Raw genomic sequence first — 111,911 nt, 5'->3', positions numbered from 1 at the left:
CAGCACGCCGAGGCCCCGGGCCTTGAAGCTGAACCGCAGGAAGACGGTGCTGACGTTGCCGTGGCCGCCGCGCCTGTGCGCAACGAGCAGAAGCTGGGCCGCAACGAGCCATGCTGGTGCGGTTCGGGCAAGAAGTTCAAGCAGTGCCACGGCAAGATCGACTGATCATCACGCCGTAGTACCTCGCTGACATCTGAACACCGCGCCGCGACTGGTCCTGACCGTCGCGGCGTTGTTCCATCTCAAGCGCCGGTAATCTCGTCCCGGTGCCTTTTTTCTAGGAGCGCTTTCATGGCTGTTGGTCTTGGTCCTTTGCCAACGTTGCACCCGGTTCCAGGTTTCGAACTCGGCATCGCCTCTGCGGGCATCAAGCGCCCCGGGCGCAAGGACGTGGTGGTAATGCGCTGCGCCGAAGGCTCCAGCGTCGCCGGCGTGTTTACCCTGAACGCCTTTTGCGCCGCCCCGGTGATCCTCGCCAAACAGCGCGTACAGGGTACCGTGCGCTACCTGCTGACCAACACCGGCAACGCCAACGCCGGCACCGGCGCGCCAGGCCTGGCTGCGGCCGAGCGCACCTGCGCCAAGCTGGCCGAGCTGACTGGCGTCGACGCCAGTGCCGTGCTGCCATTCTCCACCGGCGTGATCGGCGAGCCGCTGCCGGTCGAGAAGATCGAAGGCGCCCTGCAGGCAGCCATCGATGACTTGTCGGAAAACAACTGGGCCGCTGCCGCCACCGGCATCATGACCACCGACACCCTGCCTAAAGGCGCCAGCCGCCAGTTCCAGCATGACGGCGTGACCATCACCGTCACCGGCATCAGCAAAGGCGCGGGCATGATCCGCCCGAACATGGCGACCATGCTCGGTTACATCGCCACCGACGCCAAGGTGGCCCCGGCGGTGCTCAAGGACCTGATCCTCGACGGCGCCAACAAGTCGTTCAACCGAATTACCATCGACGGCGATACCTCCACCAACGACTGCTGCATGCTGATTGCCACCGGCAAGGCCGATGTCGCCGAAGTCAGCGAAGCCAGTGGCCCGCTGTTCGAAGCGCTGAAAAAAGCCGTGTTCGAAGTGTGCATGGAAGTCGCCCAGGCCATCGTCCGCGACGGCGAAGGTGCGACCAAATTCGTCACTGTTGAAGTCAACGGCGGCGGCAACCATCAGGAGTGCCTGGACGTCGGCTATGCCGTGGCTCACTCGCCGCTGATCAAGACCGCACTGTTCGCCTCCGACCCGAACTGGGGCCGGATCCTCGCCGCGGTCGGCCGGGCCGGTGTACCGGACCTGGACGTCAGCCTGATCGACGTCTACCTGGGTGATGTGTGCATCGCCAGCCAGGGCGGGCGCAGCGCCAGCTACACCGAAGCCCAGGGCTCGGCAGTCATGGCCCGTGAAGAAATCACCATCCGTATCGAGCTGGGCCGTGGCCAGTGCAGCGAAACCATCTGGACCACCGACCTGTCCCACGAGTACGTGAAAATCAACGCTGAATACCGTACTTAACCTCATCGCCGGGCAAGCCCGCTCCTACCAAACCTGTAGGAGCGGGCTTGCCCCGCGAAAAGCCCCTGATGGAGCCGAACCATGAGCTACCACCTGATCATCGGCGACAAGCTGTACTCCTCCTGGTCGCTGCGCGCCGCCCTGGCCCTTGAGCTGGCCGGTGCTACTTACGATGAAACCCTGATCAAGCTCAACCAGCCTGACACCCGCCAGCGCCTGCTCGAGCATTCGCCCACCGCCAAGGTACCGCTGCTCAAGAGCGAGCACGGGGTGATTGCCGACTCCCTGGCGATTGCCGAATACCTGGCCGAGCGTCACCCGCAAGCCAACCTCTGGCCTACCGACGTCGCTGCCCGTGCCCAGGCCCGTTCTGCTTGCGCGCAGATGCACAGCGGCTTCTTCGCCCTGCGTGGCAACATGCCGTTCGACCTTTCTCGCGATCAAGCGCTGGAAAGCATGCCGCTGGACGTGCAGGTCGATATCGACCGCATCGTCGCGCTGTGGTCCGAATGCCGCCTGGCAGCCAAAGAGGCTGGCCCTTACCTGTTCGGCAGCCTGAGCCTGGCCGATGCCTTCTTTGCCCCGATCGCCGTGCGCCTGCGCACCTACCGGGTCGAAGTGCCGGCAGATGCGGCGGCCTATATCGAGACCATCTACCAGTGGCCAGCCTTCCAGGCCTGGCAACAAGCTGGCCTGGCGGAGCGTGAAGGGTGAAACGTGTGCATGTAGCCGCCGCGGTCATCCGCGGCACCGACGGACGCATCCTGATTGCCCGCCGCGCTGACAGCCAGCACCAGGGCGGCCTGTGGGAATTTCCCGGTGGCAAGGTCGAAGACGGCGAAGCGGTCGAAGTGGCCCTGGCTCGTGAGTTGCACGAAGAGCTGGGCATCGTTGTCACTGCGGCGCGGCCGCTGATCAAGGTCAAGCACGATTACCCGGACAAACAGGTACTGCTGGATGTCTGGGACGTTAACGGCTTTAGCGGCGAACCCCATGGCGCCGAAGGCCAGCCGCTGGCCTGGGTGACTGCGCGGGAGTTGCCGGACTACGACTTCCCTGAAGCCAACCAGCCAATCGTTGCCGCCGCGCGTTTGCCAGGGCAATACCTGATTACTCCCGAGGGGCTGGAAGTCCCGCAGATGTTGCGAGGCATCCAGAAGGCCATTGCCGACGGAATCAAGCTGGTACAACTGCGTGCGCCGAACATGTACGACCCCAAATACCGCGATGTCGCGGTGGATGCGGTCGGTCTGTGCGCGGGCAAGGCGCAGTTGATGCTCAAGGGCCCGCTGGAATGGCTGGGCGACTTCCCGGCGGCCGGTTGGCACCTGACCTCTGAGCAGCTGCGCAAGTACGCCAGCAAAGGCCGGCCGTTCCCCAGGCAGCGCTGGCTGGCGGCGTCGTGTCATAACGCTGAAGAACTGGCACTGGCCGAGCAGATGGGCGTGGATTTCGTCACCCTGTCACCGGTGCAGGCGACCCAGACCCATCCGGATGCCGTGCCACTGGGCTGGGACCAGGCGCAGCAACTGATCGAAGGCTTCAGCAAGCCTGTGTATCTGCTTGGTGGTGTGGGCGCTGCCGAGCAGGAAAAGGCCTGGCAGCATGGCGCTCAGGGTGTGGCGGGGATCCGCGCGTTCTGGCCTGAGCTCTGAATTGATCGCGGGGCAAGTCCGCTCCTACAGGATCGCCACCTGTAGGAGCGGGCTTGACCCGCGATGAGGCCCTCAGGGTTTGGCCGCAGCCTGCCACAACACCTCGGCCACTCCCTGACGCCGTGCTATCAAGCGTGCCGCGACAAACAGCAAATCCGACAACCGATTGATATACGCCAGGCCCACCCCGGCCAGCGGCTCGATGCTGTTCAACTGCTGGCAGCGCCGCTCGGCACTGCGGGCCAGGCTGCGGCACACGTGGGCCTGGGCGATCAGCGCCGAACCACTGGGCAGAATGAAGTTCTCCAGCGGCCCCAGCTCTTCGTTCCAGCGGTCGATCGCCGCCTCCAGGCGCTCCACTTCAGCGCTGTTCAGTGCTTGATACGCCGGCATCGCCAGTTCCCCGCCCAGATCGAACAGCCGGTGCTGACAAGGTGCGAGTACCTCAGTGAGCTCATCCAGCCGCTGTTCGGCCAACCCGGCCAGTAACAGGCCCAACTGGCTGTTGAGGCTGTCGACCTCGCCAATCGCTTCGATTCGCGGATGGTCCTTTGGCACGCGGCGGCCATCGCCCAGCCCGGTTTCACCTTTGTCGCCGGTGCGGGTGTAAATCTTCGACAAACGAAAACCCATGCTCAAGACTCCGTTTTGCTTGGGGCAAGCGGCAGGCGCAAGGTGAAGCAAGTACCCTGGCCCGGTGCCGATTGCACTTCCATCTGCCCCTTGTGATTGTTGGTGATGATGAAATACGACACCGACAGGCCCAGGCCCGTGCCCTGGCCGATTTCCTTGGTGGTGAAGAACGGCTCGAAGGTGCGTTTGCGCACCGCTTCGGGCATGCCGATGCCGTTGTCCTCGACCTGGATCTCCGCCCACGGCGGGTTGAGCCGGGTGCGCAGGGTGATGCGCCCGGGCTCACTGTCGTCGTGGCGCAGGTGAATGGCCTGGGCGGCGTTTTTCAGCAGGTTGAGCAACACCTGTTCCAGTTCGTTGGCGGTGCACGGCACCGGGCCCAGGTTGGGGTCGAACTGGCGGACGATGGCCTGGCCCTTGAAGTCGAAGCCGATGGTCAGGTCAAAGTCGTTGCCGGCAATTTCCACCGCCTGGTCGATCAGCGCTGGCAAATCGCAAGGCGCCAACTGGCGGTTGCTGCGCCGGCTGAAGCTGAGCATGTGGGTCACTATTTTTGCCGCGCGGGCGCCGGCCTGCTGGATGCCGTCGAGCAACTGCGGCACTTCGCGGCTTTGCAGGTAGCGGTTGACGGTCGGCAGGTCGATGCCGATCTCGTCGGCCTGTTCGAGGTTCCTGGCAAGGTCCGGCGATAGCCGCCGGCGAATGTTCTGCACGTTGTGCAGGATGGCGCCCAGCGGGTTGTTGATCTCGTGGGCCATGCCCGCCGCCAGGCCGCCGACCGAGAGCATCTTCTCCGACTGCACCATCATCTCTTCCAGCGACAGGCGCTGGGTGATGTCGTCGATGCGGATCACCACGCCGCGGCCGCCACCGCCCATCAGCGGGTAAAAGGTCAGGGCATAGTGGCGGGCGTCGTCGTCCTTGGTCCAGGTTACCCGCTCGATCTTCGCCACCCGGTGCTTCTCGACGCTCTCCTTGAGCTGCGGCAAAAACGGCTTGAGGGGTTCGAAGGCAAGGAAGATCGGCTGGTTCAGCGCTTCGTCTAGCGGCGTTCCAGAGAGCGCACTGGCTTCCTGGTTCCACTGGGTGACATAGAGCTGCTCATCGAGGGCGATCAGCGCCGAGGGCATGGAGTCGATGATGCTGTTGAGATAGTTCTGAAAACCGGTGAGTTTTTTCTCGATCTTGCTGCGCACCTGGACTTCCAGCTCCAGCTTGCGGTTGGTATGACGGGTTTCTTCGGCCAGGCCCTGGGCCTGGTCGTAGGCGTCCTGGAATTCGTCGCGGGTGCGCTTGAGCTGCTGCTCGCGGGCTTCGATGCGCGAGAGCATGGTGTTGAAGGCGTCGGCCAGGCTGCCGATCTCGTCATCGTTGCCGCGCTTGGCGCGCAGGGCGTAGTTTTCTTCGCGGGTGACCTGGCGCGAGAGTTCTTCAAGCTGGTAGATCGGCTGGGTGATCAGGCGTTTGATCTGCCGGGCGATGATCATCCACAGCAGGATGCTGAACACCAGGATGCCCAGGCTGGCGGTCAGGGTGCCGGTGTAGAAGGCCATCGGCAGCTCGCTGCTGGCCACCAGCAGCAGATGGCCGGGCGGGCCGCCCGCGCGCGGCAGGCTCACCAGTTGCGTGCTGCGAAATTCGGTCAGGCGCCAGTTGTCGATGTTGCGGTAGCGCTTGGGCAACGGCAGGGCTTCGCCGTGCTGCAATTGCGCAAGTATCTTGCCGTCGCTGCCGTACAGGGCGGCGGCGCGCAGCGGGGTGTAGCTGTCGAGTTCCTTGAGCAGGGCCTTGGCGGCCTCCGGCGAATCGCTGGCCTGTTGTGCCAGTTGCGGGTTGGACACCAGCCGGCCAATGGTCTGCAGGGCCTGCGGGGCCATGCTCTCCTGGGAAATCCAGTAGGCGGCGCTGATAAAAGTCAGGTTGGCCACCAGCAGGATAGTGATCAGCAGCACCAGCAGGGCGGCCAGCAACTTCTGGCCGACCGGCAGGTTCTCCAGGCGTTCGCGCAAAGTCATGTGAAAGGCGTAGTCCCGGTCTGTAGGTGAAGGGGCAGGGTAGCGCCGTGCTCAGTCGCTGGGCAATCCGCGCGTGTTCAGGTGTTCGACCAGGCGCCGGTACAGCCGTTCCAGGTGCGGCAGCTGCCGGCCGTGGCGGCTGGCGGTGCGGCAGGCATGGCCGAGCAGGTAGTGGATTTCGGTGCGCCGGCCGTGGCGAACATCCTGGTACATGGAAGAGTAGTTGGCCGCCGTGGCATGGATCACCCGTTCCACTTCATCGACCAGGCCCTCGGCCGCTTGCGGCTGGCCGCAGTATTGCAGCAGCTCGGCAAGTTCGGCGCACAGGGTCGCGACTTCGCACTGATGCGCCTGCAGGCCGCCATTGCGACAGTCATGCAGCACGGTCAGCGGGTTGATCGCACAATTGAGCGCCAGCTTGCGCCACAGGCGGGTGAGGATGTCCGGGGTCCACTGGTGGGGAATGCCGGCTTCGCTCAGGTCATCGAGCCAGTCCGGGGCGCCGGGGTTGGCCGGATCGCCCAGCCAGTTGAAGCCGTGCCCGGCGAAATTCACCTGCCAGTCCTGCTCGCGGAACGCGCCTTCGGTGCTCGAGGCGGACACGCAGCGGGCGTGGGGTACGCGGTTGGCCACAGCTTCCTGGCTGCCCAGACCGTTCTGCAGCAGGATCAGCTCGGCATCTTTAGCCAGGCGCGGCGCCAGTTGCGCCACCGCCTGTTCGGCGTCGTAGGCCTTGCAGGCCACCAGCAAGCGGTGGATCGGCGTGTGGTCGTCGGCCAGTTGTGCGGGGATCGCCTGTAACTGCGCCTTGCCCTGTTCAACCAGGGTCAGGCCGCCTGCGGCTTCATAGGCCTGCAGCCGCGCCTTGTCGCGCAGGATCAGCCGGACCGGTTTGCCGGCGCGGGCCAGCCGGCAGGCCCAGAGGCTGCCCAGACTGCCGGCGCCGAGAATATGCCAGGTGCTGCTCATCAGCGTTTCGCAACCGTTATAATGATCCGGTATTTTAACCGTCAAACCCTGCGCGCTCCATCGCGCTCTTTCAGCAGAGCCGCGAGGGTGCCTTTATTTTTTGGAGAAAAGGTATGCCGTCGTTCGACGTGGTATCGGAACTGGACAAGCACGAAGTCACCAACGCCGTGGAAAACGCGGTCAAGGACCTGGACCGTCGCTATGACCTCAAGGGCAAGGGCAGCTTCGAGTTCAAGGAAAAGGAACTGACCGTCAACCTGACCGCCGAGGCCGAGTTCCAGCTCGAAGCGATGATCGAGATCCTCAAGCTGGCCCTGGTCAAGCGCAAGATCGACGTGCAGTGCCTGGAAGTGAAGGACGCCTTCGCTTCGGGCAAGGTCATGAAGCAGGAAGCGGTGCTCAAAGAGGGTATCGATAAAGAACTGGCGAAGAAGATCGTCGCCCACATCAAGGACGCCAAGCTCAAGGTCCAGGCCGCCATCCAGGGCGAGCAGGTGCGCGTCACCGGCAAGAAGCGCGACGACCTGCAAGAAGCGATCGCCGCCCTGCGCGCCAAAGAGTTCGGCATGCCCCTGCAGTTCAACAATTTCCGCGACTGAAGTCGCGGAGCCCGGAACCTTGGCGCCTTTTTGGCGTCCGAGGGCCGAGGTGCCGCTGAAACGTTTGCGGCAGGTCTTTTTCAGCTCTTTGCCGCTCGGCATCAGGAGAACATACGATGGATTTCAACGCTGAGGTCGACCAGCTGGTCAAGGCTTCGCAAACCTGGCTTCCGCTGATCATGGAATACGGCAGCCGCCTGTTGCTGGCGCTGCTGACCCTGGCCATCGGCTGGTGGCTGATCAACAAAGTCACTTTCCGCCTGGGCAAACTGCTGGCCCTGCGCAATGCCGACCAGGCCCTGCAAGGCTTCATCAGCAGCCTGGCCAACATCATCCTGAAGATCCTGCTGATTGTCAGCGTGGCCTCGATGATCGGCATCGAAACCACCTCCTTCGTCGCCGCCATCGGTGCCGCAGGCCTGGCCATCGGCCTGGCGCTGCAGGGCAGCCTGGCCAACTTCGCCGGTGGCGTATTGATTTTGCTGTTCCGCCCGTTCCGCATCGGTGACTGGATCGAAGCCCAGGGGGTTGCGGGTACCGTCGACAGCATCCAGATCTTCCACACCGTGCTGCGCACCGGCGACAACAAGACCGTGATCCTGCCTAATGGCAGCCTGTCCAACGGCATCATCACCAACACCAACCGCCAGCCGACGCGCAAGGTGGTGTTCGATGTGGGCGTGGACTACGACGCCGACCTGCAAAAGGCCCGCAACGTGCTGCTGGAACTGGCCCAGGACCCGCGGGTGCACCAGGACCCGGCGCCACAGGCAGTGATTTCGACCCTGGGCGACAGCTCGATCACGGTATCGCTGCGCATCTGGGTCAACACCGCCGACTACTGGGACGTGCTGTTCATGCTCAACGAGCATGCCCGTGACCGCCTCAAGGCCGAAGGCATCGACATTCCCTTTCCGCAGCGGGTAATCCGCGTGGTGCAGGAAGCGGCGGTGCAGTAACGACCGACGCCATCGCGGGGCAAGCCCGCTCCTGCACAATGCTGCAGGAGCGGGCTTGCCCCGCGATGCTTTCAGCAGTCATTACACTTGTTCACGTCTTCGCGCTACCTGCGCCCGGTGCTTTCTGGCATATAGGCTCGCTTACTTCTGTTTGCCCGGTCTTATCATGCTTACCCCCCTGATCAACATCACGCCGTTGCGGGCGTTTTGTTTCGCCATGACCCTGGCGCTGTTCGAACTGCTCACTTACCTCGCCAGTGACGTGGTAATGCCGGCGATGCCGGTGGTGGTCGGTGACCTGAACGCCAGCCCCGAATTCATTCCCCACGCGCTGAACCTCTACCTGCTTGGCGGCGTTGTCCTGCAATGGCTGATCGGCCCGCTGGCCGACCGTTACGGGCGGCGACCGCTGCTGCTGGGTGGCTGCGCGTTCTTCTGCCTGGCCTGCATCGCTACCTTCTGGGTGCAGGGCATCGAGTTGTTCAACCTGCTGCGCCTGCTGCAGGGCATCGGCCTGGGCTTTGTCGTGACCGTCAGCTACCCGGCGCTCAACGAGGCGTTCAGCGAGGCCGACGCGGTGCGGATGATGGCCTTGCTGGCCAATATTGCCTTGCTCTCGCCGCTGCTCGGGCCATTGGTCGGCACCCTGCTGCTGGAGTGGGTGTCCTGGCGCTGGCTGTTCGTGCTGTTCGGCGCGGCGGCGGTGCTGGCCTGGTTTGCCCTGTATCGGTTCATGCCGGAAACCCTTGGCGTCGAGCGCCGCGACGGCTCGCGCCTGGCGTTCCAGCCGATCCACTTGTTGCCGTTGCTGGCCGGCTACGGGCAACTATTGGCCAACCGCCGCTTTGTCGCCGGCAGTGCCGCCCTGGGCCTGGTCGGCTTGCCGCTGATCGGCTGGATCGGCCTGTCGCCGGTGCTGCTGATCCATGACGAGGGCCTGAGCACCCTGGATTACGCCCTGTGGCAATTGCCAGTGTTCGGCGGGTTGATCCTCGGCAACCTGATCATCAACCGCATCGCCGACCGCTACGCGCTGACTACCCTGGTACGGCGGGCGCTGTGGCCGTTCCTGATCGGTTTGCTGGGCATGATGCTCGGCACCTGGCTGCTGCCTTCGGTGCTGAGCCTGGTGGCCGGCCTGTCGGTGTACGCCCTGGGCCTGGGCATCGCCAACGCGGTGCTGTACCGCATGACGCTGTTTTCCAGCGAGCAGAGCAAGGGCCTGGTGTCGGCGATGCTGGGGATGATCACCATTGCCCTGCTGGGCCTTGGCGGGGCGTTGCTGGCGATGCTCGGCGCGGGTGCCAGCCTGGTGCACTTCGCCCTGGCGGCGGGCGCTGCGGGGATTCTTGCGCTATGGCCGCTGAGGGTCGTTCTGAGCGCTTCCAGCAACCTGCCAGAGGCTATCCCGGAGTAATCCCGGCGATAGCCTCAGCGCGGTTCAGGGGCGTTCTGCAACCTGATGCTCGACCGGCTCTGGCTTGCCGCGCTCCTGACGCCATTGCAGGGCGATCAGGATCAGGGTCGGCACGCCGAGCAGGGCGGTGATCAGGAAGAAGTCGTGGTAGCCGAACTTCTCGACCATGACCCCTGAATAGCCGCCGATCAGCCGCGGCAACAGCAGCATGATCGAGCTGAGCAGGGCGTACTGGGTCGCCGAGAACTTCAGGTTGGTCAGGCTCGACAGGTAGGCGACAAACGCCGAGGTGGCCAGGCCCGAGCTGAAGTTGTCCAGCGAGATGGTGACGATCAGCATCTGCAGGTTGGCGCCCATGTCGGCGAGCATCAGGAACAGGATGTTGGTCGCCGCCGACGCCACGCCGCCGATGAACAGGATCGGCAAGATGCCGAAGCGCACAATCAGCAAGCCGCCGAAACCGGCACCCACCAGGGTCATGATCAGGCCGAAGATCTTGCTGACGCTGGCGATCTGGTCCTTGGTGAAGCCCTGGTCGATGTAGAACACGTTGGCCATTACGCCCATCACCGTGTCGGACATCCGGTAGGTGGCGATCAACCCGAGCAGCAGCAGGGCCTGCCAGCGATAGCGGGTGATGAAGTCGTTGACCGGCGTCAGCACCGGTGCCAGGCCGCGGCGGCCCATGGACGACAGGCACAGGGCGGTGAGGGTGATATAGAGGATTGCGCGCAGGAAGGCGCGGTCTTCGAGCAGCAAGTCGAGCAGGCTCACGCCTTCGAACAGCACGCTGGCGAAATCGGTGTTGTACAGCTGGGTGAAGGTAGCCGGTACCGACACCAGCAGGATGATCAGCACGAACACCGACACCAGCTGGTGGGCCAGGCCGTAGCGCGCCGCCGACAGCTGGGTGCGCAGTGGCACCGGCGGTTCGCGCATCAGCAGGGTGGTGATCAGCGCCGGCAGCATCATCACGCCGAACAGCACGTAGGTGCCGGTCCAGGCCTTGTGCAGGTAGCTGAAGCCGGTTGAGCCGAAGCCTTCGGCGAAGAACAAGGCACCGGCGGTAGCCAGCAGCGCGGCAACCCGGTAGCCGGCCATGTAGCTGGCGGCCAGCGCGGCCTGGCGCTGGTCATCGGCGATTTCCAGGCGGTAGGCGTCGACAGCAATGTCCTGGGTGGCCGAGGCAAAGGCCACCAGCACCGCCAGGGCAATCAGCCAGGACAGGTGCTTTTGCGGGTCGCAGAAGCCCATGCCGATCAGGCCGATAACCACCAGGATTTGCGACAGCACCAGCCAGGAGCGGCGGCGCCCGAGTTTGCCGAGCAACGGCAGGCGCCATTGGTCGAGCAGCGGCGACCACACCCATTTGAAGGCATAGGCCAGGCCGATCAGGCTGGCATAGCCGATGGTTTCACGGGCCACGCCGGCCTCGCGCAGCCATACCGACAGGGTCGAAAACACCAGCATGTAAGGCAGGCCGGCGGCAAAGCCGAGCAACAACAGCACCAGTGTCGACGGGCTGGCATAGGCAGCGAGCGCAGCGCGCCAGGTTTTACGGGGCATGGGCCAACATCTGCCTCAAGTTTACGAAAACAAAGCGCGCACTCTAACCGCTGTGCTCCATCGGGCGCCAGCCATGGCGCAACATATCCACACGATTATTGTGCAAGGTGATGCCTTCTGCGCGCAGCCGGGCCCGCTGTTCATCGCCTGAAGGGGTGCCCAGGGCCAGGCTCAGGCGTCCGCCGGCGCCCAGCACCCGGTGCCAGGGCAACTGGGTATCGCTGGGCAACTGGCTGAGGGTACGCCCGACCCAGCGCGCCGCACGGCCTAAACCTGCCAGTTGCGCCAGTTCGCCGTAGCTGATCACCTTGCCCGCGGGCACCTGGCCAAGCACCAGGTAGAGTGCCATTCGTCGGGCTTCGGCGCTTTCGGTCGGATCGCCGGGAATCCCGTTCATCGCGGGATTCGCTTATTGCGCGCTGCACGCGCAGGTTTGTTCGAGCAAATAAGAATTGAACTCATCGACATGGGGCAGGTCAGTCCTTGCTCTGATGGCGGGTATCTGGATAATGCCCGACTTTTTTCGCGAACCCGAGTCCGTTGCCGCTTATGTTTCCTAGAGCCTTGTTGTGCGTTGCCCTCGCTGCTGCCTGTTCCCCCGCCCTTGCCGACACCGTGTGGATGAAAAACGGTGACAAGCTGAGCGGCAAGATCAAGGTTTTCGATGGCGGCAAACTGTTGCTCGAAACGCCTTATGGCGGCTCCATCGCCCTGGACTGGAAGCAGGTGCAGACCCTGGAAAGCGATCAGGAGTTGCTGGTCAAGCAAGACGCCTACAGCGGCGAAAAAGCCAAGTCGCTGCAGGCTGCCGAAGACGGCAAGGTCGTTCTGGCCAACGGCGAGGCCCCCAAGACTGTCGAACTGGCCAGCATCCAGCAGATCATGAAGCCAAAGCCTGTGGTCGAGGACCTGTCGTGGAAGGGCAATGTCGACCTGGCCATGGACTATAAGCGCGCCGAAACCGACAGCGACGACTACGACATCGACTTCAAGACCACCGCCCGTCACGGCCGCTGGCGCCATCAGGCCGAAGGCGAATACAACCGCGAAAGCAAGGACGAGGTCACCACCACCAACAACTGGAGCGCCGAATACGCGCTGGACCGCTTCATCACCGAGAAGTGGTTCTGGCAGGGCCGTCTGGAATACAAGCGTGACCACATCGAAGACCTCGCCCGCCAGCGCACCGTGGGTACCGGCCCGGGCTACCAGTTCTGGGATGACGAACTGGGCGCGTTCTCGCTCGGTTCGCTGGTCAACCGTACCGACTATGAATACGCCGACGGCGGCAAGGACAACTTCTACTCGCTGGCCATGAAGTGGGACTACAACCGCTACCTGATTGGCAAGCGCGTCGAGTTCTTCACCAACGGCGAAGTCGGCAAACCGCTGGGCGGCGTCGCCGAGTACGCTCTGGATGCCGAGGTCGGCCTGCGCTACAAGGTTACCGAGTGGGCCTCGCTCAACCTCAAGGCCGAGAAAGACATCATCAGCGGCACCCGCGACAGCGACCTGGACAAGACCCGCTATACCGCAGGTTTCGGTGTGGCCTGGTAAGCACGCTGGCAACACCGAGCGATAATGATTATTTTGTCGGTTAACTAGCCTGGGCGTGCGCGCATGCACGCTCGGCATTACGACGATTATCGAGCGGGGAGTCATACAGTGAGCGCTAAAGCCGCAACACAGGCACGGGAGCTGCTGCTCAAGGAATACCGCGGGGTGCTGTCGACCCATTCCAAATCGATGCCGGGCTTTCCGTTCGGATCGGTGGTGCCCTATTGCCTGGATGCCGACGGCAATCCGCTGATCCTGATCAGCCGCATTGCCCAGCACACCCACAACCTGCAAAAAGACCCCAAGTGCTCGTTGCTGGTGGGCGAGCGCGACGCCGAGGACGTCCAGGCGGTGGGCCGCCTGACCGTGCTGGCCGAGGCGCAACAGCTGGTCGAGACCGAGGCAGTCGAAGCCGCTGCCGAGCGCTATTACCGTTACTTCCCCGAATCGGCCAACTACCATAAAGCCCACGATTTCGACTTCTGGGTGCTCAAGCCGGTGCGCCATCGCTACATCGGCGGCTTCGGCGCAATCCACTGGATCGATCACCTGAACCTGGCCAACCCCTTTGCCGGCAAGGCCGAACAGAGCATGATCGAGCACATGAACAGCGATCACGCCAACGCCATCGAGCACTACGTCCAGCTCAGCGGCCTGCCCCAGGGCGCGGCGGCGCAGATGGTCGGCATCGACAGCGAGGGCATGCACCTGCGCATTGGCCAGGCCCTGCACTGGTTGCCGTTCGCAGCGCCTTGCAATACGCCGATACAAGTGCGCGAAGCCCTGGTTTTTCTGGCCCGCGCCGATCAATGGCCTCAACGGCAAGCCGCCGAGGCTTGAAATGGCGAGGGATCGCATCCATTAAAGGTCTACTGCAAGGACATCTTGCGCAGAGGAACCGTTGATGCGTGCTTTTCTATTGCTGTTTCTGATTTTTCCGGTGCTGGAGCTGTATGTGTTTTTCAAGGTCAGCACCGCGATCGGCTTCTTTCCCGCGCTGCTGCTGATCATCGCTGGCTCCGCCCTGGGCGTGCTGGTGGTGCGGGTGGCGGGCCTGGCCACCGCCCTGCGTGCCCGCGAGAGCCTGCAGCGCGGCGAGTTGCCGGCCGAGGACATGTTCCACGGCCTGATGCTGGCGCTCGGTGGCGGCCTGCTGCTGTTGCCCGGCTTCATCAGTGACGTGATCGGCCTGGTCTGCCTGCTGCCGTTCACCCGTCGCTTGCTCGGGCGCAAGATGCGCGAGCGCGCCGAGGCCCAGGCCATGCGCCAGCGCGCCTTTGGCGATGATCCGTTCATGGCGCGGCCGGGCCAGCCCGGTGGCCACCAGCCAACGGTGATCGAAGGTGAAGTGGTCGGTCGTGAAGATCCTGCTCAGCCTAACCTGCGCAATCCACGGGACTTGTAAAGGTTACCTGTGCTTTGCCAACGGCCCCTATCGGGGCCGTTTTGCTTTGTGCAGCGCCGATCGCTAAAAATTTTCACAGCCAAGCCTTGTAATTGCTCTTGGCGACCTCATGTATGGGTCACCGCAAGGTTTCTGGTGATTTGCACCAGACATTACATGTGTGGTCCGCCCCGCGGGCTACGAGCGGCTACGCCGCAAGCATCAACCCGCCGGTGTCGATACCGGCCGATGAAAACCACAATTAGGAGAGATCGACAATGAAGCTTCGTCCTCTGCATGACCGCGTCGTTATCCGTCGCAGCGAAGAAGAATCGAAAACCGCTGGCGGTATCGTTCTGCCAGGTTCGGCCGCGGAAAAACCTAACCGTGGCGAAGTCGTCGCTGTAGGTACCGGTCGCATCCTGGACAACGGTGAAGTGCGTGCGCTGGCCGTGAAAGTGGGTGACAAGGTGGTTTTCGGCCCTTACTCGGGCAGCAACACTGTGAAAGTTGACGGCGAAGACCTGCTGGTGATGGCTGAGAACGAAATTCTCGCTGTCATCGAAGGCTGATTCCGCTGGTTTCCCGTTACTCCAAAGTATTCAAGGATTAAACGATCATGGCTGCTAAAGACGTAAAATTCGGCGACTCCGCCCGTAAGAAAATGCTCGTTGGTGTCAACGTTCTGGCTGACGCTGTAAAAGCCACCCTGGGCCCGAAAGGCCGTAACGTTGTTCTGGCCAAGAGCTTCGGCGCTCCAACCATCACCAAAGACGGTGTGTCGGTTGCCAAAGAAATCGAGCTCAAAGACGCCTTTGAAAACATGGGCGCCCAGCTGCTGAAAGACGTTGCCTCCAAGGCCAACGACGAAGCTGGTGACGGCACCACCACCGCTACCGTTCTGGCTCAGGCCATTGTTAGCGAAGGCCTGAAAGCCGTTGCTGCCGGCATGAACCCGATGGACCTCAAGCGTGGTATCGACAAAGCCACCATCGCCATCGTCAAAGAGCTGAAGTCCCTGTCCAAGCCATGCGCCGACTCCAAGGCCATCGCTCAGGTCGGCACCATCTCGGCCAACTCCGACAACTCCATCGGTGACATCATCGCCGAAGCCATGGAAAAAGTCGGTAAAGAAGGCGTGATTACCGTCGAAGAAGGCTCGGGCCTGGAAAACGAACTGTCGGTCGTAGAAGGCATGCAGTTCGACCGCGGCTACCTGTCCCCTTACTTCGTCAACAAGCCAGACACCATGGTCGCCGAGCTGGATGGCCCGCTGCTGCTGCTGGTTGACAAGAAAATCTCCAACATCCGCGAACTGCTGCCAGTTCTGGAAGCCGTTGCCAAGGCCGGCCGTCCGCTGCTGATCGTGGCTGAAGACGTCGAAGGCGAAGCGCTGGCCACCCTGGTGGTCAACAACATGCGCGGCATCGTCAAGGTTGCTGCAGTCAAGGCCCCTGGCTTCGGCGATCGCCGCAAGGCCATGCTGCAGGACATCGCCGTCCTGACCGGCGGTACCGTGATCTCCGAAGAAATCGGCCTGAGCCTGGAATCCGCTACCCTGGAGCACCTGGGTAACGCCAAGCGTGTGACCCTGTCCAAGGAAAACACCATCATCGTCGACGGCGCTGGTGTTCAAGGCGATATCGAAGCGCGCATCACCCAGATCCGCGCTCAGGTTGCCGAGACTTCCTCGGACTACGACCGTGAAAAACTGCAAGAGCGTCTGGCCAAGCTGGCTGGCGGTGTTGCCGTGATCAAGGTCGGTGCTGGCACCGAAGTCGAAATGAAAGAGAAGAAAGCCCGCGTTGAAGACGCCCTGCACGCTACCCGTGCAGCCGTCGAAGAAGGCGTGGTGCCTGGCGGTGGTGTTGCCCTGGTTCGCTCGCTGCAAGCTATCTCCGAGCTCAAAGGCGACAACGAAGACCAGAACGTCGGTATTCAGCTGCTGCGTCGCGCTGTTGAAGCGCCACTGCGTCAGATCGTTGCCAACGCCGGCGACGAGCCAAGCGTGGTTGTCGACAAGGTCAAGCAAGGTTCCGGCAACTTCGGTTACAACGCTGCGACCGGCGAGTACGGCGACATGATCGAGATGGGTATCCTCGACCCTGCCAAAGTAACCCGTTCGGCCCTGCAAGCTGCAGCTTCGATTGGCGGTCTGATGATCACCACCGAAGCCATGGTTGCTGACGCTCCAGTGGAAGCTGGTGCTGGCGGCGGCATGCCAGACATGGGCGGCATGGGTGGTATGGGTGGCATGGGCGGCATGATGTAAGCCAGCCTTACCCGCTCGATAAAAAGCCCCGCCTTGTGCGGGGCTTTTTTATGCCTGCGTTTTTACTTTGCAGCAACCAGCGCGTCCTGCTTGACCTCAACCGGCCGGCGGTACAGCACCCAGTAGTAACAGCCAAGGCTGATCAGCCAGCAAAACACCGCCGTCCATACGTTGTGCGAAAAGAAGTGCGCGCCCTGCAGCATGCGCCCCACCGAAAACAGCGTACCCAGGCCAAAGGCGAATACCAGCGCGGCCCTGGCCAGGCGCGGGCGCCGATCACGCAAAACAAAAAACAGTGCAAACAGGGTAAAACCGGTTGCCGCATGGCCGCCTGGCCAGCAGCGTCCGGGCTTGTCGGTAGCCGGGCGCGGGCTGAGCAGCTCGCTGTAGGTTTCCTTGCCACCAAACTCGCTCAGGCTCCACGGGCACTGCACCGCAGTTACTGCCTTGACCGGGGTGACAAAGCTGGTCGACAAACCCATGGCCAGCACCAGGCAACCCAGTTCCCGCCGCCAGCTGAACAGCCGCGACCAGAAGAAACTCACGGCGAAGGCGACAATCGCCAGCAAACCGAGGGCGATTACCGCCTGTTTGGCCCGGTCGTGCAGGATATCTTCGAGAAAATAGCTGTGCCGGCCGATGAACTGCCCGGCTACCGGATCGAACGCCAGCTTGGCCAGGTCCATGTCCAGCGAGGTCAGTTCCAGCAGGATCAATATGATTGCGGTAATGGCGGGAATGCCCAGGGCGATCCAGAAATTCAGCGGACGGGAGTAGGCGGGTAGTGACATGGCAAGTCCAGGCAGGTCAAAGGGGAGTCCGACCGGCAATTCTCGGGCAGCCGCCATCACCTGTCCGTGAAGGCTCGGTGAAAAAAACGTTAACCTGCAATAAAGTCGCGCCGACCTAGCCTGGCGGCGCTGATGGCCTTAAGCTGCGCCTGCCAAGCAGGCAAAAGCGTCGGACCGGAGACACCCCAATGCGAATTCTACTGGTTGAAGACAACCGCGATATCCTGGCCAACCTGGCCGACTACCTGGGCCTGAAGGGCTACACGGTGGATTGTGCCCAGGATGGCCTGTCCGGCCTGCACCTGGCCGCTACCGAGCACTACGACCTGATCGTGCTCGACATCATGCTGCCCGGCATCGACGGCTACACCCTGTGCAAGCGTCTGCGCGAAGATGCCCGGCGTGATACCCCGGTGATCATGCTCACCGCCCGAGACCAGCTCGATGACCGCTTGCAGGGTTTTCGTTCTGGCGCTGACGATTACCTGCTCAAGCCGTTCGCGCTGTCGGAGCTGGCCGCGCGCATCGAGGCAGTACTGCGCCGGGCCCAGGGCGGCGGTCGCCGGACCTTGCAGATCAGCGACCTGATCTACGACCTGGACACCCTGGAAGTGACCCGCGAAGGCAAGCTGCTCAAACTCAACCCGGTGGGCCTCAAGCTGCTGGCTGTGCTGATGCAGAAGAGCCCGCACGTACTGCGCCGCGAAGTGCTCGAAGAGGCGCTGTGGGGCGATGACTGCCCGGACAGCGACAGCCTGCGCAGCCATGTTCACCAGTTGCGCCAGGTGATCGACAAACCCTTCGAAAAACCCCTGCTGCATACCGTCCACGGCGTCGGCTATCGTCTGGCCGAGGGCCGTGATGGAGTTTAGACAGAGCCTTGCCCAGCGCATCATCATTGCTTTTGCCCTGATGAGCGCACTGGTGGCCGGGGCGTTTGCCTTTGGCATTGTTGCCACCGTGCACCTGGTCGAAGAGCGGCTGATTTCCGCGGTACTGGGCGGCGATCTGCAGCGCTTGCTGCGCATGGACAGCGTCGGCGACTGGAGCCACCGGCCACGGCCGGACCAACTGTTCTATTTCAGCGGCGGGCGCGACGAATTCGAACTGCCCAAGGATTTGCGCCATCTCGAACGAGGCTTTCACGAAGTGTTTCGCGAAGACTTGTCCTACCACGCGATGGTCGAAATCGTTGATGGCCGGCGCTATGTCCTGCTCCAGGACCAGAGCGATTTCGAAGAACGCGAGCGGGTGCTGTTCGCCGTCGTGGTGGTCGGCTTCGTGTTGAGCCTGGCGCTGGCAGTGTTCCTCGGCTGGGTTCTGGCCCGCCGGGTTATGGCGCCGGTGATCCGCCTGGCGCGCCAGGTTCGTCACCGCGACCAGTTGCTCGGCCTGGCACCACCTTTGGCACCAGATTACGCCGCGGATGAAGTCGGCCAGCTGGCGGTGGCCTTCGACGACACCCTTGGGCGTCTGCGCGATGCTCTGACCCGTGAACGCCTGTTTACCAGCGACGTCAGCCACGAGCTGCGCACGCCGCTGATGGTGCTGGCCAGCTCCTGCGAGCTGTTGCTGGTCAACCCCAACATGGAGCCCCGGGCGCGCTCCCAGGTCGAACGTATCGCCCGCGCCACTGAAGAGATGCAGGAACTGGTGAAAACCTTCCTGATGCTTGCCCGTGCCCAGCGCGACGAAGGCGCAGTGGCCTCGCAGGCAACCATGAAGGAAGTCGCCGATGACCTGATTGGCGTCTGGCGCGACACCATCGAGCAGAAAGGCCTGACCTTGCTGTACGACCCCAAGGCCGCAACCTCGACCTTGTACAACGCCACCTTTCTGCAGGCGGTGATGGGCAACCTGCTGCGCAACGCCGCGCACTACACCGACCAAGGCTTTATCCGCCTGACCCTGGAGCCTGCCGGGTTTCTGGTCGAGGACAGTGGCGTGGGGATTCCCGAAGAGCAGCGCGAAGCCATGTTCCGGCCGTTCGTGCGCGGCGACGAACGGCGTGGCGAAGGCCTGGGCCTGGGTTTGTCGCTGGTGCAGCGGATCTGTGACGATCAGGGCTGGTCGGTCAGCCTTAGCGCTATGGTGCCCCATGGCTGCCGCTTCCATGTCGACCTGAGCCTGGCACCCGAGCGGCCGCTCGAGGGGTAACAGGGCATTGGCCGGTGTGAAAGTTTGTAATTTGTTGAAACCTTTACCGTGAAAACTAACAAATTTTTCACACCAGCATGACCTGACGCCAACGCTTGCCTGCCTAAGGTGAGTGCATTGGAGTCAGGAGATGCACAATGCGTAGCCCTATCAAACTCGAGTTTTCGGAAAAGTACGACCAGCAGCACGCCCAGGAATACTTCCTCAAGCACCAGGATGGCCTGGCGCGGCGGATGTCCCACCAGCGTGACGAGCAACTGGCCCGTCGCGCCCTGGCGCTGGCTGGCGAGCCCGGGCTGGTCCTCGACCTGCCGTGCGGCGCCGGGCGTTTCTGGCCGTTGCTGGCAGAAAAACCCAACCGGGTGATCATCGGCGCCGACAACTCCGAAGCCATGCTCGAAACTGCACGCGCCTCGCAGCCGGCCCATGTGGTGGAACGGGTACGTACCTTGCAGACATCTGCCTTCGCCATCGATTTACCGGATAACTCGGTCGACAGTATTTTTTGCATGCGGCTGATGCATCACATCGGTGAAGCCGCCCATCGCAAGACATTACTCTCGGAATTTCAACGAGTTACCCGCGACAGCGTGATCGTTTCGCTGTGGGTGGATGGCAACTTCAAAGCCTGGCGGCGCAAAAAGCTCGAGCAACGGCGTTACGCCGAAAGCGGGCAGGGCAGTTACCAGAATCGTTTTGTGTTACCAGCTGCTACGGTTGAAGAAGAATTCGAAGCCGCAGGGTTCCGCATTCAGGAACGATTGGACTTCTTGCCGTTCTATGCCATGTGGCGAGTCTATCTATTGCGTAAGGGGTGAGCGGGGCATGGGGTTTGAGCGCACAGCAGCAACGACGAACAAGGATCAGTTCGATCATTTCTGGCAGCAGCAGGGTGAATGGGTCGAGGAGCCCAATCAGCGTCGCGGCGGCGAGAGTGGTGTACAACGCCTGAGCGACGACACGGGCCATACGTTCTATGCCAAGCGTCAGATCGGCCATATCTACCGCAGCCTTTTGCACCCCTTCGGCCGGCCCACCGTGCTCCGTGAGTACGAGGCCCTGAACAGTTTCGAGCAGCTTGGCGTGCGGGTGCCGCATATCGTCTATTGCGGCGTCGAGCGCGATGCCGAGCACCAGTGGCGCGCGTTGCTGGTCAGCGAGGCGCTGGAAGGTTTCGAGGACATCGACAGCTGGTTTGCTGCCGGCGCCCGTGAGCGCTATCACCCGGCATTGCACGAGCGGGTCCTGCTGGACCTGGCGCAGAACCTGGTGCGTATGCACCGTGGTCACTGGCAGCATGGTTGCCTGTATGGCAAGCACGTGTTCGTCAAGGTCGTCGGTGAGGGCGCCGAAGCCAGGGCCGAGGTGGCATTGCTGGACCTGGAAAAATGCCGCCGGCGCATCAGTTGCCAGCGCGCTGCCGCCAATGACCTTAAACAATTGCGCCGCCATTCGTCTTTCACTGACGCAGAGTGGCAAAAACTGCTCTATTTTTACCAGATGGCGTTTGGCAGCGCTGTCAAAGGTTTAGAGTAATGAAACTAGAAATAGCTCGAGGTGTGTTCCTGCTGATGGCGCTGGGCGTGGCAACTGTCGCCGTGGCCGCGTGGGAAGAGCCACGCCCGCAAATAGTCAGCAAGGTCGACGCCGGTGCGCAATGTCCGTTGCCCCGGGTGGTCAAGCCCCAGGTCGATGCCAAACCCGATCACGATCTGCTGTTGTTGCTGTTCGGGTTGAGCCAGGGCGTACGCGCCAGCGGCTGAAACCTTGCAAGGCGTTCGGGCAAAGGCCTCGTCATCGACGAGGCCTTTGCATTTCATACCGTTTGCGTGGCGGCTTGCGGCGCATCGGCCTTGGCCAGCAAGGTATAGATGCACGGCAGCACGAACAGGGTGAACAAGGTGCCCACCGACATGCCGGTGGCGATCACCGTGCCGATGTCGAAGCGGCTGACCGCGCCGGCGCCGGTGGCAAGGATCAGCGGCACCATGCCAAATACCATCGCCGCAGTGGTCATCAGCACCGGGCGCAGGCGGATGGCTGCGGCTTCTTCCACCGCTTCGCGGGCGCTCAGGCCTTTTTGCTGGCGCAACTGGTTGGCGAACTCGACGATCAGGATGCCGTGCTTGCTGATCAGCCCGATCAGGGTCACCAGGCCCACCTGGGTATAGATGTTCATGCTCGAGATCCCCAGGAACAGGGGAATCAACGCCCCGCAGATCGACAGCGGCACAGTCACCAGGATCACCAGCGGGTCGCGCAAGCTTTCGAATTGCGCCGCCAGTACCAGGAAGATGATCGCCAGCGCCAGGCCGAAGGTTACCCACAGGGCGCTGCCTTCCTGAACGAACTGACGCGCCGCGCCGCCATAGTCAAAGCCGTAGCCCTCCGGCGCTTCCTCACGGGCAATCGTGCGCACGGTATCCAGCGCCTCGCCCATGCTGACCATCGGGAAGCCCTGGATGATCGCCGAGTTCAGTTGCTGGAACTGGTTGAGCTGACGCGGGCGGGCGCGGTCGCTGATGCTGATCAGGGTCGACAACGCCAGCATCTGCCCCTGCTGGTTCTTCACGTAGTAGTTGTTCAGCCAGTCGGGATTGTCGCGGTAGGGCCGCTCGACCTGGGCAATGACCTTGTAGCTGCGCCCGTCGATAGTGAAGCGGTTGATCTCCGCCTCGCCCAGCAGGGTCGCCAGGGTGCCGCCCAGGGCGTCCATGGACACGCCCATCTGCGCCGCCTTGGCGCGGTCGATATCGACCACCACCTCGGGCTTGTCGAAGGCCAGGTCGATGTCGAGGAAGGCGAACTTGCCCGACGCCTGGGCACGCGCCTTGACCCGTTCGGCCACCTCCAGCAACGAGGCGTAGTCGTTGGCGGTGTTGATCACGAAGGCGAACGGCAAGCCTTCACCGGTGCCCGGTAGCGAGGGCAGGTTGAAGCCGAAGATCTGCAGGCCGCTGATGCCTTCGAGCTTGGCCTGTACCAATGGCAGCAGCTGCATCTGGGTGCGCTCGCGTTCGTTCCACGGCTTGAGCAAAAAGCCGCCGATGCCCGATTGCACGCCGTTGAAGCCGTTGATCTGGAACGACGAATAGTACTCGGGGAAGTCCTTGAAGATCTTGATGAACTCGTCGGTGTAGCTGTTCAGGTAATCGAGGTTGGTTGGCTGCGGGGCGGTGGCCATCATGAAGATGATGCCCTGGTCTTCATCGGGCGCCAGCTCGTTCTTGGTGAACATCAGAAACACCGGAATCAGGCACAGCACGATCAGCGCGAACACCAGCACCACCGGCCGGGTGTTGAGGGTGCCATGGAGGGTTTTCTGGTAGCGCAGTTTGAGCCGTTCGAAGAGTACATCCAGACGGTGGGCCAGGCCGCTGGGGTTCTGCTCGTGCCGCAACAGCAGGGCGCACATCATCGGTGACAGGGTCAGGGCGACGATCCCGGAAATCACCACGGCGCCGGCCAGGGTCAGGGCGAACTCCTTGAACAGCGCGCCGGTGAGCCCCTGCAGAAAGCCTATAGGGGCGTACACCGCCGCCAGGGTGATGGTCATCGACACCACCGGCATGGCAATTTCGCGAGCGCCTTCCAGGGCCGCGTCGTAGGGCGATTTACCTTCTTCGATATGACGGTGGATGTTTTCCACCACGACGATAGCGTCATCGACCACCAGGCCGATGGCCAGGACCATGGCCAACAAGGTGAGCAAGTTCAGCGAATAGCCCATCAACTGCATGAAAAACAGCACGCCGATCATCGACAGCGGGATGGTAATGACCGGGATCAGCACCGAGCGCAAGGCGCCGAGGAACAGGAAGACCACGACGATGACGATCAGCACCGCTTCGACCAGGGTCTTGACCACTTCGTCGATCGAGGCCTGGATGAACAGCGTGGCGTCGTAGGCGATCGAGGATTTCAGGTTCGGCGGTAGCTGGCTTTCAAGCTCGGGCATGAGCTTGCGCACCTCCTTGATCACTTCCAGCGGGTTGGCCCCGGGGGTGGCCTTGATGCCGATGTACACCGACGGCGTGCCGTCGAAGGAGCTCACGGTGTCGTAGTTCTCGGCGCCCATTTCAACCCGCGCCACGTCGCCGAGCAGCACCCGGCTGTCGCCACTGGTCTTGAGCGGGATATTGGCGAAGGCTTCGGCGCTCTTCAGTTCGGTGGTGGCGTTGATACTGGTGACGATGTACTCGCCCTTGAGCTCGCCGGCCGCCGACAGGAAGTTGTAGCCGCGCACCGCCTGGGTCACGTCGTTGGCGCTCAGGCCGTAGCCGGCAAGCTTTACCGGGTCGATCCACAGGCGCATGGCGAACAGCTGGTTGCCGAGGATCTCGGCTTCGGCCATGCCCGGCAGGGTCGCAAGCTTGGGCTGGATGACCCGCGACAGGTAATCGGTGATCTGCGGGTTGCTCAACTCGCTGCTGTAGAAGCTTACGTACATCAGCGCCGAGGCGTCGGCGGCCTCCTTGCTCAGCACCGGGTCTTCGGCGTCCTGGGGCAGCTTGTTCTTGACCTCGTTGGCCTTGGCCAGCAACTCGGTGAACAGCCGGTCGCTGTCCGAGCCGATGCGCGCATAGATCGAAATCACCGAGAAGTTCTGCCGGCTCACCGAGGTCATGTAGTCGATGCCTTCGGCGCTGGCCAGGCTTTGCTGCAGCGGCTGGGTGATGTAGCCCTGGATGGTTTCGGCGTTGGCCCCGGGGTAGGCGGTGGTCACCGTGATCAGGGCGTTTTCCATTTGCGGGTATTGGCGGATCGGCAACTTGCTCCAGGCCTGGAAGCCCAGCAGCACGATCAGCAGGCTGACCACGCTGGCCAGCACCGGGCGGCGGATGAACGGATCGGTAAAGGCCATGACGGTTCCTTGATCAGTTGCTGCGCGGCGGGCTGTCGGGGGCTTGCAGGGCTTTGTCCGGGCTGATGCTGATCGGCGCGCCCTGGGTGAGTTTCAACTGGCCGGCAGTAACCACCGTTTCGCCGGCCTTGAGCCCCTTGCTGATGATCACCAGGCCATCGCGGCGTTCGCCGGTCTCGACGAAGCGGCGTTCGGCAATCAGGGTTGGCTGGGCGTCGTCGTTGTCTGGCACTTTGCCGTCTTCAGGCTTTTTCGCCGTGGCGACATACACCGAGTTGCCATACAGGGTGTAGGTCACCGCGCTTTCCGGCACCACCACCTGTGGCTGCGGGTCGGGCAGCAGCACTTGCAGGCTGGTGAACATGCCGGGCAGCAGCTTGCCGTCGGGGTTGGCCAGGGTGGCGCGGACCTGCACGTTGCGGGTGCTGTCCTCGACCTTGGGGTTGATCGCGCTGATGCTGCCGGGGAAGTGCTCTTGCGGGTAGGCGGCGACGCTGACCAGCACTTGCTGGCCAATGCTCAGCTTGGGAATCGACTGTTCGGGGACGAAGAAATCGACGTAGAGGCTGCTCAGGTCTTGCAAGGTGGCGATCACCGTGCCGCTGGCCAGGTAGTCGCCAACGTCCACCTGGCGGATGCCGATGGTGCCGCTGAAGGGCGCATTGATGCTCTTTTTTGCCAGCGCCGCCTTGAGTTGATCGACCACTGCCTTGTTGCGCTTGAACTGGGCGCTCAAGCGATCGAACTCACCCTTGGAAATCGCCTGGCTGCCGACCAGCTGGCTGCCGCGGTTGTAGTCGACCTGGGCCAGGCCCAGGTCGGCGAGGGCGGTCCCCAGCAATGCGGTTTCGACATCGCTGTCCAGTTGCAACAACAACTGGCCCTTGCTGACTTTCTGCCCGGACTCGAACTGCAGGGCCTTGACCGTGCCGGCGATCTCCAGGCTCAGGTCGACCCCTTGCAGCGCCTTGAGGCTGCCCACGGCCGGCAGGCGGTTCTGCCAGGCACGTTCGCTGGCCTCGGTCGCCGCCACGCTGATCGGCGGCTTGGGGGCCGAGAACATCTGGATCTGCTGATAGATGGCAAAGGCCTTGTAGCCCCCCAGGATCAGCACGAGCAGCAAGACAACACCCAACATGATCAGCATGCGGCGGCGCAGCATAGTCCAGTTCCTTGGAGACGAATTGTTGTTCGCTTGGCACGACGACGGGCGATCCTGCCCACGTGCGATGTAGCCGAATATTACTCTGTTGACCGGGCCTGGGAAGCCTGTGTTCCCGGCTATTTTCAGGCCAGGTGCAGGTGGTTGTCCCAGAGCCCGGACGGCAATTGCAGGGGCTGGCCGATCAGTTCGGGCTTGCGGCAATCGTACAGGCGGCAACGGCCTTGGCCTGAGGTCACGACAAAACCGTCGGCCACCGCGCCGACACCGGCGCAATCGGGCATCGGTGCATCCAGGCGTACCTGGGCGCTGTCCAGGTCCCAGATAAACAGCCGGTTGGCCCGTGGCGCGGTCAGGGCCACCAGGCGCAGCTCGTTGTGAATGGCGACGCTGGCGGTGTAGTGGGCCATGGACTGCAATTGCTGCTCGGGCACCGGGAAGGCTTCAAAGGCCTGGCCCGGGCGCTTGATCGCCAGCAGCTCGGCAGTCTCGTGGCTGGCGCCCATGAACTGCTGGCCGGCGACGATGGTGCCGTCGGCGGCAATCGCCAAATGGCGCACGCTGTTCATCTGCTGGCTGAGTACTTCTTTGCTCAGCAGCGTGCCGTCGCGCTGCATCAGCACCAGGCTCGGCTGCATGGCATCGAGGTTCATCTCCACCCGGCTTTCGGCCTCGGTGCGAATGCCGCCGTTGGCCACCACCAGGGTTTCGCCATCGGGCATCCACGACACCTGGTGCGGGCCGATGCCGTGGGTCGAGATTTCGCCAGCATGGCTCAGGCGCTCGCCGTCGAAACGGTAGACACCGAGTACGCCACGGCCAGGGTCGGTGGTGTCGTTCTCGGTGGCGTAGAGCCATTCGCCGCTCTTGTGGATCACCGCATGGCCGTAGAAATGCCGGTTCGGCTGCGAGGTGAGGGTCTGCAGCAAGCGGCCATCGCGCAGGTCGATCAGGTAGCTCTCGGTGCCGGGTCGGCGGGCGACGAACAGGGCAATTGGCTGTTCGGGATGGTTGATGATGTCATGGCAACGCTGGCCCACCTCGGTGGCGAACACCTGGGTGCCGTCCAGGCGGTAGCCGACGGCGTAGTGCTTGCCGTCGCCATCGTCACGCGCCGAGAGCAGCAGCGGCGTGCCGGCCTTGTTGCGAAACAGGGTCCAGCCGCCGAGGGTGAGGGCGCTGAGCACAACGCTACCGAGTTTGAGAGCCTGGCGTCGCAACATGATCAGTCACCGTCGTTGGCGTTGAAGCCCAGCTGGATGCCCAGCGCCTTGGCCAGCTCGCCTTCGTGCAGGCGGTGAACGGCGTTGAGGCTGTCGTAAATAGTGTTCAGCTGCTGGCGGCCGGCTTCGTCGTCGAGCAACTCGCCGAGGGTTTTCTGGTTGCCGGCCAGCAGCTTGGAGGCGTTGGCGTAGGCAGCGTCGATCTTGTCCGCCAAGGCTTGCTGGTCTTTGCCCAGCAGGCCGCGCAGGCCTTTGTTGTCGACCCCAACCCAGACGGTCTGGGCAGCATTGAGGCTGGCTTCCAGGCTTTTCAGCGAGGAGTGGCTGCGCCAGGCCTCGGCCTGCAGCGGCTGCGGGATACCCTTGCTCAGGCGGCCCATGGGCGCGCCGAGTTTCTTCTTCAGGGTATCCAGGGCGGTAACCTGGGCCCGCAGCAGGTCGGCGATGGCCTCGTGGGAATCGGCGTAGCGCTGGTTGGGGAACTTGGTCATCTGCGCGAGCATGCCGTCGGTGCTGTTCCAGCCTTTGAGGATTTCCTCGGCCAGGGCCTTCTGGTGCTCGCCGATGGCCACCAGCAGCGGGCAGTAGCGGGCTTTCTGTTCGGCGTTGGCGGCATCCGGCTTGCTATCGAAGAGGATGTACTCGTAGGCCGACAGGCCGCGCACGACGACACTGGATTTGCCCAGGGTTTCGGCGTCGAGTGGCTTGTCACCGTTGACCAGTTGCTCGACCTGACGGCCGACCAGGTTCTTCTTGTCGGGCCAGAACTGCACCTGCCAGGCACGGTTGCCTTCGGCCAGCGGGCCGATCAACAGGGGCTGCAACTCGGCCCAGGCTTTTTGCGCATGGAGAAAATCGGCGCGGGCAGTGGCCAGGTCCGCCTTGCCTTCACAGAAGGCCAGGGCGCTGACGGCCAGCTGGCGGTCGGCTTCGACCCAGCGGCTGTAGGTCGGCAGGATTACCTGTTTGGCGATCGCCGCCGAGGTCACCGCTTGCGGGTCTTGCGGCGAGCAGGCGCCGAGGGCGAGGGCGGCAAGGCTGGTGAACAACAGTTTGGGACGGAACATGCCCGGCTCCTTTGCTTAAAGTGAATTCAGGAAAGCCAGCAACGCGGTGCGTTGCCCGGCGTTGAAGCTCAAGACGTACTGTTTGGCCGCTTCGGCTTCGCCACCGTGCCAGAGCACAGCTTCGAGCAGGTTGCGGGCGCGGCCATCGTGAAGAAACTGGGTGTGACCGCTGACGGTCTCGTTCAGGCCGATACCCCACAGCGGCGCGGTGCGCCAGTCCTGGCCGCTGGCGGCGAACTCGCTGCGGTTGTCGGCCAGGCCCGGGCCCATGTCATGCAGCAGCAGGTCGCTGTAGGGGCGGATCAGCTGGTTGGCCAGCTCCGGCTCGGCGGCGTCGCTGGCGGTGGTGAACTGTGGCGTGTGGCAGCCTTGGCAGCCGGCCTGGTGGAACAGGTTCTTGCCGGCCAGCACCTGGGGCGAATCGACGTCCTTGCGCACCGGCACTGCCAGGTTGCGGGTATAGAACAGCACCAGGCGCAGGATGTTGTCGCTGACTTCCTGCTCGCCGTTGGCACCGTTGCCGTTGGCGGCGTTGAGGCAGTCGGTCTGCGCCGGGGTGCAGTCGTCCATTGGCCGCAGGCTGGTGGTCAGGCCCATGTCACCGGAAAACGCATGGACGTTCTGCTGATTGAGGTTCGGCTGCCCGGCCTTCCAGCCGAAGCGGCCGACCACGGTCTTGCCCTGAGCATCGTCCCAGACCCGGTTGGCGCGGCCGCGGATGCCATCGCCGTTGCGGTCGTCGGGGTCGGCATTAGCCAGCAGCGCCGCCTCGGGGATGGCCTCGAGCAGACCCAGGCCGATCATCGGCGGGGCGACCCGGGCCGAGAAGCGCGTATCGGGGTGCATCGGCCCGTAGCCCAGCTGGGTGATCTGCAGGCGCGGCTTGCGCAGCTCGACCTGGGTGCCGTCCTTGAAGGTGACCTGTTGCGTATCGTACTCGACCCGCACCTTGCCTTCGGGGGCGACACCCGGCACCGCCATGTCCTGCAACTGACCGCCATACACCGGCTCCGGGACGATGCCCAGTTGCTCGATAACCTTGGCGTACTGCGGCTGATCGGGGATCGACAGGCGCACCAGCATCGACACCGCGTTGGCGGCGTTGGGCCCGGGCGGGTGGCCGCGGCCGTCCTTGATGTGGCAGTTCTGGCAGGCATTGGTATTGAACAGCGGGCCCAGGCCGTCGCGGGCGGTGGTGGTCGACGGGGCAATCACCCAGGGGCTGCGGAAAAAGCTGTTGCCGACACTGAAGTCCAGGCGCCGGCTCGGCGGCAGGTTGGCCGAAGGCATGGAATAGGCGTTCTGGTCGCGCTTGTTCACCGTCGCCTTGCCACCGGCCAGCGCTTCACCGGGCTCGGCCTGGGTGAATCGCGGGGCGTCGTCGCAACCGGCCAGAACGGCGACCAGAAGCAGGGGGCTGAGACGGGGAAGCAACGAGGACATCAATAATCCTGGGGCTTGGGCAAAAAACCGGCGTGCAAGCTTAGCAGGCTCGGGGTAATTGAATAAGAGGGATTTGCGTTTGCTCGATGAAATCTATCGCGGGGCAAGCCGGCTCCTCCAGTGGACCTGCCTGCACCAATCCTGTGGGAGCGGGCTCGACCCGCGATGATGCGCATAAAGAAGGCGACCCGAAGGTCGCCTCTATCAAGCCGCCGCTGAATCAGAACTCGTGATCAGCGGTGTCCGGTGCCAGGTTGGCGATGCCCAGTTTGCTTGCGGCCTGTTCGATCGCACCGGTCTGCTTGACCAGGGCGGCGATGGCGTCACGCACGATCTGGTTGCCGGCAGCGTTGTCGGCCGCGATCAGCTGGTCGTAGTGCTCGCCTTTGGCGGCATGGTCGACCATCACCTGAATCTTGGCTTCGGTTGCTTGCAGGTCGGCCTTGAGGGTGGTGTCGGTGGCGGCGTCGATCTTGGCCACCAGCGACGACAGGCTCGGGCCGCTCAGCTTGGTGCCGTCGGTGCGGGTGTACTCGCCCAGGTAGACGTTGCGGATGCCCTTGGCGTCATAGAAGTGCGAGTTGTGGGTGTTGTCGCTGAAGCAGTCCTGCTCGTCTTCAGGCGAATTGGCTTCCAGGGAAACCTTCATGCGCTCGCCAGCCAGTTCGCCCAGCGACAGGCTGCCCATGCCGAACAGCATCTTGCGCAGGCCGTCGGCCACTGGCTCGGCTTCGAGGGTGGCACGGTAGTTGGTGGCAACGTTCGGTGCCCAGTTGCCGACCATTTCCTCGAGGTCGTTGACCAGCAGTTGGGTCACGGCTTTGAGGTAGGCACGGCGGCGCTCGTTGTGGCCGCCGGTAGCGCCCTGGCCTTCCAGGTAGTCGGAGGCAGGACGGGCGCCGGCGCCCGGGCCGGTGCCGTTGAGGTCCTGGCCCCAGAGCAGGAATTCGATGGCGTGGTAACCGGTGGCAACGTTGGCTTCGGAGCCGCCCAGCTCGTTCAGGCTGGCGAGCTTCTCCGGGGTGATGTCCTTGACGTCAACCTTGTCTTCGCCGACCTGAACCTGGGTATTGGCGATGATGTTGGCGGTCGCGCCAGGGTTGCCCAGAGCATGCTCGTAGCTCTTGTCGACATAGTCGATCAGGCCTTCGTCCAGCGGCCAGGCATTCACCTGGCCTTCCCAGTCGTCGATGATGGTGTTGCCGAAGCGGAACACTTCGCTCTGCAGGTATGGCACACGGGCAGCGACCCAGGCGGCTTTGGCAGCGTTCAGGGTTTCGTCGCTGGGCTTGGCAAGGAAGGCGTCGATCGCGGTTTGCAGGGTCTTGGCGGTGCTCAGCGAGTCGCTGTAGACGGCGTGGACCATGTCGGCGTAATGCTTGACCACGGCTTTGGCCGCTGCCTCGTCGACGGCGCCAGCGGCAGCAGGGGCGGTAGCCGAGGTGGTGGCCGGGGCTTGCGGTGCGGCGGCTTTGTCCTTGTCCTTGCTGTCGCCGCAACCGGCGAGAGAGATGGCAATGGCCAACAGACTGGCGGTGGCCAGAGGCATACGAATCATGGCGAATTCCTGCGTCGAGAGGTTGGACAGGCGTACCGGAGGCACGCAAAACTGCAACATAATGCGAAAGATTTGCATTTTGTGTAAAGGGGCAGTCACGTAAATATTCAAATGCGTGGGTTGACCGCTTCGAGCAATGCGTACAGGGGTTAGAGAATCGAAACCTGGTTGCGCTGGGCCTGTTTGAGGAACGCAGTCAGCTCCCGGGCCGGCAAGGGTTTGCTGTAGTGGTAGCCCTGACCTTCATGGCAACCCTGGGCGATGATGTAGGCTTCCTGTTCCGCCGTCTCGACCCCTTCGGCAATGACTTGCATGCCCAGGCTCTTGCCCAGCTGGATGATGGCGCGGACGATGGTGGCATCGTCGTCGTCATCGAGCAGGTCCTGGACGAAGCTCTTGTCGATCTTGATCTTGTCCAGCGGCAGCGACTTCAGGTAGCTGAGCGACGAGTAGCCGGTGCCGAAGTCGTCAATGGCAATCAGCGCCCCGGATCGGCGCAGGCTCAGCAGGTGCTGGGCAGCGGTGCTGATGTCTTCCATCAGGCCGGTCTCGGTGACTTCCAGCTCCAGGCTGCGCGGCGGCAGGCGGTAGATCTGCAGCAGGTTGTTGACCACTCGCGGCAACTCGTTGTGGTGCAGTTGCACGGTCGACAGGTTGACCGCCATGCGCAGTTCGCTGAAGCCCTGATCGTGCCAGTCGCGTAGTTGCCGGCAAGCCTGGTCGAGCACCCATTCGCCGATGCTGATGATGTTGCCGTTCTGCTCGGCCAGGGGGATGAACTGGTCCGGCGGGACCATGCCCAGTTCCGGATGCTGCCAGCGCAGCAGCGCCTCGACACCGACCACGCGATGGTCGCGGTAGCTGATCTGTGGCTGGTAGACCAGGAACAGCTGGTTGCGCGGCAGCGCTTCGCGCAGGTCTTTTTCCAGCTCGCGGCGCCGGCGCATCTCGCTGTCGACACTGGCGATGTAGAACTGGTAGCGGTTGCGCGAGCGGGCCTTGGCCAGGGTCATGGTCTGCTCGGCCTTTTGCAGCAGCTTCTCGGTGCTGTCGCCGTCTTCGGGGAACAGGGTGATGCCGATGGTCGCGCGCAGGCGGATTTCCTGATGGTCGAGGGCGAACGGTGCTTCGAGGTCATCGAGAATGCTCTGGGCCAGCTCCGCCGCTTCGTAGGGCTGCTCGATATCGGCCTGGACCAGGGCGAACTGGTCGCCGCCCAGGCGGGCCAGGGCACCGAGGCGGCCACTGTGGGCGCGCAGGCGGTCGGCCAGGGCCAGCAGCAACTGGTCGCCGGCCTGGTAGCTGAACTGCTCGTTGATGCCCTTGAAGTCGTCAAGGCCCACGCACAGTACCGCCACCCGGCGTTGCAGGCGCCCGGCGTCGACGAGGATCTTGTCCAGTTGCTGCTGCAGTTGCTGGCGGTTCGGCAGGCCGGTGAGAAAGTCGTACTGGGCCATGCGCAACAGGCTGTTCTCGGCTTCATGGCGCAGGTGGGTATTGCGCTCGATCGAGGCCAGCAACTGGTTGGCGGTATTGACCCACAGGCCCAGCTCGTTCTTTTCGTGGCCCTTGATCAGCGGCAACTGGTGCTGGCTGGGACGGTCGGGGTTGATCTGGGTGAGGTGCTCGATGATCTTCGACAGCGGCTTGGTCAGCATCCAGTGATAGACCAGGTACAGCACCAGGCCCATGGCCAGGGCGCGCAGCACGCCGGAAATGAAGATGATCACTGAACTGACCAGGAAGCCCTCGCCGTAGGAGGCGGTGTCGAGGGTGATGCTCAGGTCGCCGTAATATTCGCTATAGGGGCCACGGCCGACCAGCTGGGTGGTGAAGTTGCGCTCCTGGCCGAGAATCAGGTCGGTCAGCCAGCGGCTGGAAACCTCCTGCAGCGGGCGGGATTTTTCCGCCAGCATGGTCTCGTTGGGATGGCCGATGGAGGCCATGCGCACGGACTCGTCCTGGAACAAGCCCTCCATGACCTGCATGCCCATTTCCTTGTCCAGGCTGTACACCGCCTGGGTCGAAGGGTCGCGGAACATGTCGAGGATCCGTTGGGCGTCATTGGCGACGGCCTGGCGGGTCTTGTAGGCATCAAAGACGATCTGCGCACAACTGAGAACTACACCGACGACCAACGCCGAGAGCAGTACTACCCTGAGCAACTTGACCGATAAGCTGTTCTTGAGTTCCAGCTTCAATGGGGTTTCCTTAATCCATGCGCATGGCATCATTTTGCCATCAAACTTGGCAATCCACTATCGGCCGTCAACAGGACTTCTCCAGCTCCTTGACGGTGCATTTTGCACCAGGAGCAGGTTGGCTGCCTGCCGTCACTGTATCGGTTGCCCGGCCTCGCGACTTTAATCCGTGGCAACGAGTTTCCCAACGTTTGATGTTAGCGTGCTCTGCGTGCGCGGCAAGATGCACGGCGCCTGAATAGGATGAAAAATGTTGCAGCGCAGACGCGCATAAAAAAGCCCACCGCTAGGGTGGGCTTTTCGCGCGCTCAATACCTTGTGCAAGGTATTGCTCAGCAGCCGGCTCAGGCAGTGAAGGTTTTGCCTTCGAACTGCTCGGCGACGAACTTCCAGTTGACCAGGTTCCAGAACGCCTCGACGTACTTCGGACGCACGTTACGGTAGTCGATGTAGTAGGCGTGTTCCCAGACGTCGCAGGTCAGCAGCGGGGTGTCGCCGTTGGTCAGCGGGTTGCCGGCGCCGATGGTGCTGGCCAGGGCCAGGGAACCGTCGGATTTTTTCACCAGCCAGCCCCAACCGGAACCGAAGGTGCCGACCGAAGTCTTGGTGAACTCTTCCTTGAACTTGTCGAACGAACCGAACGCGGCGTTGATGGCTTCAGCCAGGGCGCCGGTTGGTTGGCCGCCGGCGTTTGGCGCCAGGCAGTTCCAGTAGAAGGTGTGGTTCCAGACCTGAGCGGCGTTGTTGAAGATACCGCCCGAGGAAGTCTTGACGATCTCTTCCAGGGTCTTGCCTTCGAACTCGGTGCCTGGCACCAGGTTGTTCAGGTTCACGACATAGGTGTTGTGGTGCTTGTCGTGGTGGTATTCCAGGGTTTCCTTGGAAATGTGCGGCTGCAGGGCGTCGTGGGCGTAAGGCAGCGGCGGCAATTCAAAAGCCATGGTGATTCTCCTAATCAGGTCTGTTGCGGTGAGCGCAAGGCCGATCACGGGCGGCCGGTGTGCGTCGGCGAGTTTGTACTCTTTGCGACGCAAGGGCTGGATCATAGCACCGGGCCCGGTGCATAACCACGCAACAAGTGTACGGGAAAGAGGTTCCAGAGCCTTTGCCGGTGCCGGACGAGCGGCGCCTCAGGTAAAGATCAGCTGCGCCGCCACGGCAAACATCATCACCGCCACCATCAGGTCGAGCAGCCGCCAGGTGCCTGGGCGCGCCAGCCACGGGGCCAGCCAGGCGGCGCCCAGGGCGAGGGTGAAAAACCACAGCAGCGAGGCGCTGGCGGCGCCGGCCACGTAAGCACCGGGCACGGTCTGCTGGGCGCCCAGCGAGCCGATCAGCAATACCGTGTCGAGGTACACATGGGGGTTGAGCAGGGTTACCGCCAGGGCGCTGAGCAGCACCGCCCGACGCGAACGCAAGCCCTGGCCTTCGCCCTGTTGCAGGCTTTGTTGCGAGCAGGCGCGCAGCAACGCCTTGCCGCCGTACCAGATCAGAAACACCGCGCCACCCCAGCGCGCCACCGCCAGCAGGGTCGGGTTTTGCGCCAGCACCGTGGCCAGGCCAAACACGCCCGCGGCCACCAGGATGGCATCGCAGACCACGCACAGCGCCGCCACCGGCAGGTGATGTTCGCGGCGCAGGCTCTGTGCCAGGACAAAGGCGTTTTGCGTGCCGATCGCCATGATCAGGCCGAAGGCGACCAACAGGCCGTTCAGGTAGCTTTGCCACATAAGGGGAACTCCACAAGACACCCGCAGGGCGCGGGCGCAAATACAAAGAAGATGCTGGCCATTGTGGGGATTTCCTCTGTATAAGAAAAACAAATAAAGCTGATCTGGCATTAGGAAAAATAATGTTCGATTACAAACTGCTGTCTGCCCTCGCCGCCGTGATTGAACAGGCCGGTTTCGAGCGCGCCGCCCAGGTGCTGGGCTTGTCGCAGTCGGCGATTTCCCAGCGCATCAAGTTGCTCGAGGCGCGCGTTGGCCAGCCGGTGCTGGTGCGCGCCAATCCGCCGAGCCCCACCGATGTCGGCCGGCGCCTGCTCAACCATGTGCAACAGGTGCGCCTGCTTGAGCGCGATCTGCAGAGCCAGGTGCCAGCGCTGGATGCAGAGGGCATGCCCGAGCGCCTGCGCATCGCCCTCAATGCCGACAGCCTGGCGACCTGGTGGGCAGGCGCTGTGGGCGAATTCTGTGCCGATCAGCAGGTGTTGCTCGACCTGGTGGTCGAAGACCAGGAAGTCGGCCTCAAACGCATGCGTGCCGGCGAAGTGGCAGCCTGCCTGTGCGGCAGCGAGCGGCCGGTGGCCGGCGCACGCAGCCTGTTGCTCGGCGCCATGCGCTACCGGGCGCTGGCCAGCCCGGCGTTCATGGCCCGCTACTTTCCAGCCGGTTTCGCTGCCGCGCGGCTGTCGCGCACGCCGGCGCTGGTGTTCGGGCCGGATGACTTTCTTCAGCACCGTTACCTGGCCTCGTTAGGTATTCAGGACGGTTTCCTCCATCACCTGTGCCCGTCATCCGAAGGCTTCTTGCGCATGACCGAAGCGGGCCTGGGCTGGGGCCTGGTGCCGGAACTGCAGGTGCGCGATCAGCTGGCCAGCGGGCGCCTGGTAGAAATATCCGCGGATAAACCCATCGACGTGCCCTTGTACTGGCATCATTGGCGCAATGGTGGGCAGTTGCTCGGCCAACTGACGGATCACCTGCGCCTGACGGCCGGGCAGTGGCTGGTGCCCTTGTAGGCATTGGCGGCGTCAGCAGTATCTGAAAAACCTGTTTTAGGCGGAGTGCTACATGCAAATTCTGGTCACCGGCGCGAGCGGCTTCATAGGCGGGCGCTTTGCGCGCTTTGCCCTGGAGCAGGGCTTTGACGTTCGGGTCAACGGCCGCCGCGCCGAAGGCGTCGAGCACCTGGTGCGACGCGGCGCGCAGTTCATCCCGGGTGACCTTGGCGATCCGGACCTGGCCCGACGCCTGTGCCAGGGCGTCGAGGCGGTGGTGCATTGCGCCGGTGCGGTGGGCAACTGGGGGCGTTACCAGGACTTTTACCAAGGCAACGTGGTGGTCACTGAAAACGTTGTCGAGGCTTGCCTGAAGGAGCATGTACGGCGCTTGGTGCACCTGTCTTCGCCGTCGATCTATTTCAATGGCCGCTCGCAGCTGGGCATTACTGAAGACCAGGTGCCACGGCGCTTTCATGACCATTACGGGGCCACCAAGCACCTGGCCGAACAGAAGGTCTTCGGCGCCCAGGAGTTTGGCCTCGAAGTGCTGGCCCTGCGTCCGCGCTTTGTCACCGGCGCGGGTGATGTGAGCATCTTCCCGCGCTTGCTGCAGATGCAACGCAAGCGGCGCCTGGCGATCATCGGCAATGGCCTGAACAAGGTCGACTTCACCAGCGTGCAGAACCTCAACGAAGCGCTGATCAGTGCCTTGCTCGCCGATAACGCGGCGCTTGGCCAGGCCTACAACATCAGCAACGGTCATCCCTTGCCGCTGTGGGATGTGGTCAATTATGTGATGCGGCAAATGCACCTGCCGCAAGTCACCCGCTACCGTTCCTACGGCCTGGCCTACAGCCTTGCAGCCTTGAACGAAGGCGCCTGCCTGCTCTGGCCGGGCCGCCCGCAGCCGACCCTGTCACGCTTGGGGATGCAGGTGATGAGCAAGGACTTCACCCTCGACATCAGCCGCGCCCGGCAGTTTCTTGATTACCGCCCCAGCGTCAGCCTGTGGTCGGCACTGGATGAGTTCTGCGGCTGGTGGAAAGCCCAGGACCTTGCGTCCGGCCAGCACTGAACCCGATCACGGCTTTGCGGTCGATCAGTGCGCAGATCAGGCTTTATACTAATGACCATTTGCTATCACCGTGGTTGAAGGGATCCCATGCGTAACAATGCCCCAGATGATTTCGATAACGTACCGACCTTGAGTGCCGGTAGCCGTGACGACGATGATGTTGTCCCGGTTGCCGGCGTGCGTCGTGGCGGTGCGGCGGCCGCGCATGCCCAGCCCAAGGTGGCCAGCAGCGGCCCGTTGTGGGCGTTGCTCGGCGCCTCGTTCATTGCCCTGGCGGGCCTTGGTTGGTGGAGCTTTCAGCAGATTTCGCTGATGGAGCAGCAACTGGTTGCCACCCAGGAGAGCTTTGCCCGCATCAGTGAAGAAGCGGCGGGGCGCCTGCAGGCGATCAGCGGCAAGGTGGCGGCCAGCGAGAGCAGTGTCAGCACCGACAGCGAAGCCCTGAAGCTGCAGATCAGGCAGTTGCAGGCGAGCCTGACCGAGCAGGGCAAGCAACAGCAGGGTGTAGCCGGGCAGACCGGTGACCTGGGTAAACGCCTGGAGCAAGTGCTGGCGCAGGCCAGCGAACAGCAAGCGGCCAATGCCAAATTGCAGGAGCAGTTGCAGGCCCAGCTCAAGCGTGTGAACGAGGAGCTGGCCGCATTGAAGACGGCCCAGGTGGATGGCGGCAAGCTTGAAGGTGAGCTCAAGAGCCTGAACGCTGATGTGGCAGCCTTGAAGAAGCAGGGCAACCCTTCAGCGGCGATTCAGCGCCTGGAGCAGGACCTGATCGTGCTCAAGAGCGAGCAGGAGAACCGCCCGGCGCCGGCGGCCAGCAGCGGTGCCTCGACGGCGGAGTTTGATGCGTTTCGTGGCCAGGTGACGCGCAGTATCAATACCCTGCAAAGCCAGGTGCAGAACCTGCAGCAGCAGATCAACGCCCGGCCTTGAGGGCCTCATCGCGTTCAGCACCTACAGCCGCGGATAATCGATGTAACCCACTGGCCCCTTGCCATAGAAGGTCTCCGGATGCGCTTCGTTCAGTGGCGCATCCGCCGCCAGCCGCGCCGGCAGGTCCGGGTTGGCAATGAACGGAATGCCGAAGGCCACCGCATCGGCTTTACCGCTGGCCAGCGCTGTGTTGGCGCTGGCCTTGGTGAAGCGCTCGTTGACGATATACGGGCCGCCAAAGGCTTCTTTGATCAGTGCGCCGATGCTGTCGTCGGCTTCCTTCTCCCGCGAGCAGATGAAGGCGATGCCGCGCTTGCCCAGTTCGCGCGCCACATAAGTGAAAGTCTCGGCGCGGTTGGCGTCGCCCATGTCATGGGAGTCGGCGCGCGGTGCCAGGTGTACACCCACCCGTTGCGCACCCCAGACTTCGCTCACCGCGTCAGTCACTTCCAGCAACAGCCGAGCACGGTTCTCCAGCGAACCGCCGTACTGGTCATCGCGCTGGTTGGTGCTGCTCTGCAGGAACTGGTCGATCAGGTAGCCGTTGGCCGCGTGCACTTCAACGCCATCGAAACCGGCCGCCTTGGCATTCTCGGCGCCGGTACGGTAAGCCTCGACAATGTCGGCGATTTCTGCGGTTTCCAGTGCCCGCGGGGTCGGGTAATCGGCCAGTGGACGCACCAGGCTGACATGGCCTTTGGGCTGGATGGCGCTCGGCGCGACCGGGGTTTCACCATTGAGGTAGCTGGGGTGAGAGATCCGCCCTACGTGCCACAGCTGCAGGAAAATCCGCCCGCCGGCGCCATGCACGGCCTTGGTCACGTTGGTCCAGCCGCGCACCTGGTCGTTGGACCAGATGCCCGGGGTGTCCGGGTAGCCGACGCCCATGGGCGTCACCGAGGTCGCTTCGCTGAGGATCAGCCCGGCGCTGGCGCGCTGCACGTAGTACTCGGCCATCAGTGCGTTGGGCACCCGGCCTTCATCGGCGCGGCAGCGGGTCAGTGGGGCCATGATGATGCGGTTCGGCAGCACGAGGTCGCCGAGGGTGATCGGATCAAAAAGCGTCGTCATAAATACCTCAAGGCTTATCAGTGAGTGGCAGGTGCCAGTTCGGCTTTTTTGCCGCCCTGGCTGAAGGTGATCAGGGTGACGATCAGCGCCAGTACCGCCAGCGCTGCGGCGGCCAGGGGCACGCGGGTCAGGCCCAGGCCCTGGGCGATGACGGTGCCGCCGACCCAGGCGCCAAGGGCGTTGCCCAGGTTGAAGGCGCCGATGTTCAGGGTCGAGACCAGGTTCGGCGCGGCCTTGCCGAAGGTCACCACGTTGACTTGCAGGGCAGGCACGGCGGCAAAGGCGGCGGTGGCCCAGAGGAACAGGGTGATTTCGGCCGGAATCAGCGCGACGCTGGTCCAGCTCAGCACGGTGGAGACCACCGCCATGCTGGCGAACACGCCGACCAGGGTGGCGCCCAGGCGCTTGTCGGCCAGCTTGCCGCCGACGATATTGCCCAGGGTCAGGCCGACGCCGATCAGCAGCAGGGTCCAGGTCACGCCCCGTGGCGAAACGCCGGTGACGTCGCCAAGCAGCGGCGCGACATAGGTGAACAAGGCGAACATCGAGGCTGAGAACAGTACGGTCATCGACAGCGACAGCCAGATTCCGGCGCCTTTGAGCGCAGCCAGTTCGGCGCGCATGTCGAGTTTTTCTTCGTCATGGCGAAACGGCAGGAAGCGGATCAGGCCGATCAAGGCAATCACGCCGATCACGGTTACCGCCCAGAAAGTCGAGCGCCAGCCGTATTCCTGGCCCAGCGCGGTGCCCAGCGGCACACCCAGCACGTTGGCCAGGGTCAGGCCGGTGAACATCAAGGCCACGGCCGAGGCGCGGCGGTTGGCCGGCACCAGGCTGGCCGCGACCACCGAGCCGATTCCGAAGAAGGCACCGTGGCACAGGGCGGTCACCACCCGGGCGAACATCAGCAGGTTGTAGTCGCTGGCCACCGCACACAGCAGGTTGCCGACGATGAACACGCCCATCAGCGCAATCAGCGCCGCTTTACGCGGCAGGCGCGAGGTGGCCAGAGCCATGAACGGCGCACCGATGGCCACGCCCAGGGCGTAACCGGTGACCAGCCAGCCGGCCCCGGGAATCGACACACCCAGGTCTGCCGCCACGTCGGGCAGCAGACCCATGATGACGAACTCGGTGGTACCGATGGCGAAGGCGCTGAGCGCCAGGATTATCAGCGAAAGGGGCATTGCAAGGTCCTTGTCAGAGCTCTTGGCTCATCTGCTGGAGGAAGGCCTGGATGGTTTCCTCGTTGCGTTTGAAAAAATGCCACTGGCCAATCTTCTGGCTGCTGATCAGGCCCGCGCGCTGCAGGGTCGCCAGGTGGGCAGAAACGGTCGACTGCGACAGGCCGCAGCGTTGATCGATCTGCCCGGCACACACACCGTGTTCGGTGCTGTGGTGCTGGTCGGGGAACTGCGCGTCGGGGTCCTTCAGCCAGTTGAGGATTTCTCGCCGTACTGGGTGGGCCAGGGCTTTTATTATTTCGTCGAGATCGAGAGGCATGGTTGGGCTCGTGGTTGTGTAGCGGTATATCGCGATGTGGCGAAATATAAATCGGTATTTCGCGATATACAAATATGATGTGGTTCTGAGTTCAGCGTAAATCGCTATATCGGGTTATAACGATATAGATGCCGGGGTGCTAGAATCCCAGTCCATGAACTACCTCGCACACCTTCACCTCGGCGGTCAGCAGCCCGAGCAATTGCTCGGCAGCCTCTATGGCGATTTCGTCAAAGGGCCGTTGCAGGGGCGCTTTGCCCCGTCGCTGGAAGCGGCGATTCGTTTGCACCGGCAGATCGACGTCTACACCGACAGCCATCCACTGGTGCTGGCGGCGCTGGCGCGTTTTCCGCGGCAGCGGCGGCGTTATGCCGGGATCATCCTCGATGTGTTTTTCGACCACTGCCTGGCCTTGCACTGGCAGGACTACGCTGAGCAGCCATTGGGCCAGTTCACCGACCGCGTGTACCAGGTCCTCGCCGCCGAGCCGGCCTTGCCCGGGCGCCTGGCGCAAATCGCGCCGTACATGGCCGCCGATGACTGGCTGGGGTCTTACCGCGAATTCGCGGTGCTCGAACAAGTGTTTCGCGGCATTGCCCGGCGCCTGTCACGGCCCGAAGGCATGGACGGTGCGATAGAGGAGGTGACGGCGCTGTACCAGCCATTGCTGAATGACTTTCGCAATTTCTACCCAGAGCTTCAGCGCTTTGCCAGGGCCAATACCTAGGCGGCCCTGGCCCGGCGTTGTGGCTGGGCAACCGGTTCGCTGCCGAACAGTGCCTGCTGGATTACCTGCTGCGCCTTGAACGCCAGGGCGGCGCGTTCTTCGCCGGCGCTGGCAATTGGCGCGAGCAGATGGATCTCGACCTCGGCGCAATCATTGGCAAACAGCCGGAACAGGTGCGAGAGCAAATCGTCATTACCGATAAACGGTGCGATCGCATCGCTCTGGCCGTTGCGCAGGTAGCGCAGGGCGACCGGCTGCAACGGGGTTTGTGTATCGATGGCACTGGCCAGCAGGCGCCCATGAAAGGTGCGCAGGCTGCGCCCGTCGGTGGTGGTGCCTTCGGGGAAAATCAACAATGCACTGCCTTGTTGCAGGTGCTGGCTGATCTGCTGGCGCAGCAGCTGGCTGTCGTTACCACCGCGGCGGATAAATAGAGTGCCGGCCTTGAGCGCCAGCCAGCCGGCAATCGGCCAGGTGCGCACTTCGGCCTTGGACAGGAACGACAGCGGCGCAAGCATGCCCAGCAACGGGATGTCGGTCCAGGACACATGGTTGCTGACCCACAGCATCGGTTGCTGCGGCACCTGGCCCACCACCCGCACCTTGAACGGCAGGGCGTTGCTCAGCCTGCCCATGAACAGCTGCGACCAGCGCTGCCGACGCTCGGTCGAGGCCGGTACGCGCAGGCGCTCGTAGAGGGTGAACAGCGCGGCCATGGCCAGGCCGAACAGCACCACCAGCAGCACCCGGACCACGCGCCCATAGACGCGCAGGCGCTGCATCAGACCGCCGCCTTGAAGTGCCGGGCATAGCGCGGGCACAGCTCGTCGCGCTTGAGCAGGATGAACACGTCGGCGACCTGGAAGTCTTCGTCCCAGCACGGCTCGCCGCAGATCTTCGCCCCCAGGCGCATATACGCCTTGAGCAGCGGCGGCATCTCGGCGATGACGTTACCCGGCAGGGCCAGGCTTGGCAGCGGGTTTTTCGGTTCGGCGCGCAGGTGCTCGGTGCACAGGTAGCGTTCGCGCAGGCGTTGCATGATCGCATGGGCCTGCACGCCGCCATCCTGCATGGGGATGCTGGCGCAACCCATGAGGTAGCTGTAGCGGCCCTCGTTGAGCACTTCGGCGAGTTCCGCCCAGAGCACGGCGATGGTGCCGCCGTTGCGGTAGGCCGGGTCGACGCAGGTGCGCCCCAGTTCGAGGATTGGCCCTTGCAGGTGGCCCAGGCCGTGCAGGCTGAATTCCTCTTCGCTGTAGAAGCGCCCCAGGCTGCTGGCAGCCTGATGGTCGAGCAGGCGGGTGGTGGCGACCAGGCGCCCGCTGGTCAAGTCGCGCACGCCGATGTGGCGGCAATGAATGTCGTAGTCATCCATGTCCAGGCCCAGTTCGGCGCCTTTGAGCTTGGCCTTGAATTCACCGCTGAATACGCTGAACCTCAGGGCCTGGGCTTCCTGCAGGGCTGCCGGGCCGACCAGGCGTTCGGCTTGCAGACGGCGTTCAGTGCTGTTGTCGCCAGAGCGAGCGATCCGAGTCATTGCGTGTCTCCATAAGCCAGCCATGGGGTTGCGGCCGGTCGACTTTGTTGTGCAAAGTCAGCCTAGGTAGATGCGGTGTCACCCCCGTGAACAATTGGTGATGCTTGTATGACAGCCCCCAAGGAGCGCTTCGATGGCCTGGCTGCAACGACTCAACGACCGACAGCGACACCCCCAGGCGGCCACGCTGGCCGATACCTATTCCACCTTGCTGGCACGCCTGGGCACGGTCAGCCCGTTCGAGCTGGCGGTGCTCGGCGCACGCGCCATGGCCACCCCGGGCCTGGCGTTTCTGCTCGGCTACCAGGCGGCCCTGCGGGTACTGTGGCCGAGCGCGCCGCCGAGCCTCGGCGCCCTGTGCGCCAGCGAGCGGCGCAGCGTGCGTCCGGCCGACATGCAGGTGCGCCTGGATGACCTGCGCCTGAGCGGCAGCAAGGACTTCGTCACCGCCGGGCTGGATGCCGAATGGCTGCTGGTGGCGGCGCGCTGCGAGCCACAAGGGCAGGCGCCTGAGCTGAGCCTGGCGGTGGTTTATGCCGGCGAGCCCGGGGTGCGCCTCGAACCGCTGCCGGCCTTGCCATTGATGCCGGAGGTCGGCCATGCCCGCCTGCACCTGCAAGGGGCGTTGTGCGAACGGCTGGCGGGCGATGGTTGGGATGCCTACGTCAAACCCTTCCGCTCCTTGGAAGACCTCTACGTGCTCAGTGCCCTGTGCGCCTGGCTGTATGGCGTCGGCCAGGAATCGGGCTGGGCGCAAAACCTGCAACTGCGCCTGATCGGCTTGCTCGGCGCCTGTGCCGAAAGCACCCGCCAATGCGCGGAGGCTTCAGCCAGCCATTTATTGCTGGGCGGCCTGTTCGCGCAGTTCAACGCCATGAAGGAGGAGATCAACCAGGCGCTGCTGGCCAGCCCTGGTGAATGGGCAAGCCTGTGGCAGCGCGACCAGGGCCTGCTGGAAATCGCCAGCGCCGCCCGGGCCAAGCGTTTGGCCAAGGCCTGGGCTGCCGCCGGACTGTCATGAAACGCTGGCAGGCTGTGCAAACCCTGGCCTTGAGTAAGCGGCATGAGCAACGTGGCGTGGTGGATGCTGGCGCTGTTGGCCTTGAGCAAGGCCGTGCCAGCGCAGGAGTTGTGGCCTGTACCTGACTGGACCGTTGCGCCCGTGGCCAACCGTAGCGCCTGGCAGGCGGTGGAGCGTTATGCCTTCGCCCCTCGCGATGATCAGCAGCGCCAGGGCGTACGCACCGACGCGCTGCTGGTGATCGCCGGCGGGCGCATTGTCTATGAACGCTATGCCGCGCCCAGCAGCGCTGCAACCGCGCACCTGACCTGGTCGATCAGCAAGAGCGTGCTGGCGACCCTGCTCGGCGTCGCCCACGGCGAAGGCCGCTTTGACCTGCACGATCCGCTGGCGCGTTTCTACCCGCCGATGCGCGCCCATCCCCAGGTGCGCATCGAAGACCTGCTGCACTGGGCCAGCGGCCTGGACTGGCAGGAAGTTTACGAGTACGCGCCGCTCAAGTCGTCGGTGGTGGCAATGCTCTATACCCGCGGGCGCGGCGACATGGCCGGCTACACCGCAGCCAGACCCGAAGCGGCCAGCGCCGGGCAGCGTTTTCTTTACTCCAGTGGCGACAGCAATGTGCTGGCGGCGGCCTTGCGCGGCATGCTCGGCGAAGCTGACTATGCGAATTATCCCTGGCACGCCTTGTTCGAGCCCCTGGGCATCAGCAGTGCGGTCTGGGAGCGTGACGCTAAAAACACCCTGGTGGGTTCCTCCTACCTGTACATGAGCGCCCGCGACCTGGCCCGTATCGGCCTGTTGATGCTGCGCGAAGGTCGCTGGCAGTCGCGCCAGCTACTGTCCAGCGACTGGGTGGCGTTCAATCGCCAGCCGTTCCTGCCGGCCACCGCCCAGCCGGGTGAAGCCAACCCGGGTGGGCACTGGTGGCTCAACCAGCCGCTGCCCGGCAGTCCGCGACCCTGGCCGGATGCGCCGGCCGATACCTACGCAGCCCTCGGGCACTGGGGGCAGGCGCTGTATGTGCTGCCGGCGCAGAAGCTGGTGATCGTGCGCTACGCCGATGATCGCGATGCCAGTTACGCCCACAACGAACTGCTCAAGCGGGTACTGGCTGCGGTCGATGAGGTGCGGCCATGAAGCGCGTGTTGCTGGTGCTGGTGCTGCTGGCTGGCGCCTGGGCCTGGTATGAGCGCCAGGCACTGATGGATTTCCCAGGCATTCTCAGTGCCTACTCGGCCAAGGAGTACTGCTCGTGCCGTTATGTCATGGGTTTCGATCCGCAGTACTGTCGCAGCTACGTGCAGCAGTACCTGCCGCTCAGCCGCCTGGACGAAGACGCGCAGCAGCGGCTGATCAGCGCTGCCGGCCTGGGGGTGGAGAATCATGCGCAGTGGCTGGGGCCGCGCGAGGGCTGTCGCTTGCTGCCGTGAAGACAGCCGGGTAAGGTTGACGACCATTGTGTTACAGGATTTCACATGTTCAGTCTGCCGCGTCTTCTGCTTGCCCTGCTGGTCGTCTTGAGTCTCCCTGCCCAGGCCAACTGGCACCTGGACGGCGAATCGTCGCGCCTGTCGTTCGTCTCCAGCAAGAATGGCGACACCGCCGAGGTGCATCGCTTCCTCGTCCTGCATGGCAAAGTCGATCGCAAGGGCGCCGCCGAGCTGCTGATCGAGATGGACTCCAACAGCAGCAGTGTGCCGCTGCGTGACGAGCGCATGCGCAAGGAACTGTTCGAGTTCAGCAAATTTCCCGAGGCCAAGGTCAACGCACAGATCGACCTGCGTCCGATCAACGACCTGGCCAATGGCGCCCAGGTCGAACTGCGCCTGCCGGTGACGGTCAGCCTGCATGGCAAGCAGCACAGCTACAGCGCCCTGTTGCTGGCGACCCGCCTGGATGAGCGGCGCTTTCAGGTGGTCACCCTGGAGCCGTTGATGCTGCGCGCCGATGATTTCGATCTGCTCCCAGGCCTTGCCACCCTGCGCAAGCTGGCCGGGCTCAAGTCCATCAGCCCGTCGGTGCCGGTGGCTGCGGTGCTGATCTTTACGGCGCGCTGAGATGGCCGGACCGGTCTTTCCCTGGCGCGATGGCAATCAGTTCGAGCTATTGATCGACGGTCCCGAGTTTTTCCCGCGCATGCTTACCGCAATCGTGCGCGCCGAGCACCAGGTGGACCTAGAGCTGTACCTGGTGGAGGCGGGCGCCTGCGCCGAAACCATGGTCCAGGCCCTGGTGCAGGCCGCCGAGCGCGGTGTGCAAGTGCGTTGCCTGTTCGATGACTACGGCTCGCTGGCTTTTACCCTGAGCCTGCGCCAGCGCTTGCTGGCCGCTGGCGTCGAGCTGCGCTGGTACAACCGCTTGCGCTGGCGCCGGGGCTTGCGCAACCTGTATCGCGATCATCGCAAGCTGCTGCTGGTCGACCAGCGCTGGGCGGTGGTCGGCGGTACCGGGGTTACCGACCAGTTCTGGACGCCCACTGAAGACGTCAGCGAGTGGCACGAAGTGATGGTGCAGATGCAAGGCCCGCTGGTGGCCGACTGGCAGATGCTCTTCGACCGCCAGTGGCGGGCCAACCTGCGCCGCACCGCCTGGCGGCCGCCAACCCACTTCGGCCTGCCGCGTTTGCCGCCGATCCCGCTCAGTGGCGCCGGCCTGGGCCGCGTGGCCTATGCCGACGCCCGCCAGCACCGGGACATTCTGCAGTCGCTGGTGCGTGCGCTGAACAGCGGCCAGCGGCGCATCTGGCTGGCCACGCCGTACTTCTTGCCGACCTGGAAAGTGCGCCGTTCCCTGCGCCGTGCTGCTTCCCGCGGCGTCGATGTGCGTTTGCTGCTGACCGGGCCGCGTACCGATCACCCGTCGGTGCGGTATGCCGGCCATCGCTATTACCCGCGGCTGTTGCGCGCCGGGGTGAAGATCTTCGAGTACCAGCCGTGCTTCCTGCACCTGAAGATGGTGCTGGTGGATGACTGGGTGAGCATCGGCTCGTGCAACTTCGACCACTGGAACCTGCGCTTCAACCTCGAAGCCAACGTCGAAGCCATCGACCCACCCCTGACCGCCGACGTGGCGGCGAGCTTTGAGCGCGACTTTGCCCAGAGCCTGGCCGTGGACCTTGCCCACTGGCATGCGCGACCGTTGTGGAAGCGGGTGCAGCAACGCTTGTGGGGCTGGCTCGACCGGCTGGTGGTCAACCTGCTCGATCGGCGCGATTGAGCCTGAGGCCGGTTGGCGGTCTATGGTGTCCTTGTTCGCCAGCGATGAGGCCCGTACAGGCAATAAAAAAGCGGCAGGGGAATAATCCACCTGCCGCTTTCTTGTACCAGCAAACCCTGAGGCTTACTTCACTTCCACCGCCAGGCTTTCAGCGATCTTGTGCTGCCAGATCGCAGGGCCGGTGATGTGTACCGACTCGCCGTTGCTGTCGACCGCGACGGTGACCGGCATGTCCTTGACCTCGAACTCGTAGATCGCTTCCATGCCCAGTTCGGCAAAGGCCAGGACCTTGGACTTCTTGATCGCCTGGGCCACCAGGTAGGCAGCGCCGCCGACGGCCATCAGGTACACGGCCTTGTTGTCCTTGATCGCTTCGATGGCGGTCGGGCCGCGCTCGGATTTGCCGATCATGCCCAACAGGCCGGTCTGCTCGAGGATCTGCCGGGTGAACTTGTCCATCCGCGTTGCGGTGGTCGGGCCGGCCGGGCCAACCACTTCGTCACCGACCGGATCAACCGGGCCGACGTAGTAGATGAAGCGACCCTTGAGGTCGACCGGCAATTCTTCGCCCTTGTTGAGCATCTCGACCATGCGCTTGTGCGCAGCGTCGCGACCGGTGAGCATCTTGCCGTTGAGCAGGATGGTCTCGCCCGGCTTCCAGCTCTGCACGTCTTCCGGGGTCAGGGTGTCGAGGTTGACGCGGCGGGCCGATGGGCCGGCTTCCCAGACGATCTCCGGGTAGGCGTCCAGCGATGGCGCTTCCAGGTCGGCCGGGCCGGAACCGTCGAGCACGAAATGGGCGTGACGGGTGGCGGCGCAGTTGGGGATCATGCACACCGGCAACGAGGCGGCGTGGGTCGGGTAATCCATGATCTTGACGTCGAGCACGGTGGTCAGGCCGCCCAGGCCCTGGGCGCCGATACCCAGCTGGTTGACCTTGTCGAACAGTTCCAGGCGGATCTCTTCGACGCGGTTCTGCGGGCCACGGGCCTTGAGCTCGTGGATGTCGATGGACTCCATCAAGACTTCCTTGGCCATCACCGCGGCTTTCTCGGCGGTACCGCCGATGCCGATACCGAGCATGCCCGGTGGGCACCAGCCGGCACCCATGGTCGGAACGGTCTTGAGTACCCAGTCGACAATCGAGTCGGACGGGTTGAGCATGGCCATCTTCGACTTGTTCTCGGAGCCGCCGCCCTTGGCCGCTACGTCCACTTCCACGGTGTTGCCCGGGACGATGGAGTAGTGGATGACCGCCGGGGTGTTGTCCTTGGTGTTCTTACGCGCGCCGGCCGGGTCGGCCAGGATGGATGCACGCAGGACGTTTTCCGGCAGGTTATAGGCGCGGCGCACGCCTTCGTTGATCATGTCGTCCAGGCTCATGGTCGCGCCGTCCCAGCGCACATCCATACCGACGCGCACGAACACGGTAACGATACCGGTGTCCTGGCAGATCGGCCGGTGGCCGGTGGCGCACATGCGCGAGTTGATCAGGATCTGGGCGATGGAATCGCGCGCAGCCGGCGACTCTTCACGCAGATAGGCCTCATGCATGGCCTGGATGAAATCAACGGGGTGGTAGTACGAAATGAACTGCAGGGCGTCGGCAACGCTCTGAATCAGGTCGTCTTGCTTGATCACGGTCATGCAGCGCGCTCCTCTTAAAGACGGGAACATTCATTAAGGTATTCCGACGCGGACTGGCCGAGGTGTCGAAACGACCTTCAACAGGCGCCAACGCAAGGCTGTCGGCGCAAAAAAGGCGCGGCAGTATAGCGCGCATCCGCGGTTGGCACACGTACCAAAGGTCCCCACCAAGGTCGGCAGTGGCCGGGCACTGTTCTTGCCTGAATGCCTGCCAGGGCCGATATGTGCAAACATGGCAATTATTCTTCACACACCCTAAAGTGGCGGTTGGCCATGCCTTATTCCTCTGCCCTGGCCAGAGCACGGTGAGCCACCTGTGACCGAAACAGCGCTGCAGAAGCTTCTCCTCAAACGTTTTCTCATGGCGGCCGGCACCTATCTGTTGGTGTTGGCGCTGGTCTGGGTTGCGCTGTTGAATGGCCATCTGCAAGCCTCCCTGGATGTCTTGTTGCTGGGCAGCGGCTTGTTGCTGATGAGCCAGTTGCTGCTCGGCTGGGTGTTTGCCAGTGGCCGCAACCTGCGCTTTGGCGATCCGAGCCTGACCGAATTCCAGGTGTTGCTGGCGATTGCCTGGCAAACCTGGCTGCTGGCCCAGCTTGACCAGGGCCGCGGTACTTTTCTGATGTTTTATCCGTTGATTCTGATGTTCGGCCTGTTTCACCTGAGGGGGCGGGTGTTCGTGCGCTGCGCGCTGCTGGTGCTGTGCAGCTTCTTCGGCCTGATTGCCTGGGAGGCCTGGCAGGTGCCGCATTTCGCCGGTTCGCTGCTGGCGTTGCAGGCCAGTGCCTTGCTGGTGGTGCTGTGCTGGTTGTGCCTGTATGCCCGCTATGTGCAGGCCGCTCGCCAGCGCATGCGCCAACGCCGCTATGCCTTGCAGGCCCATCAGGACACCTTGCGCGGCATGATGCGCCAGCTTGAAGACCTGGTGGCCACCGACGAACTGACCGGGCTGTTCAACCGTCGGCATTTTCTCAGCCTGGCCAGCCGCGAGCTTGCGCGCATGCGCGCAGACAGCAGCCACGGCCTGGCGTTGATCGACCTCGATCATTTCAAGCGCATCAACGATGTCTATGGGCATGCCGCCGGCGACCAGGTGCTGCAAGCCTTCGCCTCGATCGCCAGCGATTGCCTGGGCGACACTGCGGTGCTGGCCCGTTACGGTGGCGAAGAGTTCGTGCTGTTGCTGCCCGATTGCAGCCAAGCGCAGCTGTTCAGCTGTTGTGAACGCTTGCGCAAGGCCTTTGCCCTGGCCCAGCCACCAGCGGTCGGCTTGCGCGTCGAACCGTTAAGCCTGTCGGCCGGGCTGACCCTGTTGGCGCCTGGCGATGATCTCGACGACGCCTTGCAACGTGCCGATCAGGCCTTGTACCGGGCCAAACACTGTGGGCGCAACCGCTGCCTGGCCGCCTGGGAGGCCGTCGATGCCTGAGTTGCGGGTCGCTGAGCGACAATGGCAGGTGGCCGCGGGCAGCAACCTGCTCGATGCCCTTAATGATGCCGGGCTGGCGGTGCCCTACAGTTGCCGTGCCGGCAGTTGCCACGCCTGCCTGGTGCGCTGCCTGCAAGGCCAGCCCGCAGATGCCCGGCCCGATGCCCTGGCGGCGGACAAACGCCAGCAAGGTTGGCGCCTGGCGTGCCAATGCAGTGTCGAAGAAGATTTGCAGGTGGCCTTGTTCGACCCGCTCGCAGATGGCCTGCCGACCGAGGTCAGCGGCCTCGACTGGCTGAGCCCGACGGTGCTGCGCCTGCGGCTTGAGCCGCAAAGGGCACTACGCTACCAGGCCGGCCAGCACCTGGTGTTGTGGAGCCCGAACGGGGTCGCCCGGCCTTATTCGCTGGCGAGCCTGCCGGGGGAGGAGGGCTTTCTCGAGTTTCACCTCGATTGCCGGCAACCCGGTGCCTTCTGCGATGCCGCCCGGCAACTGACTATCGGTGCGACGTTGCGCTTGGGCGAGTTGCGCGGCGGCGCCTTGCATTACGATCCGGACTGGCAGGAGCGCCCGTTGTGGCTGCTGGCCGCCGGCACTGGCCTGGCGCCGTTATGGGGGATTGTGCGCGAAGCCTTGCGCCAGGAACACCACGGCCCGATTCGCCTGCTGCACCTGGCCCATGACCCGCAGGAACATTACCTGGCGCCCGCACTGACGGCGCTTGCCAGCCAGCATCCGCAACTGCAGGTCGAGCTGCTGACCCCACCGCAGTTGCCCCAGGCTCTGGCGGCGTTACGCCTGCCGTCACGCCAGACCGTGACCCTGGCCTGTGGCTCGGCGGCCAGTGTCGAGCAGTTTGCCCGGCGCATGTTTCTCGCCGGCCTGCCGCGCAATCAGTTGCTTGCCGATGTGTTCACCGGTCATGCCTGATTCCAGCAGGCAAAAAAAAGCCCCGCAGCACAGGCTACGGGGCTTTGTTCAGCAGGGCCTGAGCATCAGACCAGCGAATCACCGACGTGCAGGATCTTCATGCCGTTGGTACCACCGATGGTGTGGTAGCTGTCGCCTTTGGTCAGGATCGCCCAGTCACCTGGCTCGACCGCGCCGCGCTGCAGCAACTCGTCGACTGCCGCCTGGCTGACTTTCTCCGCCGGCAGGGCTGCCGGATCGAAAGCCACCGGGTACACGCCACGGAACATCGCAGCGCGAGCCAGGGTGGCGCGGTGCGGCGAGAACGCGTAGATCGGCACCGAGGAACGCAGGCGCGACATGATCAGCGGGGTGTAGCCACTTTCGGTGAGGGCGATGATCGCCTTGACGCCGGGGAAGTGGTTGGCGGTGTACATGGCCGCCAGGGCGATGCTTTCGTCGCAGCGCTCGAAGCGGGTGTGCAGACGGTGGCTGGACTTCTGGCTGGTCGGGTGCTTTTCCGCGCCCAGGCAGATGCGTGCCATGGCCTGTACTGCTTCGATCGGGTAGGCGCCGGCGGCGCTTTCGGCCGAGAGCATCACCGCATCGGTGTTGTCCAGCACGGCGTTGGCCACGTCGGACACTTCGGCGCGGGTCGGCATCGGGTTCTGGATCATCGACTCCATCATCTGGGTCGCCACGATCACCGCCTTGTTGTTGCGGCGGGCGTGCTGGATGATCTTCTTCTGGATCGCGATCAGCTCGGCATCGCCGATTTCCACGCCCAGGTCGCCACGGGCCACCATGACCGCGTCACTGGCGGCGATCAGGCCGTCGAGGGTCTCGTCATCGGCGACCGCTTCGGCGCGCTCGATCTTGGCCACCAGCCAGGCGCTACCGCCGGCTTCGTCGCGCAGGCGACGGGCGTATTCCATGTCGGAGGCGTCGCGCGGGAAGGAAACGGCCAGGTAGTCCAGGTCCATTTCGGCTGCCAGCTTGATGTCGGCCTTGTCTTTTTCGGTCAGCGCCGGAGCTGTCAGGCCGCCGCCGCGACGGTTGATGCCTTTATGGTCGGACAGCGGGCCGCCGATCAGCACTTCGCAGTGCAGGGCGTCGGCGGTGGCGCTGGTTACGCGCATGACCACGCGGCCGTCGTCGAGCAGCAGCTCATCGCCGACGCCGCAGTCCTTGACCAGGTCCGGATAGTCGATGCCGACGATATCCTGGGTGCCTTCGGTCAGCGGATGGGCGGTGGAGAAGGTGAAGCGGTCACCGACCTTGAGTTCGATACGCTTGTTGCTGAACTTGGCGATACGGATCTTCGGCCCTTGCAGGTCACCGAGCAGCGCCACGTGGCGGCCCAGGCGGGCAGCGATATCGCGGATCAGGCGCGCGCGAGCCTTGTGCTCGTCAGGCGTGCCGTGGGAGAAGTTCAGGCGAGCGACATCCAGGCCGGCGAGGATCAGTTGCTCGATCACTTCCGGCGAGTTGCTGGCGGGGCCAAGGGTGGCGACGATTTTGGTACGGCGGATGGTCATGCACAGACTCCTATAGTGAAGCGCAGCGAAAGGCTACTCCGGAAAATCGCTGTAGTCATTGTTCCTTTGCACTACCTGGCGGTTAGCGCGGGTGGCGTTTGAACGGCTACAGGGCCCGAGCGCCGCTGGTGTGGGAGCGGCGGTGCGACGACTCGACTTGACCCGCGATGAGGCCAGTGCAGCCAGCCATGTCTACAGATTTTCCGCACAAAGCCGATACACTGCTCAATACAGGAGATCCCCCATGCGAGCCTTGATCGTTTTAGCCCTGGCCACCAGCGTCGTCGGTTGCACCCGCTGGTCGATGGACCATCATTTGAACAACGCCTACCGCGCCTATGACCGGGGCAACTGCGAGAAGGTCATGCTCGAGCTGTCCCAGGTCGAGCGCACCAGCCGTGCCCGACCGTTCATCCAGCCGGAAGTGTCGCTGCTGCGTGGCCAGTGCCTGGAACGGCAGAAATTGTTCGTCGATGCGGCGCAGACCTACCAGTTCATTCTTCAGCGCTACCCGCAGAGCGAGTACGCGTTCCGTGCCCGTGCCCGGCTGCAGACCCTCGAACAACTGGGCCACTACCGCAGCGGCGAAGCGGCGATTGCCCGCCCGGCAACCACCACGCCTTGGCGTTAATACTAAAGTCAGCAGGTCTGATTGTGACGCGCGGGTCAGGGTGCGCTAATCTTGTTGCTGAAATGAATGAAAAACAGCAGCCCTAGCGCGGCCCTGCTAAAAGGGTCTTCGACAGCGATCCCGACCATGTTTGACGAGCGCCGCATCGAGCGTCACCAGCTCCCTTATTTTCTCAAAGTCTTCAACCGCTTCACCGACCAGCCCATCGGCTACCTGGGAAATGTGTCCGAAGACGGCCTGATGCTGATCAGCCAGCTGCCGATGCTGGTCGGCCCGGATTTCGAGTTGCAGCTCAAAGTCCCGGGCCGCGATGGCGCAGTGCACCTGATCAACCTCACCGCCAGTTGCCTGTGGAGCCATGAAGACCAGACGCCCGGGCATTACGACTCGGGTTTCATGCTGCTGCAGGCGCCACGTGACTACGAGCAACTGGTGCGTGCCCTGCGCAACTATTTCAGCTTCCATCCGTTGAACGCTTCGGCCTGACGCTGGCCGTGACGGGCTGCTGGCCCTAGACTCTGGGCGACCTTCTGTTCAGGACGACCCCGTGAGCTCCAGCATTTTCTGGCACGACTACGAAACCACCGGTATCAACCCGCGCAACGACCGGCCCTTGCAGGTCGCCGGGGTGCGCACCGACCTTGACCTCAACGAGATCGAGGCGCCGATCAACTTCTATTGCCAGCCCAGCGCCGATATCCTGCCGCATCCCAAGGCTTGCCTGGTCACCGGCATCACTCCGCAGCAACTGGCCGCCAACGGCTTGAGCGAAGCCGAGTTCATGACCCGGGTGCATGCCGAACTGGCCCGCCCCGGCACCTGTGGCGCCGGCTACAACAGCTTGCGGTTCGACGACGAAGTCACCCGCTACAGCCTGTATCGCAACTTTTTTGATCCCTATGCCCGCGAGTGGCAGGGCGGCAACAGCCGCTGGGACTTGATCGACATCGTACGCACTGCTTATGCCCTGCGCCCGGACGGTATCGAGTGGCCACAACAGGACGGGCGCACCAGTTTGCGCCTGGAGTTGCTCACTGCCGCCAATGGCATCGACCATGGCCAGGCCCATGAAGCGTTGTCTGACGTGCGCGCCACCATTGCACTTGCGCGATTGATCCGACAGAAACAGCCCAAGCTTTATGACTGGTTGTTTCAACTGCGCAGCAAGCAGAAAGTCCTCGACCAGATTCGATTATTACAACCGATGGTGCATATCTCTGGCCGTTTCTCTGCGGCACGCAATTATCTGGGGGTGGTATTACCTCTGGCCTGGCACCCGCGCAATCGCAATGCCTTGATTGTCTGTGACCTGCACCTGGATGTTCAGCCCTTGATAGATGAGGATGCTGATTCACTGCGTCAGCGTTTATACACTCGTCGTGAGGAAATGCCTGACGGACAATTGCCGGTGCCGTTGAAATTAATCCATATCAATCGCTGCCCGGTGGTCGCCCCGTTGAGTGTATTGCGTGGCGAAGATCAGCAGCGTTTGCAACTGGATATGGCTGTTTATCAGGCGCGCGCGGCGAGTCTGATTGCCGCCGCCGGGCAATGGCAGGAGAAATTGCCGCTGGTTTATAGCGCCGAGGAGTTTGCTCCCAGCGAAGACCCGGAACAGCAGTTGTATGATGGCTTTCTTGGCGATCGTGATCGGCGTTTGTGCGAGCAAGTGCGCAGTGTCGATCCGCAGCAACTAGGGCAGGGGCAGTGGATGTTCGATGATGAACGTTTGCCAGAATTGTTGTTTCGTTATCGCGCACGCAATTTCAGCGAAACCTTGAATGCCGAGGAACGCCAGCGTTGGCAAACCTTCTGCCAGCAACGCCTGAGCGACCCGTTGATGGGCGCGCCCAATACCCTTGGGGATTTCGAGCGGGCCCTGCAGGAATGCTGGCTGGACGCCGACGCCCAGCAACAACTGTTGCTCGGCCAGTGGCGTAACCATGTGCAGGCGCTTAAGTTGCAATTGGGAATGTAAGCAAACGTTGAAAATAAAAAACGCCAGCAAGGCTGGCGTTTTTAGCGAGTAACACAAGGTTACCAGCGGGCTTATTAACCCAGCAGGGTTGCCCAGCCTTCAACCACGTCACCACCCCATTTGGCTTTCCATTCTTTCAGGGTTTTGTGGTTGCCGCCTTTGGTTTCGATGACTTCACCGTTGTGCGGGTTTTTGTATTGCTTGACCTTGCGCGCACGTTTGGTGCCGGTGGTTTTAACCGCGCCGCGCGGGGCTTTGTTCAGTTTGGCTTCTGGATCCAGCAGCGCAATGATGTCACGCAGGGACTTCGAATATTCGCCCATCAGTGCACGCAGTTTGCCTTCGAATTCCAGCTCGGTTTGCAGCTTGTCGTCTTGCGACAGGTTCTGCAGACGCGCTTGCAGTTCTTTGATGGCTTCTTCGGTAGCGCGATATTCGTTGATCAGGGACATGAGGCGTTCCTTGGAAATGAAGGATTTTGGACAGACAGTGCGGCAATAATAATCAGACAGTACCCCCAAGTAAACATTTAAGCAGGCAATTAGCTCAATGAATGCTTAAACACCTTGAGGGATTAGGTTAAGAAAAATTTACAAACTAAGTGGTTTTTCCAATAGTTAACTTGATCGCCAGCCCGCAGCGCTACACGGCAGTGCCCTCTACCGCGCCACCCGGGCAGGCGACAGGGCGCGTGCAATGAGTACTGCAGTTTTGCCGGGCACTCGCTAGAATGTGCGCCTTTGCGAAAGTTTCTGGAGTCCATTTCATGCGCACCTACCGGCTGGTGATTGCCTGCCCCGACCGCGTTGGCATCGTCGCCAAAGTCAGTAATTTCCTGGCGTCCTATAACGGCTGGATCAACGAAGCCAACCACCACTCCGACGAGCAGAGCGGCTGGTTCTTCATGCGCCACGAAATCCGCGCCGAAACCCTGCCGTTCGGTATCGAGGAATTTCGTGAAGCCTTCGCACCGATCGCCGAAGAGTTCTCGATGGTCTGGCGCATCACCGATACCGACCAGAAGAAGCGCGTAGTATTGATGGCCAGCCGCGAGTCCCACTGCCTGGCCGACCTGCTGCACCGCTGGCATGCCAAGGAACTGGAGTGCGACATTCCCTGTGTGATTTCCAACCACAACGACCTGCGCAGCATGGTCGAGTGGCACGGCATCCCGTTCTTCCATGTGCCGGTCGATCCGCAGAACAAGCAGCCGGCCTTTGCCGAAGTCTCGCGCTTGGTCAAGGAGCACGGTGCCGACGTGGTGGTACTGGCGCGCTACATGCAGATCCTGCCGCCGCAACTGTGCCAGGAATACGCCCAGCAGGTGATCAACATCCACCACAGCTTCCTGCCTTCGTTCGTCGGCGCCAAACCGTACCACCAGGCGTCGCTGCGCGGCGTCAAGCTGATCGGCGCGACCTGCCACTACGTCACCGAAGAACTCGATGCCGGCCCGATCATCGAGCAGGACGTGGTTCGCGTCAGCCATAGCGACAGCATCGAAGACATGGTGCGTTTCGGCCGTGACGTCGAGAAAATGGTCCTGGCCCGCGGCCTGCGTTATCACCTGGAAGACCGCGTGCTGGTCCACGGCAACAAGACCGTGGTGTTCAACTAAGCCTCAGTGCCGGAGGTTGGCCAATGGCCGATCCACTCGACAAGGCTACCTCCAAGGCCCGCCGACCCTCGGCGAGGGCTGCCTGAGCCGCTACGACCCGGATGCGCTGGACAGCGAAGACGGCACCGATTTTCCCGGTGCCGCCGAGCTCTGGGAGCAGCTCAAGCCGGCTAGCGACGAACCCGCGCCTGACTGAGCCGCCAGCGCTCCAGCAGCGGCCGACCCAGCAGGCAGAGGAACACCGGGCCACCGGCGACCAGGTAGAAATAGTAGGTCACCAGCCGCCAGATCAGGATGGCCGCCGCCGCGGTCGATGTGCCCACCAAAGGCGAAAGCAATGCGGCCGAGGTCATTTCAGCCGCGCCTGCACCGCCCGGCAGCAGGCTGAATTGCCCGGCGCTGAGCGACAGCATCTGCACCAGAAAGCTCGGTATCCACTGCAGATCGACCCCAAGCCCGCGCAACGCCAGGTACAGCACGCTGTAGCGCAGCCCCCAGTGCACGCAGGTCAGGGCAAACACCAGCGCCAGGGTGCGTTTGGGTAGCCGCCAGGTTTCGCCCAGGGCGCGAAAGAAGTGCAGCAGCTTGCGCGTCCAGCGTCGGCGCCTGCGGGCGGACACCTTGAGCCTGTGCAGCAACCGGCCATTGAGGCGCAGTAGCGCGCGACGGTATCGCAGCAAGCAGAGCAGGGTGGCGAAGGCGGTGCACATCAACAGCGCGCTGCTGAGCAGCAGGCCCTCCAGGCTGCGGTTGAGACTGTGGAACAGCGCGTAGCCGGCGATCCCCAGCATGGCGCAGAAAAAGAACAGCAGATCATTGAGCTGGTCGGCAGCAAATACCGCGCTGCTGCGCGCCGGCCCGATGCGATCGCGGGCCAGCAAGGCCATCAGTGCCAGCGGCCCGCCGCTGCCGCCCGGCGTTGTACAGATGGCAAACTCGGTGGCCATGATCACCCCCAGGCTGCGCAAGCGCCCCAGCGCCGCGCCCTGGCTGCCGAGCAGCAGACGCAGGCGCATGGCGTTGATGATCCAGCACACTACAATCATGGCGAACAGGCCCAGCAGCAGGTGCGGGGCAAAACCACGCAGGCGCGGCAACAGCTCGCTGCCTCCGAGCAGGGCTGGCACCAGCAGCGCCACGATCAGCGCCATCAGCAGCCAGGGCAGGCGGTTCACCGAGGGTGCCTGCTGGCCAGCCAGGCGGATTTGGTCATCGGCTCGCGGCCCTGGCGCAGCAAGCGCTGGACCGTTTGCAGCCAGTAGCGGCGGGAAAAGCCATGGCGCATGTCCACCGGGTGCAGGCCCAGGCGGATCACCGGCGCTTGGCGCAGGCGCGCCTCACGTACGTCGCACAACACTTTCGACAGCCCGCGGCGCCAACGGCTGCGGGCGCTCCAGACCAGGCCGGGGGCCGCGATCGGGCTGAAGTCGGGCAATTGAAAGATGTGCTGCGGGTCGCTGGTGTAACGCAGCGGGAGTTGGCGCAAGGCCTGGCGGGTGCCGTCGCTCATCAGCCAGGCCGGGGCGACAAAACCCGCCAGGGGCCAGTCATAGCGGCGGAACAGGTCGATACCGGCTTCAAGGCGTTGCCGCGCCTGGGGCTGGTCGAGGCTGTAGAACTCGCCTTCCCAGGTATAGATGCGGCGCATGAAGTAGTCCCGCGGCGAGCGCGGTGGCGGGCTGTCATCGGCATGAAAGTAGCCATGCAGGGCCATTTCGTCGCCACGCTGCAAGCGCCGGTCGAGCATCAGGCGAAATCCGGGGGCCTGCTCCAGGGCATTGCGCTTGTGAAAGTCCGGCACCACCAGCCAGGTCATGGGAATGTTGCCCAGAGCGTCGATGGCTTCGACGAAGGGTTGGTAGTCCGGCCAGGTTTCCGGCGCAACATCATGCAGCACCAGCAGCAGGCTCGGGCGATCGGCAGGCTCAGGCATGAGCGCGTACCGGCATCGGGTGGCCGAGCACCGCCCGGTAATGCTCGAGCAGGCCATTGACTACGCTGTCCCATCCGTAGTGCTGCTCGACATGGGCGCGGGCCTGCAGGCCCATTTGCCGGGCACCGGCCTCGAACACCTCGCGCACCGTGCGGGCCATGGCCTGGCCATCGTTGGGCGGGCACAGGCGCCCGCAGTGCTCGTTGACGATTTCGCTGAAGGCCCCGGCGGCCACGGCAATGACCGGAATGGCACTGGCCATGGCTTCGAGAATCACCAGGCCGAAGGTCTCCTGGTCGCCTGCGTGCAGCAGGGCATCGGCGCTGGCCAGCAGGCGGGCGACTTCAGCGGCCGGGCAGAAGTGATCGATGACGCTGACGTTGGCCGGCACCGTGGCCGGCATGTGCGAGCCCACCAGCAGCAGGTGATAGTGCTTGCCCAGACGTTTCATGCAGTCGAGCAGCACCGGCAGGTTCTTCTCCCGCGAGCCGCGTCCGGCGAACACCAGCAGGCGCGTGGTATCGGCGAGACCCAGTTGCCGGCGCAGCGACAGGTCACGGTGCTGCGGGTGGAAGGTTGCCAGGTCGACGCCCAGGCGCTGCACATGGACATTGTCGATACCCAGGCCGCGCAACTTGTCGGCCATTACCTGACTCGGCGCCAGCACCCGGTCGAAATTGCCATAGAGTTTGCTGACATAGGCTTCGACGTTGGGCGTGAACCAGTTGCCCATGCGGTTGCTCACCAGCAACGGCAGGTCGGAGTGATAGAAGCCGATCACCGGCACATCCAGCTGGCGCCGGGCATCCAGCGCCGCCCAGGCGGTCAGATAGGGGTCACCGACCTCGATCAGGTCCGGCTGAAGATCGTGCAGGACATTGCGCCAAGGTGCCAGGCGCAGGGGGAAGCGATAGCCGTTGCCGAATGGCAGGGCCGGGGCCGGCACCTTGTAGATGCCGTTATCGTGGCTGGCGCTGGCGCCGGGAATCAACAGGCTGTGACGAACACCGGGAGTAAGGCCCAGGCGGCGGTGTTTGGCATCAAGATAGGTACGCACGCCGCCGCTGGCGGGCGCGTAGAACATGGTGATGTCAGCGATGTGCACGATCAGCATCCCTCCGAGATCGTCTCCAGAGTGTGTCACCAGGCGGCTTTTCGCCGCTGGAGACGCGCCCTAAGGTTGACCTCTATGAAGGATAGTTTGTTCGATTGGGTTCGGTAGCGGCTAGCGGCAAGCTACAAGCTGCAAGAAAAAGCAGAGCGCACTAGGCTCTGTTTCTTCTTGCACCTTACAGCTTGTAGCTTGCCGCTCAAGCTCAAATACGGAAGCTGCCCACCAGTTGTTTCAGGCGGCTGGCTTGTTGCTCAAGGTCGGCGCAGGCGCGCAGGGTCGACTGCAGGTTCTCGACCCCTTCCTGGTTGAGCATGTTGATTTCGTTGATGTCCATGTTGATCGAATCGACCACGGCGGTTTGTTCTTCGGTGGCGGTGGCCACCGACTGGTTCATGCCGTCGATCTCGCCGATGCGCAGGGTTACGCTGCCCAGGCGCTCACCGGCCTGGTTGGCGATCTCGACGCTGTCCTGGCTGTGGCGCTGGCTTTGGCCCATGGTGTCGACCGATTCACGGGCGCCGACCTGCAGCTCTTCGATCATGTTCTGCACTTGCTGCGCCGACTCCTGGGTGCGGTGCGCCAGGTTGCGTACTTCATCGGCGACCACGGCAAAACCGCGACCGGCTTCCCCTGCGCGTGCCGCCTCGATGGCGGCGTTGAGCGCCAGCAGGTTGGTCTGCTGCGAGATGCTGGTGATCACTTCGAGGATCTGGCCGATGTTCACCGTCTTGCTGTTGAGCGTCTCGATGTGTGCGCTGGAAGTGCAGATCAGGTCCGACAGACGGTTCATCGCCTGGATGCTGCGATCGACCACCTGCTGGCCTTCTTCAGCCAGATGCCGTGCCGAGCTTGCCTGTTGCGAGGCTTGCGCGGCGTTGTGGGCGATTTCCTGGGCGGCGGCGCCCAACTGGTTGATCGCCGCGGCAACGCTGTTGGTGCGGTTGGACTGCTCGTCGGAGTTGACCATCGACGAGTTGGAGGCGCTGACGACCCGCAGGGCCACTTCGTTGACCTGCTCGGTGGCCGAAGACACTTCGCGGATCGAACCGTGGATGCGCTCGACGAAGCGGTTGAAGGCGGTGCCGAGGATGCCGAATTCGTCGTGGTTATGGATCGCCAGACGCTTGGTCAGGTCGCCCTCACCTTCGGCGATGTCCTCCATGGCCCGGGTCATGGTGTGCAGCGGTTGCATCAGTACGCGGATCAGCAGGCCGAGCAGGGCAATGATGATGACCACGGCGACCAGGGTGGCAATCACCGCCGAGGTGCGGAATTTGCTCAGCATCGAGTAGGCCTCGTCCTTGTCTACCGACAGGCCGATGTACCAGTTGGCTGAAGGCAGGCCCTTGACCGGGGCGAAGCTGAGGATCCGGGTCTTGCCGTCAAGTTCGACCTCGCTCGGTTCCTTGCTGATGCGCGGGGTGTTCTGTGGAAACAGGTCCGACAGCGACTTCATCACCAGGTTTTTATCCGGGTGCACGAGGATCTTGCCTTGATCGTTGATCAGGAAGGCGTAGCCCATGCCGCCGAAGTTCAGCGAGTTGATGATCTCGGTCAGGCCGTCGAGGGCCAGGTCGCCACCGACCACGCCAACGTTGCGCGCAGCGGTCGCCACCACCGAAATGACCATCTTGCCGGTGCTGACATCAATATAAGGTTCGGTCAGGATCGGCCCGTTGGCGGCCATGCCGTCTTTATACCAGGGGCGTACGCGCGGGTCGTAGCCGTCGGGCATCTTGGTCTGTGGGCGGATGGTGAAACCGCCGTTGACGTCACCCAGGTAAATGGTCAGGAAACTTGAGACCAGCGCTTGTTGGCCGAGCAGCGTGCCGACTTTGTCAGCCTCGGGAAACGCGGCAATGTTTTGTGCAACGTTTTGTACCAGCAGAATACGACCGTCAAACAGGTTCTTGATATTGGTCGAAGTGGTTTCGCCCATTTCTTCAAGATAGTTTTCCAGATCCTCGCGAATGGCATTACGCTGCAAGAAATCGTTGTACAAGGTAAACAGGGTAAAGGCGATCATGACGATCAGCGAGGCGGCCAATAGGATCTTGTGGCTGAATCGGAGGCTTTTGTTCATAACGTGTCGGTCCGCTAAGGTCTTGTTATCCGGGTCGTTCGCACAAAGAACAGCGTGAAAGCAGTGCAGGTCCCAATTCCTTGTCGGGCTATTCCTGTCTTCCTGGTGGTCTATCGCTATTTAATATCGGCCGTTTCAAGCCAAAGCTTTAAACAGAGGGTGAAAAAACATGCCTGACTCTTCGCAATTCGTGCTCGGCGCCGACCTCGCCGGGCAGCCGGTGGCCCAGGCCATGCGCCTGGCTAACCGTCACGGCCTGGTGGCCGGGGCGACCGGTACCGGCAAGACCGTAACCCTGCAACACATGGCCGAAGCCTTCAGCGACGCTGGCGTGGCGGTGTTTGCCGCTGATGTCAAAGGCGACCTGTGCGGCCTGGGCGCGGCGGGCAACCCCCAGGGTAAGGTGGCCGAGCGCATTGCCGGCATGCCCTGGCTGAACCATCGGCCTCAGGCTTATCCGGTCAGCTTGTGGGATATTCACGGCCAGTCTGGTCATCCGCTGCGCACCACCCTCAGCGAAATGGGCCCGTTGTTGTTGGGTAATTTGCTGGAGCTGACCGACAGCCAGCAGGCGGCGTTGTATGCCGCGTTCAAGGTCGCCGACCGCGAAGGCCTGTTGCTACTCGACATCAAGGACCTCAAAGCGCTGCTGGCGCACCTGAAGGACAACCCGCAACTGCTCGGTGAAGACAGTGCGCTGATGACCACCGGCTCCAGCCAGGCCCTGTTGCGGCGCCTGGCAACCCTCGAGCAGCAGGGCGCCGAAGCGTTGTTCGGCGAACCGGCCTTGCAACTGGAAGATATCCTGCAGCCGGATGTCGATGGTCGCGGACGCATTCACCTGCTCGACGCCAGCCGCCTGGTGCATGAGGCGCCGAAGGTCTATGCGACCTTCCTGCTGTGGCTGTTGGCCGAACTGTTCGAGCAATTGCCCGAGCGTGGCGATGCCGACAAACCGTTGCTGGCGCTGTTCTTTGATGAGGCCCACTTGCTGTTCAATGGCACCCCCAAGGCCCTGCAGGACCGGCTGGAGCAGGTGGTGCGGCTGATCCGTTCCAAGGGCGTAGGTGTGTACTTTGTCACCCAGTCGCCGGGCGATCTGCCGGATGATGTCCTCGCGCAGTTGGGCCTGCGCGTCCAGCACGGCCTGCGGGCATTCACCGCCAAGGAGCAGAAATCCCTCAAGGCCGTGGCCGATGGTTTCCGCCCCAACCCGCAATTCGACACCTTGAGCGTGCTCACCGAGCTGGGCATCGGTGAGGCCCTGGTCGGTACCCTGCAGGAAAAGGGCACGCCGGGTATGGTCCAGCGTGTACTGATTGCCCCGCCGCAGTCGCGCATCGGGCCGCTGAGCGCCGCCGAACGGGCAGCGCTGATTGCCGCTTCGCCCTTGGTCGGGCGTTATGACAAACCGATCGACCGTGAATCGGCCTATGAAATGCTCAATGCCCGTAAAGGCGGCGCCGCTGAGCCTGAGCAGGCGCCGGCTGCGGCTGAAGAGAGCTTGGCCGACAAAGCCGGCGAGTTCCTGCAAAGCGCAGCAGGGCAGGCGATCAAGTCGGCGGTACGCCAGGCGGCCAACCAGTTCGGGCGCCAGTTGGTACGGGGCCTGATGGGTTCGTTGCTCGGCGGCAGCAAGCGCCGCTGATTGCATCAGGCATAAAAAAGGCGCCCCTCGGGGCGCCTTTTTACTGCGGGGTGTATTAGCCGATGGCTTTGGTCGCCAGCCAGAACAAAGCTGCCGACAAGCCCACGGTAGCCGGAAGGGTCAGTACCCAGGCCAGCAGGATGGTGCGCACGGTGCCACCTTGCAGGCCGCTCTTGTTCGCCACCATGGTACCGGCCACACCCGAGGACAGTACGTGGGTGGTCGAGACCGGCAGGCTGAAGATGTTGGCCATGCCGATGGCGCAGGCTGCGGTGATCTGCGCCGACATGCCCTGGGCATAGGTCATGCCCTGCTTGCCGATCTTCTCGCCGATGGTCAGCACTACGCGTTTCCAGCCGACCATGGTACCCAGGCCCAGGGCCAGGGCGACCGCGAGAATCACCCAGAACGGTGCGTACTCGGTGGTGGCGGTGAGGTCCTTGCGCAGTTTGTCCAGGTCCGCCTTCTCGCGTGCCTGCAGGCCTGGCAGCTTGCCGACCTTCTTGGCCGTGTCGTCCAGGCAGAGCAGGTAACGACGTACTTCAATGCGTTTTTCCGGCGTCAGCGAACGGTAGTCGGCCACGCCTTTGAGCGAATCGAGCAAGGCATTGATGGTCGGCTCGGTCTGCTGCGGGTTGCAACTGAACTGTTCTGGCAGGTCGCCTTCTTTGGCTTTGCCCAGGGCCAGGAATTCGCCCAGGGTCGCTTCGTTGCGCTGGTAGAACTGGTTCAGGTGCAGCGTGGCGTCGCGGGTCCGCTCGATCTGGTAGGTGGTGCTGTTGAGGTCGAGAACGAACGCCGATGGAACGATACCGATCAGTACCAGCATGATCAGGCCGATACCTTTCTGACCGTCGTTGGAACCGTGCACGAAGCTCACACCCATCGCCGAAATTACCAGCACCAGGCGGTTCCAGAATGGCGGGTGCTTCTTGTCGTCGAGTTTGCGGCGCTGTTCCGGCGTCTTGTGCATCTTCGACAGTGGTCGCCACCATTTCAGGCCCAGCAGCACCAGCGCGGCGACAGCGAAACCGGCCATCGGCGACAGTACCAGCGACATGCCGATATCGATTGCCTTCTGCCAGTTGACCCCGTCACCCAGCGGAATGTCGCTGATCAGGGCGTTGGCCAGGCCCACGCCGAGGATCGAGCCGATCAACGTGTGCGAACTGGACGCCGGGATCCCGAAGTACCAGGTACCCAGGTTCCAGGTGATGGCGGCAGCCAATAGAGAGAAGACCATCGCCAGGCCGTGGCCGGTGTTCACGTTGATCAGCAGTTCGACCGGCAGCAGGTGAACGATGGCATACGCCACGCCGACACCGCCGAGCAGAACCCCGAGGAAGTTGAACACGCCGGAGAAGAACACGGCCAGGTGCGGCGGCATGGCTTTGGTATAGATGACTGTAGCTACCGCGTTAGCGGTGTCATGAAAGCCATTGATGAACTCGAAGGCGAGTACGAAGGTCAGAGCGAGCAGCAAGCTCACCAGTACCCAGGCATCAAGTCCGCTGAATAAATCGATCATGAAGGAATTCTGACCCGGTCATAAGGGGGCGCGATTATGCCAGAAATCCCCGGTAATCGATGCCCCTGCGACGGACCGCTCGACGACTTTTCTACCCCATTGCCCAAGCCGCTGAGTCGGCGATGCTTCGGTGATCGTCGGCTAAAATCGAAAAAAATCGAGAAAAATTAAACATTTGCATGATTTCATGCGTGTCAGAAAAAAATCAAACGGCCGTATGAAATTTGTGAAATTCCGTTACCGCATGCGTATGACGGCGCAAAAATCAGCTGCATCGTGCTCAGCTAAAAGCATCCCCGCACGCCGTGGCGCGGCGTGTTGCGATCGCCATCAGGCGTGGCTCAGGGCGCCGGGTCCTTGAGTTCTTTCTCGATTTTTTCCAGTTCCTGGGCGAAGGCCTGGTCTAGCACGCTTGCGCGTTTGCGCCATGGCTTGCGTTCCGGGTCGGGTTGCGCGGCATAAGTGGTGACTTCACCGCCATAGACGTCCTTGTAACGTTGTTCCTGGCGCTCTAGTTCGGCGCGCAGTTCATCTTTGGTCACAGTATTACCTGTATGGATATAAACCCTGGCGTTTACGCGGGCAATTGAGTGCGCGGGGCACAACATGCACACGGCTACGCGGCCAGAGCGGCATAACTGTCGCAGCAACAGTAGGTTGTGGTGGTGCAAGCGAAAGTGAACATCGAGGTGTTCACGTTAATGGCACTTGCAGCGATCCGGTTGTGTCTGCCTGGGGGCAGCAGCGGATTGGATCCGCACTATCCCCGCCCAAGGGCGTGGATACGAAGTTTTATTATAGCAAGCAGATTGTCTGACACTAGTACTCTCTATTGTTGATAAGAACAATAGAGCGGCGGTTTTGTTACCAAGTTATGAATGCGCTCAGTCCGCCGAGTATGAAATTTGAACCGGGCGCCGAGAAAAAGTTCTCTGGCCACCGACCCCGTCTTTTACGGAGGAAGGAAAAACGGCCTCGCTTCGTGGGCAAGGCCGTGCCTGGGACTTCTACGGTGGGTACCTGACCAGTCTCTCCAAGAAGCCACATGGTGGCGGGAGAAAGGTATAAGCAATTGAGGGTAGCGGTCAATTGCGATTATCGGTCGATGGTTCGATAATCGCCCCAGTGACCGTGTTGCCGAGGCTAGCCATGACAGAAGAAACCACGCCCAAAGGGCCAGGATTGAACGACAACGTGCGTAGCTCGTTTGCGTCCCTGGCGCCGCCTATCGTTGCCTCGCCGGCCAAGCGTATCCAGGCCTTTACCGGTGACCCCGATTTCATGACCTCGCTGGCCCGGGGCCTGGCGGTAGTTCAGGCGTTCCAGGAGCGCAAGCGCCACCTGACCATCGCCCAGATCAGCCACCGCACGGAAATCCCCCGCGCCGCGGTACGCCGCTGCCTGCATACGCTGATCAAGCTCGGCTACGCCACCACCGACGGGCGCACCTATTCGCTGCTGCCCAAGGTGCTGACCCTGGGTCACGCCTACTTGTCGTCGACGCCGCTGGCGGTATCAGCGCAGCCTTATCTGGACCGCATGAGCGACCAGTTGCACGAGGCTTGCAACATGGCCACCCTGGAGGGCGACGACATTCTCTACATCGCCCGCTCGGCCACGGTGCAGCGCCTGATTTCGGTCGACCTGTCGGTTGGCGGGCGCCTGCCGGCTTATTGCACCTCCATGGGCCGTATCCTGTTGGCGGCGCTGGACGACGCAACCCTGCACGAATACCTCGAGCACGCCGACCTGCAGGCCAAGACCAGCCGCACCCTCCATGACCCGGTGGCCTTGCTCGAGTGCCTGCAGCTGGTTCGCCAGCAGGGCTGGTGCGTGGTCGACCAGGAGCTGGAGCAGGGCTTGCGCTCGATTGCCGTTCCGGTTTACGACGCCTCCGGCCAGGTGCTGGCGGCGCTCAACGTCAGTACCCATGCCGGACGGGTCAGCCGCACCGAGCTTGAACAGCGCTTCCTGCCGATCATGCTTGCCGCCAGTCGTGACCTCAGCGCGCAATTGTTCGCCTGAACGTTCCTGTTCGATAAACGCACAGAGATGCGTTTATCGAATTGCGCCGCGCCCGCCTGCTTATTAATGTCCCTCGCAGCGGTCAGCCTGCCCTGGCCGCCCATAATAATGAGCGAGAGGCAAACGCCCCATGACCGACTTCCTGTCCCTGCACGGTTTGCACCTGTCCTACGCGGGACTGCGCGGCAGCTGATCCAGTTTTTCGATCCCGTCCCTGTTCGTCCGTGCCGTTCACGCGCGCACCCGCACACGCGCGCGCTTCTTCTGGATAAAAATAATGAATAGTCCTCAAGCTGCTGTCGGAAACTGCCTTGATGTGCAGTCCTTTATCAATAGCCAACCGCTGTCGCGCTACCAATGGCGGGTGGTGATCCTGTGCTTTCTGATCGTCTTCCTCGACGGCCTCGATACGGCGGCCATGGGCTTTATCGCCCCGGCCCTGTCCCAGGACTGGGGCATTGACCGGGCCAGCCTCGGCCCGGTGATGAGCGCTGCGTTGATCGGCATGGTCTTCGGTGCGCTGGGGTCCGGGCCGCTGGCCGATCGTTTCGGGCGCAAAGTCGTACTGGTGGGGGCAGTGCTGCTGTTCGGCGCGTTCAGCCTGGCGTCGGCCTACAGCACCAATGTTGACCAGTTGCTGGTGCTGCGTTTTCTCACCGGGCTGGGCCTGGGCGCGGGCATGCCCAATGCCACGACGCTGCTGTCCGAATACACCCCGGAGCGGCACAAGTCGCTGCTGGTGACCAGCATGTTCTGCGGCTTCAACCTGGGCATGGCCGGGGGTGGCTTCATTTCTGCCAAGCTGATCCCGGCGTTCGGCTGGCACAGCCTGCTGCTGATCGGCGGGGTTCTGCCACTGGTGCTGGCGGTGGTGCTGGTGTTCTGGCTGCCGGAGTCGGCGCGTTACCTGGTAGTGCGCAACCGGGGCACCGACAAGGTACGCAAGACCCTGGCGCCGATCGAGCCGGCCATCGTCGGCCAGGCATCGAGCTTCAGCGTGCCGGAGCAAAAGACAGTCAAAGCCCGCAACGTGTTTGCGGTGATCTTCTCCGGGACTTACAGCGTCGGCACTCTGCTCTTGTGGCTGACCTATTTCATGGGCCTGGTGATTGTCTACCTGCTGACCAGCTGGCTGCCAACCCTGATGCGCGACAGTGGCGCGAGCATGGAGCAGGCTGCCTTCATCGGTGCGCTGTTCCAGTTTGGCGGGGTGCTCAGCGCCGTGGCGGTGGGCTGGGCCATGGACCGTTACAACCCGCACAAGGTTATCGGCACCTTCTACTTGCTGGCCGGGGTGTTTGCCTACGCGGTAGGGCAGAGCCTGGGCAACATCACCCTTCTCGCGACCCTGGTGCTGATTGCCGGTATGTGCGTCAACGGTGCGCAGTCGGCGATGCCGTCGCTGGCGGCCCGCTTCTACCCGACCCAGGGGCGCGCCACCGGGGTGTCGTGGATGCTCGGTATCGGCCGTTTCGGGGCGATTCTCGGGGCGTGGATGGGCGCAACCCTGTTGGGCCTGGGCTGGAATTTCGAACAAGTGCTGACCGCGCTGGTGATCCCGGCGGCACTGGCCACCACGGCGGTGATTATCAAGGGCATGGTCAGTCACGCAGATGCGACCTGACAGCCCTCGCACGTGTTGTTAGCAAGATAACAATCAGTTCGATAATCGAACAGTTAGTCGATTATCGGATTGAACAGCCCCCCAGCCCATCTTAATCTGAACCCATGACCGGCGCCGCCCGAGGCGCCTTGAAACCGACCCCGACTCAGCATATCCAGGAGTCTGCAATGGCTGAAATCCTCTCGCTCCACGACGCCGTGAAGCAGTTCGTCAACGACGGAGACAGCGTCGCCCTCGAAGGCTTCACGCACTTGATTCCGACTGCCGCCGGGCATGAAATCATTCGTCAGGGCAAGAAAGATCTGACCCTGGTACGCATGACGCCTGACCTGATCTACGACCAGCTGATCGGCGCCGGTTGCGCCCGCAAGCTGATTTTCTCCTGGGGCGGCAACCCGGGTGTCGGTTCCCTCCATCGCCTGCGCGACGCGGTTGAAAAACACTGGCCGCACGCTATCGAGATCGAAGAACACAGCCACGCCGACCTGGCCAACGCCTACGTCGCCGGCGCCTCGGGCCTGCCCTTCGCGGTGCTGCGTGCCTACGCAGGTTCCGACCTGCCGAAGGTCAACCCACTGATCAAGAGCGTGACTTGCCCGTTCACCGGTGAAGTCCTCGCCGCCGTGCCTTCGGTACGCCCGGACGTCACCGTGATTCACGCGCAAAAGGCCGACCGCAAGGGCAACGTGCTGCTCTGGGGCATTCTCGGTGTGCAGAAGGAAGCAGCCCTGGCGGCCAAGCGCTGCATCGTCACCGTCGAGGAAATTGTCGACGACCTCCAGGCGCCGATGAACGCCTGCGTGCTGCCGACCTGGGCGCTGTCTGCGGTGTGCCTGGTACCGGGCGGCGCGCATCCGTCCTACGCCCATGGTTACTACGAGCGGGACAATCGCTTCTACCAGGCCTGGGACCCGATTGCCCGCAGCCGCGAAAGCTTCACGGCGTGGGTCGACCAGTACATTCGCGGCACCGCCGACTTCACTGAATTCAAGGCAAAACTGGCCAGCGCGGAGGCTGCACAATGAGCTACTCCACCAATGAAATGATGACCGTTGCCGCAGCCCGTCGCCTGCGCAATGGCGCCGTCTGCTTCGTCGGCATCGGCCTGCCGTCCAAGGCCGCCAACCTGGCGCGCCTGACTTCGTCGCCCGATGTCGTGCTGATTTACGAGTCCGGCCCGATCGGCGCCAAGCCAAGCGTGCTGCCGCTGTCGATCGGTGACGGCGAGCTGGCGGAAACCGCCGACACCGTGGTGCCGACCGGCGAGATCTTTCGCTACTGGCTGCAGGGCGGGCGCATCGATGTGGGCTTTCTCGGCGCGGCCCAGGTCGACCGCTTCGGCAACATCAACACCACCGTGGTCGGTGACTATCACCAGCCCAAAGTTCGCCTGCCAGGTGCCGGTGGCGCGCCGGAGATCGCCGGTTCCGCCAAGCAGGTGCTGATCATCCTCAAGCAGTCGAACCGTGCCTTTGTCGACAAGCTCGACTTCATTACCTCGGTCGGCCACGGCGAAGGCGGTGATTCACGCAAGCGCCTGGGCCTGCCAGGCGAGGGGCCGGTAGGCATTATTACCGACCTGTGCATCATGGAGCCGGAAGCCGGTACTCATGAGTTCGTGGTGACCTCGATCCACCCGGGTGTGACCCGCGAGCAGATCATCGCTGCCACCGGCTGGGCCATCCGTTTTGCCGACAACGTGCAAACCACCGTCGCACCGAGCGATGTCGAGCTCAACGCCCTGCGCGACCTTGAAGCGCGCACCGCCGCCGCCCACGGCCAAGCGCCAGGAGAAGCCTGATGCGTGACGTATTTATCTGCGATGCCATTCGCACCCCCATTGGCCGCTTTGGCGGCGCCCTGGCCAGCGTGCGCGCCGACGACCTGGCGGCAGTGCCGCTCAAGGCATTGATCGAGCGTAACCCGCAGGTACAGTGGGATCAGCTCGACGAGGTGTTCCTCGGCTGCGCCAACCAGGCCGGTGAAGACAACCGTAACGTCGCGCGCATGGCGCTGCTGCTGGCCGGCTTGCCGGACAGCGTGCCGGGGGTGACCCTCAACCGCCTCTGCGCCTCGGGCATGGACGCGGTGGGCACGGCCTTTCGCGCCATCGCCAGCGGCGAGATGGAGCTGGCGATTGCCGGCGGCGTCGAGTCGATGTCCCGGGCGCCGTTCGTCATGGGCAAGGCCGACAACGCCTACTCGCGCAACATGAAGCTGGAAGACACCACCATCGGCTGGCGCTTCATCAACCCGCTGGTGAAGGCCCAGTACGGCGTCGATGCCATGCCGCAGACCGCCGACAACGTTGCCGACGATTACCAGGTCTCGCGTGCCGACCAGGACGCCTTTGCCCTGCGCAGCCAGCAACGCACGGCTGCCGCCCAGGCTGCGGGCTTCTTTGCCGAAGAGATCGTGCCGGTGCGCATCGCCCATAAAAAGGGCGAGACGGTCGTTGAGCACGACGAGCACCCGCGCGCCGACACCACCCTCGAAGCCCTGGCCCGGCTCAAGCCAGTCAACGGCGCGGACAAGACCGTCACCGCCGGCAATGCCTCGGGGGTCAACGACGGTGCTGCGGCGCTGATCCTGGCCTCGGCAGACGCAGTGAAAAAGCATGGCCTGACCCCGCGGGCGCGGGTGCTTGGCATGGCCAGTGCCGGTGTGGCGCCGCGGGTAATGGGCATCGGCCCGGTGCCGGCGGTGCGCAAACTGACCGAGCGCCTGGGCGTGGCGGTGGCTGATTTTGATGTCATCGAACTCAACGAAGCCTTTGCCAGCCAGGGCCTGGCCGTGCTGCGCGAACTCGGCCTGGCCGACGATGCGCCGCAGGTCAATCCCAACGGCGGCGCCATTGCCCTTGGCCATCCGCTGGGTATGAGCGGCGCGCGCCTGGTCCTTACCGCTTTGCACCACCTGGAGAAATCCGGCGGACGCAAAGGCCTGGCGACCATGTGTGTCGGCGTCGGCCAGGGCCTGGCCCTGGCCATCGAGCGGGTGTAAACCAATGGCCCGGCCGCGCCGCCTCCACGCAAGGCGGCGCGGCCGGCGTGATTGTTCTGTGGAACGTGAGTGTTACTGAGTGTGTCTAGACTCTCAGAACCCACCAAGAGTAAGCAGCCATGACTTCAGCCTATTACACCGGTGAGGAGCGTAGTAAACGCATCTTTGCCATTGTCGGTGCGTCCTCGGGCAACCTGGTCGAATGGTTCGACTTTTACGTCTATGCCTTCTGCGCCATCTATTTCGCCCCGGCCTTTTTCCCCTCCGACGATCCGACGGTACAGTTGCTCAACACCGCCGGGGTGTTCGCCGCCGGCTTTCTGATGCGACCGATTGGTGGCTGGCTGTTCGGCCGCGTTGCCGACCGTCACGGCCGCAAGAACTCGATGATGATCTCGGTGCTGATGATGTGCGCCGGATCGCTGGTCATCGCCTGCCTGCCCACCTATGCCTCGATCGGCGCCTGGGCGCCGGCGCTGCTGTTGCTGGCGCGGCTGTTCCAGGGCCTGTCGGTGGGCGGTGAATATGGCACTACCGCCACCTACATGAGTGAAGTGGCGCTGCGCGGCCAGCGCGGTTTTTTTGCCTCGTTCCAGTACGTGACCCTGATCGGCGGGCAGTTGCTGGCGGTGCTGGTGGTAGTGATTCTTCAGCAGTTGCTCAGTGAAGACGAACTGCGCGCCTGGGGCTGGCGCATCCCGTTTGTGGTCGGCGCCATTGCTGCGCTGATCTCGTTGTTTCTGCGCCGCTCGCTGGAAGAAACCAGCAGCGCCGAAACCCGCAACGACAAGGACGCCGGCAGCATCGCCGGGCTGTTTCGCAACCACAAGGCGGCGTTCATCACCGTGCTTGGCTACACCGCCGGCGGCTCGCTGATCTTCTACACCTTCACCACTTACATGCAGAAGTACCTGGTCAACACCGCCGGCATGAGCGCCAAGACCGCAAGCTTCATCATGACCGGCGCATTGTTTTTGTACATGTGCATGCAGCCGTTGTTCGGCATGCTCTCGGACCGTATCGGCCGGCGTAATTCGATGCTGCTGTTCGGCGCGTTGGGCACGCTGTTCACCGTGCCGATCCTGCTGGCGCTGAAAACCGTCACCAGCCCGTTCCTGGCCTTCGTGCTGATTACCCTGGCGCTGTGCATCGTCAGCTTCTACACCTCGATCAGCGGTCTGGTCAAAGCCGAAATGTTCCCGCCGCAGGTACGCGCCCTGGGCGTCGGCCTGGCGTATGCGGTGGCCAACGCGCTGTTTGGCGGCTCGGCCGAGTACGTCGCCTTGGGGCTGAAATCCATGGGCATGGAAAACACCTTTTACTGGTACGTTACGGCGATGATGGCGATTGCCTTCCTGTTCAGCCTGCGCTTGCCGAAGCAGGCTGCGTACCTGCACCACGACCATTGACCTGTTCAAGGACCTGCCAATGAACCCGCGTCCGGGCAATCAGCTGTTCGATGCCTATTTCACCGCGCAGGGAATGCGCGAGATTTTCTCTGACCGTGGCCGGGTGCAGGGCATGCTTGATTTCGAAGCGGCCCTGGCCCGTGCCGAAGCGGCCACTGGGGTAATCCCCCAGGTGGCGGTGGCGGCGATCGAAACCGCCTGTCATGCCGAACGCTATGACTTTGCCGCGCTGGCCGAGGCGATTGCCGTGGCCGGCAACTCGGCGATCCCGCTGGTCAAGGCGCTGGGCAAGGTGATTGCCAGTGGCGTACCGGAGGCCGAGCGTTATGTGCACCTGGGCGCCACCAGCCAGGATGCCATGGACACCGGCCTGGTGTTGCAACTGCGGGCGGCGCTGGCCTTGATCGAGGCCGACCTGGCGCAACTGACCAACGCCCTGGCGCGCCAGGCCGAGATTCACGCCGAGACGCCCCTGGCCGGGCGCACCTGGCTGCAACATGCTACGCCGGTCACCTTGGGCATGAAGATTGCCAGCTGGCTGGGCGCCTTGAATCGCCATCGCCAGCGCCTGCAGGAACTCAAGCCGCGCCTGCTGACCCTGCAGTTTGGCGGCGCCTCCGGGACCCTGGCGGCGTTGGGCGACAAGGCCTTGCCGGTGGCCGAAGCCTTGGCCGCAGATTTGCAGCTGACGCTGCCTGAACAACCCTGGCACACCCAGCGCGACCGTCTGGTGGAGTTCGCGGCGGTGCTCGGCATGATTGCCGGCAGCCTTGGCAAGCTCGGCCGTGACGTCAGCCTGCTGATGCAGACTGAAGCGGCTGAGGTGTTCGAGCCTTCGGCGCCGGGCAAGGGCGGTTCCTCGACCATGCCGCACAAGCGCAACCCGGTCGGCGCTGCGGTGCTGATCGGCGCCGCCACCCGGGTCCCGGGCCTGCTGGCCACGCTGTATGCCGCCATGCCCCAGGAGCACGAGCGCAGCCTCGGCCTGTGGCATGCCGAATGGGAAACCCTGCCGGAGATCTGCTGCCTGGTCTCCGGGGCGCTGCGCCAGGCACAGATCATCGCCGATGGCCTGGAAGTGGACGCCGAGCGCATGCGCCGCAACCTCGACCTGACCCAGGGCCTGGTGCTGGCGGAAGCGGTGAGTATCGTCCTGGCCCAGCGCCTGGGCCGTGACCATGCCCACCATCTGCTGGAAACCTGCTGCAAGCGGGCCGTGGCCGAGCAGCGCCATCTGCGCGCCGTGCTGGGCGACGAGCCGCAGGTCAGTGCCGAACTTTCGCCAGACGAGCTCGATCGTCTGCTCGACCCAGCCCACTACCTCGGCCAGGCTCGTGCCTGGGTCGAGCGGGCGCTGGCTGAACATCACCGCGTCAATGCCTGAAGGAGGCTGCAGTGGCACAGGTACAACTCACCGATGGCGTACTCAACTATCAACTCGAAGGCCCGGAACACCTGCCGGTGCTGGTGCTGTCCAATTCTCTGGGTACTGACCTGCACATGTGGGACACCCAGGTGCCGGCTTTGACTGCGCATTTTCGCGTGCTGCGCTACGACACCCGCGGCCATGGCGGTTCGCTGGTGACCCCGGGGCCGTACAGCATCGAACAACTGGGGCAGGATGTAGTGGCGTTGCTCGATGCCTTGCACATCGAACAGGCGCATTTCTGCGGTCTGTCGATGGGCGGGCTGATCGGCCAGTGGCTGGGGATCAACGCCGGCGAGCGGCTGAACCGCCTGATCGTGTGCAACACCGCGGCCAAGATCGGCGCGCCGGACACCTGGAACCCGCGCATCGAGCTGGTATTGCGTGATCGTCAAGACGCGATGGTGGGCTTGCGTGATGCCTCGATCGAGCGCTGGTTCACCAAAACCTATGCCGAGGGCAATCCCGACCAGGCCAAGCGGATTACCGATATGCTCGCCGCCACCTCGCCTGAAGGCTATGCGGCCAACTGCGGGGCGGTGCGCGATGCTGATTTTCGTGAGCAACTGGGCCAGATCGCGGTTCCGCTGCTGGTGATCTCCGGCAGCCACGACGCGGTGACGCCGCCGGCCGGTGGGCGTTTCATCCAGGAGAACGTGGCGGGCGCGCAGTACGCCGAATTCCACGCTGCGCACCTTTCCAACGTCGAAGTCGGTGCGCCGTTCAGCCGCCGGGTAATTGATTTTCTGCTGGGCCGAGAGGGCTGACCATGGACGAGAAACAACGTTATGACGCCGGCATGCAAGTGCGCCGCGCGGTGCTCGGCGATGCCCATGTCGACCGTAGCCTGAGCAACCTGAGCGAGTTCAACAGCGAGTTCCAGGAAATGATCACCCGCCACGCCTGGGGTGACATCTGGACCCGCCCGGGCCTGCCGCGGCATACCCGCAGCCTGATCACCATTGCCATGCTGATTGGCATGAACCGCAACGAGGAGCTGAAGTTGCACCTGCGCGCGGCGGCCAACAATGGCGTGACCCGTGAGGAGATCAAGGAAGTGCTGATGCAGAGCGCGATCTACTGCGGCATTCCGGCGGCCAATGCCACCTTCCACCTGGCCGAGTCGGTGTGGGATGAGTTGGGGGTTGAGTCCAGGGGCTGACCCTCAGGGCCTCATCGCGGGGCAAGCCCGCTCCAACAGGTTTGGTGTAAGAGCAGGGCTGCAAAGCAGCCCCGCTCAGACCGCTGCCTTCTTCTGCCGAACCGCCACCGGCCCGACATTCTCCTCGATGGCCTTCTTCAGCTCCGGGCGCAACCCCAGCAAGAACCCCAGCTCCACCACCACGAACAACGGCCCGATGATCAAGCCCATCAGATCATCGACAAACGCCGGCTTGCGGCCTTCATAGTGGTGGCCGACAAACTGGATCACCCAGCCGATCACGAACAACACCAGCCCGGCACTCAGCCAGACCAGGGTGCTTTGCACCGCCAGCGCCTGCCCGGCCCACAGGCACAAGCCCAGCAACAACGCCATCAGCAGGCCCAGGCGTTGGTCCAGGCGCAGGTAGAACCAGCCGGTAACCAGCGCCACCAGCAGTGCTGGCGACAGCCAGACGCCAGCTAGTTCGGTGCCCGGGCGTGACAGCAAAACCGTTACCGCCAGCACGATCAGCGGTATGCCGATGAAGTGGGTGGCGATGTTGCGCGGGTCGCGGTGGTAGGCGGCGTATTGACTCAGGTGTTCGACCAGGTTTTTCATTGTTGTTCCTCCTGTAGGTAACGTGAGCATGTCCTACAGATATCCACCTGTCTGTCGGCTAGCCGACAGAGTTCAGCTTCGAGGCGCTATGCGCGAAACCCTGCTGCAAGGTCACTGGTTCCAGGCATTGCCTCCCAGCTTTCAGGATAGCCTGCTGGCACTGGCCCGGCCGCGTCAGCTGGCGGCCGGGCAATACCTGTTCCAGCGCGGCGATGCGCCGTGCGGGCTGTATGCGGTGCTCGACGGGGCGATGCGCGTGGGCGCGGTGGCCACCGATGGCAAGGAGGCGCTGCTGACCCTGATCGAAGCGCCGCACTGGTTCGGCGAGATCAGCCTGTTCGACGGCCAGCCGCGCACCCACGACGCCCAGGCCGAAGGACTGACCCAGTTGCTGTGGATCCCCCAGGCGCCGCTGTTGAAGTTGCTCGATCAACAGCCCCGGCACTGGCGCGACGTGGCCTTGTTGATGAGCCATAAACTGCGCGTGGTGTTTGTTGCGCTGGAGCAGCAGAGCCTGCTGGCCGCCGCACCGAGGGTGGCCCACAGGCTGTTGCAGATCGCCGCCGGCTATGGCGAGTTGCTTGGCAGCCGGCGCGTGCTGCAACTGTCCCAGGAGCAACTGGCGCTGATGCTCTCGCTGTCGCGCCAGACCACCAACCAGATCCTCAAGTCGCTGCAGCAGGAAGGCGCCTTGCGCCTGGGCTATGGCGAGATCGAGATCCTCGACCCGGCACGCCTGCAGGCCCTGGCTAGTCCGGCTGGAACGGCGACTGACTGAGGATCACTCCGGTCTCCTCGACATACTTCTGCCATTCGCCCAGCAGCGCCTGCAGCTTCGCCGGTTGTACTGCGGCCAGGTCGTTGATTTCGCCCGGGTCGCTGGCCAGGTCGTACAACTGCCAGGTGGCCGGGCCGACCGGGCCGGGAATGTACAGCGCTTTCCAATGGCCCTGGCGAATGGCCCGGCGGCCGAACAGCTCCCAGCCGGTGACGGTGTTTTCGTCGTGCACTTGCTCGGTCTCGCCCGACAGGTAACCCAGCCAGGATTTACCGCGCAGCGGCGCTACCTCACGGCCGCGCCAGCGCTTGCCGGGGTGGCGCACGCCGGCAAGATCGAGCAGGGTCGGGGTGATGTCCATCACCGTGCTGAACTGCTGGCTGATCTGACCCTGGCGTGCCAATGCCGGGTAATGCACCAGCGCCGGTACGCGAATCCCGCCTTCGCTGGTAAAGGCCTTGTACAGCCGCGACGGTGCGGTGGCCGCCTGGGCCCAGTGCGGGCCATACCAAACATAGGAGTTGGCCCGGCCGATGTTGTCCAGGCTGTTGTCATAATGTTGGTCGAGGTAGCTGGCCAGTTGCGGGCCGAACTTGGGGAAGGCCTCGAGCAGCGCACCTTCGGCGCCGTTGTCGGACATGAACAGCACCAGGGTGTTGTCGAGCAGGCCCTGGTTGCGCAGGTAGTCGAGCACCCGGCCGATGTTCCAGTCCATGCGCTCGACCATCGCCGCGTACACCTCCATGGCCCGCGCCGAGCGCTGGCGTTGCTCGTCGCTGAGGCTGTACCAGTGGTTGTCGACCGGGTGGGCCTGGGTGTCGGCGGCGATCAGGCCGAGCGTGCGCAGTTTTTCCAGGCGCTCCTGGCGCAGCACTTCGGGGCCGGCGTCGTAGCGGCCCTGGTAGCGCGCCACCACTTCGGCCGGCGCCTGCAACGGCCAGTGCGGCGCCGAGAACGGCAGGTAGGCGAAGAACGGCCGGCTCTGGTCGCGCTCCTTCAGGTACTGCAGCAGCTTGTCGCCGAAGGCGTCGGAAGAATAGAAATCCTTGGGCAGTTCGTCGATGAAGGTCTGGTCTTCGATGTACAACGCCGGCGTTGATTTGAGCAGGCCCGGGGTGTGTTCGTCGTAGGTCGGTTCAAAGCCATAGTGGTTGGCCGCGCCCGGCAGCAGGGCGAAGGAGCGCTCGAAGCCGCGGGCCTGGGGCGCCAGCTCGGCGGTCAGGCCCAGGTGCCATTTGCCGCTCATCAGGGGCTGGTATCCGGCATCGCGCAGCAGCTCCGGCAAGGCCACCACGCGGTCGTTGAGGTAGCCTTCGTAGCCCGGCTTGCCGATCAGCTCCGGGGTCAGCGCCTCGGCCATGGTGCCGATGCCGGCGATATGGTGATCGGTGCCGGTGAGCAGCATCGAGCGGGTGGGCGAGCAGGTCGGCGCGGTATGAAAGTCGGTCAGGCGCAGGCCGGCAGTGGCCAGCGCGTCGAGGTTCGGCGTGGCGATTTCGCCGCCGAAGGCGCCGATATCGGAGAAACCCAGGTCGTCGGCAACGATGACCAGAAAGTTGGGGCGTTGGCTCATGGTCGGTTCTCAGTAGGCAAGGTAGGTCAAGGGCAGGTCGCGGATCTGTTCCTGCGCCGGTGGCAGGTAGCGCGCGTCGGCGGTCAGTTCGTGCAGCAGGTCTTCGCGCAGGCGGTGGAAGGCCAGGCTTGCGCGTTGGCGCGGGTGCGCCAGGTCGATCTCGACGATGCGCTTGATCCGCCCCGGGCGCGGCTCCAGCACCACCACGCGGTCGGCAAGAAACAGCGCTTCCTCGACATCGTGGGTCACCAGCAGGGTGGTGATGCGCGCGCGCTCGCGAATCGCCAGCAGCTCGTCCTGCATCTGCTGGCGGGTCAGCGCGTCGAGGGCGCCGAAGGGTTCATCGAGCAGAAGAATGCGCGGGCTGGCCACCAGGCCGCGGGCAATCGCCACGCGCTGGGCCATGCCACCGGACAGCTGGTGCGGGTAGGCCTGGCTGAAGTCCTCAAGGCCCACCAGGGCGATGTACTGGTTGATGCGTTGCTGGCGCTGCTCGTTGTTCAAGGGGTCGTTGACCAGGCCCAGGGCGATGTTTTGCGAAACGGTTAGCCAGGGGAACAGCCGGTGCTCCTGAAAGACGATGCCGCGTTCGCTGCCGATGCCATCGAGCGGCTTGCCATCGATCAGGATCTGCCCCTGGTAGTCGTTGTCCAGGCCGATCAGCAGGCGCAGCAGGGTGGATTTGCCGCAGCCGCTGGCGCCGACGATGGCGACGAATTCACCGTCGGCGATCTGCAGGTTGAAGTCGCGGATGGCTTCCAGCTCGCCGCCAGCAACGGCGAAGTGTTTGCCGACCTGATTGAAACTGACCAGGGCAGGGGCGATGGCGTTCATGCTCGTCTCCAGCGCGTGGCGCGCAATTCGAGGTGTTGTCCGAGGGCGCCCAGCAGGGCGCCGGTGAGGCCGACCAGGAGCATCCCGGCCATGATGATGTCCATGCGCAGCAGTTGCTGGGCGCCGATCATCAAGCTGCCGATACCGCCGCCCGAAGGCATGAAATACTCGGCGCCGATGGTGCCCAGCCAGGCGTAGATCAGGCTGATGCGCAGGCCGGCGAAAATCCCCGGCGCCGCGCCCGGCAGCACCAGCCGGCGCAAGCGCTGGGGCAGATCGAGGTGCAGTACGCGGGCGGCTTCCTCCAGCTGTGGCGAACGGCTGGCCACCGCCCGCTGGGTGGCAATGAACAGCGGGAAGAACGCCGCCAGGCCAACGAACACCCACTTGGCCAGTTCACCAAGGCCGAACCAGGCGGTCAGCAGCGGCACCCAGGCGAAGATTGCGATCTGCCGCAAGCCGGCCAGGCTGGGCCCGAGCAGGCGTTCGGCAGGCGTCGACAGCCCCAGCCACAGGCCCAGGGCGAAGCCCAGGCCACCGCCGAGCAGCAAACCGCCCAGTGCCCGGCCGACACTGATGGCCAGTGCGCCGCTGAGCGAGCCGTCAAGCAGGCCGTCCCAGGTGGTCTGCAAGACCTGCAGCGGGGCGACCAGGATCTGCGTGTCGACCCAGTCCAGCTGATTGGCCAGTTGCCACAGCACCAGCAGCGCCAACGGTAGCAGCAACGCCTGCAGGCGCTGGCCACCTTGCAAGCGCGACACCCGCAGCTCGGCGCTGGGCGGGTGCGGCCAGTGCACCAGGCGCCGGTCGAGCCAAGCCAAGCCACGGTCCATGACAAAACCCAGCAGGCCGATGACCAGGATGCAGACGAAGACGATATCGAGCATGAACAGCTGCCGGGCCCAGACCATCAGGTAGCCGATGCCTTCACTGGAGGCCAGCAGCTCTACCGCCAGCAATGAAGTCCAGCCTGTGGCCAGGGCCAGGCGCACGCCGGCGAGAAAGGCCGGCAGGGCCGCCGGAAAAATCAGCCGGCTGATCAACAGGTGCGGCGGCAGGCGCAGTACCGTCGCCGCTTCGCGCAGGCGTGGCTGGGCATCGCGCACGCCGACCAGGGTGTGCAGGGTCACCGGGACGATGATCGCCTTGACCAGCACCACCAGCTTGAGCACCTCGCCGATACCGAACAGCACCATGAACAGCGGCACCCAGGCCAGGGTCGGGATCTGCGCCAGGGCATTGAAGGTCGGCAGCACCAGGCGTTCGGCGCGACGGCTGAACCCCAGCCAGGCGCCGAGCAAGGCGCCGCTGGCAACCCCCAGCAGCAGGCCCAGGGCCAGGCGTTGCAGGCTGATCGCCAGGTGTGTCCACAGCTCGCCCTGGGCCAGTTCCAGGCCGCTCTGCCAGACCAGGCTCGGCGCTGGCAGTATCTGTTCGCTCATCCACTGGTTGCGACTGGCCAGCCACCACAGGGCGGCCAATGACAGCGGCAGATACCAGGCTTGCAGGCGGCGCAGGGGCAGGCCGCCGAACCGTCGCGTCCGGCCTGGGGGGCTTGCCAGTGGCAGGCTGGAAAGTGAAGCTCGGGCCATGGAAAACCTCCGCACATTGGCTATTTGCTTATTCTTAAATTGAATTATTCTGTGAGTTTCAATGCGTTTAGGTGATAAGAACCTGCATTTAAAGCCGCTGCCATAACCCGCAGCCAATGCATTCGAAGCATATTTTTCTTGTGTCTGATGCATGGCGCGCTGCAAGGCACGTGCTGCGGTATTTATGCTTACAGGTTATTAAAATGTAATTTATTAGTATTTATTTAATGGTTTGGGTTGTCGGTAGCGTGGGCGCACCATTACCAGGAGTCGCGTGCCATGAACCTGTCGATCAACCGTGTGTTTAACCTGTTTGCCGTTCCCGCCCTGGCCGCGGTGGTCGGCTGGCTGCCGCCGCTGGCCCTGGCTGGCGAGGTCAAGGAAATCCGCATTGCCGTGCCTGACCTGAGCGCCGGCACCCAGCATTCCGGTGGCGGTGTGACCGACGTGCTGCGCGACCAGCAACTGCTGGAAAAAGCCTTCGCCGCCGATGGCATCCACATTCAATGGAACTACTTCAAGGGCGCCGGCCCGGTGATCAACGAGGCCTTTGCCAACGGCCAGGTCGACTTCGCCTACCTTGGCGACCTGGCGGCGATCATCGGCAAGGCCAATGGCCTCGACACCCGCCTGCTGGCCGCCACCGGGCGCGGCATCAAGCACTACCTGGGGGTGGCGCCGGGCAGCAACATCAAGACCCTGCAAGACCTCAAGGGCAAGCGCGTGGCGGTGTTCCGCGGCACCGCCACCCAGCTGTCGTTCGACGCCGCCCTGGCCAGCCAGGGCCTGAGCGAGAAGGACCTGAAGGTCATCAACCTGGATTTCAACGCGGCGATTGCCGCCCTGGCCGCCAGGCAGATCGACGCCACTTGGGGCTCGACCGGCATCAGCGCCCTCAAGCAACGCGGCCTGGCCGAGCTGCCGTTGAATACCCGCGACCTGGGCGGCGCCGGCAATGTCCAGGCGGTGCTGGTGGGCTCCGGGCGCTTTGTCGACGAGCATCCCGAACTGGTGGAAAAACTGCTGGCCGCCCAGCAGCAGGCCGTGCACTGGCTGACCCAGGACGACAACAAGGACGCTTATATCCAGCTGGTTTCGGGGCTGGCCAGCTACCCGCCGGCGATCCTCCAGCAAGACTTGCAGGATGAGCAACTGAGCAAGATCTTCCCCTCGACCCTGGATGCCGACTTCCTGAGCAAATTGCAGGCGTCAGTGGACCTGGCCGCCGAGCAGCGGCTGATCCGCAAAGGGTTCAAGGTCGATCAGTGGCTGGCACCGCAGGCTATCCGGCCAGCACCTGCACCTCTGGCTGCCGATCGAGGCTGACCAGGGTTTCGATCATTGCCCGGGCGGCGGGCGAGAGGCGGTATCCGCTGCGGCTGACGATGCCGCAGCGGGCGTTGAGGCTATCAAGGTTGGCCGGCAGGTTGCGCCAGTGCAGGCGCACCAGGCGGCCGTGGTCGATGTCCTCGGCAAAGGCTTCTTCGGTGCCGATGCCAATGGCATCGGTACCCAGCACGATTTTCACCAGGGTCGGCAGGTGCTCGGTTTGCACCTGTGGGGCGAAGTCGGTCTTGCCGCTGAGGTTGGCCAGCAGCTTGCGCACCCCCGGCGGGATCAGGGTGGTGGCCAGCGGGTAGTCGAACATGTCGTTGGTCGACAGGCTGTCCTTGGCCAGCAGCGGGTGCCCCGGGCGGCAGAAGAACAGGCCGCGGCGCGGGCTCAGCGCTTGGGTCTGGAAGTTCGGGTCGGCCTCGAAGTGGCGGATATCGGCGACGAAGAATTCGATCTCTTCACGGTTTAGCGCGCGGCTGAGTTTTTCCCAGTTATCCACGTCGAAGCAGGTGCGCACCTTAGGGTGGGCGGCGAGAAAGCGCGCCACCGCCTGCGGCACCAGGTGCACTGCCGGCGCCGGGCCGCAGCCAAAGCGCAGCTCGCCGGCATCGAGCTTGGTCATCTGCTGCACCTCGCTGTTGAGCTGAGCCGCGCCTTGCACCAGGCGCAGGGCGTGTTGCAGCACCACCTGGCCTTCGGGGGTGGGGCGCAGGTCCTTGTTGCCGCGATCGATCAGCACGCAGCCAAACTCTTGTTCCAGCCCCTGGATACTGCGGCTGAAAGCCGGCTGGGTGATGCCCATGGCATCGGCGGCGCGGACAAAACTGCGGTGTTCGGTGAGGGCGATGAAGTAACGCAGTTGGCGAAGATCCATATGCTTTCCCGGCATTCCAAAAATACGGCGAAGGTATTTGCCGCCGCGCAGGCTCAGGTTTTAAATGCAATCTCTTATTCCGTCAATGAAGCATCTGCGTATTTGTTAGAGCTTATTTGCATATCAATAGAGCAGAGCTTTCATCGGCACTTAGCGCAACCTAGCCAGATGAGGGTCAAACCATGAGCAATGCCGCACGCGCCGTAGTACCTGTCACCCATACCCTGGAGATTCACCCGGTGGCCGGGCGCATCGGTGCCGAGATTCGTGGCGTCCAGTTGAGCGCCGACCTTGAACCGGCCGTGATCGAGGCCATCCAGGCTGCGCTGGTGCAGTACAAGGTGGTGTTCTTCCGCGCCCAGACCCACCTTGATGACCAGGGGCAGGAGGCCTTCGCGCACCTGCTCGGCGAGCCGATCGCCCACCCGACCGTGCCGGTGCGCGAAGGCACCCGCTACCTGTTTGAGCTTGATGGTGGCGAAGGGCGCCGGGCCAATTCCTGGCACACCGACGTGACTTTCGTCGATGCCTACCCCAAGGCGTCGATCCTGCGCTCGGTGGTGGCACCTGAATCCGGCGGCGATACCGTCTGGGCTAACACCGCCACGGCTTACCAGGACCTTTCCGCTGAGCTGCAGGCCTTGGCGGACCAGCTCTGGGCGGTGCACAGCAACGAGTACGACTACGCCGCCGCCAAACCCAACGTGAGCCTTGAGCAGCTGGAAAACTACCGCAAGGTCTTCACCTCGACGGTGTACGAAACCGAGCATCCAGTAGTGCGCGTGCACCCGGTCAGCGGCGAGAAAAACCTGCTGCTGGGGCACTTCGTCAAACGCATCAAGGGCTACTCGCAGAGCGACTCGGCGCACTTGTTCAACCTGCTGCAAAGCCATGTCACCCGGTTGGAAAACACCGTACGCTGGCGCTGGCAGGCCGGTGACGTAGCGATCTGGGACAACCGCGCGACCCAGCATTACGCAGTGGACGACTATGGCACCCAGGGCCGGGTGGTGCGCCGGGTGACTTTGCAGGGCGATGTGCCGGTGGGGATTGCCGGGCAGCGCAGCCGCACGACTCGCGGGGCTTGAAGCCATCGCGGGTCAAGTCGAGTCGTCGCACCGCCGCTCCCACAGGTGTCCCAAATACCTGTGGGAACTGGCGTAGCAGCAGATTCAGAGAATACCGATCGGATAACTGATGATCAGCCGGTTCTCGTCAAAGGCGTTGGTGCTGTAGTCCCGGCGCATGGTCGAGTTGCGCCATTTCAGCGACAGGCTCTTCAAGGTCCCGGACTGGATTACATAAGCCAGCTCCGATTCCCGCGCCCATTCCTTGCCATCGGTGATGGCGCCGGTATGCACGTTGTCGCCGCTGATGTAGCGGTTCATCAGGGTCAGCCCGGGCACGCCGAGGGCGGCGAAGTTGTAGTCGTGACGCAACTGCCAGGAGCGCTCCTGGGCGTTGTCGAAGCTTGAGTTGTAGCTGTCGTTGGCCAGGGTGCCACCACTGGTGCCATTTACCCGCATCCAGGCATCGTCGCCGCTGACTTTCTGCAGGCCGACATAGAAGGTACTGGCGCCGTACTTGGCCGAGAGCATTGCCGAGGCAGTGCGGTTGTCCAGTTTGCCTGCGCGTTCGGCGCCGTCTTCCTTGCCGATGAAGTAGCCGAGGTTGGCGCCCAGGGTCCAGTCGCCCAGCGGCTGGCTGTGCACCAGGTTGAGGTACTGCTGGTTGTAGATGTCCTTGAGCTCGGCGTTCCACAAACCGATCATCGTGCGCTTGTCGTTGAAGCTGTATTCGCCACCGGCAAAGTTGAAACGGTCGGAGGTGAAGGCCGCGCGGCCGTTCATCGACATGTCTTCCATGCTCGCATCGTTACGCGGGCTGTTGCCGCGAAACTGCCCGGCATACAGGGTCAGGCCGGCGATTTCCTGCGAGGTGAGCTGGCCGCCACGGAAGGTCTGCGGCAGCGAGCGGCCGTCGTCGGAGCGCAGGATCGGCAGCACCGGCATCCATTCGCCAACCTTAAGCTCAGTGTTGGAGATCTTCGCCTTCAGCGCCACCCCCAGGCGGCCGAAGTCGTCGGCCGGGCGGCCATCATCGTGCACCGGCAGCAGGTGGGTACCCGCTGTGCCCTTGCCGCCATCGAGCTTGACCGAGTACAGGCCCAATACATCCACGCCAAAACCGACCAGGCCCTGAGTAAAGCCGGAGCGGGCGTCGAGGATGAAACTCTGGGTCCATTCCTCGCCCTTGCCCTGGGGGTTGGCCGGGTCGACGAAGTTGCGGTTGATGTAAAAGTTGCGCAGGTTGAGGCTGGCCTTGGCGTCCTCGACAAAGCCGCCTTCGGCCGCGAGGGCGGGCAGGGCGCAAGTCATGGCCAGCAAGCCGGGAAGCAGGTGTCGTGCGGGTGTGGTCATCGTCAGTTGTCTCTTGTTTTTATGTAAGCCGAAGCCATCCGCTGCGACGCTTGGAGGTCACAGGCCGGGCTACGATCTTTGGGAATACGCTTTGGAAAAGCTGCGAAGCGATGGTGCGGCGGCGGGCGGGGATGAATCAATTCGTTACGGGCGGAATTGGGCGATAATCGAACGGTAACTGTTTGGTTAATTCCTTGGCCCGGGGTTACAAAAGGCTCTTCATGCAATCCTGAGATCTATGATTTTTGTGGTTGGGTTTGCAAGCTTATCCATTTGATGTGGCGCGGCTGCCGGCCCCTTCCGCCCTTACGGCGGCCTACTTCTTCCCAAGAGAAAAGTAGGCCGCCGTAAGGGCGGAAGGGGCCGGCAGCAGCGCCACAACGAATGGATAAGCTCGCAAACCCACATCTAAACCCTACACCCGGAACTCCCCAAATAACCATAATAAAAAGCCCACCGCCAAGGGTGGGCTCTTCTACAGCACAGGGACTCAGCCTTTCGGCGTCTGGACCGCTGCCTGCTGCTGCGCCTGACCGGTCTGCTCGTACCAGCCGCCACCGAGGGCCTTGTACAGGTTGACCTCGCTGACCAGCTGCGACAGGCGATCGCTGATCAACGACTGCTGGGTGTTGAACAGCTGACGCTGGGCGTCGAGGAAGGTCAGGTTGCTGTCGATACCGATGCGGTAGCGACGCTCGGCCAGGCGGTAGTAGTCCTGGTTGGCGGCAACCAGATCACGCTGGGCCTGCAACTGCTGGTTGAAGGTCTGGCGCGCGGCGAGGCCATCGGAGACTTCCTGGAAGGCGGTCTGGATGGTTTTCTCGTATTTCGCGACGTTGATGTCCTTCTGGATCTTCGAGTAGTCGAGGCTGGCGCGCAGGGCACCGGCGTTGAAGATCGGCAGGTTGATCTGCGGCTGGAACAGCCAGGTGCCCGAACCACCCTTGAACAGGCCGCCCATGTCCGGGCTCAGGGTGCCGGCATTGGCGGTCAGGCTGATGCTCGGGAAGAACGCTGCGCGGGCGGCGCCAATGTTGGCATTGGCGGCCTTGAGCAGGTGTTCGGCTTCCTGGATGTCTGGCCGGCGTTGCAGCAGGTCGGACGGCAGGCCCGCCGGCACTTCGGCCAGCAGGTCGCTGTCGAGCTTCTGCGCGGTCGGCAGGTTGGCCGGCACGCCGGTGCCGAGCAGCACGGTCAGGCTGTTGAGGTCCTGAGCAACCTGGCGCTGGAACTGCGCCAGCTTGACCCGCGCGCCCTCAACCGAGGTGCGTGCCTGGCTCAGGTCCAGAGCCGAGGCCACCCCCACTTCATTGCTACGCGCGGTCAGCTGATAGCTTTCCTCGTAGGTCTTGAGGGTGTCTTCGGTCAGCTTGAGCAGTGCCTGGTCGGCCTGCCAGGTGAAGTAGGCGTTGGCCACACTGGCCACCAGGCTGATCTGCGTCGAGCGCCGGGCTTCTTCGCTGGACAGGTAGTTCTCCAGCTGTTGTTCGGTCAGGCTGCGCACCCGGCCGAACAGGTCCAGCTCATAGGCGCTGACCCCGAGGGTCGCCGAGTACTGGCTGGTGATGCCCGATTCGCCGGTTTGCGACATGTTCGCCGGCATCCGCTGGCGGCTGCCGCTGCCATTGGCCGAAACCGCCGGGAACAGGTCGGCACGCTGGATGCGGTATTGCGCACGGTAGGCATCGATGTTCAGCGCCGCGACCTTGAGGTCGCGGTTGTTGACCAGCGCGGTCTGGATCAATTGCTGCAGCGCCGGGTCATGGAAGAACTGACGCCAGCCCTGTTCGGCGGCGGCCACCTCGGCCGACTCGGTCGGCGAGTAGGCAGGGCCTTGCGGCCACTGCGCGGCCACCGGCGATTCCGGGGTCTGGTAGTCAGGGATCAGCGAGCAGCCGCCAAGAATGAAAGCGGTTACTGCCAGGGACAACAGGGACTTACTCATTGCCCGGCCTCATAGCGTGGAGTTTCAGGGGTGGCGTCCTCTTCGGGCTTCTTGCTACCGAACAGCGACGACACACTTACGAAGAACAATGGCACCCAGAAGATCGCCAGTACCGTGGCGGTGATCATGCCGCCGATCACCCCGGTACCGATCGCATGCTGGCTACCCGAGCCTGCACCGCTGGAAATGGCCAACGGTACCACGCCGAGGATGAACGCCAGCGAGGTCATGATGATCGGCCGCAGACGCATCCGGCAGGCTTCGATGGCCGCGTCGATCAGGCTGCGGCCCTGCTCGTGCAGCTCTTTGGCGAATTCGACGATCAGGATCGCGTTCTTCGCCGCCAGGCCGATGGTGGTCAACAGACCCACCTGGAAATACACGTCGTTGGACAACCCGCGCAGGCTGGTGGCCAGCAGCGCACCGATGATCCCCAGCGGTACCACGAGCATGACCGCGATCGGGATCGACCAGCTTTCATACAGCGCTGCCAGACAGAGGAACACCATCAGCAGCGACAGGGCGTACAGCGCTGGCGCCTGGGAGCCGGACAGCCGCTCCTCGTACGACAGGCCCGTCCATGAGTAACCGATACCCGCCGGCAGTTGCGCGGCCAGGCGCTCGACCTCAAGCATGGCTTCACCGGTACTGTAGCCAGGGGCTGGTGCACCGAGGATTTCCATGGCTTCGACACCGTTGTAACGCGACAGCTTCGGTGCACCGTAGATCCACTCGCCCTTGGCGAAGGAGGAGAACGGCACCATCTCGCCGGCGGCGTTGCGCACGAACCACTTCTGCAGGTCTTCCGGGCTCATCCGTGCACCGGCTTCACCCTGGATGTAGACCTTCTTGACCCGGCCGCGGTCGATGAAGTCGTTGACGTAGCTGGCACCCAGGGCAATCGACAGGGTGTTGTTGATGTCGGCGATGGTCACGCCCAGGGCACTGGCGCGCTCGTCGTCGACGGTCAGCTGGTACTGCGGTTCATCGTTCAGGCCGTTCGGGCGCACTGCCGAGAGGATCTTGCTTTGCGCAGCCATGCCGAGGAACTGGTTACGCGCTTGCATCAGTTTTTCGTGGCCGACACCGGCACGGTCTTGCAGGAACACGTCGAAACCGGTGGCGTTACCCAGCTCCAGTACCGCAGGCGGGGCAAAGGCGAACACCATCGCGTCGCGGAAGCTGAAGAAGTGCTGCTGGGCACGGTTGGCCAGGTTGAACACGTTGTTCTCGGCCGAACGTTCGCCCCATGGCTTGAGCATGATGAAGGCCATGCCCGAGCTCTGGCCGCGACCGGCGAAGTTGAAGCCGTTGACGGTGAACACCGAGGCAACGGTATCGGCTTCCTTGTCGAGCAGGTAGCTGCGCATCTCGTCGATCACCACCTGGGTGCGCTCGGCGCTGGAACCGGCCGGGGTCTGCACCTGGGCAAACAGTACGCCCTGGTCTTCTTCAGGCAGGAACGCCGTCGGAATGCGGGTGAACAGCCAGATCATGCCGACCACGATCAACAGGTAGGCCAGCAGGTACGGGGCCTTGTGCCGCAGCATGTTGCCGACGCCGCGCTCGTAGCTGCGCACGCTGCGGTCGAAGTTGCGGTTGAACCAGCCGAAGAAGCCGCGCTTGGCAACGTGGTGCTCGCCCTTGGCAATCGGCTTGAGCATGGTCGCGCACAGTGCCGGGGTGAAGATCAGTGCCACCAGTACCGACAGGGCCATGGCCGAGACGATAGTGATGGAGAACTGTTTATAAATCACACCGGTGGAGCCGCCGAAGAAGGCCATGGGCAGCAGTACCGCCGACAGCACCAGGGCGATACCGACCAGGGCGCCCTGGATCTGGCCCATGGACTTCTTGGTCGCTTCCTTGGGTGACAGCCCTTCTTCGGACATTACCCGCTCGACGTTCTCCACCACGACGATGGCATCGTCCACCAGCAAGCCGATGGCCAGTACCATGCCGAACATGGTCAGGGTGTTGATGCTGAAATCGAACGCCGCAAGAATCCCGAACGTACCCAGCAATACCACCGGTACGGTCATGGTGGTGATGATGGTGGCGCGGAAGTTCTGCAGGAACAGGTACATCACCAGGAACACCAGCACGATCGCTTCGATCAGGGTGTGGATTACCCCGCTGATCGACTCGGTCACCACTGGCGTGGTGTCATACGGGAACACCGCCTTCATGCCTTCCGGGAAGAACGGTTCCAGGTCGGTGATGGTCTGGCGCAGGGCCTTGGCGGTATCCAGGGCGTTGGCGCCGGTGGCCAGTTTCACCGCAAGGCCAGAGGCCGGCTTGCCGTTGAACTGGGCGCTGATTGCGTAGTTTTCACCACCCAGGCCGACCTCGGCGACATCGCTCAGGCGCACCTGGGAGCCGTCACGGTTGACCTTGAGCAGGATCTTCTCGAACTGCTCGGCGGTCTGCAGGCGGGTCTTGCCGATGATCGTGGCGTTCAGCTGGGTACCCGGCAGGGCAGGCAGGCCGCCGAGCTGGCCGGAGGACACCTGGACGTTCTGCGCGGCCACGGCGGTACGCACATCGACCGGAGTCAGCTGATACTTGTTCAGCTTGGCCGGATCGAGCCAGATGCGCATGGCGTACTGCGCACCGAATACCTGGAAGTCACCGACACCGGCAGTGCGCGAGATCGGGTCCTGCATGTTGGAGACGATGTAGTTGGCCAGGTCGTCCTTGGACATGCTGCCGTCTTCGGACACCAGGCCGATCACCAGCAGGAAGTTCTTCACCGCCTTGGTCACGCGGATACCCTGTTGCTGCACTTCTTGCGGCAGCAGCGGGGTGGCCAGGTTGAGCTTGTTCTGCACCTGGACCTGCGCGGTATCGGGGTTGGTACCCTGCTCGAAGGTCGCGGTAATGGTCATGCTGCCGTCGGAGTTACTTTCCGACGACACATAACGCAGGTTGTCGATACCGTTGAGCTGCTGCTCGATCACCTGCACCACGGTGTCCTGCACGGTCTGCGCCGAAGCGCCCGGGTAGGTCACGGCGATGGCGATGGCCGGCGGCGCGATGCTCGGGTACTGGTTGATCGGCAACTTGAGGATCGACAAGGCGCCGACCAGCATGATCACCAAGGCGATCACCCAGGCAAAGATCGGGCGATCGATAAAGAATCTCGACATGGTTTACTCCCCTTTGGCCCCTGCAGTCGTTGCATTGGCCTGGGTTGGCTGGGCAGGCTTGACGTTGGTGGCTTCGCTGACCTTGACCTCGACGCCCGGCTTGACGAACTGCAGGCCTTCGGTGATCAGGCGGTCGCCCGGGTTCAGGCCTTCCTCGATCAGCCAGTCGCTACCGACGGTACGGCTGGCCTTGAGCTGACGCAGCTCGACCTTGTTGTCCTTGTTGACGATCAACGCGGTCGGCTGGCCCTTGAGGTCGCGGGTCACGCCTTGCTGTGGCGCGAGGATGGCGGCGCTGTTGACCCCGGCAGCCAGGCGCGCATGCACGAACATGCCCGGCAGCAGGTTGTGCTCGGGGTTGGGGAACACGGCGCGCAGGGTCACGGAGCCGGTGGTCTGGTCAACCGAGACTTCGGAGAACTCCAGGCGACCTTCCTTGGCGTAGGTGCTGCCGTCTTCCAGGGTCAGGGTGACCTTGGCGGCGTTGTCGCCGACCTTCTGCAACTGGCCGCTTTCCAGCTCGCGGCGCAGTTTGAGCAGCTCGGCCGAGGACTGGGTGACGTCGACATAGATCGGGTCGAGCTGCTGGATAACGGCCATGGCTTCGGCCTGGCCGTTGTTGACCAGCGCGCCTTCGGTTACCGAAGAGCGGCCGATACGGCCGCTGATAGGCGCCAGGACCTTGGTGTAGCGCAGGTCGATCTGGGCACTGCGCAGCGAGGCTTCAGCCTGCAAACGTTTGGCTTGGGCGTCGTCGTATTCCTGGCGGCTGACAGCCTGTTCGTTGACCAGCTGCTTGTAACGCTCGGACAGCGAACGGGTCGATTGCAGGTTGGCCTGGGCGCTGTTCAGGGTCGCCTCGTACACCGACGGGTCGATCTGGTACAGCTGCTGGCCGTCTTTGACCTCGCTGCCTTCCTTGAACAGACGTTTGAGAATGATGCCGTTGACCTGTGGGCGAACCTCGGCGATGCGGTACGCAGTGGTACGGCCGGGGAGGTCGGATGTCAGGGTATAGGCCTGGGTTTGCAGGGTTACGACGCCGACCTGAGGAGCTTGCGCCGCAGGCGCCGCCTCTTCCTTTTTACAGCCGCTGAGCAGTGTTGCCAGGGCGACGGCGGAAACCAGAGCGGTAACAGCTGGCTTGAATTGCATGAAGATCCTCGGGTCGCAAGAGCTGAAGACGCTCAAGAATAATGGAAAGGGTGCGCTATAAAAAATGCTGTCGAGTGGATAAATAGCTTGCTAAGGAATATACTTACATTCATGGTTGTTTGTAAATACCTCGCAGGCGACGTGTTCAGCCAATGCGAGCCCCCAAATTAATACAGCCGGTAACAGCCTGCAGAGGCTGACCCGGCCCGACTCCCAGGCACCCTGCGTGCGTGCCCGGGCCTGATGAGGTTGTACTGCCATGGTCCGTCGAACCAAAGAAGAAGCCCAGGAAACCCGCGCCCAGATTCTCGAAGCTGCGGAAAAGGCCTTCTACAAGCGCGGGGTAGCGCGTACCACCCTGGCCGATATCGCCAAGGAGGCGGGTGTGACCCGCGGTGCTATCTACTGGCACTTCAACGACAAGGCCGAACTGGTGCAGGCCATGCTCGACAGCCTGCACGAGCCGCTGGACGCCCTGGCCCGGGCCAGCGAAAGCGAGGATGAACTCGACCCGCTCGGCTGCATGCGCAAGCTGCTGGTACGCTTGATGCACCAGATGGTGCTCGATCCGAAGACCCGGCGAATCAATGAAATTCTGCATCACAAATGCGAGTTCACCGATGATATGTGCGAGATCCGCCAGCAACGGCAGGCCTCGACGATCGAATGTCATGCCCATATTGCGTTGTCGCTGGGCAATGCAGTCAAGCGCGGGCAACTGCCCGCCGACGTGGACCCAGAGCGCGCAGCGCTGGCCATCTATGCCTATATAGACGGACTGATTCGCCGCTGGCTACTGCTGCCCGACAGCTTCGACCTGCTCAACCAGGCCGAGCAGTGGATCGATACCGGGCTGGATATGCTGCGCTTGAGCCCCGCCTTGCGCAAATGAGACTTTGTGAAGCTTTGTGATCATTTGTTTCCACGTCAGTTATAAGGTCTTACGGGCGGCCGCGCAATTGTCTGTCAGGCAAGGCCAGCGCCGCCGTCAGCCCCAGCAGTGAAACTGCCGCGCTGCCGAGCAGCAGGTTGCGAAAGGTCAGCAGCAATTCAGCCTGCATTGCCGCGGTCGGTTCGCCGGCCTGCAGGCTGCCAAGCAGGGCATCGCCGGCCAGGCTCAAGCCGCCCTGGGCCAGCATCGCCAGCAACAGGGTGGACATGATAGCCACGCCCATGGCCCCGCCCAGTGAGCGGAACAGGTTGGTGGTACTGGTGGCCACGCCGATATCTCGCGGTTCTACCGCACTCTGGGTTGCCACCAGCGAGGTGGGGAACTGCAGGCCCGAGGCAATGCCGGTCAACAACATGAACACGCCACTGAACCAGGCTGCCTGCGGCGGGCTGAAGGCCATGCCGACGATGGCAAACGGCATCAGCAGCGCGCCGCCGAGAATCTGCGGTTTGTAGCGCCCTGTGTGCGAAGTCATGCGGCCGCCGCAATAAGCGCCGATGGGCAAGCCGATGGCCAGCGGCAGCAGGTGCAACGCGGCGCTGTCGGCGCCGGCACCGGTGATGCTCTGGTAGCGCAGCGGCATCAGCATGGTCAGCGAGATGGCCTGGAAGCTGGTAAAGAAAATCGTGCACCAGCACAGGGTGGCGATGCGATTGGCGAACAACTTGAGCGGCAGCAGCGGTTCGGCGGTTCGCTGTTCATGCAGTACGAACAGCAGCAGGCCGATCAGCGCACAGCCGAGCAAGCTGGCCACTTGCGCAGAATCCCAGGGCTGGCCCTGGCCGATCAGGGTGATGCCCAGCAGCAGGCTGCCCAGGCCAAGAATCAGCAGCGCGGCGCCGAGGTAATCGACCTGCGCCTTGCGTGTAGGCACCTGCAGGCTGCGCAGGGCTCGGCGGGTCACCCACCAGGCGGTCAGGCCCAGCGGCAGGTTGAGCCAGAACACCCAGCGCCACGACAGGTATTCGGTGAGTATTCCGCCCAGCACCGGCCCGGCGACACTGGCCAGGGCGTACATGCTGCTGAAATAGCCCTGGTAACGGCCGCGTTCGCGCGGCGGCACGAAGTCGCCGATGATCGCCTGGCTGACCGAGACCATGCCGCCGGCGCCGATACCCTGCAGCACCCGCGCGAGCACCAGTTGCTCCATGTTCTGCGCCAGTGCGCAGAAGATCGACGCCAGGGTAAATAGCGCAGTGCCGGTAAGAATCATCCGCCGCCGGCCGTACAAGTCGCCGAGCTTGCCGTAGATCGGCACCGCTACGGTCATGGCCACCATGTAGCCGGAAATCACCCAGGCGAGCAGGCCGACGTCGTTGAATTGCGCCGAAATCGCCGGCATCGACACGGCGACGATGGTCTGGTCGAGGGCGCCGAGGAAGATCGCCAGCATCAGCGCGACGAGCACGCTGCGCAGCACCGGTTGCGGAGTGTTCAGTTGAGTCACGGGCCAGCTCGGGGGCAGGTGAAGCCCGCAGCCGTTACGCTGCGGGAACAGGTGCTGACCAGTCTACTCGATAGCTTGCTAAGCGTCTTCTTCGATTGGCTCGTAGGGCAGGCCGACGTAGTTTTCTGCCAGTGTTGTGCGACCGGCTGCGGAGCTCACGTAATACTCAAGCTCGGTTTGCTGGATACGCTGGCTGAAGGCGTCGCTGTCCGGGAATCGATGCAGCATGGAGGTCATCCACCAGGAAAACCGTTCGGCTTTCCAGATCCGCCGCAGGCAGATCTGCGAGTAGCGCTCGAGCAGATCGGTGCGACCTTCGCCGTAGACCTTGCGCAGGATGTTGTACAAGGTGCTGACATCGCTGGCCGCCAGGTTCAGGCCCTTGGCGCCGGTGGGCGGGACGATGTGCGCGGCGTCTCCGAGCAGGAACAGCTTGCCGTACTGCATGGGTTCGACGACGAAGCTGCGCAGCGGCGCGATGCTTTTCTCGATTGACGGGCCGGTCACCAGGCGCTCGGCAAGATCCGTGGGCAGGCGCGATTTCAGTTCAGTCCAGAAGCGCTCATCGGACCAGTCCTCGACCTTTTCTTCAGCCGCCACCTGCACGTAATAGCGAGTGCGTGTCGGTGAGCGCATGCTGCACAGGGCGAAGCCGCGCTCGTGGCGGGCGTACACCAGTTCGTCGCTGACCGGCGGGGTATCGGCCAGCACGCCGAGCCAGCCGAACGGGTAGACCCGCTCGAAAATCTTCAGCGCCTCGGCGGGAATCGATTGCCGGGCGATGCCGTGGTAGCCGTCGCAGCCAGCAATGTAGTCGCAGTCCAGGCGAAGCACTTCGCCGTTTTTTTCGAAGGTCAGGTAAGGGTGCTCGGACTTCAGATCATGGGGCCGGACGTTGTCGGCTTGATAGACCGTCACGGCGCCGCAGGCCTGGCGCGCTTGCATCAGGTCACGGGTGACTTCGGTCTGGCCGTAGATCATCACCCCTTTGCCGCCGGTCAGGCCCTTGAGGTCGATGTGTTCGCGGCGCCCGTCGAAGGCCAGTTCAAAACCGCTGTGGGGCAGGCCTTCGGCGTCCATGCGCGCACCGACGCCGGCTTCGCGCAGCAATTGGACCATGCCTTGTTCCAGCACCCCGGCACGGATGCGCCCGAGCACGTAGTCGGCGCTCTGGCGCTCGACGATGACGTTGGCAATCCCGGCCTTGTGCAGCAACTGGCCGAGCAGCAGTCCGGCAGGGCCGGCACCGATAATGGCGACTTGAGTCTTCATGGTTGTTATCCCAGGCAAGCTTCAGCGCAGGGCCGAAAGCAGCTTATGATTGTTGTGCTTGCATTTTTCGCTTGGAAAGACGGGCGAAGAAGGGATAAAAACCGCAGGAAGCAGGACTTTTCACTAATCAGTGCGATTATCGGGCATTGCCCTGGAGCCAGTTGATCAATGAGCAAGGCGTCGATACCGGTATTCAAACTGTATGGCGAACAGTTGCAGTGGCCGACCCCGGACCTGCTGCACTGCGAGTCGATCCCGGCGCGCAGCCGCTTGCACGACTGGGAAATCGAGCCCCATCGGCACGCCGATCTGTGCCAACTGCTGTTCCTTTATGCCGGCCAGGCCGAGATCGAAGTCGAAGGCCAGGTGCGGCGTCTGGAGCAGGCGGCGATCCAGGTGGTACCGGCGCTGTGCGTGCACGGCTTTCGTTTTTCCAGCGATGTCGACGGCTACGTGGTGACGCTGGCGGCGCCGCTGGTCAACCTGCTGCACACGCAACTGGCCGGCGCACCAGCGGCCCTGGCCCAGGCCGGCACCTACCTGGCAGGCGACGATCGCAACTATCTCTACAGCCTGTTCAGCGCCTTGCAGCAGGAGTACCAGCGGGACCTGCCCGGGCGCGATTTGCAGTTGCGCTCATTGATAAACCTGTTGGTGGTGTGGATCAGTCGCCAATGTTTGCAGCGTCATGGCCAAGGCCTGGCGGTGGCACGCGGACGTGAGTATCTGGAGCGCTTCAACGCGCTGGTCGAGCAGCAGTTTCGTCAGCAGCCGAGCGTCGAGGCGCTGGCCCATGAGGTGGGGATTTCGGTGGCGCACCTGAACAGCATCTGCCGCGAACTGGCCGGGCAGTCGGCCTTGCAGATCATCCATCAACGCCTGTTGCTTGAAGCCAAGCGCGAGCTGATCTACACCAGCCTGAGCATCAAGCAACTGGCCGACAGCCTGGGCTTTGCCGACCCTGCGTATTTCTCGCGGTTCTTCCGCCGCCTGACCGGCAAGGCGCCCAGTGACTTTCGTCACCAGCCCGGGCAATCACCTACTTGAGTGCGCTCAGCGTCGCGGTGTGCGGCACGCAGTGCGCCAGGCTGCAACTGGCGGCGGAGTAGGGCTGATTGCGGATCTGTTCAACCCGCCAGGCGGCGGTGGCATACAAGCCGACCACAGCGGCCATGGCACAGATAACGGCGCATTTTCTGGATTTGACGCCCATGATGCTCACCTCCTGCCAACCACCTACAGGTGCTATTCAAAGCATAGGTCAGCTTGGCCGGGTGTGCCCGTCTAGAGCAGGTCCTGGTCCCAGATAGGCTCGGCGGTAAAGCGCTCGGCGAGAAAGTCGAGCATGCTGCGCAGGGTCGCCGGCATGTGCTTGCGCGAGGTGTACACAGCGTTGAGGTTCAGCTCGCGCGGCTTGGCCCGGGGCAGCAGGCGAACCAGCTCGCCACTGCGCAGGGCGCCGGCAGCCTGGTAGGTCGGCAGCATGGCCACACCGGCGCCAGCCAGCGCCGCCCGTTGCAGGGTCATGGCTTCGTTGGCGCTGATGTTGCCTTGCACCGGTACCGACACCACCTCGCCAGCCACGTCGAAATGCCACAGGCTGCGACCGAAGTAAGAATGGGTCAGGCAGTTGTGCTGGCTGAGCTCCTGCACCTGCTGCGGCGCCGGGTGCTGGCGCAGGTAGGCGGGCGAGGCGCAGATCACCGAGCGGCATACGCTCAGGCGCCGGGCGATCAGGTTCGGGTCCAGGTCGTTGCTGGTGCGGATCGCCAGGTCGATGCGCTCATCCACCAGGTTCACCGTGCGGTCGAGCATCTGCAGGTCGATCTTTACCCCGGGATAGCGTTTGACGTAGTCGGCTACGGCGTCCATCAACTGTGCCTGGCCGAACGAGGTGCTGACGCTGATGCGCAACTCGCCGCGCGGCGCATCGTTGGGGGTACTGACCGCGGCCTGCAGGTCGCCGGCAAGCTCGAGCATCTGCCGGCAGCGCGGCAGGGTTTCCTGGCCGGCGGCGGTCAGGCTCAGGCGCCTGGTGGTGCGCTGCATCAGGCGCGCGCCGACCCAGTCCTCAAGCTCGGCCAGGTAGCGGGAAACCACCGGCCGGGAGAGTTCCAGGTGGTCGGCGGCAGCCGATTGGCTGCCCAGGTCGACCACGCTGACGAAGACCCGCATTGCTGTCAGACGATCCATGATTTGCCCGCTTTCAGAAACAAACTAATCCTAAGCATCGCATTTTTTGTGACGGATCGTGCAACTAAGCTGTTGCTCATTGCCCACTTCACAGGAATCACCTTGATGCCTCGTTCGTTCTCCCTGCGCCGCTTGTTGCTCGCCTTTGCCACCCTTGGGGTCATGGCCCAGGCTTCGGCCGCCGAGCCGCTGAACCTGGATGTCTACAATCCGGGTAGCAATGCCCTGTTTCCGGTCAGTTCGGTGATCGTCAGCGGCAAGCATGACGCCATCCTCGTTGACGCCCAGTTCGGCAAGGCCCAGGCCGAACAGGTACTGGCCAAGCTGCAAGCGAGCGGCAAGCAACTGACCACTATCTATATCAGCCACGGTGACCCGGACTACTACTTCGGCCTGCAGACCCTGACCGACGCCTACCCCAAGGCCAAAGTCGTGGCCTCGGCGGCGACCGTCGCCCATATCAAGCAGACCATGGATGGCAAGCTGGCCTACTGGGGCCCGCAGATGGGCGCCGACAAGCCGGCGAAGCTGATCGTGCCGCAAGTGCTGCAAGGTACCGAGCTCAAGCTTGAAGGCCAGCGCCTGCAAGTGGTTGGCCTCGACGGCCCGCAACCGGACCGCAGTTTCGTGTGGATTCCGTCGATCAAGGCGGTGGTCGGTGGCGTGGTAGTCGCCGAGAACCTGCACGTGTGGATGGCCGACACGCAGTCGGCGCAATCGCACAAGGACTGGCTGGCGACCCTCAAGCGTATCGAGCAGCTCAAGCCCGACACCGTGATTCCTGGCCACTACCTGGGCCAGAGCAGCCGTTCGCTCAAGGCGGTGCAGTTCACTGCGGACTATATCCGGGCCTTCGACGAAGAAACCGCCAAGGCTGGCAACGCCGCCGAACTGATCGCGGCGATGAAAAAACGTTACCCGGACCTGGGCGAAGAGAGCTCGCTGCAGCTCGGCGCCAAGGTCGCCAAGGGCGAGATGAAGTGGTAAGCGTTGTTCAATCCTGACTGGAGAATGTCCATGAGCAAGATCGCAATCATTGGGGCTACCGGCCGTGCTGGCAGCCAGTTGCTGGAAGAGGCCCTGCGCCGCGGCCACAGCGTTACCGCCATTGCCCGAGACCCGTCGAAACTGCAGGGGCGTGAGAGGGTGAAAAGCGTGGCGCTGGACGTCAGCGATGCCGCCGCCCTTGAACAGGCAGTCGCTGGCCACGACGTGGTACTGAGCGCCGCACACTTTTCCAGCATCAAGCCGCAGGCCATCATCGAGCCGGTCAAGCGCGCCGGGGTCAAGCGCCTGCTGGTAGTAGGCGGGGCCGGCAGCCTGTTGCTGCCGTCGGGGCACAAGGTCATAGACAGCCCGGACTTTCCCGAGGCCTACAAGGCTGAAGCCACCGCCGGCGGCCACTACCTTGACACTCTGCGTCAGGAACAGGAACTGGACTGGAGCTTCCTCTCGCCTTCGGCCGAGTTCGTCGAAGGTGAGCGCCGCGGCGCTTACAAACTGGGCAAGGATCACCTGCTGATCGGCGCCGACGGCAAGAGCTGGATCAGCTTTGCCGACTACGCTATCGCCATGCTCGATGAAGTAGAGAAACCGGCACACTCGCGCCAGCGCTTCACCGTCGGTTACTGAGGCACCTGGGCCTGCTCGCACAACCAGGCGAGCAGCTCCAGCAAAGCCGCTGAAGCCGACCCTTGCGGTCGCACCAGGTAATAGGCCTGGCCAGTGCTGACCTTGAGCGGGAACGGCATCACCAGCCGTCCGCACTTGAGGTCATCACCGATCAGCGACCAGTCGCCGATGGCCACCCCGGTGCCCTGAGAGGCCATGGACATGGCCATGTCCAGGGTTTCGAAATGCTGGCCCTTGCCCTGCCGGGGCAGGTTCGCCCCGGCGGCATCGAGCCAGGCATTCCAGTCGCGCTGGTCGCGGGTCGGGTGCAGGAGCATGTGCTGATCAAGGTCGGCGACCTGTTGCAAGGGCAGGGCGCCGCTCAGCAGTTGCGGCGCGCACACCGGCGTCAGTTGTTCATCAAAGAGCTTCTGGGTCTGTAGGCCATGGTTGGGCCGGGCGCCATAGACCACCGCCGCATCGAACACTTCCCGACGAAAATCCACCCCGTGCTGCACCGTGGTGGTCAGCTCCACCGGCACGTCCGGGCGCAGCGCCTGCCATTCCATCAGCCGTGGCAGCAGCCAGCGCATCACGCAGGTCGGGGCTTTGAGCTGCAAGGTGGTACTGCGCGCCCCGACCTGCTGCACGCCTTCCTCGATCAGGGCGAACACCTGCTGCACCCGCGGCAGCCAGTCCTGGCCTTCGCGGGTCAGGCTCAGGCCGCGGGCCTGACGCAGGAACAGCGGATAACCCAGGTGCTCTTCAAGGCCGGCAATCTGCCGGCTCACCGCACCCTGGGTGATGTGCAGCAATTGCGCGGCGCGGGTGAAGTTGCAGCACTGGGCGGTGACCAGAAAGGTGTGCAGCGCAGGCAATGGAGGCAGGCGTTTCATCAGCTTGAGCCATGACTTGGAAACATGGCTAGTATGAGCTTTTTTGCATTGTGCAGGTAGCCGTCGGGCGGTCCAATACAGGCTGTTTCCCGAACAATTACAGGCACACGATCATGGCGACTTGCGGCGAAGTACTGGTCAAACTCCTTGAAGGCTATGGCGTAGACCATGTCTTTGGAATTCCCGGCGTGCATACCGTGGAACTCTATCGCGGGCTGGCAGGCTCGAGCATCCGCCACATCACTCCGCGCCACGAGCAAGGCGCCGGTTTCATGGCTGACGGCTATGCCCGTACCCGTGGCAAGCCGGGTGTGTGCTTCATCATCACCGGCCCGGGCATGACCAACATCACCACCGCCATGGGCCAGGCCTATGCCGATTCGATCCCGATGCTGGTGATCTCCAGCGTGCAGTCGCGCGACCAGCTGGGTGGTGGGCGCGGCAAGCTGCACGAGTTGCCGGCGCAGGGCAACCTGGTGGCCGGTGTGGCGGCGTTTTCCCACACGCTGATGAGCGCCGATGACCTGCCGTCGGTGCTGGCCCGTGCCTTTGCCGTGTTCGATGGCGCCCGGCCACGCCCGGTGCATATCGAGATTCCGCTGGATGTACTGGTCGAAGACGCCGATCACCTGCTGGCCTGTGCCCCGGTGCGCATCGCCCGTGCTGGCGCCGCGCCTGCGCCGGTTGCGCAAATGGCCGCCATGCTCGCTGCCGCCCGGCGGCCACTGATTCTCGCCGGAGGTGGCGCCATTGACGCCAGCGCCGCGCTGACTCGCCTGGCTGAATACCTGCAGGCCCCGGTAGCGCTGACCATCAACGCCAAGGGCGTACTGCCGGCCAGCCACCCGCTGCAGATCGGCTCGACCCAGTCGCTGGTGGCCACCCGCGCCCTGGTCGCCGAGGCCGATGTGGTGCTGGCGATCGGTACCGAGCTTGCCGAGACCGACTACGACGTGACCTTCAAGGGCGGTTTCGAGATCCCCGGTGAGCTGCTGCGCATCGACATCGACCCCGACCAGACCGTGCGCAACTACCCGCCGAAGGTCGCTTTGGTCGCCGATTCGACCATCGCCACCCAGGCCCTGCTGGTCGCCCTGGCCGAGCAACCGGCCCCGGTGCGCGGCGCCGAATGGGGTGCGGCCCGTGCCGCGCACCTGCGTGAGGTGCTGCAAGCCGAGCGCGACCTGCCGATGCGCAGCCAGACGCGCATGCTCACAACCCTCCTCGAAACCCTGCCCGGCGCAGTGCTGGTCGGCGATTCGACACAGCCGGTGTACACCGGCAACCTGACTCTGGACATGGACCAACCGCGGCGTTGGTTCAACGCCTCGACCGGCTACGGTACCCTCGGTTACGCCCTGCCGGCAGCCATGGGCGCCTGGCTGGGTAGCGCTGAAGTGGCGGCCGAGCGCGCGCCGGTGGTGTGCCTGATCGGTGACGGTGGCTTGCAGTTCACCCTGCCGGAGCTGGCCAGTGCCCGTGAGGCGCAGGTGCCGCTGATCGTGCTGTTGTGGAACAACCAGGGCTACGAAGAGATCAAGCGCTACATGGTCAACCGCGCCATCGAACCGGTCGGTGTCGACATCTACACCCCTGACTTTATTGGCGTGGCCAAGGCCCTGGGCTGCAGCGCCGAATCGGTGGGTGACCTTGCCCAGTTGCGTGAAGCCTTGCGCCAGGCTTGCGATCGCAAAGGCCCGAGCCTGATCGAAATCGACCAGGCCACCTGGATGCAGGCGGTGCCCGCATGATCAAGCTGCCTGGCATCTATATCGAAGGCGTCTGGCAGCATGGCCCGCAAGCGCTGGCGGTAATCAACCCGAGCAACGAGCAGATGCTGGCGGAAGTTGCCGGGGGTGACGCTGAAGCCGTCGAACGGGCAACGCTGGCTGCCCAGGCTGCGTTTGTTGAGTGGTCCACCTCCAGCGGGCCGACCCGTGCGGCGATCTTGCGGGCCATTGCCGAGGGCGTCGAAGCGCGCCGCGAGCGCCTGGTGCAGTTGCAAGCCAGCAACAACGGCAAGCCGCTGGCTGAAGCCCATATCGATGTCGATGATGTCGTCGCCACTTTCCGCTATTACGCGGAGCTTGCCGATAACCTCGGGCGTGACCGCTCGGTGGCGCTGCCCAGCGAAGACTTTGTCGCCCGGGTGCGCCGTGAACCGTGCGGCGTGGTCGGCTTGATCGTGCCGTGGAACTTCCCCATGGTCACTACCGCCTGGAAGCTCGCGCCAGCCCTGGCGGCCGGCTGCTGCGTGGTGCTCAAACCGTCGGAAGTCACGCCGCTGGCCGAGCTGGAACTGGCGGCAATCATCGCCGAAGCGGGGCTACCGCACGGGGTGTTCAACCTGGTCTGTGGTACTGGCCTTGCAGTGGGCGCGCCGCTGGCGGCCGATCCGCGTGTTGCCAAGATTTCCTTCACCGGCAGCAATGCGGTGGGTGTGCAGGTCATGCAGCGAGCGGCGGAAACGGTCAAGGGCGTGAGCCTTGAGCTGGGCGGCAAGTCGCCGTTGCTGGTGCTCGAGGACGCCGACCTCGAACTGGCAGTGGAGCTGGCTTGCCTGGGTGGCTTCTTCAATGCCGGGCAGATGTGTTCGGCGACCAGCCGGGTGCTGGTCGCCGAAGCCCTGTACCCGGCATTTATCGATGCCCTGAAGGCCCGCGCCGAAGGGATTCGCGTCGGCGAGCCGTTCAGCGGCGACAGCGAAATGGGGCCGCTGGTCAACCAGGCCCAGTACCAAAGGGTGCAGGCGCATATCGCCGCAGGCCTGCAAGCAGGGGCGCAGTTGCTGTGTGGCGGCTCACGGCCGGCGCAGCTGCCTTGCGGCTATTTTGTCAGCCCGACGGTGTTCACCGAGGTGCCAGTGGACAGCGCCTTGTGGCGAGAGGAAATCTTCGGTCCGGTGCTGTGTGTGCGCTCGTTTGCCACCGAAGCCGAGGCGCTGGCGCTGGCCAACGACACCGAGTTCGGCTTGGTGGCCAGCGTGCTCAGCCGTGACTTGCAGGCTGCCGAGCGGGTTGCCAATGCCTTGCAGGCCGGGCTGGTGTGGATCAACGCGCCGCAGGTGATCTTCCCGCAGACGGCCTGGGGTGGCTACAAGCAGAGCAGCCTGGGACGGGAGCTGGGGCCTTGGGGCTTGAGTGCGTTTCAGGAGATCAAGCACGTAGTCAGGGCGGTGTAGACTTCATCGCGGGTCAAGTCGGATCGTCGCACCGCCGCTCCCACAGGTTGGATGCTATGCCCTGAGTGGGAGCGGCGGTGCGGCGATCCGACTTGACCCGCGATAGCTATCTAGAGCGCGCTGCGCAACCGAGCCAAATCCCGCACCGGCGGCGCCCCATACAAGCGGCTGTACTCGCGGCTGAACTGCGATGGGCTTTCATAGCCCACGCGATAACCCGCCACTGCCGCCTCCAGCCCGTCATTAAGCATCAGCCGCCGCGCTTCCTGCAGGCGCAACTGCTTCTGGTACTGCAACGGGCTCATGGACGTCACTGCCTTGAACCGGTGATGCAGGGTCGAAGTACTGAGGTTGACCTCGCGCGCCAGTTCGTCGATGCGCAATGGCCGATCAAAGTGCTGGTTGAGCCATTCGATGGCCTGGCACACCCGGTGGGTCTGGCTGTTGGCCATGGCGATTTCATACAGCCGGTAACCCTGCGGGCCTCGTAGCAGCCGATAGAGAATCTCGCGCTGGATCAGCGGTGCGAGGATCGGGATGTCCTTGGGTGAATCGAGCAAACGAATCAGCCGCAGCAACGCATCGAGCAACAGCGGATCGGTCCGTTCCACATACAGCCCGCGCCCCGACGGCAAGCTCGGTACGCCCAGCGGGCCGGCATCGGCCAGCAGGTTGTTGATCTGCGCCGGGTCGATGTTCAGGCGCACGCCCAGGCTGGGGTTTTCCGGGCTGGCCTCGAGCAGCACGCCGCTGATCGGTAGTGCCACCGACACCACCATGTAATGCAACGGGTCGTACATATAGCGCTCGTCGCCCAGGCACACCTCCTTGCTGCCATGGGCCAGGATGCACAGCGCAGGCTCCGCCAGGGCCGGCATGGAGCGCACGCTTTCTTCGTAGCGCACCAGAAACAGGTCTTCAACCGCCGACTCGACGCCAGCCTGGCGTGGTGCATGGCGCTGGATAAGATCGGCCAGCTCCTGGCGCTGGCGCTCCAGGGCAGGGTCGAGGATCAAGCGGTTGGGGTCGGTAGCGGACATGGGAGCGATTCCTCGGAGAACGACTGCAGGATAGGTTTGTGCAAGCCACGGCGCTAGTCGAAAGCTGCCGCCTGCTTGCCTGATCCTGCAAGGCGCGCAGGATCAGGCAAGCGCTCGACAGGAATCGCCTAACCGCCGCGCAGGCGCGTGGCCTAACCTGTGCAGCCTGGCAATTTCATCTGGCTGCACATGGAGAAACGCTCATGACCTCGGCACAATCGGTCACCCACCTTGCTTTTATCCGCGCCAGCAGTGGTCGTTCAGACGAACTGGGCGAGCGCCTGCGTGATCTGCTGGAACCCTCGCGCCAGGCCCCCGGCTGCCTGAAATTCAGCCTGCAACGCTCCCAGGCCGACGCCGACCTGTGGCTGCTCAGCGGCTTCTGGCGCGATCAGCAATCGATGAGTGGCTACTTCGCTTCACCGACCCTCGAGCTGTTCGGCGAGTTGGTACAGGCGCGGGTGGTCGACAGCCTCGACCTGCATACCTTCGGCGAACCATCTGCAGGTTAGAATGGCGGCTTTCGGCAATTGATGTGGATTCAAGGCACATGGCACGTAAAGAATTTTCGCAGTTCGAAGCAGTATCGGCAGCCGTGCGCGGCGACGACGGCTACCACGCCGCCATCGCCGTCAAAGGCCTGGGCGCCTCCGGGGCGCCGCGCTTTCACAAGGTCTTGCTGGAGCAGACCTTCAAGACCGCATTGGCCGCTGATGAAGCAGCCTGCGCCGAACTTGAACGCCTGCAGGGCGTCGATGACGACGCCGAGCTGGTCTGGCAACTCAGCTGTTGACCTGCGGGCGGGCCATTTTGAACAGGTTGCCCAGCTCGAAGTAATCCGCCGGGCCGCCGCCACGCAGGATCGGCTGGCCCGCAGCGGTATCGTAGATACCGTCCTTGAGCAGGTGCTCGGCGATATGCACCGCCACCACTTCACCCAGCACCAGCCAGCTAGGCACCAATGCCTGGTCGGCACTTTGCAGCTGGATGATCTGGGTCACCTTGCACTCGAACGACACCGGGCTTTCTTGCACCCGCGGCACCGCAATCACCTTTGACGCGACGGGCGTCAGCCCGCTCAGGGCGAACTCGTCGACCTGCGGCGCAACCGCAGCGCAGCTCTGGTTCATGGCCTCGGCCAGCGGCAGGGTGGCCAGGTTCCAGGCGAACTCGCCGGTCTGCTCGATGTTGTTCAGGCTGTCTTTACGCCCGACGCTGGAAAAACCAATGATCGGCGGAATGTAGTTGAAGGCGTTGAAGAAGCTGTAGGGCGCAAGGTTCAGGCGACCTTCGGCGTCCTGGGAGGAAATCCAGCCAATCGGGCGGGGGCCGACGATGGCATTGAACGGATCGTGGGGCAGGCCGTGGCCTTTTGCCGGTTCGTAGTAATACATCTGCGCTGGCCCGAAGGCCTTCCCTGTGAGTAAGCCTCTAGTGTGCCAAGGCTTGGCCTTGCTGAAAATGACTAAGCCCGGCCGAAGCCGGGCTGACTGCGTCGCAGCAGGGGTTAGCTGATGCGGTGGGCCTGAGTGCGATCGAAGCCGTCTTCAGCGAATTTGGCGCCGCCAGTGCGATCGAAACCGTCTTCGGCAAATTTGGCCGCGCCGGTGCGATCGAAACCATCTTCTGCATAAGTGGCCGACTGGCTTTGCACGGCGCTGAAGTTGTGGCCGTTGGTGCGGTCGAAGCCGTCTTCGGCGAATGCGTTGGCAGCCAGTACCGAGAAGGCCAGGGTCAGGATCAGTTTGCTTTTCATGGTCGTTGCTCCGAGGTGGTGAGGGGTTGTTTGTTTCTATGGGTTTAATGCTACGCCGATTAAATTGATTAAAAAGCGCAAAAAATAGCGTATAAAAATCGAATAACTAGATGTGTTTGGCGACAGTCCCGCCTTTATCGCGCACCTGTGGGAGCGGGCTTGACCCGCGATGCAGGCAACCCGATCTCCCATGGGTGAACAATGCCCCCCCAGGATTAATCAGTCGTTAAACCGGCCAAAACACTTTTTTCATCAGCCCACTACCGATTTTTCATCGGCGCTTGCGCAGTCTCTGCCGCACCTGACACTGGAGCGCTACCCGATGAATAAACTCCCCCAGATCACCTTGGCCTTCTGGGTCATGAAGATCTGCGCCACCACCCTCGGCGAGACCGCCGGCGACCTGCTTTCAATGACATTGAACGTGGGCTACGCCATGAGCTCGCTGATCCTGATCAGCGTGTTTCTCGCCACCCTGGTCACCCAACTGTTTTCCAGGGCCTACCACCCAGTGCTGTACTGGCTGGTAATCCTTTCTACCAGCACCGCCGGCACGACCATGTCCGACTTCATGGACCGCACGCTGGGCCTGGGCTACGCCACCGGCTCGGCGATCCTGATCGGCATTCTGTTGCTGACCTTTGCCCTCTGGCGCCTGAGCGGCAATCCGCTCAACGTCAATCACATCAAGACGCGCAAGGGCGAGCTGTTTTACTGGGTGGCGATCCTGTTCTCCAACACCCTGGGCACGGCGCTGGGCGACTACCTGGCAGACGATTCGGGCCTGGGCTTTGCCGGTGGCGCCTTGCTGATCGGCAGTGCCATTGCCCTGGTGGTAGTGGCCCGGTACTGGACCCGGCTGTCCGGCGTGGTGTTGTTCTGGATCGCCTTCGTGCTGACCCGGCCCTTTGGTGCGACCCTGGGCGACTTCCTCACCAAACCCCATGAAAAGGGCGGCCTGGACTTCGGCACGGTAGGCTCATCGGCGGTATTGGGCGGTATCTTGCTGGCGATGATCGGCCTGGCCTATTACTACAACAATCGCAATCAGCGCCAGGCGCTGGCCGAGTTGTCCTGAACCGGGTCATGCAAAAAAGGGGCGTCCATTGCTGGACGCCCCTTTTCATTTACAGCGCAAAGTTGGCTGTCAGTCAGTGGTGATCCGCGAATGCTTGCGGGTGTCCTTCATGAACACATACACCAGCAACGAGCAGGCGATACAGGCAGTCACATACCAGTAATAGCCGGTCTCCATGCCGATGCTCTTGAACCACAGCGCGACGTATTCAGCGGTACCGCCGAAGATCGACACGGTCAGGGCGTACGGCAGGCCAACGCCCAGGGCGCGGATTTCGGTCGGGAACAGCTCGGCTTTGACCACGGCGTTGATCGAGGTGTAGCCGCTGACGATGATCAGCGCCGCCATGATCAGGAAGAACGCGCCCCACCATGTTTCGATGGTGTGCAGGGTGGTCAGGATCGGGACCGTGCACAGGGTGCCGAGCACGCCGAAGGCGATCAGGATCGGGCGTCGGCCGATCTTGTCGGAGAGGCTGCCGATGACCGGCTGCAGGCACATGAACAGGAACAGGGTGGCCGCCGAAATGGTGGTCGAGTCGGAGATGCTCATGCCCACCGTGTTCACCAGGTACTTCTGCATGTAGGTGGTGTAGGTGTAGAAGGCCAGGGTGCCGCCCATGGTCAGGCCGACCACGGTAGCCAGCTCTTTCGGATGGCGCATCAGGGTGCGCATCAGGCTTTCCTTGGACTTTTCCTTCTTGGTGAAGGAGGCGGTTTCTTCCATGCCGCGACGCAGGTACAGGGCAACCACCGCACACAGTGCGCCGATCACGAAGGGTACGCGCCAGCCCCAGGCATACAGCTGCTCGGTGGTCAGGGTCTGCTGCAGGATGATCAGCACCGCCAGGGCGATGAGCTGGCCGGAGATCAGCGTCACGTACTGGAAGCTGGAGAAGAAGCCACGGCGTTCCTTGGTGGCCATCTCGCTGAGGTAGGTGGCGGAGGTGCCGTACTCACCGCCTACCGACAGGCCTTGCATCAGGCGGGCGATGACCAGCAGTACCGGTGCGGCGACGCCGATGGTTTCATAGCCCGGGGTCAGGGCGATGACCAGCGAGCCTGCGCACATCAGCAGTACCGAGGCCATCAGTGCGGCCTTGCGGCCCTTGCGGTCGGCGTAGATACCCATCAGCCAGCCGCCGATCGGGCGCATCAAAAAGCCCACGGCGAAGATCGCAGCGGTGTTGAGCAACTGGGCAGTGGTGTCGCCAGCAGGGAAGAAGGCTTTGGCGAAGTACAGGGAAAACGCGGCGTAAACGTACCAGTCGTACCATTCGACCATGTTGCCGATCGAACCGCTGAAAATCGACTTGAGTCGGCTTCGGGTGGTTTTTTCCGCGGCGGGCGCAACGGCCGCCCCGGCGGGCAGGGTGGTGGAGTTATCCATCGAAGGGACCTTCATAGTTGTTTTTGTGGAGCGCGCCGAAACGCAGCCTGCCAGGGCTATAGCAGAAGCTGTGCCAGGTGCTGGAAGCCCGGTCTAGAAGGGTTGTATGGATGTGGTGAGCGGAAATCCGCCTATTCAAACGGGTGGGTCGGCGAAAATCCGCTTATGTTGATCGGCGTTTCGATCAAGCAGGGCCGAGAAAATCTTCACGCAACAGGCCGTGGCGTTGCATCTTCTCGTTGAGGGTGCGCCGCGGCAGTTGCAGCTCTTCCATGACCGCCTTGATCTCGCCCTTGTGCCGGCTCAAGGCGGCGCGCAGGCACTGGGCCTCGAAGGCCTCCTGCTGGGCGGCCAGCGACTGCCCGGCTTCGATGGGCGCCGCTGCCGGCTCGCCCAGGCCCAGGGCATGGCGTTCGGCGGCGTTGGCCAGTTCACGGACGTTGCCCGGCCAGTCGTGCCCCAGCAGCTTGCCCAGGTGCGCGCCACTGAGTAGCGGCGCACTGCGGCCAACGCGCTCGGCGGCCAGGCGGGCGAAGTGGTTGAACAGCAGCGGAATGTCTTCACGGCGCTCGCGCAAAGGCGCCAGGCGCAATTCGGCGACGTTCAGGCGGTACGCGAGGTCTTCGCGAAAGCGTCCAGCGCGGGCCTCTTCGAGCAGGTCGGGCTTGGTTGCGGCGATGATCCGCAGGTCGACGCTGATGCTCTGGTTGGCGCCCAGGCGTTCGAGCTTCTGCTCCTGCAGCACGCGCAGCAGCTTGGCCTGCTGGGCCAGCGGCATGCTTTCGATTTCGTCGAGGAACACCGTGCCGCCGTTGGCGTATTCAAGCTTGCCGATGCGCTTGCCCTGGGCGCCGGTGAAGGCGCCGCTTTCATGGCCGAACAGCTCGGCCTCGAACAGTTGCTCTGGGATTGCCGCGCAGTTGAGGGCAACGAAAGGCTTGCCGGCGCGCGGGCCGAAGTCGTGCAGGCAGCGTGCGACCTGCTCCTTGCCGCTGCCGGTTTCGCCGCGAATCAGCACATTGACCGGCAGGCTGGCGAGGTCCAGCACCTGCTTGCGCAACTGCTGCATGCCCAGGGACACACCCAGCAGGTTCGCCTCCAGGCGCACCTTGAAATCGGCCTGCTCATGCAGGCGGCGGTTCTCCAGCACCAGCTGGCGTTTTTCCAGGGCGCGGCGCAGGCTGCCGAGCAGGGCTTCGGGGCTGAAGGGTTTTTCCAGAAAGTCGTAGGCGCCGTTGCGCATGGCCTCGACCGCCATCGGCACATCGCCGTGCCCGGTGAGCAGAATCACCGGCAGGTCGGCATCGCTGGCCTGCAGCTTTCCAAGCAACTGCAGGCCGTCCATCCCTGGCATGCGCACGTCACTGAGGATCACCCCGGGGAAGTGCCCGGGCAGTTGCTCAAGGCAGTCTTCGGCGCGGCTGAACAGTTGCACGTTGAAGCCCGACAGGCTCAGCCACTGCTCTACGGCGGTGCGGATGCTGGCTTCATCGTCGACGACCATTACTGAGTTCAACATGCAGGTTCCGGGTCCATAGGCAGGGTCAGGCTGAAACGGGCGCCGCCGGGCTGGTTTTCAACCTGCAGGCGGCCACCGGCTTCGTGAATGATGCCATAGGAAATCGCCAGGCCCAGGCCCAATCCTTCGCCCACCGGCTTGGTGGTGAAGAACGGGTCGAAGACACTGCCCAGGTGTTCGGCGGGGATACCGCCACCGCTGTCGAGCACGCTCAGGCGCCAGTGCTCCTGCTCGGCATCGATGCGCACCTCAAGGCGTTTGTAGCTCTTTTCGGCCATGGCATCCAGGGCGTTGCGCAGCAGGTTGATCAGCACCTGCTCAAGGCGGATCGCATCGCCGCGCACCCAGGCCGGGCGGGCCAGGTACAGGGCGACGCTGACGTCTTCGGCGCGGATCCGCGCATCGAGCAACTGCAGCGCCTGGTCGACCACGGTGGCCAGGTCCAGGCGTTCGCGCAGGCCGCTGGGGCTGTTGCGGGCGAAGGTCTTCAGGTGCCCGGTGAGCGCCGCCATGCGCGTCAGCATCTGCTCCAGCGGCTCCAGGGCCTGGCGCGCTTCGTCCAGGCGCTGGTTGTCGAGCAGCAGGCGCAGGGTTGCCAGTTGCATGCGCTGGGTGGTCAAGGGTTGGTTGATTTCGTGGGCCAGGGCCGCCGACATCTGCCCCAGCGCCGCCAGTTTGGCCGATTGCACCAGGCCTTCCTGGGCGGTGCGCAGGTCGCGGGTGCGGGCCTCGACCAGGCGTTCGAGCTCTTCGCGGCTGCGTTGGCGCAAGCGCGCCAGGCGCAGGCGCTGGCTGATGAACAACAGGGCGAACACCAGGCTTAGCCACACGGCAGCGGCGGCCAGCGCGGCGTTGCGCCCGTCATCGCTGACCTGCGGCTTGCGCAGCAGGTGCAGGGTCCAGCCTTCGGCCTCCAGCGGCAGGCTTTCCCACAGGTAATCGGTGCTGCCCTCGGGGCCCTGCACGCGCATCAGGTGGCTGTTGGCGTCGAAGCTGCTGAGGATATGGTGCTGCAATGGCACCAGCGGTTGCTTGTCGTACTGGCGGGTAGCGGCCAGTTCCGCGCGGTCGGCGCTGCTCAATGGTTGCAGTTCGCGGTAGCGCCAGCCGTCCTGGTTGGCGATGAAGATGATCCCGCGGGCGTCGCTGACCAGGAGGATATCGCTGCCCTGGCGCCATTCGCGCTCAAGCTCGGGGAACTCCAGCTTGACCACCATGGCGCCGAGAAAACGGCTGTTTTCATCATGCACGGCACTGGACAAGAAATACCCCGGCACGCCGCTGGTCACGCCCACCGCATAGAAGCGGCCACTGCCCTGGCTGCGGGTCTGCTTGAAGTACGGGCGAAAGCCATAGTTGGAGCCGACATAGGTGCTGGGCAGGCGCCAGTTGCTGGCGGCCACGGCCAGGCCGGTGCGGTCGAGCAGTTCCAGGGTCGAGGAATTGGCCGCGCCGTTGATGCGTTCCAGTTTGCGGTTCAGGGCGTCCTGCACCGGGCCTGCGACTGGCCCGCGCAAGGCGCTGATCAGTTCCGGGTCGAGTGCCAGCACGGCGGGCAAGGCGCGGTAGCGCTCGATCAGGGTGTGCAGCGACGTGGCATACAGCCCCAGTTGCTCATTGGCCCGGCGGGCATCCTCGACCATCGACTGGCGCTTGGCATGGTGCATGGCCCAGCCTGCGGTCAGCAGGGTACCGGCAAGGATGAAGAACAGAATCAGGCCCAGACGCAGGGCGCGAAAGGAAGAAGGCATGGTGCAAGTCCCGGCAGTGGGGAAGGCCTCCTGGCCTTCCCTTGGAGCATGGCAAC

The 111,911-nt window shown here is 63.4% G+C and carries 102 protein-coding genes and 3 pseudogenes (1 of these 105 only partly in view); 55 read left to right on the top strand and 50 right to left on the bottom strand.

What is annotated here, in order from left to right:
* The 4 genes from secA to ACZ9A3_RS18820 all read left to right on the top strand — a co-directional run.
* Positions 1-165 carry the end of a preprotein translocase subunit SecA gene (gene secA / locus ACZ9A3_RS18835; RefSeq protein WP_045197346.1) on the top strand. The gene continues 2,568 nt to the left of window position 1, outside the view, so 165 of the gene's 2,733 nt are visible here — the last part of the coding sequence; its start codon lies beyond the left edge, outside the window; it ends in the stop codon at positions 163-165.
* Positions 166-291: 126 nt separating this feature from the next.
* Positions 292-1,509 carry a bifunctional glutamate N-acetyltransferase/amino-acid acetyltransferase ArgJ gene (gene argJ, locus ACZ9A3_RS18830; protein ID WP_045197349.1) on the top strand — a complete coding sequence of 406 codons (1,218 nt, stop codon included), beginning with the start codon at positions 292-294 and terminating at the stop codon, positions 1,507-1,509.
* Between the two features lie 81 nt (positions 1,510-1,590).
* On the top strand, positions 1,591-2,223 hold the full coding sequence (locus ACZ9A3_RS18825; RefSeq protein WP_093379836.1) for a glutathione S-transferase: 633 nt from the start codon (positions 1,591-1,593) through the stop codon (positions 2,221-2,223).
* Positions 2,220-3,164 (top strand): Nudix family hydrolase, encoded by a 945-nt coding sequence (locus ACZ9A3_RS18820; RefSeq protein ID WP_045197354.1) that lies wholly within the window; start codon positions 2,220-2,222, stop codon positions 3,162-3,164. Before ACZ9A3_RS18825 ends, ACZ9A3_RS18820 begins: the two co-directional genes overlap by 4 nt.
* Positions 3,165-3,236: 72 nt before the next feature.
* Here the strand turns inward: ACZ9A3_RS18820 and ACZ9A3_RS18815 are convergent, their stop codons facing one another.
* Genes ACZ9A3_RS18815 through ACZ9A3_RS18805 form a run of 3 tightly spaced genes read right to left on the bottom strand, consistent with a single transcriptional unit; the run spans position 3,237 to position 6,781 of the window.
* Complete coding sequence (locus ACZ9A3_RS18815; RefSeq protein ID WP_093379841.1) at positions 3,237-3,797, bottom strand: cob(I)yrinic acid a,c-diamide adenosyltransferase; 561 nt, start codon at positions 3,795-3,797, stop codon at positions 3,237-3,239.
* 2 nt (positions 3,798-3,799) lie between these two features.
* On the bottom strand, positions 3,800-5,812 hold the full coding sequence (locus ACZ9A3_RS18810; RefSeq protein WP_213603336.1) for a sensor histidine kinase: 2,013 nt from the start codon (positions 5,810-5,812) through the stop codon (positions 3,800-3,802).
* Between the two features lie 51 nt (positions 5,813-5,863).
* Entirely contained in the window at positions 5,864-6,781 is a 918-nt protein-coding gene (locus tag ACZ9A3_RS18805) for a putative 2-dehydropantoate 2-reductase (RefSeq protein WP_213603338.1), read from the bottom strand.
* Between the two features lie 113 nt (positions 6,782-6,894).
* Between ACZ9A3_RS18805 and ACZ9A3_RS18800 the strand changes: the two genes are divergently transcribed.
* The 3 genes from ACZ9A3_RS18800 (at position 6,895) to ACZ9A3_RS18790 (ending at position 9,756) form a co-directional block, all read left to right on the top strand.
* Positions 6,895-7,380 (top strand): YajQ family cyclic di-GMP-binding protein, encoded by a 486-nt coding sequence (locus tag ACZ9A3_RS18800; RefSeq protein ID WP_045197363.1) that lies wholly within the window; start codon positions 6,895-6,897, stop codon positions 7,378-7,380.
* A 116-nt stretch (positions 7,381-7,496) separates the two neighbouring features.
* Positions 7,497-8,339 carry a mechanosensitive ion channel family protein gene (locus ACZ9A3_RS18795; protein ID WP_045197365.1) on the top strand — a complete coding sequence of 281 codons (843 nt, stop codon included), beginning with the start codon at positions 7,497-7,499 and terminating at the stop codon, positions 8,337-8,339.
* A gap of 166 nt (positions 8,340-8,505) precedes the next feature.
* Positions 8,506-9,756 (top strand): MFS transporter, encoded by a 1,251-nt coding sequence (locus ACZ9A3_RS18790; RefSeq protein WP_213603340.1) that lies wholly within the window; start codon positions 8,506-8,508, stop codon positions 9,754-9,756.
* 24 nt (positions 9,757-9,780) lie between these two features.
* On the opposite strand, the gene ACZ9A3_RS18785 is transcribed toward ACZ9A3_RS18790, so the two are convergent.
* Together ACZ9A3_RS18785 and ACZ9A3_RS18780 are read right to left on the bottom strand one after the other, a co-directional pair.
* The gene (locus ACZ9A3_RS18785) at positions 9,781-11,322 is read right to left on the bottom strand and encodes an AmpG family muropeptide MFS transporter (RefSeq protein WP_045197368.1); all 1,542 of its coding nucleotides are present in this window, start codon (positions 11,320-11,322) and stop codon (positions 9,781-9,783) included.
* 43 nt (positions 11,323-11,365) lie between these two features.
* On the bottom strand, positions 11,366-11,719 hold the full coding sequence (locus tag ACZ9A3_RS18780; RefSeq protein WP_045197370.1) for an MGMT family protein: 354 nt from the start codon (positions 11,717-11,719) through the stop codon (positions 11,366-11,368).
* A 152-nt stretch (positions 11,720-11,871) separates the two neighbouring features.
* Here ACZ9A3_RS18780 and ACZ9A3_RS18775 point away from each other — a divergent pair, with 152 nt between their 5' ends.
* The 5 genes from ACZ9A3_RS18775 to groL all read left to right on the top strand — a co-directional run bounded on the left by ACZ9A3_RS18775 (position 11,872) and on the right by groL (position 16,535).
* Positions 11,872-12,879 carry a DUF481 domain-containing protein gene (locus ACZ9A3_RS18775; RefSeq protein ID WP_045197889.1) on the top strand — a complete coding sequence of 336 codons (1,008 nt, stop codon included), beginning with the start codon at positions 11,872-11,874 and terminating at the stop codon, positions 12,877-12,879.
* A 108-nt stretch (positions 12,880-12,987) separates the two neighbouring features.
* Positions 12,988-13,719, top strand: coding sequence for a HugZ family pyridoxamine 5'-phosphate oxidase (locus tag ACZ9A3_RS18770; protein ID WP_093379850.1), 732 nt, complete (start codon positions 12,988-12,990; stop codon positions 13,717-13,719).
* A gap of 64 nt (positions 13,720-13,783) precedes the next feature.
* Complete coding sequence (locus ACZ9A3_RS18765) at positions 13,784-14,284, top strand: FxsA family protein (protein ID WP_045197374.1); 501 nt, start codon at positions 13,784-13,786, stop codon at positions 14,282-14,284.
* A 257-nt stretch (positions 14,285-14,541) separates the two neighbouring features.
* Positions 14,542-14,835, top strand: a complete 294-nt coding sequence (locus ACZ9A3_RS18760) for a co-chaperone GroES (protein ID WP_003260750.1) — start codon at positions 14,542-14,544, stop codon at positions 14,833-14,835.
* A 47-nt stretch (positions 14,836-14,882) separates the two neighbouring features.
* On the top strand, positions 14,883-16,535 hold the full coding sequence (groL, locus tag ACZ9A3_RS18755) for a chaperonin GroEL (protein WP_045197377.1): 1,653 nt from the start codon (positions 14,883-14,885) through the stop codon (positions 16,533-16,535).
* A gap of 62 nt (positions 16,536-16,597) precedes the next feature.
* On the opposite strand, the gene ACZ9A3_RS18750 is transcribed toward groL, so the two are convergent.
* Positions 16,598-17,326, bottom strand: a complete 729-nt coding sequence (locus tag ACZ9A3_RS18750; RefSeq protein WP_476252995.1) for a phosphatase PAP2 family protein — start codon at positions 17,324-17,326, stop codon at positions 16,598-16,600.
* A gap of 188 nt (positions 17,327-17,514) precedes the next feature.
* Here ACZ9A3_RS18750 and colR point away from each other — a divergent pair, with 188 nt between their 5' ends.
* The 5 genes from colR (at position 17,515) to ACZ9A3_RS18725 (ending at position 21,246) form a co-directional block, all read left to right on the top strand.
* Entirely contained in the window at positions 17,515-18,198 is a 684-nt protein-coding gene (gene colR / locus ACZ9A3_RS18745) for a two-component system response regulator ColR (protein ID WP_045197381.1), read from the top strand.
* The gene (locus tag ACZ9A3_RS18740) at positions 18,188-19,483 is read left to right on the top strand and encodes a sensor histidine kinase (RefSeq protein WP_045197383.1); all 1,296 of its coding nucleotides are present in this window, start codon (positions 18,188-18,190) and stop codon (positions 19,481-19,483) included. The genes colR and ACZ9A3_RS18740 overlap by 11 nt, the downstream gene beginning before the upstream one ends.
* 137 nt (positions 19,484-19,620) lie before the next feature.
* Positions 19,621-20,301: a class I SAM-dependent methyltransferase gene (locus ACZ9A3_RS18735; protein ID WP_045197385.1), complete on the top strand. Its 681-nt coding sequence runs from the start codon at positions 19,621-19,623 to the stop codon at positions 20,299-20,301.
* A 7-nt stretch (positions 20,302-20,308) separates the two neighbouring features.
* Entirely contained in the window at positions 20,309-21,019 is a 711-nt protein-coding gene (locus ACZ9A3_RS18730) for a lipopolysaccharide kinase InaA family protein (protein WP_045197386.1), read from the top strand.
* Positions 21,019-21,246, top strand: a complete 228-nt coding sequence (locus tag ACZ9A3_RS18725; protein ID WP_045197388.1) for a hypothetical protein — start codon at positions 21,019-21,021, stop codon at positions 21,244-21,246. The genes ACZ9A3_RS18730 and ACZ9A3_RS18725 overlap by 1 nt, the downstream gene beginning before the upstream one ends.
* A 53-nt stretch (positions 21,247-21,299) precedes the next feature.
* On the opposite strand, the gene ACZ9A3_RS18720 is transcribed toward ACZ9A3_RS18725, so the two are convergent.
* The 9 genes from ACZ9A3_RS18720 to ACZ9A3_RS18680 all read right to left on the bottom strand — a co-directional run bounded on the left by ACZ9A3_RS18720 (position 21,300) and on the right by ACZ9A3_RS18680 (position 34,731).
* Positions 21,300-24,347, bottom strand: a complete 3,048-nt coding sequence (locus tag ACZ9A3_RS18720) for a multidrug efflux RND transporter permease subunit (protein WP_093379860.1) — start codon at positions 24,345-24,347, stop codon at positions 21,300-21,302.
* Between the two features lie 13 nt (positions 24,348-24,360).
* A complete protein-coding gene (locus ACZ9A3_RS18715) occupies positions 24,361-25,509 on the bottom strand; it encodes an efflux RND transporter periplasmic adaptor subunit (protein WP_476252994.1) in 1,149 nt (382 codons plus the stop codon).
* 125 nt (positions 25,510-25,634) lie between these two features.
* Positions 25,635-26,732, bottom strand: coding sequence for a DUF1513 domain-containing protein (locus ACZ9A3_RS18710; protein WP_476252993.1), 1,098 nt, complete (start codon positions 26,730-26,732; stop codon positions 25,635-25,637).
* Positions 26,733-26,734: 2 nt separating this feature from the next.
* Positions 26,735-27,799: an imelysin family protein gene (locus ACZ9A3_RS18705; RefSeq protein ID WP_045197396.1), complete on the bottom strand. Its 1,065-nt coding sequence runs from the start codon at positions 27,797-27,799 to the stop codon at positions 26,735-26,737.
* Positions 27,800-27,814: 15 nt separating this feature from the next.
* The gene (locus ACZ9A3_RS18700) at positions 27,815-29,242 is read right to left on the bottom strand and encodes a di-heme oxidoreductase family protein (RefSeq protein ID WP_045197399.1); all 1,428 of its coding nucleotides are present in this window, start codon (positions 29,240-29,242) and stop codon (positions 27,815-27,817) included.
* Positions 29,243-29,462: 220 nt separating this feature from the next.
* Positions 29,463-30,800: an imelysin family protein gene (locus ACZ9A3_RS18695; protein WP_093387302.1), complete on the bottom strand. Its 1,338-nt coding sequence runs from the start codon at positions 30,798-30,800 to the stop codon at positions 29,463-29,465.
* A 149-nt stretch (positions 30,801-30,949) separates the two neighbouring features.
* Positions 30,950-33,031: a putative bifunctional diguanylate cyclase/phosphodiesterase gene (locus tag ACZ9A3_RS18690; protein WP_404944436.1), complete on the bottom strand. Its 2,082-nt coding sequence runs from the start codon at positions 33,029-33,031 to the stop codon at positions 30,950-30,952.
* A 314-nt stretch (positions 33,032-33,345) separates the two neighbouring features.
* Positions 33,346-33,942, bottom strand: a complete 597-nt coding sequence (locus ACZ9A3_RS18685) for a superoxide dismutase (protein ID WP_045197403.1) — start codon at positions 33,940-33,942, stop codon at positions 33,346-33,348.
* 189 nt (positions 33,943-34,131) lie between these two features.
* Complete coding sequence (locus ACZ9A3_RS18680; protein WP_093379874.1) at positions 34,132-34,731, bottom strand: LysE/ArgO family amino acid transporter; 600 nt, start codon at positions 34,729-34,731, stop codon at positions 34,132-34,134.
* A gap of 122 nt (positions 34,732-34,853) precedes the next feature.
* Here ACZ9A3_RS18680 and ACZ9A3_RS18675 point away from each other — a divergent pair, with 122 nt between their 5' ends.
* The 3 genes from ACZ9A3_RS18675 to ACZ9A3_RS18665 all read left to right on the top strand — a co-directional run bounded on the left by ACZ9A3_RS18675 (position 34,854) and on the right by ACZ9A3_RS18665 (position 37,731).
* Positions 34,854-35,744, top strand: coding sequence for a LysR family transcriptional regulator ArgP (locus tag ACZ9A3_RS18675; RefSeq protein WP_045197407.1), 891 nt, complete (start codon positions 34,854-34,856; stop codon positions 35,742-35,744).
* Positions 35,745-35,796: 52 nt separating this feature from the next.
* Complete coding sequence (locus ACZ9A3_RS18670) at positions 35,797-36,801, top strand: NAD-dependent epimerase/dehydratase family protein (protein ID WP_045197409.1); 1,005 nt, start codon at positions 35,797-35,799, stop codon at positions 36,799-36,801.
* An 87-nt stretch (positions 36,802-36,888) separates the two neighbouring features.
* Complete coding sequence (locus tag ACZ9A3_RS18665) at positions 36,889-37,731, top strand: ATPase (protein WP_476252992.1); 843 nt, start codon at positions 36,889-36,891, stop codon at positions 37,729-37,731.
* A gap of 21 nt (positions 37,732-37,752) precedes the next feature.
* Here the strand turns inward: ACZ9A3_RS18665 and ACZ9A3_RS18660 are convergent, their stop codons facing one another.
* The 3 genes from ACZ9A3_RS18660 to ACZ9A3_RS18650 are packed head-to-tail and all read right to left on the bottom strand — an operon-like array spanning position 37,753 to position 40,305.
* On the bottom strand, positions 37,753-38,802 hold the full coding sequence (locus ACZ9A3_RS18660) for an alkene reductase (RefSeq protein WP_093379878.1): 1,050 nt from the start codon (positions 38,800-38,802) through the stop codon (positions 37,753-37,755).
* Between the two features lie 17 nt (positions 38,803-38,819).
* Positions 38,820-39,989, bottom strand: coding sequence for an MFS transporter (locus ACZ9A3_RS18655; RefSeq protein WP_045197415.1), 1,170 nt, complete (start codon positions 39,987-39,989; stop codon positions 38,820-38,822).
* Between the two features lie 13 nt (positions 39,990-40,002).
* Positions 40,003-40,305, bottom strand: a complete 303-nt coding sequence (locus tag ACZ9A3_RS18650) for an ArsR/SmtB family transcription factor (protein ID WP_038998919.1) — start codon at positions 40,303-40,305, stop codon at positions 40,003-40,005.
* A gap of 154 nt (positions 40,306-40,459) precedes the next feature.
* Between ACZ9A3_RS18650 and ACZ9A3_RS18645 the strand changes: the two genes are divergently transcribed.
* Positions 40,460-41,032, top strand: a complete 573-nt coding sequence (locus ACZ9A3_RS18645) for an acyl carrier protein phosphodiesterase (protein WP_093379886.1) — start codon at positions 40,460-40,462, stop codon at positions 41,030-41,032.
* Here ACZ9A3_RS18645 and ACZ9A3_RS18640 read toward each other — a convergent pair.
* Positions 41,029-41,814: a lysophospholipid acyltransferase family protein gene (locus tag ACZ9A3_RS18640; RefSeq protein ID WP_093379890.1), complete on the bottom strand. Its 786-nt coding sequence runs from the start codon at positions 41,812-41,814 to the stop codon at positions 41,029-41,031. The genes ACZ9A3_RS18645 and ACZ9A3_RS18640 overlap by 4 nt on opposite strands.
* Entirely contained in the window at positions 41,814-42,569 is a 756-nt protein-coding gene (olsB, locus tag ACZ9A3_RS18635; protein WP_093379894.1) for an L-ornithine N(alpha)-acyltransferase, read from the bottom strand. Before olsB ends, ACZ9A3_RS18640 begins: the two co-directional genes overlap by 1 nt.
* Before the next feature lie 133 nt (positions 42,570-42,702).
* On the opposite strand from olsB, the gene ACZ9A3_RS18630 reads away from it, so the two are divergent.
* The 5 genes from ACZ9A3_RS18630 to ACZ9A3_RS18610 all read left to right on the top strand — a co-directional run bounded on the left by ACZ9A3_RS18630 (position 42,703) and on the right by ACZ9A3_RS18610 (position 46,809).
* Positions 42,703-43,590 carry an acyl-CoA dehydrogenase middle domain-containing protein gene (locus ACZ9A3_RS18630; protein WP_093379897.1) on the top strand — a complete coding sequence of 296 codons (888 nt, stop codon included), beginning with the start codon at positions 42,703-42,705 and terminating at the stop codon, positions 43,588-43,590.
* 63 nt (positions 43,591-43,653) lie between these two features.
* A complete protein-coding gene (locus tag ACZ9A3_RS18625; protein ID WP_476253343.1) occupies positions 43,654-44,730 on the top strand; it encodes a serine hydrolase domain-containing protein in 1,077 nt (358 codons plus the stop codon).
* On the top strand, positions 44,727-45,023 hold the full coding sequence (locus tag ACZ9A3_RS18620) for a hypothetical protein (protein WP_045197425.1): 297 nt from the start codon (positions 44,727-44,729) through the stop codon (positions 45,021-45,023). Before ACZ9A3_RS18625 ends, ACZ9A3_RS18620 begins: the two co-directional genes overlap by 4 nt.
* Before the next feature lie 45 nt (positions 45,024-45,068).
* Positions 45,069-45,650, top strand: a complete 582-nt coding sequence (locus tag ACZ9A3_RS18615; RefSeq protein ID WP_045197427.1) for a YceI family protein — start codon at positions 45,069-45,071, stop codon at positions 45,648-45,650.
* Between the two features lies 1 nt (position 45,651).
* Positions 45,652-46,809, top strand: coding sequence for a phospholipase D-like domain-containing protein (locus ACZ9A3_RS18610; protein ID WP_213603354.1), 1,158 nt, complete (start codon positions 45,652-45,654; stop codon positions 46,807-46,809).
* Positions 46,810-46,932: 123 nt separating this feature from the next.
* On the opposite strand, the gene ACZ9A3_RS18605 is transcribed toward ACZ9A3_RS18610, so the two are convergent.
* Positions 46,933-48,456, bottom strand: coding sequence for a fumarate hydratase (locus ACZ9A3_RS18605; RefSeq protein ID WP_476252991.1), 1,524 nt, complete (start codon positions 48,454-48,456; stop codon positions 46,933-46,935).
* Between the two features lie 316 nt (positions 48,457-48,772).
* Here ACZ9A3_RS18605 and ACZ9A3_RS18600 point away from each other — a divergent pair, with 316 nt between their 5' ends.
* Entirely contained in the window at positions 48,773-49,885 is a 1,113-nt protein-coding gene (locus ACZ9A3_RS18600; RefSeq protein ID WP_123566420.1) for a GGDEF domain-containing protein, read from the top strand.
* A complete protein-coding gene (locus ACZ9A3_RS18595; RefSeq protein WP_476252990.1) occupies positions 49,878-50,816 on the top strand; it encodes an iron-sulfur-binding ferredoxin reductase in 939 nt (312 codons plus the stop codon). Before ACZ9A3_RS18600 ends, ACZ9A3_RS18595 begins: the two co-directional genes overlap by 8 nt.
* A 65-nt stretch (positions 50,817-50,881) precedes the next feature.
* On the opposite strand, the gene pyk is transcribed toward ACZ9A3_RS18595, so the two are convergent.
* A complete protein-coding gene (gene pyk, locus ACZ9A3_RS18590) occupies positions 50,882-52,333 on the bottom strand; it encodes a pyruvate kinase (protein ID WP_093379909.1) in 1,452 nt (483 codons plus the stop codon).
* A gap of 244 nt (positions 52,334-52,577) precedes the next feature.
* Between pyk and ACZ9A3_RS18585 the strand changes: the two genes are divergently transcribed.
* The 3 genes from ACZ9A3_RS18585 to sbcB all read left to right on the top strand — a co-directional run bounded on the left by ACZ9A3_RS18585 (position 52,578) and on the right by sbcB (position 54,942).
* Positions 52,578-52,964, top strand: a complete 387-nt coding sequence (locus ACZ9A3_RS18585) for a tetratricopeptide repeat protein (protein ID WP_045197440.1) — start codon at positions 52,578-52,580, stop codon at positions 52,962-52,964.
* 126 nt (positions 52,965-53,090) lie between these two features.
* Positions 53,091-53,450 (top strand): PilZ domain-containing protein, encoded by a 360-nt coding sequence (locus ACZ9A3_RS18580; RefSeq protein ID WP_045197442.1) that lies wholly within the window; start codon positions 53,091-53,093, stop codon positions 53,448-53,450.
* 61 nt (positions 53,451-53,511) lie between these two features.
* Complete coding sequence (sbcB, locus tag ACZ9A3_RS18575; RefSeq protein ID WP_045197445.1) at positions 53,512-54,942, top strand: exodeoxyribonuclease I; 1,431 nt, start codon at positions 53,512-53,514, stop codon at positions 54,940-54,942.
* Between the two features lie 74 nt (positions 54,943-55,016).
* Here the strand turns inward: sbcB and mvaT are convergent, their stop codons facing one another.
* Positions 55,017-55,394 (bottom strand): histone-like nucleoid-structuring protein MvaT, encoded by a 378-nt coding sequence (gene mvaT / locus ACZ9A3_RS18570; RefSeq protein ID WP_045197447.1) that lies wholly within the window; start codon positions 55,392-55,394, stop codon positions 55,017-55,019.
* 314 nt (positions 55,395-55,708) lie between these two features.
* On the opposite strand from mvaT, the gene purU reads away from it, so the two are divergent.
* Positions 55,709-56,560, top strand: a complete 852-nt coding sequence (gene purU / locus ACZ9A3_RS18565; RefSeq protein ID WP_476252989.1) for a formyltetrahydrofolate deformylase — start codon at positions 55,709-55,711, stop codon at positions 56,558-56,560.
* 16 nt (positions 56,561-56,576) lie between these two features.
* A complete protein-coding gene (locus tag ACZ9A3_RS18560; protein WP_476253356.1) occupies positions 56,577-56,756 on the top strand; it encodes a hypothetical protein in 180 nt (59 codons plus the stop codon).
* On the opposite strand, the gene ACZ9A3_RS18555 is transcribed toward ACZ9A3_RS18560, so the two are convergent.
* The 5 genes and pseudogenes from ACZ9A3_RS18555 to ACZ9A3_RS18535 form a co-directional block, all read right to left on the bottom strand.
* Positions 56,731-57,735: a lysylphosphatidylglycerol synthase transmembrane domain-containing protein gene (locus tag ACZ9A3_RS18555; protein WP_476252988.1), complete on the bottom strand. Its 1,005-nt coding sequence runs from the start codon at positions 57,733-57,735 to the stop codon at positions 56,731-56,733. The two genes, ACZ9A3_RS18560 and ACZ9A3_RS18555, sit on opposite strands and share 26 nt — an antisense overlap.
* Positions 57,732-58,493 (bottom strand): DUF2334 domain-containing protein, encoded by a 762-nt coding sequence (locus ACZ9A3_RS18550; protein ID WP_045197453.1) that lies wholly within the window; start codon positions 58,491-58,493, stop codon positions 57,732-57,734. The genes ACZ9A3_RS18555 and ACZ9A3_RS18550 overlap by 4 nt, the downstream gene beginning before the upstream one ends.
* Positions 58,486-59,607, bottom strand: a complete 1,122-nt coding sequence (locus tag ACZ9A3_RS18545) for a glycosyltransferase family 4 protein (protein WP_093379917.1) — start codon at positions 59,605-59,607, stop codon at positions 58,486-58,488. The genes ACZ9A3_RS18550 and ACZ9A3_RS18545 overlap by 8 nt, the downstream gene beginning before the upstream one ends.
* A 202-nt stretch (positions 59,608-59,809) precedes the next feature.
* Positions 59,810-60,406 (bottom strand): annotated as a pseudogene (locus ACZ9A3_RS18540) (methyl-accepting chemotaxis protein); the annotation flags it as partial.
* 261 nt (positions 60,407-60,667) lie between these two features.
* Positions 60,668-61,546, bottom strand: a pseudogene (locus ACZ9A3_RS18535) (HAMP domain-containing protein); the annotation flags it as partial.
* A gap of 313 nt (positions 61,547-61,859) precedes the next feature.
* Here ACZ9A3_RS18535 and ACZ9A3_RS18530 point away from each other — a divergent pair.
* Entirely contained in the window at positions 61,860-63,338 is a 1,479-nt protein-coding gene (locus ACZ9A3_RS18530) for a helicase HerA-like domain-containing protein (RefSeq protein WP_476252987.1), read from the top strand.
* A 55-nt stretch (positions 63,339-63,393) separates the two neighbouring features.
* Here the strand turns inward: ACZ9A3_RS18530 and ACZ9A3_RS18525 are convergent, their stop codons facing one another.
* Both ACZ9A3_RS18525 and ACZ9A3_RS18520 read right to left on the bottom strand, forming a co-directional pair.
* A complete protein-coding gene (locus ACZ9A3_RS18525; RefSeq protein ID WP_045197461.1) occupies positions 63,394-64,866 on the bottom strand; it encodes an inorganic phosphate transporter in 1,473 nt (490 codons plus the stop codon).
* A gap of 341 nt (positions 64,867-65,207) precedes the next feature.
* Complete coding sequence (locus ACZ9A3_RS18520) at positions 65,208-65,408, bottom strand: hypothetical protein (protein ID WP_093379923.1); 201 nt, start codon at positions 65,406-65,408, stop codon at positions 65,208-65,210.
* Between the two features lie 607 nt (positions 65,409-66,015).
* Here ACZ9A3_RS18520 and pcaR point away from each other — a divergent pair.
* The 9 genes from pcaR (at position 66,016) to pcaC (ending at position 75,515) form a co-directional block, all read left to right on the top strand.
* The gene (gene pcaR / locus ACZ9A3_RS18515; RefSeq protein ID WP_176794222.1) at positions 66,016-66,891 is read left to right on the top strand and encodes a pca regulon transcriptional regulator PcaR; all 876 of its coding nucleotides are present in this window, start codon (positions 66,016-66,018) and stop codon (positions 66,889-66,891) included.
* A gap of 277 nt (positions 66,892-67,168) precedes the next feature.
* A complete protein-coding gene (gene pcaK / locus ACZ9A3_RS18510) occupies positions 67,169-68,515 on the top strand; it encodes a 4-hydroxybenzoate transporter PcaK (protein ID WP_093379926.1) in 1,347 nt (448 codons plus the stop codon).
* Between the two features lie 167 nt (positions 68,516-68,682).
* Positions 68,683-69,540 carry a CoA transferase subunit A gene (locus ACZ9A3_RS18505; protein WP_045197469.1) on the top strand — a complete coding sequence of 286 codons (858 nt, stop codon included), beginning with the start codon at positions 68,683-68,685 and terminating at the stop codon, positions 69,538-69,540.
* Positions 69,537-70,316 (top strand): CoA-transferase subunit beta, encoded by a 780-nt coding sequence (locus ACZ9A3_RS18500; protein ID WP_045197471.1) that lies wholly within the window; start codon positions 69,537-69,539, stop codon positions 70,314-70,316. Before ACZ9A3_RS18505 ends, ACZ9A3_RS18500 begins: the two co-directional genes overlap by 4 nt.
* On the top strand, positions 70,313-71,518 hold the full coding sequence (pcaF, locus tag ACZ9A3_RS18495) for a 3-oxoadipyl-CoA thiolase (RefSeq protein WP_176794321.1): 1,206 nt from the start codon (positions 70,313-70,315) through the stop codon (positions 71,516-71,518). The genes ACZ9A3_RS18500 and pcaF overlap by 4 nt, the downstream gene beginning before the upstream one ends.
* A 119-nt stretch (positions 71,519-71,637) precedes the next feature.
* Positions 71,638-72,927, top strand: coding sequence for an MFS family transporter (locus ACZ9A3_RS18490; RefSeq protein WP_045197475.1), 1,290 nt, complete (start codon positions 71,638-71,640; stop codon positions 72,925-72,927).
* A gap of 19 nt (positions 72,928-72,946) precedes the next feature.
* Positions 72,947-74,311 (top strand): 3-carboxy-cis,cis-muconate cycloisomerase, encoded by a 1,365-nt coding sequence (locus ACZ9A3_RS18485; protein WP_045197477.1) that lies wholly within the window; start codon positions 72,947-72,949, stop codon positions 74,309-74,311.
* An 11-nt stretch (positions 74,312-74,322) separates the two neighbouring features.
* Positions 74,323-75,120, top strand: coding sequence for a 3-oxoadipate enol-lactonase (gene pcaD, locus ACZ9A3_RS18480; protein WP_476252986.1), 798 nt, complete (start codon positions 74,323-74,325; stop codon positions 75,118-75,120).
* A 2-nt stretch (positions 75,121-75,122) separates the two neighbouring features.
* Positions 75,123-75,515 (top strand): 4-carboxymuconolactone decarboxylase, encoded by a 393-nt coding sequence (pcaC, locus tag ACZ9A3_RS18475; protein WP_045197482.1) that lies wholly within the window; start codon positions 75,123-75,125, stop codon positions 75,513-75,515.
* A 75-nt stretch (positions 75,516-75,590) separates the two neighbouring features.
* Here the strand turns inward: pcaC and ACZ9A3_RS18470 are convergent, their stop codons facing one another.
* Entirely contained in the window at positions 75,591-76,115 is a 525-nt protein-coding gene (locus tag ACZ9A3_RS18470; protein WP_045197484.1) for an Mpo1 family 2-hydroxy fatty acid dioxygenase, read from the bottom strand.
* A gap of 88 nt (positions 76,116-76,203) precedes the next feature.
* Here ACZ9A3_RS18470 and ACZ9A3_RS18465 point away from each other — a divergent pair, with 88 nt between their 5' ends.
* Positions 76,204-76,893, top strand: coding sequence for a Crp/Fnr family transcriptional regulator (locus tag ACZ9A3_RS18465; RefSeq protein ID WP_045197486.1), 690 nt, complete (start codon positions 76,204-76,206; stop codon positions 76,891-76,893).
* Here the strand turns inward: ACZ9A3_RS18465 and ACZ9A3_RS18460 are convergent.
* From ACZ9A3_RS18460 to ACZ9A3_RS18450, 3 genes are read right to left on the bottom strand one after another with little or no spacing between them, the layout of a single operon-like run.
* Entirely contained in the window at positions 76,865-78,466 is a 1,602-nt protein-coding gene (locus tag ACZ9A3_RS18460; RefSeq protein WP_476252985.1) for an arylsulfatase, read from the bottom strand. The two genes, ACZ9A3_RS18465 and ACZ9A3_RS18460, sit on opposite strands and share 29 nt — an antisense overlap.
* A 9-nt stretch (positions 78,467-78,475) precedes the next feature.
* Complete coding sequence (locus ACZ9A3_RS18455; RefSeq protein WP_045197491.1) at positions 78,476-79,300, bottom strand: ABC transporter ATP-binding protein; 825 nt, start codon at positions 79,298-79,300, stop codon at positions 78,476-78,478.
* Complete coding sequence (locus ACZ9A3_RS18450; RefSeq protein WP_213603365.1) at positions 79,297-80,892, bottom strand: ABC transporter permease; 1,596 nt, start codon at positions 80,890-80,892, stop codon at positions 79,297-79,299. Before ACZ9A3_RS18450 ends, ACZ9A3_RS18455 begins: the two co-directional genes overlap by 4 nt.
* A 279-nt stretch (positions 80,893-81,171) precedes the next feature.
* Between ACZ9A3_RS18450 and ACZ9A3_RS18445 the strand changes: the two genes are divergently transcribed.
* Positions 81,172-82,218, top strand: coding sequence for an ABC transporter substrate-binding protein (locus ACZ9A3_RS18445; protein WP_093379938.1), 1,047 nt, complete (start codon positions 81,172-81,174; stop codon positions 82,216-82,218).
* Here ACZ9A3_RS18445 and ACZ9A3_RS18440 read toward each other — a convergent pair.
* The gene (locus ACZ9A3_RS18440; RefSeq protein WP_093379941.1) at positions 82,175-83,101 is read right to left on the bottom strand and encodes a LysR family transcriptional regulator; all 927 of its coding nucleotides are present in this window, start codon (positions 83,099-83,101) and stop codon (positions 82,175-82,177) included. The genes ACZ9A3_RS18445 and ACZ9A3_RS18440 overlap by 44 nt on opposite strands.
* Before the next feature lie 182 nt (positions 83,102-83,283).
* Here ACZ9A3_RS18440 and ACZ9A3_RS18435 point away from each other — a divergent pair, with 182 nt between their 5' ends.
* Positions 83,284-84,189: a TauD/TfdA dioxygenase family protein gene (locus ACZ9A3_RS18435; RefSeq protein WP_476252984.1), complete on the top strand. Its 906-nt coding sequence runs from the start codon at positions 83,284-83,286 to the stop codon at positions 84,187-84,189.
* Between the two features lie 84 nt (positions 84,190-84,273).
* Here ACZ9A3_RS18435 and ACZ9A3_RS18430 read toward each other — a convergent pair whose 3' ends face one another.
* The 4 genes from ACZ9A3_RS18430 to ACZ9A3_RS18415 all read right to left on the bottom strand — a co-directional run bounded on the left by ACZ9A3_RS18430 (position 84,274) and on the right by ACZ9A3_RS18415 (position 91,770).
* A complete protein-coding gene (locus tag ACZ9A3_RS18430; RefSeq protein WP_371128636.1) occupies positions 84,274-85,521 on the bottom strand; it encodes an OprD family porin in 1,248 nt (415 codons plus the stop codon).
* A 490-nt stretch (positions 85,522-86,011) separates the two neighbouring features.
* Entirely contained in the window at positions 86,012-87,466 is a 1,455-nt protein-coding gene (locus ACZ9A3_RS18425; protein ID WP_045197503.1) for an AdeC/AdeK/OprM family multidrug efflux complex outer membrane factor, read from the bottom strand.
* Positions 87,463-90,615 carry an efflux RND transporter permease subunit gene (locus ACZ9A3_RS18420; RefSeq protein ID WP_093379949.1) on the bottom strand — a complete coding sequence of 1,051 codons (3,153 nt, stop codon included), beginning with the start codon at positions 90,613-90,615 and terminating at the stop codon, positions 87,463-87,465. The genes ACZ9A3_RS18425 and ACZ9A3_RS18420 overlap by 4 nt, the downstream gene beginning before the upstream one ends.
* Positions 90,616-90,618: 3 nt before the next feature.
* Positions 90,619-91,770, bottom strand: a complete 1,152-nt coding sequence (locus ACZ9A3_RS18415) for an efflux RND transporter periplasmic adaptor subunit (RefSeq protein ID WP_093379951.1) — start codon at positions 91,768-91,770, stop codon at positions 90,619-90,621.
* Between the two features lie 259 nt (positions 91,771-92,029).
* Between ACZ9A3_RS18415 and ACZ9A3_RS18410 the strand changes: the two genes are divergently transcribed.
* Complete coding sequence (locus tag ACZ9A3_RS18410; protein ID WP_045197509.1) at positions 92,030-92,662, top strand: TetR family transcriptional regulator; 633 nt, start codon at positions 92,030-92,032, stop codon at positions 92,660-92,662.
* Positions 92,663-92,711: 49 nt separating this feature from the next.
* Here the strand turns inward: ACZ9A3_RS18410 and ACZ9A3_RS18405 are convergent, their stop codons facing one another.
* Entirely contained in the window at positions 92,712-94,169 is a 1,458-nt protein-coding gene (locus ACZ9A3_RS18405) for an MDR family MFS transporter (protein ID WP_401289188.1), read from the bottom strand.
* A 78-nt stretch (positions 94,170-94,247) separates the two neighbouring features.
* Positions 94,248-95,441 carry a 4-hydroxybenzoate 3-monooxygenase gene (gene pobA / locus ACZ9A3_RS18400; protein ID WP_093379954.1) on the bottom strand — a complete coding sequence of 398 codons (1,194 nt, stop codon included), beginning with the start codon at positions 95,439-95,441 and terminating at the stop codon, positions 94,248-94,250.
* A 168-nt stretch (positions 95,442-95,609) separates the two neighbouring features.
* Between pobA and ACZ9A3_RS18395 the strand changes: the two genes are divergently transcribed.
* Entirely contained in the window at positions 95,610-96,488 is an 879-nt protein-coding gene (locus ACZ9A3_RS18395) for a helix-turn-helix domain-containing protein (protein WP_093379957.1), read from the top strand.
* Here the strand turns inward: ACZ9A3_RS18395 and ACZ9A3_RS18390 are convergent.
* On the bottom strand, positions 96,481-96,654 hold the full coding sequence (locus tag ACZ9A3_RS18390) for a hypothetical protein (RefSeq protein ID WP_176794223.1): 174 nt from the start codon (positions 96,652-96,654) through the stop codon (positions 96,481-96,483). The two genes, ACZ9A3_RS18395 and ACZ9A3_RS18390, sit on opposite strands and share 8 nt — an antisense overlap.
* Positions 96,655-96,725: 71 nt before the next feature.
* Positions 96,726-97,634 carry a LysR family transcriptional regulator gene (locus tag ACZ9A3_RS18385; RefSeq protein WP_045197516.1) on the bottom strand — a complete coding sequence of 303 codons (909 nt, stop codon included), beginning with the start codon at positions 97,632-97,634 and terminating at the stop codon, positions 96,726-96,728.
* Positions 97,635-97,739: 105 nt separating this feature from the next.
* Here ACZ9A3_RS18385 and ACZ9A3_RS18380 point away from each other — a divergent pair, with 105 nt between their 5' ends.
* Together ACZ9A3_RS18380 and ACZ9A3_RS18375 are read left to right on the top strand one after the other, a co-directional pair.
* Complete coding sequence (locus tag ACZ9A3_RS18380) at positions 97,740-98,621, top strand: MBL fold metallo-hydrolase (RefSeq protein ID WP_476252983.1); 882 nt, start codon at positions 97,740-97,742, stop codon at positions 98,619-98,621.
* Positions 98,622-98,651: 30 nt separating this feature from the next.
* Positions 98,652-99,266 carry an NAD(P)-dependent oxidoreductase gene (locus ACZ9A3_RS18375; protein WP_045197520.1) on the top strand — a complete coding sequence of 205 codons (615 nt, stop codon included), beginning with the start codon at positions 98,652-98,654 and terminating at the stop codon, positions 99,264-99,266.
* Here ACZ9A3_RS18375 and ACZ9A3_RS18370 read toward each other — a convergent pair.
* Complete coding sequence (locus tag ACZ9A3_RS18370; protein WP_213603367.1) at positions 99,260-100,141, bottom strand: LysR substrate-binding domain-containing protein; 882 nt, start codon at positions 100,139-100,141, stop codon at positions 99,260-99,262. The genes ACZ9A3_RS18375 and ACZ9A3_RS18370 overlap by 7 nt on opposite strands.
* Positions 100,142-100,254: 113 nt before the next feature.
* Here ACZ9A3_RS18370 and ACZ9A3_RS18365 point away from each other — a divergent pair, with 113 nt between their 5' ends.
* Both ACZ9A3_RS18365 and ACZ9A3_RS18360 read left to right on the top strand, forming a co-directional pair.
* Positions 100,255-101,892, top strand: coding sequence for a 5-guanidino-2-oxopentanoate decarboxylase (locus ACZ9A3_RS18365; RefSeq protein WP_258594727.1), 1,638 nt, complete (start codon positions 100,255-100,257; stop codon positions 101,890-101,892).
* Complete coding sequence (locus ACZ9A3_RS18360) at positions 101,889-103,322, top strand: aldehyde dehydrogenase family protein (RefSeq protein WP_476252982.1); 1,434 nt, start codon at positions 101,889-101,891, stop codon at positions 103,320-103,322. Before ACZ9A3_RS18365 ends, ACZ9A3_RS18360 begins: the two co-directional genes overlap by 4 nt.
* Positions 103,323-103,432: 110 nt before the next feature.
* Here ACZ9A3_RS18360 and ACZ9A3_RS18355 read toward each other — a convergent pair whose 3' ends face one another.
* Positions 103,433-104,362: an AraC family transcriptional regulator gene (locus ACZ9A3_RS18355; protein ID WP_045197533.1), complete on the bottom strand. Its 930-nt coding sequence runs from the start codon at positions 104,360-104,362 to the stop codon at positions 103,433-103,435.
* Between the two features lie 203 nt (positions 104,363-104,565).
* On the opposite strand from ACZ9A3_RS18355, the gene ACZ9A3_RS18350 reads away from it, so the two are divergent.
* Positions 104,566-104,874 (top strand): antibiotic biosynthesis monooxygenase family protein, encoded by a 309-nt coding sequence (locus ACZ9A3_RS18350; RefSeq protein ID WP_045197535.1) that lies wholly within the window; start codon positions 104,566-104,568, stop codon positions 104,872-104,874.
* Positions 104,875-104,912: 38 nt separating this feature from the next.
* Positions 104,913-105,155 carry a hypothetical protein gene (locus ACZ9A3_RS18345; RefSeq protein ID WP_213603373.1) on the top strand — a complete coding sequence of 81 codons (243 nt, stop codon included), beginning with the start codon at positions 104,913-104,915 and terminating at the stop codon, positions 105,153-105,155.
* Here the strand turns inward: ACZ9A3_RS18345 and ACZ9A3_RS18340 are convergent.
* Together ACZ9A3_RS18340 and ACZ9A3_RS18335 are read right to left on the bottom strand one after the other, a co-directional pair.
* On the bottom strand, positions 105,145-105,756 hold the full coding sequence (locus ACZ9A3_RS18340; protein ID WP_195884920.1) for a flavin reductase family protein: 612 nt from the start codon (positions 105,754-105,756) through the stop codon (positions 105,145-105,147). The two genes, ACZ9A3_RS18345 and ACZ9A3_RS18340, sit on opposite strands and share 11 nt — an antisense overlap.
* 116 nt (positions 105,757-105,872) lie before the next feature.
* Positions 105,873-106,118 (bottom strand): annotated as a pseudogene (locus ACZ9A3_RS18335) (hypothetical protein); the annotation flags it as partial.
* A 322-nt stretch (positions 106,119-106,440) separates the two neighbouring features.
* Between ACZ9A3_RS18335 and ACZ9A3_RS18330 the strand changes: the two are divergent.
* Entirely contained in the window at positions 106,441-107,196 is a 756-nt protein-coding gene (locus tag ACZ9A3_RS18330) for a COG4705 family protein (protein WP_195884919.1), read from the top strand.
* A gap of 69 nt (positions 107,197-107,265) precedes the next feature.
* Here ACZ9A3_RS18330 and ACZ9A3_RS18325 read toward each other — a convergent pair whose 3' ends face one another.
* From ACZ9A3_RS18325 to ACZ9A3_RS18315, 3 genes are all read right to left on the bottom strand, one after another.
* A complete protein-coding gene (locus ACZ9A3_RS18325) occupies positions 107,266-108,585 on the bottom strand; it encodes an MFS transporter (protein WP_045197546.1) in 1,320 nt (439 codons plus the stop codon).
* A 184-nt stretch (positions 108,586-108,769) separates the two neighbouring features.
* Complete coding sequence (locus tag ACZ9A3_RS18320; RefSeq protein ID WP_476252981.1) at positions 108,770-110,104, bottom strand: sigma-54-dependent transcriptional regulator; 1,335 nt, start codon at positions 110,102-110,104, stop codon at positions 108,770-108,772.
* Positions 110,098-111,855 (bottom strand): sensor histidine kinase, encoded by a 1,758-nt coding sequence (locus tag ACZ9A3_RS18315; RefSeq protein ID WP_093379981.1) that lies wholly within the window; start codon positions 111,853-111,855, stop codon positions 110,098-110,100. The genes ACZ9A3_RS18320 and ACZ9A3_RS18315 overlap by 7 nt, the downstream gene beginning before the upstream one ends.
* Between the last annotated feature and the right edge of the window lie 56 nt (positions 111,856-111,911).

The organism is Pseudomonas sp. TE4620, assembly GCF_056279045.1.
This window is presented reverse-complemented; position numbering and strand designations above follow the sequence as displayed.

Coding starts and splice junctions, on each gene's coding strand:
- argJ (WP_045197349.1), top strand. CDS start 292: ATGGCTGTTGGTCTTGGTCCTTTGCCAACGTTGCACCCGGTTCCAGGT.
- ACZ9A3_RS18825 (WP_093379836.1), top strand. CDS start 1,591: ATGAGCTACCACCTGATCATCGGCGACAAGCTGTACTCCTCCTGGTCG.
- ACZ9A3_RS18815 (WP_093379841.1), bottom strand. CDS start 3,797: ATGGGTTTTCGTTTGTCGAAGATTTACACCCGCACCGGCGACAAAGGT.
- ACZ9A3_RS18810 (WP_213603336.1), bottom strand. CDS start 5,812: ATGACTTTGCGCGAACGCCTGGAGAACCTGCCGGTCGGCCAGAAGTTG.
- ACZ9A3_RS18805 (WP_213603338.1), bottom strand. CDS start 6,781: ATGAGCAGCACCTGGCATATTCTCGGCGCCGGCAGTCTGGGCAGCCTC.
- ACZ9A3_RS18800 (WP_045197363.1), top strand. CDS start 6,895: ATGCCGTCGTTCGACGTGGTATCGGAACTGGACAAGCACGAAGTCACC.
- ACZ9A3_RS18795 (WP_045197365.1), top strand. CDS start 7,497: ATGGATTTCAACGCTGAGGTCGACCAGCTGGTCAAGGCTTCGCAAACC.
- ACZ9A3_RS18790 (WP_213603340.1), top strand. CDS start 8,506: ATGCTTACCCCCCTGATCAACATCACGCCGTTGCGGGCGTTTTGTTTC.
- ACZ9A3_RS18785 (WP_045197368.1), bottom strand. CDS start 11,322: ATGCCCCGTAAAACCTGGCGCGCTGCGCTCGCTGCCTATGCCAGCCCG.
- ACZ9A3_RS18780 (WP_045197370.1), bottom strand. CDS start 11,719: ATGAACGGGATTCCCGGCGATCCGACCGAAAGCGCCGAAGCCCGACGA.
- ACZ9A3_RS18775 (WP_045197889.1), top strand. CDS start 11,872: ATGTTTCCTAGAGCCTTGTTGTGCGTTGCCCTCGCTGCTGCCTGTTCC.
- ACZ9A3_RS18765 (WP_045197374.1), top strand. CDS start 13,784: ATGCGTGCTTTTCTATTGCTGTTTCTGATTTTTCCGGTGCTGGAGCTG.
- ACZ9A3_RS18760 (WP_003260750.1), top strand. CDS start 14,542: ATGAAGCTTCGTCCTCTGCATGACCGCGTCGTTATCCGTCGCAGCGAA.
- groL (WP_045197377.1), top strand. CDS start 14,883: ATGGCTGCTAAAGACGTAAAATTCGGCGACTCCGCCCGTAAGAAAATG.
- ACZ9A3_RS18750 (WP_476252995.1), bottom strand. CDS start 17,326: ATGTCACTACCCGCCTACTCCCGTCCGCTGAATTTCTGGATCGCCCTG.
- colR (WP_045197381.1), top strand. CDS start 17,515: ATGCGAATTCTACTGGTTGAAGACAACCGCGATATCCTGGCCAACCTG.
- ACZ9A3_RS18740 (WP_045197383.1), top strand. CDS start 18,188: ATGGAGTTTAGACAGAGCCTTGCCCAGCGCATCATCATTGCTTTTGCC.
- ACZ9A3_RS18735 (WP_045197385.1), top strand. CDS start 19,621: ATGCGTAGCCCTATCAAACTCGAGTTTTCGGAAAAGTACGACCAGCAG.
- ACZ9A3_RS18730 (WP_045197386.1), top strand. CDS start 20,309: ATGGGGTTTGAGCGCACAGCAGCAACGACGAACAAGGATCAGTTCGAT.
- ACZ9A3_RS18725 (WP_045197388.1), top strand. CDS start 21,019: ATGAAACTAGAAATAGCTCGAGGTGTGTTCCTGCTGATGGCGCTGGGC.
- ACZ9A3_RS18720 (WP_093379860.1), bottom strand. CDS start 24,347: ATGGCCTTTACCGATCCGTTCATCCGCCGCCCGGTGCTGGCCAGCGTG.
- ACZ9A3_RS18715 (WP_476252994.1), bottom strand. CDS start 25,509: ATGCTGCGCCGCCGCATGCTGATCATGTTGGGTGTTGTCTTGCTGCTC.
- ACZ9A3_RS18710 (WP_476252993.1), bottom strand. CDS start 26,732: ATGTTGCGACGCCAGGCTCTCAAACTCGGTAGCGTTGTGCTCAGCGCC.
- ACZ9A3_RS18705 (WP_045197396.1), bottom strand. CDS start 27,799: ATGTTCCGTCCCAAACTGTTGTTCACCAGCCTTGCCGCCCTCGCCCTC.
- ACZ9A3_RS18700 (WP_045197399.1), bottom strand. CDS start 29,242: ATGTCCTCGTTGCTTCCCCGTCTCAGCCCCCTGCTTCTGGTCGCCGTT.
- ACZ9A3_RS18695 (WP_093387302.1), bottom strand. CDS start 30,800: ATGATTCGTATGCCTCTGGCCACCGCCAGTCTGTTGGCCATTGCCATC.
- ACZ9A3_RS18690 (WP_404944436.1), bottom strand. CDS start 33,031: ATGCCATGCGCATGGATTAAGGAAACCCCATTGAAGCTGGAACTCAAG.
- ACZ9A3_RS18685 (WP_045197403.1), bottom strand. CDS start 33,942: ATGGCTTTTGAATTGCCGCCGCTGCCTTACGCCCACGACGCCCTGCAG.
- ACZ9A3_RS18680 (WP_093379874.1), bottom strand. CDS start 34,731: ATGTGGCAAAGCTACCTGAACGGCCTGTTGGTCGCCTTCGGCCTGATC.
- ACZ9A3_RS18675 (WP_045197407.1), top strand. CDS start 34,854: ATGTTCGATTACAAACTGCTGTCTGCCCTCGCCGCCGTGATTGAACAG.
- ACZ9A3_RS18670 (WP_045197409.1), top strand. CDS start 35,797: ATGCAAATTCTGGTCACCGGCGCGAGCGGCTTCATAGGCGGGCGCTTT.
- ACZ9A3_RS18665 (WP_476252992.1), top strand. CDS start 36,889: ATGCGTAACAATGCCCCAGATGATTTCGATAACGTACCGACCTTGAGT.
- ACZ9A3_RS18660 (WP_093379878.1), bottom strand. CDS start 38,802: ATGACGACGCTTTTTGATCCGATCACCCTCGGCGACCTCGTGCTGCCG.
- ACZ9A3_RS18655 (WP_045197415.1), bottom strand. CDS start 39,989: ATGCCCCTTTCGCTGATAATCCTGGCGCTCAGCGCCTTCGCCATCGGT.
- ACZ9A3_RS18650 (WP_038998919.1), bottom strand. CDS start 40,305: ATGCCTCTCGATCTCGACGAAATAATAAAAGCCCTGGCCCACCCAGTA.
- ACZ9A3_RS18645 (WP_093379886.1), top strand. CDS start 40,460: ATGAACTACCTCGCACACCTTCACCTCGGCGGTCAGCAGCCCGAGCAA.
- ACZ9A3_RS18640 (WP_093379890.1), bottom strand. CDS start 41,814: ATGCAGCGCCTGCGCGTCTATGGGCGCGTGGTCCGGGTGCTGCTGGTG.
- olsB (WP_093379894.1), bottom strand. CDS start 42,569: ATGACTCGGATCGCTCGCTCTGGCGACAACAGCACTGAACGCCGTCTG.
- ACZ9A3_RS18630 (WP_093379897.1), top strand. CDS start 42,703: ATGGCCTGGCTGCAACGACTCAACGACCGACAGCGACACCCCCAGGCG.
- ACZ9A3_RS18625 (WP_476253343.1), top strand. CDS start 43,654: ATGCTGGCGCTGTTGGCCTTGAGCAAGGCCGTGCCAGCGCAGGAGTTG.
- ACZ9A3_RS18620 (WP_045197425.1), top strand. CDS start 44,727: ATGAAGCGCGTGTTGCTGGTGCTGGTGCTGCTGGCTGGCGCCTGGGCC.
- ACZ9A3_RS18615 (WP_045197427.1), top strand. CDS start 45,069: ATGTTCAGTCTGCCGCGTCTTCTGCTTGCCCTGCTGGTCGTCTTGAGT.
- ACZ9A3_RS18610 (WP_213603354.1), top strand. CDS start 45,652: ATGGCCGGACCGGTCTTTCCCTGGCGCGATGGCAATCAGTTCGAGCTA.
- ACZ9A3_RS18605 (WP_476252991.1), bottom strand. CDS start 48,456: ATGACCGTGATCAAGCAAGACGACCTGATTCAGAGCGTTGCCGACGCC.
- ACZ9A3_RS18595 (WP_476252990.1), top strand. CDS start 49,878: ATGCCTGAGTTGCGGGTCGCTGAGCGACAATGGCAGGTGGCCGCGGGC.
- pyk (WP_093379909.1), bottom strand. CDS start 52,333: ATGACCATCCGCCGTACCAAAATCGTCGCCACCCTTGGCCCCGCCAGC.
- ACZ9A3_RS18585 (WP_045197440.1), top strand. CDS start 52,578: ATGCGAGCCTTGATCGTTTTAGCCCTGGCCACCAGCGTCGTCGGTTGC.
- ACZ9A3_RS18580 (WP_045197442.1), top strand. CDS start 53,091: ATGTTTGACGAGCGCCGCATCGAGCGTCACCAGCTCCCTTATTTTCTC.
- mvaT (WP_045197447.1), bottom strand. CDS start 55,394: ATGTCCCTGATCAACGAATATCGCGCTACCGAAGAAGCCATCAAAGAA.
- purU (WP_476252989.1), top strand. CDS start 55,709: ATGCGCACCTACCGGCTGGTGATTGCCTGCCCCGACCGCGTTGGCATC.
- ACZ9A3_RS18550 (WP_045197453.1), bottom strand. CDS start 58,493: ATGCCTGAGCCTGCCGATCGCCCGAGCCTGCTGCTGGTGCTGCATGAT.
- ACZ9A3_RS18545 (WP_093379917.1), bottom strand. CDS start 59,607: ATGCTGATCGTGCACATCGCTGACATCACCATGTTCTACGCGCCCGCC.
- ACZ9A3_RS18530 (WP_476252987.1), top strand. CDS start 61,860: ATGCCTGACTCTTCGCAATTCGTGCTCGGCGCCGACCTCGCCGGGCAG.
- ACZ9A3_RS18525 (WP_045197461.1), bottom strand. CDS start 64,866: ATGATCGATTTATTCAGCGGACTTGATGCCTGGGTACTGGTGAGCTTG.
- pcaR (WP_176794222.1), top strand. CDS start 66,016: ATGACAGAAGAAACCACGCCCAAAGGGCCAGGATTGAACGACAACGTG.
- pcaK (WP_093379926.1), top strand. CDS start 67,169: ATGAATAGTCCTCAAGCTGCTGTCGGAAACTGCCTTGATGTGCAGTCC.
- ACZ9A3_RS18505 (WP_045197469.1), top strand. CDS start 68,683: ATGGCTGAAATCCTCTCGCTCCACGACGCCGTGAAGCAGTTCGTCAAC.
- ACZ9A3_RS18500 (WP_045197471.1), top strand. CDS start 69,537: ATGAGCTACTCCACCAATGAAATGATGACCGTTGCCGCAGCCCGTCGC.
- ACZ9A3_RS18490 (WP_045197475.1), top strand. CDS start 71,638: ATGACTTCAGCCTATTACACCGGTGAGGAGCGTAGTAAACGCATCTTT.
- ACZ9A3_RS18485 (WP_045197477.1), top strand. CDS start 72,947: ATGAACCCGCGTCCGGGCAATCAGCTGTTCGATGCCTATTTCACCGCG.
- pcaC (WP_045197482.1), top strand. CDS start 75,123: ATGGACGAGAAACAACGTTATGACGCCGGCATGCAAGTGCGCCGCGCG.
- ACZ9A3_RS18470 (WP_045197484.1), bottom strand. CDS start 76,115: ATGAAAAACCTGGTCGAACACCTGAGTCAATACGCCGCCTACCACCGC.
- ACZ9A3_RS18465 (WP_045197486.1), top strand. CDS start 76,204: ATGCGCGAAACCCTGCTGCAAGGTCACTGGTTCCAGGCATTGCCTCCC.
- ACZ9A3_RS18460 (WP_476252985.1), bottom strand. CDS start 78,466: ATGAGCCAACGCCCCAACTTTCTGGTCATCGTTGCCGACGACCTGGGT.
- ACZ9A3_RS18455 (WP_045197491.1), bottom strand. CDS start 79,300: ATGAACGCCATCGCCCCTGCCCTGGTCAGTTTCAATCAGGTCGGCAAA.
- ACZ9A3_RS18450 (WP_213603365.1), bottom strand. CDS start 80,892: ATGGCCCGAGCTTCACTTTCCAGCCTGCCACTGGCAAGCCCCCCAGGC.
- ACZ9A3_RS18445 (WP_093379938.1), top strand. CDS start 81,172: ATGAACCTGTCGATCAACCGTGTGTTTAACCTGTTTGCCGTTCCCGCC.
- ACZ9A3_RS18440 (WP_093379941.1), bottom strand. CDS start 83,101: ATGGATCTTCGCCAACTGCGTTACTTCATCGCCCTCACCGAACACCGC.
- ACZ9A3_RS18435 (WP_476252984.1), top strand. CDS start 83,284: ATGAGCAATGCCGCACGCGCCGTAGTACCTGTCACCCATACCCTGGAG.
- ACZ9A3_RS18430 (WP_371128636.1), bottom strand. CDS start 85,521: ATGACCACACCCGCACGACACCTGCTTCCCGGCTTGCTGGCCATGACT.
- ACZ9A3_RS18425 (WP_045197503.1), bottom strand. CDS start 87,466: ATGAGTAAGTCCCTGTTGTCCCTGGCAGTAACCGCTTTCATTCTTGGC.
- ACZ9A3_RS18420 (WP_093379949.1), bottom strand. CDS start 90,615: ATGTCGAGATTCTTTATCGATCGCCCGATCTTTGCCTGGGTGATCGCC.
- ACZ9A3_RS18415 (WP_093379951.1), bottom strand. CDS start 91,770: ATGCAATTCAAGCCAGCTGTTACCGCTCTGGTTTCCGCCGTCGCCCTG.
- ACZ9A3_RS18410 (WP_045197509.1), top strand. CDS start 92,030: ATGGTCCGTCGAACCAAAGAAGAAGCCCAGGAAACCCGCGCCCAGATT.
- pobA (WP_093379954.1), bottom strand. CDS start 95,441: ATGAAGACTCAAGTCGCCATTATCGGTGCCGGCCCTGCCGGACTGCTG.
- ACZ9A3_RS18395 (WP_093379957.1), top strand. CDS start 95,610: ATGAGCAAGGCGTCGATACCGGTATTCAAACTGTATGGCGAACAGTTG.
- ACZ9A3_RS18390 (WP_176794223.1), bottom strand. CDS start 96,654: ATGGGCGTCAAATCCAGAAAATGCGCCGTTATCTGTGCCATGGCCGCT.
- ACZ9A3_RS18385 (WP_045197516.1), bottom strand. CDS start 97,634: ATGGATCGTCTGACAGCAATGCGGGTCTTCGTCAGCGTGGTCGACCTG.
- ACZ9A3_RS18380 (WP_476252983.1), top strand. CDS start 97,740: ATGCCTCGTTCGTTCTCCCTGCGCCGCTTGTTGCTCGCCTTTGCCACC.
- ACZ9A3_RS18375 (WP_045197520.1), top strand. CDS start 98,652: ATGAGCAAGATCGCAATCATTGGGGCTACCGGCCGTGCTGGCAGCCAG.
- ACZ9A3_RS18370 (WP_213603367.1), bottom strand. CDS start 100,141: ATGAAACGCCTGCCTCCATTGCCTGCGCTGCACACCTTTCTGGTCACC.
- ACZ9A3_RS18365 (WP_258594727.1), top strand. CDS start 100,255: ATGGCGACTTGCGGCGAAGTACTGGTCAAACTCCTTGAAGGCTATGGC.
- ACZ9A3_RS18360 (WP_476252982.1), top strand. CDS start 101,889: ATGATCAAGCTGCCTGGCATCTATATCGAAGGCGTCTGGCAGCATGGC.
- ACZ9A3_RS18355 (WP_045197533.1), bottom strand. CDS start 104,362: ATGTCCGCTACCGACCCCAACCGCTTGATCCTCGACCCTGCCCTGGAG.
- ACZ9A3_RS18350 (WP_045197535.1), top strand. CDS start 104,566: ATGACCTCGGCACAATCGGTCACCCACCTTGCTTTTATCCGCGCCAGC.
- ACZ9A3_RS18345 (WP_213603373.1), top strand. CDS start 104,913: ATGGCACGTAAAGAATTTTCGCAGTTCGAAGCAGTATCGGCAGCCGTG.
- ACZ9A3_RS18340 (WP_195884920.1), bottom strand. CDS start 105,756: ATGTATTACTACGAACCGGCAAAAGGCCACGGCCTGCCCCACGATCCG.
- ACZ9A3_RS18330 (WP_195884919.1), top strand. CDS start 106,441: ATGAATAAACTCCCCCAGATCACCTTGGCCTTCTGGGTCATGAAGATC.
- ACZ9A3_RS18325 (WP_045197546.1), bottom strand. CDS start 108,585: ATGGATAACTCCACCACCCTGCCCGCCGGGGCGGCCGTTGCGCCCGCC.
- ACZ9A3_RS18320 (WP_476252981.1), bottom strand. CDS start 110,104: ATGTTGAACTCAGTAATGGTCGTCGACGATGAAGCCAGCATCCGCACC.
- ACZ9A3_RS18315 (WP_093379981.1), bottom strand. CDS start 111,855: ATGCCTTCTTCCTTTCGCGCCCTGCGTCTGGGCCTGATTCTGTTCTTC.